Genomic DNA, 115,343 nt, shown 5'->3' with positions numbered 1-115,343 from the left:
CAGGAGCTGTCGCCATCAGCCCGGACTGGAAGAACCCTGCAACCTGTGCGTCCATATGCTCCAGCGGCATCATGAGCTCGTACGCACCATGCATGTAGCCGGGCTTCCAGCTTTCCATTGTGAACCCGAGCGGATCCTTTATCGAACGTGTGCCGTCAGCGAGCACCTCGCCATACTTTGCAGGATCGCCGTGGCAGACCATGCAGGTTTCGTCGAGCTTGATTGCGCGCATGTAATGGAGCGTGTTCGTCTCTCTGTTGATCTTGCCAAGTGCATCTTCACCGCGCGATTCATATGCAGCGGTCAGTTCGCGGAGCATTTCCTCCTCGAAAGAACCCTTTGGAGGAAGATTCTCTGCGTTGCGTGCTTCAAATGCAACAACCTTGAAGTTCAAGTGCTCGTTTTCAGCAGCGGCAGCTGCAGACTTCCAGCCGGCAATGACTGGGATCGTGTCGAAGTACTTTGTGTCGGCATACGACCCACCATTGGCAACATAGTCGAGTGCCTCATCAAGCAGATGGGGATCGATGTCACCAGATGCAACCATGGACGATACATGGTTCTTTGTTTCATCTGCGACAGCGGTAAACGCCGCGGCCTTATCCATCAGCGCTGTTTCTGTGTCATTCTTGTACCCTGTCAGGAATACGTAATAGTTGACCGCGATAATCGCGATCATCAGTGCTGCAACGCTGACGATAATTTTCGTCGACAGCGAGCGTGATGTGAACCACTTGAACATGATCGTCCTCCGTGCCTGTCTGCCTGTGCGCTTCCTTGGCATTACCCCACAAAGTCAGGATGCAAAGGTGCTGGAGTCACCAGCGGGTTTCAATGCAACGTTTTCGACCGAAAAAGGAAACAACTTGCAGACAATCTGGGCTTGCGAATGTTGGAAGCGCGAAAACTGCGCCAAAAGCACCGCCATAGATCGATAGATACAGTCTCTTATGCCGTAAGTAGGGCAGGTAAAAGCAAACCCGAGGCGTTTTCCTGCCCATGGATTTGCAACGTACTCCCTCGTTTGAGCGAATGGATACCGGCGTGGTTTGGCAAACTCGACAAAGATCTGAAGGAACCAATACGCGGTTGAGCCGTCGGACAAAGCCTGTATCCTCATGCGCGATCACTGTGCCCGCACATCAGCCGAACTTGCGCGTCCATCTGTTCCTCAAGAGCGGGCGCTGCGCGATGCGAGACAACGTGCTGTGATGCGGGACCGGCTGCAATCTCAGAACTCCTCTGAAGAGACAACTCCCGAAGAGCGCTCCCAACAGGAGGACCTTCGCTTGATCGCACAGATCAGAGCGGGGCGAACTGAGCAATGGGCAATCCTTTTCACAAAGCACCAACAGCGTCTCTTTGCGATTTGTTATCGGATGGTGCGTGATCGTGAGATGGCTGAGGACCTCGTTCAGGACGCTGTCGTCAAAATTATCAAAGGACTCGACTCGTACGACAACCGAGCGCGGCTAAGCACATGGATGACGCGTGTTGCGATCAATGTGGTGCTGACACGTCTGCGCTCTGAGAAATACCGACGGCACGCAAGCCTCGACAGCATGATGACTGCGGGGGAGCAGAATGGAGGGGACGGGCGGTTCGATATTGCGGTTTCTGCTGCCCGTGCGGGGGCTGGGAGATCTGGTGTTCGAAGACCTGATGGAACAGATGCTCCTCAGCCGGAACCGGAACCGTCTTCGGCCGTCGAATCGAGTGAGTTGATTGTGCGGATGACCGATGCTCTCGCAATGGTCTCCGACGAGCAACGGGCGATTCTCCTGCTCCGCGATGCACACGATCTGGAGTACGAGCACATCGCCGAGGTTCTTGGTGTCCCGGTCGGGACGGTGAAAAGTCGTCTGTTCAGGGCGCGTCAGGCGCTCCGGAAGGCGATGGAAACATTGGGATCTGACGGGCCAGATGCGCGTGTTGCGCAGGACGATTGTGGTATTGATTGATCAGTTCTGAATCCGTGGTGGGAACGTGGACAAGAGCACACATAATCACAGCAGACACTCGGATGTTGCACAGCGATGCGCCATCTCAGAAGCCGATGCGCTGGCAATGATCGAGGACTGTGTTCAAGCAAGCGATGCCGTTCGGCTGCGTCGTGTGCTCGAACAGAATGAGAAGTGTGCGCAGGATGTGGCAACCTACCGCCGAGATCGTCAACTCGTCAAGCAAACTTCCGTACCAGCGATGTCGTCGTCGGTTGTGCAAGCTGCGATAGATTTTGCACTTGTACCAGAAGTTGACGGAAGACCGTCGCTTGATTTCACGGCGACAAAGCTGACAACGCTGGAAGATTACAGACCAAGCAAGCCGTGGCATGCCCATCCAATCGTGCGAAGGATCGGGTCTCTTGCAGCAGTTGTGGTGTTTACCGGCGCTGTGGTTGTGATGTACGAGCTTGTTCGTGAGCAGTTTGTGCATGTCAATGACGGTGTTGCGATCAATGGGGAAAGGCAGACGAACTCGGTAAAGACAGAGCAGGGCGCGATCAACGAAAATTCTCACGTTGCCAGAGCAGATGGTGGAAATCAGCTCGCGGCGGCGGTCGCAAAGTCAGATTCGTCACCTGCGGCGACATCGCAGACGGATATCGCACCGGTCGTTGCGACTCAGAAGGGGATCACAATCGCATCCGTTGTGCCTCCGCCTCAGGCACAGGTTCCAGTCGCGCGTGCGCTTGAGCTCGCTCGCGAACGCAAACTGATTGTGATGCTTGAGTCCAATCAACCAACTGTCCTTGCCGACCGTGTGGCCACATTGCTGACATCGGCGAATGAATCAGCCGAGGGTTCTTGGGCACTTGCGCTTCATACTGAGGAGCATCTCCCTGGAACACTTGCGGCCATTGATGCCGCCGACCTTCACGTCAGCACACGCCTCGGCCCCAACGCGTACGCGTCAGAGCATGCGCCGCGGGTATTCACAGATATGACTGGGAACTCGGTTGTTTCCAGTGAACCCATGCAACTTATCTACACACTGCAGTGCGCAATGACAGAGAGCGCACTCGCCAACGCAATCGATCAACTCGCTGATGCTGGCGGAACAGGATCAACAATGGATGTGAACTGTCGCATCGTGTTTGTCGAACTGCCCGAGCCGATGCCCGAAACGCCGCAAGCAACGAACGCCGACGCGGTCCTGTGGTGGACAGCCCCAGTTGACGTGTGGGCTGCCGAGTTCCAGTGGGCACATGTACCAGTGATCATCGGTCACATGAACTGACACTACCGCCGAAAGAACTACATCCTCTTACTCATGGCGCGATCGATATCACGTTTGACATCGCGCTCCTGAATAGCATTTCGCTTGTCATGCTTTGCCTTACCCTGCGCGAGCGCGATGCGAACCTTCGCGTACCCCCGCTCGTTGAAAAACATCTTCGTTGGCACGATGGTCATGCCCTTTGCCTCGACCTTCTGGAGGAACTTCTTCACTTCGCGTTTGTGAGCGAGCAGCTTGCGAACCCGTGTCAGGTTGTGCTGCATGGGGCCAGCTGGGCCATACTCGCCGATAGAAACACCGAAGAGCTCGAATCCAATTGGTGAGGTTGTTACACGAACAAACCCTTCCTGCATCGACACCATGCCAGCGCGAACAGCCTTCACTTCCGACCCGGTCAGCACGATGCCGCAGTCCAGCGTGTCGAGAAGGAAATACTCGAACCTCGCACGACGATTCTCGATCGTCGGCGGGCCGGAGTTCTTTTTCTTCTTCTTGGTACTCATGGATGTGGGCAAAGCCTACGCGTGCAGCCTTGCCGCGTCAGCCTGCGTTCGTGGTCTGCGGAACAGAAGCTCGACGTCGGTTCCGATCTGTTTCACACGCCTGAGTTCAAACTTTCGCCCCGCAGACAGTGAGTCAGCGACGCGTCCTGTCGCGACGGATCGTGCCAGATCGTCGCCCAGCAGGAGTGGGGCGATATAGACCAGTGCCTCGTCGATGAGGTCCGCTTCGATGAGCGAGCCGAGCAGACCAGCGCCGGACTCGACCAGCACACTGGCAATGGAGTGCTGGTCCCAGAGCTGGCGCAGCATCTCGTGCATATCGACAAAGCTCCCCCCCGGCTTGGCAAACGTGACCGACGGCGCGTGCTTTGGTTTGACAGGGAGCACGATCACGCCCGTGCTCTCAAGCTGTTCCCGCTTTGACGCGTTGATGCCAGCCTCGGCACTGGCGGCATCGCACGCAAGGATCGTCGGTATCTCCCTCGCACTCTGCACAAGATTGCACTGGAGCGGGATGTCAAGGTTTGCATCCGCAACAACGCGGGTTGCGACGCGCCGAACACGCGGCACATCGCGCGCAGTGAGTTGCGGGTCATCAACTGCGACAGTGCCGAGCCCACACAGGATGGCATCGGTTCGCGCTCGCCAGCGATGCACTCGTGCTCGCGACTGTGGACATGAGATCCACTTTGAGGATCCCGTGCGTGTTGCGATGCGACCATCGATGGTTTGCGCCCACTTTGCGGTGACCCAGGGGAGCCCCGTGATAACCCGTTTTCGGAAAGGTTCGGAGATTGCACATGCAAGCTCGCTCTCGGCAGACTGCTGCACATGTATTCCAGCGGCATGAAGGATGTTGGCACCGCCAGCAGCCAAGTTATGCGGATCGGCACATGCGTAGACAACGTGTGCAATGCCCGCATTGATAATCGCCTCAGTGCATGGCGGCTGCTTGCCCATGTGTGTGCATGGTTCGAGTGTGACATAGCACGTCGCACCACGGGGATCATTGCCGCGGGCGATGCAATCATTGATCGCCATTCGCTCAGCATGCATCTCACCGAACCGAGTGTGATGTCCCATACCTATGATGGTGCCATCACGCACGATGACCGCGCCGACTAAGGGGTTCGGCTCGACATTGCCCCACGCGCGCAGGGCAAGCCGAGCCGAAAGGTCGAGCATCTGCTTTGCTTCATGGGGTCGCGCAGTCATGGAGAGCATTATTGGTAGCTCCCGCCAGCCGCGTGCATACCCGTGACACGGCTGTTACGAGGCTGCCCCTGCTGTCAGCACGGGTGCTGCTGGGAAGTCGATAGCGGTTTCTGCGACGTGGTTGAACACATTTGTATACGTTGCAAGCGCAAACACAGCGATTGTCTCGGCGATGGATGCGTCGTTATACCCTGCATCTCGGAATGATGCAACATCCTCGTCCGACACCCAGCCCTTTTTCTCGTTCAGCGCGAGTGCGAATCGTGCAAGCGCGTTCAGCTTGGGATCTGTCATAGTGCCAAGCCTCGCCTCGATGGTCTGCTGCTCGGTTAATCCTGCGCCTTTGCCGAGCTGGGTGTGCGCGGCAACACAATAGTCACACCCGTTTGCCTGCCCAACAGCGAGCTGGACAACCTCACGTTCAGCCGCAGACAATGAAGACTTGCCAAGGGCGCCAGCCATTCCGAGATATGTTTCCAGTGCAGCGGGTGAGTTTGCCATCGCGCGGAAGATGTTGAAGTTTTTGCCCTTGAGCGGGCCATCAAGAAGTTCCTTTGCTTTGCCGGTTGCGGTTGCGGAATCGATCAGTGAAAGACGTGCCATGTGGATTCTCCTTTTATATAACTCAGAACAACTGTGTCTACGTCAGATGATACCGATCGTTTCAAGGTGACACCCCAAAACACAGTACAGACACTTGCGACCAGTTTGCAACTACTGCATCATCTTTGCTCTGTCAGAGTGACATATATGCGGCTAGGCACGAGCCGGATCTGATGTCATCCCACGCACCTGCGATCTGTTGTATTGATACGGTCGACCGAATCACTGGAGCAAGGTCGATCGTTTTTCGGGACAACTCGATCACGCCTTGGGCGAGAGATCCGTGTCGTGTCGCGACAATGCGAAGCTCCTTCTCGTGAGCGAGCGAAAGATCAAAGAGTTCCGCCTGACGTGTCGCAGCGAGGACAACTGTTGTGCGAGGCTGGGCAAGCTGGCACGCGCATAGGAATCCTTCACGCGATCCGGAGCACTCAACAACAGCGTGTTGATCTGATCGTCGTCCAGCGTCGGTTCCCGGCCGGTGCTTGATCGAGAGCTGGTCGCACACCTGCGCAACCAGAGCGGATGATGTCTGGTTGAGCGTGACGACTCGGGTGAGTGGGCATGAAAGCCGCATCGCCTGTGCGCACACGAGTGTGCGCGCGCATGATCCAACGATAGAAACAAACGCATCACGCTGTACGGGAACTTCTGTTGTAATACGCATTGCCGTGCCTGCCAGTTGGGCAAACGACGCGTCAGTATCTGACATGTCGTTGGGGATTCTGACAACAGATTGGACGGGTACATACGAGACTGCATCTGGCTCGTAGACAGATTCTCGATGCGGGCAGTGATCCGACAATCCAGCCGTGCATGTGCTGCAGGTTGCGCACGGGACAGATGCTGGCACAACAACACGGGTGTGAAGCAGATCACGCATCGAAGGCCCGCTTGTATCAGCCGCTTCCACGACGCCCGTGTAGCAGCCCGGTGTGTGTGATGAGAAGCTATCTGTTGGCGCAATGTCGCCGGTGAGTGCGTACCCGGTGGTGCGTACGAGCGCTGTTGCCTTGGGTTTGGCAGATGTCCGTGTGGTGGAAGAGAGATCAGCCCGCTGCATCAGGGTGCTATCGGCCCGAATGTGCGGATGGTGTGCTAGTTCTCGCGTCGAGGGAAGCCTGCTGGTGTAGATGGCGTTTCAATCGGTGCGGGCGGTACAAGCGGTAAGTACTCATAGTAATAGAGCGATCGTGAATAGACCGGATAGATGTAATCGGTCCTTCCAGCAAAGACAACGGATGGCGTCTCGTTTGTCAATCGCCAGCGGGACCACTCGCTTCTGTTCAGTCCAAGATCGCTTTGCCCTGTGAGAGTGTGCAGCGATCGAAGCGCGTTTCGATTCACAGAGAGATCCTGATCATCGAGCGCGGTGATGAGTGTATCGACGACGTCGAGCCGGTCGTACTGCCCGAGTGCGTCTGCAGCTTCAGCCCGGACAGCTGCGCTTTCCTCATGTTCGGGTGACACAACCCGCAGCAGCGCTGGGACCACCTCGGGGTTATGCAATCGTTGCAGGCCTCGGGTGACTTCGAGTCGGACCAGATCTGATGTGTCATTCAGTAGTGCAGCAAGCGCGATAGCGTGGGATGGGTTTCCATGGTTTGCGAGTCCGCGCGCGCCTGCAGCACGCACCCCCTCATCCTCGTCCTGCAGCGATGCTTCAAAGAGTCGCAGATAGACATCCTCGCCCGCAAATACTGCGTTTGCGAGCAGCAGCACGCCACGATACCGCTCGTTGGAATCGTATGGATTGGTTGCCATCTGGGCAGCTTGCAACGGCGTGGTCGGTGAGAAAATCTCATTGACAAAGTTGTCTTGAGGATGCCCACGATCAAAGTTCAGCCATCCGCAGCCTGTAAGTGCGATCGCACACGTGGCCACTGCGCACATGGCAACTGTGCGAACGCGTTGAGCGCAGTGTACGAGCACATCAGAACACCAGGTCATTCTCATCCTCACGCAGCGCGACTGGTTTCTTTAACACTTCTGAGAGAAGAAACGCCCGACGCAACGAGCGAACATCAGACCCGAGTCCGAGTCGCTGGCGTGCGGGGTTCGAGAAGTTGGATTGCGATTCATCGGAATACCCGTCAGGGCCGAGCGATGTCTGGAACGAGGCGAGATGATGCTCGCGCAGGTCTTCACCCTCGTGATGGATGTGCTCGTGTTGCTTGGCTGCAGCCTGACGCTGCGCACGTTCGCGCGCCAGCCGCTGGCGTTCGGCCTTCTCGCGTCGGCGTTCGCGCTCCACCAGCGAAATCTGTTCCTCTTCGGGCTTTGGTTCGGGGCGGGATGCCTGCTTGCGAAGTTGCTGCTCCTGCTGAACCTTCGCATCGAGTGCAGCTCTGATACGTGCGATCGCGGGATGCACATTCTGAGGGGATGATGGTGATTGAGACTGTGTGTGTACAAATGGTGACGTTGTTTGTGCAGGTGAAGATACAGGCGTGCTCGTGGATGCTGCTGGGCCGGTTGATGAGGCTGCACGCGAACGTGCAAGATCACGCAGGCGCTGCATCTCAGCATCTCGTTGCGCTTTGCGTTCCTGGATCTGCTGCATCCGTGCCTCGCGGAGCGAGCCCGGTCTGGGCTGACCGGTGGCATCGACCGAAGCGAACGGTTTGTTGAGACCAGCGTTGGGATCCCAGACAGGGGAATCCTCGTCAGCTAGGCTGGGTGCTGATGCAGTTCGGGTTGGTACAGGGAGGCCAGCCATCCCTGCGATCGCGTCTGCTTCATCATCGCGACCCAGTTCGCGCAAACGATCGATCTGGCTCATCGCCTTGCGTTTCTTCGCGGTCTTCTTCGATTCTGAGATCGCACGAAGAACCGGTGGCAACACCGTGAAGAGAAGAATAAAGATGATTGGGAGAAGGCCGCGTGGCATGACGCATCATACGGCCAGTTGTGGATCCCGTCCGCAACCGGTCAACGGCTGGCAGATGCCGGGGAACCCGGGGCGACAGCCAGCAGTTTGCCATCCTGCACCAGTCCATTGAGCGAAATTCCGAACACTTCTGTCAGGATTCCCGATGCAACGACCCGCTCGGGCGTGTCATCCAGCGCGATCGTGCCCGTGCTGTCCTGCACAATGACTCGGTCTGCCCAGCGAACCGCGAGCGAGACATCGTGACTCACGACGAGCACCCCGCGCTCGTGTGATCTTGTCAGGGTTTGGAGCAATCGCATCGCGTGCTCGGCAGCGTATGGATCCATCGCGCTGGTCGGCTCGTCAGCCAGCAGCATCGATCCTGCGTGCGATGTGCTCGGTGCCGTCCAGCCAAGCTGCGCCAGCGCTCGTGCGAGGGTTGCCCGCTGCCGATTTCCCACACTCAACTCATGTACCGGCTTTGCATCTGCATCGTGCAGCGATACCGCGTTGAGTGCGCTGCTGATCCGTTCTTCGCGTTCGCTCGCAGTCAGCTTGAGTGAGATGAGCCCCATGCCGACGTACTCGCGCGTGGTGTATGAGAATGCAAGATCTGTTCGCTGGGGTACGAACGCGATCTGCTGCGCGCGATCCCGTGTGCGCATGGTCAATACATTCTGATCGTGGAGTGAGATGCTGCCTGATGTTGGTGTAAGCAACCCCGCAAGCAATCGCAGTGTTGTGGACTTGCCGCAGCCGTTGGGGCCTATCAGGCATACCAACTCGCCATGACGCAGCGCGATTGACAGCGACCGTACGATCGGCGTACTGGCGTGGTACTGGAAGTTGATGCTGTCCGCGCGAAGCATGGTAAATCGTATCAGATTGGCGGTCACTGGTGGATATCGGGTGCGATGCTATCTCGTGTGTTGCGCGAACCAGGTAGTCAGTTCGTCCTTGGTTGTGCTTCCGCTGGCAACCGCGAGTGTAATATCGGTTGCATCATCAGGTTCCGCGTCAAACTCGATTGCGTTGGCATACAGGAACACGACAGCCGCAGCGAATCCCGCGCGTTTGTTTCCATCGACGAATGGATGGTTCTGCACAATATGGAACAGATACGCAGCAGCCATTGCAGCGTATGACCCGTGCAGATACTCGCCATCGAATGCCTGCCTCGGCATCGATACTGCTGCTTCAAGCAGTCCGATGTCGCGTACCCCGTTTGCTCCGCCTTCGTGATCGATCGTGCTCTGATGGATGTCGAGCACGTCCTGTACCGACAGAAACCGGACTGGTCGGTTCTGCGTCACTTACTTCGCCAGCTTCTTCAGCGTGCTGCTATATCGATTCCGCACCTTCTTCATCAGGTCGTTGACACGATCTGTGCCAAGGCCGACATGCACTGGCGTGATGGTCAGATGCCCGTCAGACACCGTGACCTGCACCGGTGTCTCCGGCGTGATGCCAAGCTGATCCAGAATCGTGCGATCAAGGATGATCGCGTGCGAGTTGCCGTGCTTTGTGAGTGACTTGATCAATCGCGATCTCCTTTCGTATATCCAATGGTACTACATATCGACGAGAAACGCAAATAGAACACACACATCAGCTGCTGGCGCGCCCATTTATCGCGTTAGTTTGTCCAATAACTTTATTTGATTCGCTTCGCGATCGTGATCCCCTCGCGCAATGGCACGCACGCGGTCAGGAAATCGGGGTCGTTGGCGAGCATTCGGTTGGCTTCGTCGGCAGCATCGCGATCGGGGTTGCTGCCCGGTGTCTCGTCGATCCACCAGCCCGCACCCAGCGCGTTGTCCATGATGAATAGACCACCGACCTTCACCAGCGGCTTTGCCCGGTGGACATACTCAGGATACTCGCGCTTCACCGCGTCAGCAAAGACCACATCGAACGACGCGGGGCCGAACTCGGAGTTCAGTTGGTCGATCACATCCAGCGCTTTCCCGCGATGGAGTTCGATGGACTGCGCGATCCCGTATGAATCAAAGAACGACTGGGCAAAGTCGGCGTGCTTCGGCTCAAGTTCGACCGTGATCAGTTTGCCATCTGGAGCGAGCCCCTTGGACAGCCACGTCGAGGAGTACCCCGCGAGTGTGCCAAGCTCCAGCGCGCGCATCGCACCCATCCCGTTGTTGGTGGTCGAAACGAGCATCTGCAGGAACACGCCGACCTCGGGCGAGACCGAGATCGCGGGAATCCCCGCAGCGATCGCGCGGTCCATCAGCGTTGCGAGCTGATCGTCGTCCTTCCCGAACACCTCGCGCATGTACGCGTTGGTGTTATCCCATCTGTCCGGTGTCATGTCCATGTGCAAGCGTACGCCCGAACTGTGGGAATCACTTCCGCAACGAGTTCAGATCGATCACAAACCGATACTTCACGTCGCTCTTGAGCATGCGTTCGTAGGCTTCGTTGATCTGGTCCATCCGGATCATCTCGATATCAGAAACAATGTTGTGCTTTGCGCAGAAGTCGAGCATCTCCTGCGTCTCCCTGATGCCGCCGATGAGTGAACCGACCAGTCTGCGACGTTTGAAGATCATGCCCATGACCTGCAACGGCGGATGCGGATGCTCCGGCGCGCCGACGAGGCACATCGTCCCGTCGCGATGCAGCATGTTCAGATACTCGTTGATGTCGTGCGATGCGCTGACCGTGTCCAGAATAAAGTCGAACGAGTTTGCCTGCTTCTCCATCTGCGATGGATCGCGCGAGATCACAACCTCGTCTGCTCCCAGTCTGCGCGCGTCGTCCGCCTTGCCCGGCGATGTCGTGAATAGCACCGTGTGCGCGCCCATTGCGTGGGCAAACTTCAGCCCCATGTGCCCCAGACCGCCGAGCCCGACGATTCCAACTTTCTGTCCTTTGGTCACCTTCCAGTGTGCAAGCGGCGAGTACGTCGTGATTCCTGCGCACAGGAGCGGCGCGGTCGCAGCAGGATCGAGATTCTCAGGCACGCGCAGCACGAAGTCCTCGTTGATTGTCATCGCGGTGGAGTACCCGCCGAATGTGTGCGCTGTCGTGCCGTGCGGATCATCCGAGTTGTAGGTGAACACAGCGCCGGGTTCGCAGTAGTTCTCGAGCCCGTCCTTGCACGAGTGGCATGTTCTGCACGAATCGACCATGCACCCGACAGCGCACAGGTCGCCAACCTTGAACCTTGAAACGTCACCGCCAACCTTTGTGACGCGCCCGACGATCTCGTGTCCCGGCACGCACGGAAACTTTGAGAACCCGCCCCATTCGTTGCGCGCCGTGTGCAGATCGGAATGGCACACGCCACAGAAGAGCACATCGAACTGCACATCGTTCGGGAGTGGATCCCTGCGCGGGAACGAGAACGGCGCGAGCGGGGATGTTTCTGTCTGGGCTGCGTATGCGTCGACGTTGTACATGGTTCTCTCCTGTGGTGGCGTGAAGGGTAGCCAGTCGGATGAACCACGGAGACGCAGAGACACTGAGAGATGAAGGAAGTGTGAAGAAACTGGAATGAGCCTACGGTATAAGTTATGGCTGACAGCAGGGTTCGCTTACAGGTAGAAGACTGGGTTCGTACCGAGTGGCTCAGAACACACTTTAATCAGCACTTTGGTCGAGAAAGACTGGTGCTTGAGGCTGGTGGAGTCTTTGACTTTGATGCAGTCAGTCTTGATAAGAGTATCGTTGCAGTTATCTCGACAAGTGGTGCACTCACATCGAGTGGAAAACAAGCCTCGGCAAAGCTCCACAAAATCAGAGCAGATATGCTGTTTTTGATGATGCTTCCAAGTTGCAGGAATCGGCTTGTTGTGCTTACAGAAAAGTCAATGTACGATCGGTTGATCCGTGAAAAAGAAATCGGCCGCGTTCCTGAAGCGATCAACTTTCTTCACGCCGAGATTCCAAGTGACCTTCGAGCATCTCTAGACGCAGCCCATAACGATTCTTCAGACGAAATACGAGTGCGTCCTTCGATGTAACTGCTCTGTGTCTCAGTGCCTCTGTGGTTTCTCCACTCACTCCTGCACCATCGCATCAAGCACACGCTCATCCGGGTAGAGTTCTTTTATTTTTTCTCTGATGCGCTGGATGCGGTTCTCGGGGTTCGGGTGCGTTGATGCAAACTCGGGCGGGCGTGATCCGCCGCCGGAAGATTCTGCGAGGATCTCCATCACGCGGACCATGGACCGTGGGTCGTACCCAGCCTTTGCCATGATCTCAACGCCGTACATGTCTGATTCAAGCTCGTCGCCCCGGCCGTACTTCATGTTGATGAGGTTGCCGAGCATCGCAGCGAACTGCGCGGACTGCTGCGATCCGCCAGCGATGACTGCTGCGCCGGTGAGTCCCTGCGTGAGCTCCTGCTTCGCGATGCGCTGCGCGCCGTGGCGATGCACAACGTGCCCGATCTCGTGCCCGAATACGCCCGCGAGCTGTCCCTCGGTTTCGAGTCTGTTGTAGAGCGCTTCGGTGATGTATGTGTTGCCGCCGGGGAGTGCGAAGGCGTTGACGACGTTATCGTCCTCAAGCAGTGTGAACGAGAACGGCCAGATGTTTTCGTGACCAGCGTGGAGTTCCTGCATCGCACCGACAAGTTTCTTGCCAACCTGCTCGACGATCGCCTGCCCCTGCGGGTTGGATCGTGCGACACCGTGGTGTTGGGCGATCAGTTGCGGCGCAGCCTGAAATCCGAGCTGGATCTCCTGATCGGGTGTCAGACTGATGTGCTGCTTCTCGCCGGTGAGCGGGTTGATGGACGACTTGTTCATGTATCCGACGATGGCGACCAACGCGAGCACGAGCGCGATGATGAGGCGCGGCGCGATCTTGGACATCCCGCGCGGGCGCATCATCTGCGGCATCTGTCGCGAGGATGGGCGCGAGCCGAGCATTGAGACCTGCCTCGGCTGACCACGCATCATTGAACCAAGTTGGGCAATATCCATCTGACGTGGCGGCGGACGCGAGACAATGACGCGGCGTCCGGCTCTGGATTGACGGGCGTAAGGACCTGACTGGGGCATGGTTCCACCTCCGGTCGATCGTACACCGCGCTGATGCCCCCGCCGGCATAAGAGGAGAATGAGCAATGAGCGCGAAATGTTGGACGGCGATCGCTTCATTTCCGGAAAACTCAGGAGGGGTAATACTCCCTGATCTTGGTGCAATGCTGCGATTTCAGCCGGAAAACAAGGGTGTATTCCACAGCCCCCTCAGAAAAGGTGGACGGACTCCTATCGACTGCCGAAGATCATCTCCCCACGCAGCTGGCCTGTGTTTGAGCGTGCTGCGTTTCTTCCGTGTGTTTATCCAAGTTCCTGTTCCACCCTGAGGCTTTGCATTCCATGCGGTCTGGTTCTGTCACATCACTCGGTCCTGTCAGCCCCACCGATCTTGAGTTGTACGGTGCTGTGCCAGGTGTTGCTGCGGTTGCTCGCGATGAGCAGCTTCGGGTGTTCTGGTGCAACGACGCGTTTCTTGCGCTGTGTCAACGGCCCATGGAAGACGTCATCGGCACGACACCCTTCGATCTGCTTCCAGAGGTCGTGGCTGAAGAACGCGCTAGCGCCAGTCGGCGGGTCATGGAAACGGGAACGACGGAGGTGTTCTTCCAGTTCGGTGCAGATCGCAGATTCCTGTGCACAGTCGTTGTGCTTGACGCATCTGAGTTCGGTCACAGGGGCGTGCTCGCGCTCCTGCAGACAGCACCATGCTCGACACTGCACGATCCTTCAATCCCCATTCCAGTGCTGCAGACGCCGAGTCTTGATCTGTTTCAGAGATTGACACCGCGCGAGATGGAACTGCTCCATTTTATTGCACTCGGAGAAACCACCGAGGACGCTGCGAGCACACTCTTCCGCTCTGTGAAAACAGTTGAGGGACATCTGACATCCATCCATCGGAAACTTGGGACGAAGAGTCGGGCAGAGCTTGTTCGGTACCTCGTCGAGCGAGGTGTTGCAGCGTTCACGCGCGAGGAATGGATGATGGTGGTAGCTGGTGCAGCACGTGTGAAACGCGCGGGCAAATCCAATCAGCTTGCTCTCGCGGGCGCCCCCGACGAAACCGCATGACGAGCCGGATCTGCATAGAGGCATGTCACGTATAATGTTCCGAGGCTTTGCATAGCGCAATGCCATCGGAACGCACTGTATGATGTTCGGGTTACTCAAACATAGATTCCAAACGCAGGCCGCATCGCTGGTCTTCGGTGCAGGCACAACATATCTGTTAGCGGCTGGTTTCCACACATGGAACCGATACCACGAACCATGGGGCGACAACGCACATGAGTTTGTTGTGATTGATGCCAAGCAGAACCGTCACATCGTTGTCAGTGTGTCAGAGATCTCCGGTATCACGTCGCATTGGACGTATCCGCTGGAAGGGATGAACTGCACAGTTACAGCTACGTCCAACACTGTCACAGCAAATGGCATTGGAAGTTGGGGCGATCCGTACGAGTACACATATCCCATCCGAACCAAGCCTGCGTTGCCCGCTTGGGCATTTCAGCATGATACATCAGAGAGCAAGTATGTTGTGACTTCCGGATGGCCACTTCGATGCGCGCAATCCGGTTACAGTGTGTTGTCATTTGGCTGTTTTATCTCGAATGGCAGCACATTTGCGGAAACCACACTGCATCTTCCGGGGGATCGCTACGCAGTTTTCCTGCCGCTTGGTGTTTTGCCGCTGGGGTTTGCAGCGGATACCGCGTTCTATGCTGGTATGTGGTGGTGTATTCTCGTCGTGCCGGGAAGGATCAGGCAACATCGGCGCAGACGTCATGGATTGTGCTGTCGATGCGGATACTCACTCCACGGACTCACTCCCAACACGCCATGCCCCGAGTGTGGTGCATTTGCTGGTTGATCACACCCTCGGCCCGGACTCTTCCATCGCTGCGATTGCATCGCCGAACTGCTGCTGCATTGGCTCGACAACTTCCTTGATGAACTGCTCGGTCTGCTCGACGCTGCGTCCGACGTACTTCATCGGGTCCATCAGATAGTCCCATTGGAGTTCGTGCTTGAGCGCGGGCGGTGCAAAGGCGGGATCGTTCTTCACTCTTTCGAGCAAGTCGTTGTCGAGCCCCTCCTGCTTCACGCGATGGCCCGCAGCTTGCGCATGCACGCGGATGCGCTCGTGTAGGTCCTGCCGATCGCCGCCAGCCTTGACCGCTTCCATAAGAATGTTCTCTGTTGCCATGAACGGAAGTTCGAGCATCAGGTTTTTGCGCACCATCGCCTCGTTGACGATGAGCCCGGACGCGACGTTGTGCATCAGATCGAGCGCGCCGTCGAGCGCGAGGAACGCTTCGGGCAGGGAGAGCCTGCGGTTTGACGAGTCGTCGAGCGTGCGTTCGAGCCACTGCGTCGCAGCGGTGTCGTAGGCGTTGCCCACGAGATTCATCACGAAGCGCGTTAGCCCGCAGATGCGCTCGCAGCGCATCGGGTTGCGCTTGTATGGCATAGCGGAACTGCCGATCTGTTTGTCCTCGAACGGCTCGTCGAGTTCCTTACGATTGGAGAGCAGGCGGATATCGGTGGCGATCTTGTGGAGGACGGAAGAGATGGAAGCAAGTTGTGCCAGAATTGCCGTATCTACAACGCGTGGATACGTTTGCCCAGTTAGTGGATGGGTAAGACCAACGCCAAGGCGAACTCGATCAGCTCGCAGCCCTTCTATTCCCTCGGTAACTTTCAATCTACTTATTACGTCTTTGTACTGCTCGCTTCTACTCAAGTACCATTCACGTTGCTTTCTTAGATCTTCAGCATCAAGAGGGTGAGGCTCACGACCGTTACCGTTCCACGCTTGAAGTCTGTTAACAACGCGAGCCTCAAGCTCATCTATTTTCTGTACATCCGAGTTGAACAGACTGAGGAATGACGCTTGGGTTCCTGTAGCGCCTTTTAACCCTCGAATCGAAGGTACCGTATCCGAAAACTGTGTCCATGCTAGCTTTAGCTCGTATGCCCAGCCGGCAATTCGTCGACCAACTGTGACTGGCTGAGCAGGCTGATAGTGCGTGAAGCCCAGTGAAGGGGCGCTCGCATTCTTTGCCGCTTGGTTGCCGAGTGCAACGATGGATCGATGCACCTTCGCTGATATAGCCCATATGGACTTGTGGATCGTCATCATGTCCGCGTTGCACACCACATCCTGGCTGGTCATGCCTAGATGGATAATCGGCTTTGCTTTCGGACATATCTCTCCCAGACAGTGCACGTGACTCATCACGTCGTGGCGCAGCTCGCGCTCGAGTTCAGCTGCGCGGGCGATCTCTTCGTCGGTGATGCCCCGCTCGACGACGGCACGGAGTTCCTCGACCTGTTCTTGCGTCACGAGCGGAGCAGGGTCATTCTTTGTGATCTCGTGCTGAGCCTCGGCGACCGCCAGCCAGATACGCCGCCATGTGTTGAACTTGTGTCTCGGCGACCACAGACGCAGCATCTGCGGCGACGCGTTGCGCGAGGCGAGCGGGCTGGTATAGGTGTCATTCGGGCTCGATTGCTGGCTGGAGGATTGGGTCATGAGCGATGATAGAACAAACGCTGTCGTGCTTCGCAGATGTTCGCACGCTGGAAGGGCTGATGCGCGATACCCTTGCACATGAGCACCGAACCCGACAAGACATCGCAGAGCAGACGCGAGCAGTTCCACGCGTTCCGATCCAGACTCAACTGCCGAATTCTGGGTGATGATGCAGCGCGTGGCACGCGGATGGATGGCTCGGTGCCGATGGGCGCGACGCTCGTCACCAAGCGGTTCTTCGCGCTCGACACGAAGACGTACGAGCCTGGCGCGCTCGACGCGAAGATGAAGGAACTGCTCGGGCTCGTCGCGTCGATGGTGCTCCGATGCGACGACTGCATCGCGTACCACATTGACCAGTGCATCACGCACGGCGCGACGGACGAGGAACTGTTCGAGACCTTCGATATCGCGCTGATTGTCGGCGGCTCGATTGTTATCCCGCATCTGCGCCGCGCGGTGGACTTTCTTGATGCGTGCCGCGATGATCCAGCGAACGGATCAGCACCAACCTGCGTCAGATCGCACGAATAGCCAACTGCCATGTCCGAAGCTTCTCTCACCCATGCCGATCCAGTTCAGCGCGCCGAGCACGCGCGTGGTGTCGCTGTGGACATGGTGCGCGTGCTGCGCGATGCAGGGCACATCGCGTACTTCGCGGGTGGATGTGTTCGCGATGAACTTCTGGGCGAGCATCCGAAGGACTACGACATCGCGACGGACGCAACACCGGATCGTGTCGGTGAGCTATTTGATGGTGCGAGATTTGTCGGTGCGTCGTTCGGTGTTGTGCAGGTTCGGCGAAAAGGCGTGACGGTCGAGATCGCCACGTTCCGCACGGACGGGTCGTACTCCGATCGGCGCAGGCCCGACGAGGTGACGTTCTCAACACCTGACGAGGACGCAAAACGTCGTGATTTTACAATTAACGCGATGTTCCTTGACCCGTTGGCGGACGCGGACATTTCACAGACGCAGGGACTTGCCAGTGTTCGGGGCCGGGTGATCGACTATGTGGACGGGCTTGCGTGCCTGCGCGCAGGGCTCATCAAAGCGGTAGGGCTTGCGGAGGACAGGCTCGCGGAGGACCATCTCCGTGCGCTGCGTGCGGTTCGGTTTGCTGCCCGATTTGCGTTCTCGATTGAAACAAACACAACCAAAGCCATCCGCGATCACGCGCGCGATCTTGTCGGCGTGTCACGCGAGCGCGTTGGTGATGAGGTGCTCCGCATGCTCGCGCATCCCGGACGGGGCGCTGCTGTGCGCATCATACACGAGCTTGATCTTGTTGAGCCGGTGTTGGGCGTCGCGGGAACAGATTCTCAGCAGGAGCTGGTTGCTCACCTTCCATCGGATGCCAGCGCAATCACAGCAGTTGCTGCGTGGCTGATCCAGTTGGAGCATATTGACACCACAGTCGGCACACCGATGATCCACAGCACGCTCGTTGTAGGCGATGATCATGAGGTCGTCGCGCAGGTGCGCGAGTCGTTGTGTTTGAGCAATGACGCGACAGCTGGCATCGCTGAGCTTTGCGCGATCGTCCGAAACGTTCTATCATTCTGGGAGCGGATGTCCGTTGCGCAGCGCAAGCGATTGGCATCGGTCGGGCTCAATAGATCTTCACCCGATATGCCGGGGTTCGCCGGCGCGATGCAGATCGTCGCTGCGATGGATAAAGCTGCGGGGACAGATGTCGCCTCGCAGATTGAGACTGCTGTCCGATTGCTGGCAAGTGACGGTGTCGGGTTATCGCCCGATCCGCTGCTGACTGGCGATCATCTTGTAGCTGCAGGGTTTGTGCCCGGGCCGGCGTTTAAGCGGGCTCTCGATGAGGTCTATGACGGACAGCTTGAGGGGCGGGTCACGTCCCAGCAGGAGGCGCTAGCGATGGGCTCTCGCATGCTCTAGGGATGCCCACGGACCTCGTCATTCTGTACTGCTACGACAAAGTCCGGTGATTTGATGGATCCCTTTTCTGATTCGGGCATCAGAATCAGCAGTCATCGTTCTGATGCGGAATAGCGGATGCCCGAGATTCGTTTGGGTGTTTGGGCTTTGGTAAGAACTGGTTGTACAGAAGTGGGGATGCCGACTGATCCGTGCTGATGTCTTGTGCGTATCAGGTGGCGGATCAGCAGTGCGGAGTCGATTCGAGTACAATCACTCTTATCGTGCATACTTGGGGTCATTCTGGATGATCCGAGAGGTTGAACGCATTCGGACAACATGATTGAAATCGGCGGAGTGCCGATGCTCGCAAGAGGAGATGTGGATTATGAACAGGTTTGGTCAGCTTCAGAGACACTTTGTCGGTCTGACGTGTGCTGTTGCGGTGTCCGCGGGAGTTGTGGCTCCGGTCGCTTCCGCATTTGATGGCGGCTCAGTTGTTACTACGACAGATCCTGATTCGTCCGCAAAGATGAAGGTGTACCACTTCGATCTGACCGGTGTCTTCGCGAAGGACATCACCCAGACGCCGATCCGTGAGGTCATCAAGGACGCGCAGAAATACGAACCCGACTACATCATCATCACGCTTGAGAATACATGGGATGGCTCACTCTTTGGCGGACTTCGTGAGCAGGAAATCGGTGATTCAGATATTACTGCGTTTGACCAGTTGTTCCGCGCTGAAGATATCGAGCCGATCTTTACTCGTGAGATCCCAGCAGAATGGGACAAGCAACCCGTGATCGTGTACTGGGTGAAGCAGGCGATGGGTGGCGCGGCATTCCTGCCGTTCTCGTGTTCGAACATCTACATGACGCCTGAAGCTCGTATTGGTGGCATCGGTGGCATGGATGAGTTGTTTGACGGTGTCGGCGACGAGGTTGTACGTGAGAAGCAGCGTTCGCTCCGCATGGGACACGCACGAGGCATGTTTATCCAGGGCGGATATGACACACGCATCTGCCGTGCAATGGCAGAGCGCAGCTTTGTCCTCTCGTATACCAACATTGGTGGACGTACCGATCTGCTCGAGCGCATGCCTCAGAGCCCGACCGAGTTCCTCCTGACAGACGATGGAGGAACAGGCGATCAGGGATCGGCTGACACAATGGAAGACGAAGTTCGCGGTCTTGGCGACGACCACCTGACACTGAAAGCGCGTCAGGCGCTGGACATTGGCATATCGAAGGGCACAGTGTCTTCGATGGAGCAACTGTTGTTCGAGCTCGGGATTGCTCGTAATGCCGAGCTGATCGAGGGCGCTGGCAATCGGATCATGCAGCAATGGCGTGACAACGTGAAGAAAGCGCCCCGTCAGTTGCAGGATCTTGTGCGAGAATACCAGGAAGCAGGCAGTCAGCCCGCCAACTCGATTCGTGATCGCAGGCGTGCCATCTCCACCCAGATCCGTAAGCTGAAGGAGATGGAAGCCCTCATCAAGCGGTATGAAGAAGCCATAGGCCCGGAACTGGGTCGATATGGAATCCCCGGTCTGGATCAGATCGGTCAGTTGAAGGTGCAGCACGAGCTTGAACTGTTGCTGCTGCGATAACACCTCTCAATCACAGAGTTTCTGAGAGATCTCTCAGTCAGTCCTTAAACGTCGGAGTTTGACATGTTTGGAAGAACACGAAGGTCGATGGGTAAAACAGCGATGTGCCTTGCGGGTGTTGCAGCGTTCTCTGCTCTGATGTTTGTCAGTGCTGCTGACGCTGATCGCTTTATTCTCAAGGATGGGCGAACCATCGAGGGTGAGATTGTTCGTGAAACCAGCGCACTTGTCTGGGTCAAGACAACCGATGGCAAGATGGTCACTATCACTCGATCAGATATTGATTATCACGAGACAGCCCCAGCAGGTGGAGGCGATGAGCCGCAGGCTGAGCCGGAAAACGATACCGACACCGAACCCGCGGTTGAAGATGATGCAACGCCCGAAGATTCTGTCGGTGATAATACAGACATTAACTCATTGGTTGGCGCGGATGACGGCGCATATGAGCTCCGCAACGGTGTGCCTCGTGCCGCGATCATCACACTTGGTGAGGGCGGCGACAAGGACATGGTTGGTCTCTACATGACCGCCCACATCCTCAGAGAAATGATCCCGATGCTCGAAGCGGATGGGGTCGAGGTTGTGGTCTTCCGAGTGAACTCCGGTGGCGGTTTGCTGCTGGAAATCCAGCGTCTCAGCGACGTGATCCACGAGGAGTACAAGCCTCGTTTCCGTGTGGTTGCTTGGATTGAGTCTGCAATCTCTGCTGCTGCAATGACCAGTCATTGCATCGAAGAGATCTACTTCACACCCGAGGGTAACTATGGGGCATGCACGGGCTGGTCCGGCGCACTGAAAGCTGTTGAAGGCCGGGATCTTGAAGAAGTGATCTATCAGATGGAGAAGATCTCCGCACGTGGCGGGTATGACCCCAGCATTATGAAGTCCATGCAGCACATGGATTACCCGCTCTCATGCACGATCGATCCGGAAACGGGCCGTGTGGCATGGTATCAGACGGAGAATGGTGACTATGTGCTCAACGAAGAGGGCAAGATTCTCACTTTCGACTCTGAGCAGGCCGCCAAGTTCCGCTTCTCAAAGGGAACCGCGAGGGACCTTGATGAACTCGCCAAACTGATGGGCTACAACGAGATTCAGTGGGTTGGCAAGAAAGAGAAGACCTTTGCATGGCCGATTTCCAAAGCAGAGCGCGCAAACATGCGGTACCGTGATCGTGTGTATGACGATCAGGTTCGCTTCGGCCAGTATGTGGTTGAGTATCAGGGTGCAGCCAATCTTGCCGCAGGTCAGCAGGACCGCAAACTCCGTGGTGCTCTTGTGGGGAAGGCGCGCCAGGGCTTGAACAAGATCATTAAAATGGTTGAGAACAACCCCAACTTTGCGCTGCTGACACTGGGCATTCTTCCAGAGCAGTGGGATGACTGGAAGCGTGATCGTCTCCAGGAACTCCGCGACCTGATGCGATAGTCCCCCGCCTTCAACATCGAATAACGCTCAAAACCCCGGCACTTGCCGGGGTTTTTCATCTTGTGCGTCCTTTGTGCCACGCAGCGCGACTAAACTTGCTTCTTCCAACTGTTATACACGTGTTCATTCACTCTTTGGAGAGAGATATGCCCACAAGCACAGCCAGTTTCGTTCCTGATTCCATTGATGCCACACAGTGGTCAGAACTTCAGCCGTTGTTCCGCTCTTTGCTTGATCGCGATGTCACGAGTGCTGGCGACCTTGAGCGCTGGCTCGAGGATCGTTCCGATCTTGACGCCACCTGCTCCGAGGGCGCTGCGGGGTTGTACATTGCGATGACGTGCAACACAGACAAGCCCGAATGCGCAGATGCGTACACCAAGTACGTCGAGAATGTGCAACCAGAGCTGACTCGCATCAGCTTTGAGCTTAACAAGAAGCAGGCCGAACTGTCAGAGCAGTTCGGGATTGGCGATGCCGGGTTCCGCAATGGCAGGTACGTTGTGCTGACGCGCGATATCAAGGCTGAGGTTGATCTGTTCCGTGATGAGAACGTGCCTATCCAAACTGAACTCGACAAGCTCGGCCAGGAGTATCAAGCGATTGTCGGCAGGATGTCGGTGGAGTTCGATGGCAAGGAACGCACAATCCCGCAGATGGCTGTGTATTACGAGTCGACCGATCGCGCGGTGCGCGAGCAGGCGTGGAGGGAAGTTGCCCAGCGGCGTGCGCAGGATGTCGAACCGATCAACACAATCTTCGACAAACAGATCAAGCTGCGCGATTCGTTCTCAAGGAACGCGGGGTTCAAGGACTACATCGATTACACGTTTGTTGCAAAGCATCGTTTTGATTACACGCCCGACCATTGCAAAGCATTTCATGACGCGTGCGAGAAGCACGTTGTGCCGTTCATGCGTGATCTTGAGAAGGAGCGCAAGCAGCTGCTTGGTATCGATACACTCCGTCCGTGGGATCTCGCGGTGGATGTCAAGGGACGCGCTCCACTAAAGCCGTTCACCGATGGGGCCGACCTTGTCGCAAAGACCCGCGCAGTCTTCGATGCGTTCAGCCCTGATCTGGGCGCAATGTTCCGGGAACTTGGCGACAATGGTGTTGTATCGTCACGCCATCTTGAATCGCTGCTGGATCTCGATTCCCGTAAGGGCAAGGGGCCGGGCGGCTACCAGTACATGCAGGACAAGTCCGGCAAGCCGTTTATCTTCATGAATGCAGCAGGAACGCAGCGGGATGTCCACACGATGGTGCATGAGGCAGGCCACGCGTTCCATTCGCAGTACTGCCGGGATGAGCCGCTTGTTGCATACCGCCATGCGCCGATCGAGTTCTGTGAGGTCGCATCCATGAGCATGGAACTGCTCACGATGCCGTACTGGAAGGGTGGAGATCGGTATTTTACTGACGAAACAGATTACATGCGTGCAAAGCGTCAGCAGATCGAGGGATCTGTGACAATGCTCCCGTGGATTGCGACAATCGATGCGTTCCAGCACTGGATTTATGCGCATCCGAACCACACACAGCAGGAGCGTTCGGCGTATTGGCTGACGCTGCACAAACGCTTTGGTTCCAGCGCTGACTGGTCCGGCTTTGAGCAGCTTCACGAGACAAACTGGCAGCGCCAGTCACACCTGTTCAACGTCCCTATGTACTACATCGAGTACGGCATCGCGCAGCTTGGTGCACTCGGTTTGTGGATCAAGAGCCTTGAGGAGGGCGAACGCTTTGCACTCGATGCGTACGCACGCGCGATGCGTCTGGGAGGTTCACGCCCGTTGCCCCAGTTGTTCGAGGCTGCGGGGTTGCCGTTCGACTTCGGGCCTGACATCGTCGGCAGACTGGTTGATCGTGTTCGTGCGGAGCTAAGCAAGCTCCCTGCATGAGCACCTCGCTGAAACAGCAACGCCCCGGTGCGCATCATGCGATGTGTGCCGGGGCGTTCTCTTTGGCGCGAGGCTTATTGGCAGCCCATGCTGAACTGGTTGCCGAAGCAGATGAAATCAAAGATGCTCAGGGATCGATCGTGATCGCAGTCTGCGAGCAGCGAGTTGTTCACGTAGGCGTTTGAGAATGCGATGTAGTCGAAAATATTGAGATTGCCATCGTTTGTCATGTCGGGCTGGCAACCAACAAACCAAGGACGTGTTGTCGGATCATTCGCCCAGGTCTGGACAAGCATATTTGCGACCTTTGCTGCACCCTGCTGGCTCGGGTGGACCCCGTCGCTGGCAAAGTCATCGCACTCCCAGATAAGCCCGTCAGAACGCGGGACAAGTCCGTCGGCCCATGTGTATGCAGCCCATCCCAGCCATGGTGCCTCTACAGGTCCTTGCAACGGATGGAAGTTGAGCGATGGCTTGCCCTGTATCTGATCCTCGATCAGCCACTTCACTGAGAACCCACTCTCATATGCGTAGGGTTCGGGGTTGAGTGGGCCGGGCCCGTATCCCGCGTAGATGCGGCTCGACAATGTGCATTGGCGCAGATTCGGGAACATGTCGGTGAGTATGTTCACGATCGATTCAAACTCATCGCGCAGTGTTTCAGCATGCACCGGGAATGGATCGGTAGGGTTCTTGTCAGCTTCCTTGAGCCATACAGCCTGGACCTGTGCTGGAGAGACATTTGCTGCCTCCAGCTTTGCAAGAACATTGCTCCAGTACGCAGCACTGGGATCTGCAATGATCGCGGCTGTCTGCCCACTCTGTGCGCCGTTGACAACCTTCACGCGCGCGTTGCTGTTTGCGAAGTGACCGTACCGATCGATCAGAGCATTTGATTCGATGCCCGTGTTGCTCATACCAATGGTGAGCAGCACAATGGTTCCATCGGGGTCCGGGATCCCACTCTCATTCAATGGCCGAACACGCTCTCCCCGATTGATGCCAGCAATCAGATGAGGGATCGGAGGCGTATCGATCCCACCAGGGTAAAGCCCACCCTCATATCCCTGATACAGCCCTGCTGCGAGGTCGATCAGCGGGGTGAGGCTGACAGACGTGTTCGTGCAGTCCTTTCCGGTGGGTTGGGCGGTTGCGATTGTGCCCAGTGCGCAGACGAGACCAAAGCCGAGTGCGTAACGCATGACCTTCTCCTTTGTGATGCGGGTTGGGTGGGTTTCCGAGGCAAACGACCCGTTGCTGGGTCTATTGCATTCATATGTATGCAACGACAAATGTCGTGGATCGAAGCCGTGCGACGTTCGGCTTACGATTGCACATTATGGAATGCGATGTAGCCATCATCGGCGGCGGCCCATCGGGCAGCACCGTTTCAACACTGCTGAAGAAGTACAACCCCGCACTGCGCGTTGTCGTGATCGAACGCGAGGTATTCCCACGCGACCACATCGGCGAGAGCCAGTTGCCCGCAATCAGTGGCGTGCTCAACGAGATGGGCGTGTGGGACAAGGTTGAAGCAGCAAACTTCCCAATCAAGATCGGTGCGTCATTGACCTGGGGACGTGATCAGGAAAGCTGGGACTTTGATTTTTATGATGTTGAAAGCTTTGTTGATGAACCTCGTCCCGCAAAGTTTGAGGGGCAACGACGATCCACCGCGTTTCAGGTGGATCGGGCGATCTATGACGACATCCTGCTGAATCATGCAAAGTCCTGCGGTGCAGATGTGCTGCAACCAGCACGTGTTGCGAAGGTGCATGTAGAGAACGAAGGCACGCCGATCGCACGCATTGAATCTCTTGAACTCGAATCCGGCGAGCAGGTGACCGCACGCTGGTACGTTGATGCATCGGGAAATGTCGGGCTGATGCGGCGGGCACTCGGCGTGAAAGTTGATGCACCGAAGGTGCTGGAGAATATTGCCTTCTGGGATTACTGGGAGAACACTGAGTGGGCAGTGAAAATCGGTGTTGGTGCAACACGCATCCAGATCAGATCTTTGCCGTGGGGATGGATGTGGTTCATTCCGATCGGGCCAACACGGACCAGCATTGGTCTTGTGTGCCCTGCCGCGTATTACAAGCAGTCCGGAAAGTCGCCCGCAGAACTTTATAACGAAACCGCGCGTGCGCATCCGCAAATCGAGCCGCTGATCAGGAACGCGACACAGCGTGGTAACGTGGAATCGACACGTGACTGGTCGTATCTTGCAAAGCAGGTTGCAGGGGAGAACTGGTTTCTTGTTGGTGAAGCCGCTGGGTTTGCAGACCCGGTGCTTTCCGCAGGCATGACACTTGCGCACACGTCCTCTCGCGAAGCTGCGTACACGCTGCTTGAGATAGAACGAGCTGAGATTGATGCCGACTGGCTGCGCAACTGGTACAACGACAAAACCCGTGCGAACATTAATCAGCACATCCGGTTTGCTGAGTACTGGTACGCATCCAACGGGTGTTTTACGGATTTGCGTGAGCACTGCAGAGAGATAGCACGATCGGCAGGACTGCGATTGTCCCCCGCCGAGGCATGGCGGTGGCTTGCGCAGGGGGGGTTCTCAAACCAGGATATTCGAGGATATAAACTGGGTTCGTTTGATATTGGCGCTGCCCGGAAGCTCGTCGGTATGTTCTCTGGTGAGGATGAGAAGCTTGCCGTTGCCCACCAGTCAACTTTGAATCTGAACCTGTCCGGCGCGAAGGATGATTTTGGCGCGTTACTCCAGAATGGTCGGATCGAACGCATCCCATGCTGGCGCAAGGGACAGTACATTCTTCCAAAGACTGGGCTCCATGCGAACCTTGTGAACCTGCTCAACCAGACGTCCGATTCCATGCAAATGCTCAATCTGCTGTACTCCAGCATCTCGTCGCAGTTCCCGCCGCATCAACGAGATCGGGTGATGCTCGATCACGTCTATGCGCTCGAGAGCATGATCTCGACAGGATGGGTGCAAGCAAAGAAGGTGCCAAACGGCCGAACCATCGATTTCAAGTCGTTCTCGCTCAGGTCGTCCGATGAGGGGCTTGAGGCTCTCCACAGACGCGACGAACGGGAAGCGGGAAAGACAGGCAATGCGCAGTGACACTATCTACCCTGTGACCGATGTCTGATACAACGATTGCACAACCCGCACCAGCTGTTACAGGCACGCTGGGTGTTATTCGCGCTATGGCGAAGGACATCAAACTCGCCCACTCGGTGTTTGCGTTGCCGTTTGCGGTACTGGGAGCATTGCTTGCTTGGGACAGAACAGAACCAGCGTCAACAACGTGGTTGAAGCTTGTGCTTGTGGTGGTGTGCATGGTGTGCGCGCGAACATGGGCGATGGTTGTGAACCGGCTCGCGGACCGGCACATCGATAGCGAGAATCCACGCACTGTTCGACGCGCCATCGCGTCGGGCAGAGTTCTGTTTGCTGATGGTATTAAGATTGCGCTGGTGAGCGCGCTGGTGTTTGTGGCTGCATGTTCGGGATTCTGGTTTGTGGATGGGAATATCTGGCCGGTTGTGCTGAGCATTCCGGTATTGGGCTGGATTGCGCTCTATTCATTTACAAAGCGTTTTACCGCGCTGTGTCATGTGTTTCTTGGCGGGGCGCTTGCAGCCAGCCCAATCGCGGCAGGTATTGCGATGCAACCCGAAGCGGTCGCCGACATGCCCGCGTTGTGGTTGCTCGCGGGCATGGTTGTGTTCTGGGTGGCCGGGTTCGATGTGATCTATGCATTGCAGGATCTCTCGTTCGATCGCGAAAAGAAGCTTCATTCCATCCCAGCTGCGCTGGGTGCAGACGGGGCACTCTGGGTCAGCAGGGTCTTCCATGTGATAGCGATCGTGATGCTGGTGCTCGCATGGCAGCAAGACACAAGGTTCGGTATCGTGTTTGGATTGGGTGTTGTAGCAGCAGTCATGCTTCTTGCAGCCGAGCACCTTGTTCTGATGAAGCAGGGCGAGAAAGGACTGGCAATGGCGTTCTTTACGCTGAACGGTATTGTGAGTTGCGTGCTCGGTATCGCGGGCGCTATTGATATATTTGCGTGATCATTCGGGCGATGACGCATCGGCTGTTGTAAACACAACATGGGTCGAGCCGCCGCTGGTCATCACAATGCAGCCGTCGAGCAGCGAGAGATAGCTTGGAGCCTGCGGGAGCACGATATCCTGTGTAGCGAGCAGTGACGCGTCTCCCGTCGAGAATACGTACAACTGGTATCTGCCGGTGCCATTGACATAGACGCTTGGCGTGCGCACAGCACTCACGAGTACATCGCTTGCAACCTCACCGGGTAACAGCGCCGGCGATGTACCGAGCGAATCGATGCCGACGGTATCACCATGTGAATCGATAACAATGACGCCCTTGCTGGAGCTTATCACGAGATTTCCGTTCACCTCGATTGCTCTCGTGCGCGAGGAAAGACCGATGCGATCATCTGTTCGGACATTCTCATTGAGCACTGTGCCATCAGCCGCGTTAACAACGCGCAGCGACTCGTTCTCCAGGAACAATGCAACACTGCCCGCGTAGGCCCACGCATCAACGGCCTGCTCACTTACGTCATGCTGTAAACGCCATGCAACAGGAGCCTTGCCCGAGCGATCCGCCGTTGTCAGTGCGACAACCTCCAGTGTGGAGGCAACAATGATTCTGTCTCTGCTCAGCACCCTGCACCAGTGCGCCGGACCAAGAATAGTGCGAAACTCGACCAACTGCTGCTGTGTGGCGGTGTCGTACACAAGCGCAACCGACTGGGATGACTCTGGCAGTCCGCCACGATCAACTGGCTGCGGTGTTTTTTCGCGACCGATGACAGTGAGGACACCATCAAGGATGTCAGCATCCTGTACCACGCGAATTGATGAGACCTGCTTCATCGTCTCCCTGCCGGTTGCCAGATCGAACACGACGATGCGTCCGCTCCGTTCGACAGCGGCGAGTTGGGAGTCCGACATCGACACAACGACTTCCTGCAACTGACGCATGCCGACATTGGGAATATCAACAATGCGAGGCGCCCCTCGATCATCAATGAGCATCTGCGCGAACGCATCATCTCGAGGGAAGAGCGATCTGAAAGGATCTGTCCTCCAGCGTGTCTCGCCGGTGATCGCGTCAATGCACTCAAAGACATAACCGGCGGAGGTTGGCCATGTCAGATAGACACACTCCTGATCACACCGAAGCAGGTCTGGCTCGATTTCATTCAGATCACGGAACCAGATTGGCTGAAGCGGTTCTGACAGCGGATCAATGCCAGCACTGCTTTGAACTGCTGAGGTGGTTGCGCCGAACAGCCCGATTCTCCGCTCGGTGCGTGACATCAGCATCACGTGCTCCGTTGCGAGGTCACCAAACTCTCGGAGCACAGGTTTCATGTGAATCCAGCTCGAAATAGATTGCGCATGAGGCGAGAACTGCGTTCCGATTCGAGCGCGCCGTGTGCTTGCACCGAGTCGCGATTTGAGATCTGCAGCGAACGATGCAAACGAAGGGGCGTCAGGATTGGCCGAACGTATCGAGGGATAGGTCTGTTCGATGCGATGCAGCAGACTCAGTGCGGTGGCGTAACGTGACTGAGATGCGAACGCTTCAGCGAGTTGCTGCGAGCCAAGATACAGGTCTTCGACCGCTCGTGTGCTGTCAGTGGCATCGATCCGCATGTTTGCTTCTGCGGCATCAAGTGCGCACCGGAGCGAGCTGATTGTCTTTGCGCTCGAAAGCGGATCCGGCTGATCGCGCCAGAACTGTGCAACCATACGCCAGACCAGTGGAGTGATCTCGGCGCCTGGATACATGACGGCTGTGCGCTCGTAGCTGGCGACATCGCCACTGTTCTGGGCACGCTCCCAGGCGATCTCAGCTTCAGCGTCAAACTGGGCATACGCGGTGCGACCAAACTCTGCTGCGATGCTCCGGATCCGATCCGTGGCGATTGACGCAGCATCTCTTGTTCTACCGTTTGCTGAGTACATCTGGGATGCGAGTAGCTGATTGGCAAGGATGTCGTGATATCTGCGAAGCGCAAGATCTGGTCGATGCGCTACCTCGTGCAGCTTGCCCATGGCGAAGGCCGTGTGAACGCGCTCGATGTCTGTTGTGGTGAGCCGTTCGATACGCGTGCCAACCTCGTCGAGCAGATCGGCAGTTGGAGCTTTCACGATTTTGTTCTGCGGTGATCTGCTAATGCGTTCGACACCCAGCGTCAGCAACTCCATCATCGACGTGTGCGTCCTCGCACGAGCATCAACCAGTTCCGTGCCCTCCTTTGACTCGACCGCACGAAGTGCGGTATCCAGCGCCTGCAGAACATCCTGATATTCGCCGAGCATGAACGCGAACTTTGCAAATGAGAGCGCCGGTCGCGGGTCGTTCTCAGATGATTCCATGCGTGCACGCAACAGATGGTTTGCGCGCGACCATGTCAGATATATGTGGACCGCTCTTCCATCGCATGCGAGCACCTGGTCAGGCATTGCAAGAACCTGACCTGCACGATCAAGCTGCACAATGTCCTGCTTTGTTGGAGCATCTGGTGGTATGAACGTGTAGCCGTCCATTGTTGGACTGAGGAGCGACCACACACTGGTGCTTCCAGTTTCACGTTGGACAGGCACCGCACGACCAAGAAGTTCTCGCATCTCGATGAGCTTTGGTCGTGCCGATGCAAAGGATTCAATGGGAAGAAACCCGACGCCATATGCGCCAAGCCCACCGATATACTCTCCGACGCGCACAAGGTACGCGGGATTCCCCAGTGTTGATGCGGGACGTTGCGCATCGATCCTGCCAGTTGTCGCGTTGATCGCGAGTAGTGCTGATCTGTCTGGCGATACACTGAATAGTGTGTTATTGGCGACAACAGGCGTCATGATCTCCCACACTCTGCGTGGCATCAGCGTGACCTGTGCGGGTGTGTCGAACTGACGAACCCACAACGGGCGGCCGTTGGAGATCTCGTAGGCTGCAATGACACCGAGTTTGTCTGTGGTGAATACGCATCCGTCGGTGGCAATGCTCGCGTTCACAACGCGCTCGCGCTGTTCCGGCTGCCACGGCACCCATCCCTCAATGCCGACAAGACGTGACCACCGAAACGCGCCAGTCCACAGATCAAGACCGACGAGATACCGACTCTTGACACGGGTGCTTTGTCCGCTGGAGATAAGGGTGACAACAGCAATGCCGTCATCAATAGCGACCGGTCCTCGAATCGTGGTGTTTGCAAGTGTCGGATCGAGCGACTGGACGTTGACACTCCACATCACCTCGCCGGTTTCGGCTTTGAAGCCGTGCACACGGGGATCACCATTGCGGTTGTTTGATGAGGGATCTGCCAGCCCGGTTGTTGCGACAACGACACCATCGGTGATGCTGACCGTTGTGGGATCTGCCATATCCTTGCCCGCGGTCATTTCCAGCCTGATGCGCCATGCTTTGGATTGCTCGCTGTCGATGCCTTGGGCACCCGGTGTCATTTGTGGCATGGTGTGCCAGACCGGTTCGAGCGTGTACCGATCCAGCGCGCGGATCCAGACTCCATCGTTGATAATCAACAGATCATTCCATACGGATGGGAACACCCAGAGTGTGTTGCTGATCACGTTGCCGGATTCGTCGCGGAGCTCGGGCGGGCTGAGTGTGCTTGTATTGCTGACGCGTTCCGGCCAATCAAGTGCGATAGTGTTGAGAGGCTCATCCGGAATCTGTGTCGCGACAGTTTGCCTGTTGTTCTCTGGTACAAGATCGCTCGCGCTATTGAGCAGATCGATTTGCTGCAGGCGCGCGCGATCCGGCCACGTGTTTGGTGAAACAGGAACCTGCATACCTGCAATCCCGCTGGACCAACGCCCAGCAAGTGCGACAGCGTCCTGTGATGCACTCCATGAAACAAGATTAATAGCGATCGATGCTGCCCGAGTTCGCATCGCATCGTCCTGCATCTCTGGATGGTGCTCAAGCTGGCAGAGCGTGCGGTATGCGCTTCCGAAATGCGCGTGCTCAATCTGATCCTGCGCGATACGAAGCGCTGCAACAAAGCCAGAAGATGTTAGAAGATAATGCGCTTCAACCTGCTCGTGCTCACCTCGTTCGAGTGCAGCCTTTGCTTCTGGCTCATACGTGCGCCGGTACCGGTCCAGCAGCTCGGGCGATGCGAGCAATGCTGCGTGAACCTGTGAACGGACAGAGACAAACAGGTCCTTGTCCTCATTTAACCAGCGCTGCGGGTCAACCATCGAACGAGCAGTTCCTGCATGCGGTTCTGCCCAGCCCATAGTGTTGATCACCCGGTCGGGTTCCTGCGTGAGCAGCGTCTGCAGCGATCTGACTGCTTCAGTCTGGTTGCCGACCCGCACCATATTCGGGAGATCGCGAAGAATGGCTGCAGCTCGGGGCGAGTCGTTCAGATAGACGGGGTTGCCTTCAACCTGCGCGTGTGCGCGGGTGCTGGCGACAAACAACACCAGCGTAACAGCAATCAGACTCAGTGTTCCACGAAGTCGGGTGATTTCAGAACAACAACGCATTCGCATCTGCTGGTAGTTATAGGTCGGGCCCGGAGGCGTGGAAAATGAAGGTGTTCCACGAGCCTGCACCAGCTTCTGCTGTGTTTCCCGCTGGAACTTCATGAAAATCACTCCAATGCAGACAACCGGCACCAGTGTTCTATTCGGCGCAACTTGTGCCTTTGGTCAGCCCGAGACAAAAGAATTGCGCAATTCCAGAGGAGACCGACCCGTATAGACGAATCAGTTTGATCTTTCGTGCGGAGGGTACGGTATGGCGCTGGCTTCTCAGCCACACAGCCTGGCACAATCAACCCGCTGGATTGCAAACGTTATCCAGGAATGGGCATCGCCCTCGCATCGGTCGCGCCGTGTTATCTGGTTGCTGATCGCCATTACACTTCTCTCCTGCGGTGACCTGTACATGACGCTGGCACATGCGATGGGTCCAGGCTTTCTTGAGGGAAATCCCATCGCAAGGTTTGTCATGGCTTCGGGTAATCCGTTGCATGTGATCGGGTACAAGATAGCAACCGCTGGTACCGCTATTGTGTTGCTGTTCTTCTGTCGGCGATCACAGGTCGGAGAACTGGCAGCATGGCTCGGTGTTGTCATGCTGTTGTGGTTGATGTTCCAGTGGACGATCTACATGGAAGCCATCGAGACCGTTGGTGTTTTCAGCGAGTGGCTGACCGAGGAGCATGGCGGTCCCGAGTTTATCGCGATGGTCCCTGCAACCCAGTAACTCAACGGCAGCGTTTTACGTCGTCTAAACTCCCGCATGACTGATTTCACAGAGCATCGGTATGCTGTCATCATGGCCGGGGGAGCAGGAACGCGTCTCTGGCCGATGTCGCGAAAATCCACGCCCAAGCAGTTGATCCCGTTTATTGAGCGAGACGAGCAGGCTAAATCGCTGCTTCAACTCGCGGTTGAGCGCGCGACTCGCGTTGTCCCAATCGAGCGTGTTTTTATCTGCACTGGGCAGGCATACATTGATCAGATTGCAACCTCACTCCCACAGGTGCCGCGCGAGAACCTGTTGGGAGAGCCGGAGGGACGGGACACAACCAGTGCGGTTGGGTTTGCAGCGGCGGTGCTTGAGAAGCACGATCCCGACGCTGTGTTCTGCATTCTGACAGCCGACCATATCATCGAGCCTGTCGATGTGTTCGCAGCGCGCATGGCAGTAGGATTCTCACTTGTTGAAGCTGAGCCATCACGTCTCGTGACGTTCTCAATCCAGCCGACGTACCCAGCCACCGGGTTCGGATATGTGCAGCGTGCCCACGCGCTCGCGGATCCAGGCGCAACATACAACGGCAACCCCATCGCATTCTCTGTGGAGAGGTTTGTTGAAAAGCCGAATGAAGTGACCGCGAAGCAATACCTTGTGTCCGGCGATTTCGGATGGAACAGCGGCATGTTTGTCTGGCGCGCGTCGACCATCATGCAGCGTCTGCACAAGCACATGCCAGCAATCTACAATACTCTCCGCGCGATCCAGCAGCAGTGGGGGACATCGGCGCAGCAGGAAACACTGTGCGAGTTGTATCCGACACTCGAAAAGAAGAGTATCGACTATGCTGTCATGGAGCCTGCGTCGCGCGAGTCGCCCTCCGCTGTTTGCACGGTACTGATGGATCTGTCATGGCTGGATGTTGGATCGTGGCCAAGCTACGCCGAGACACTGGTTGCGGATTCGAACAACAACCGTGCCAGCGGTGTGCAGGTGGTCAGTGAAAACAGTTCGGGCAATCTCGTTGCGGGGCAGGCTGGACACACTGTGGCAATGCTGGGGTGCAGTGATCTTATCGTTATCACGACGCCGAATGCAACGCTGATTATGCCGCGAGACAGGGCTGAGGATCTGAAAAAGATTCACGCGAAGCTTCCGGACGACCTAAAGTAACCGCCTCAGTTTCAGGTGATTTTTCTCACCATACACACAAAGCAAGATAAGGATCGATTTCCATGTTTCAATCCGTTACTGTTGCAACCTCCCGCACATCCACTGTTGATGCGCTCGCTATCGGATACTTCCAGGGCGAGAAGCTCGACACAAAGACGCGCGCTCACGACACAAACGGTCTGATTTCTGCCGCGCTGTCACGCAATGATGCGACCGGCGCACTGGGTTCGATTGTTGAGGTGTTCGGTGTCAAGGGATGCGGTCGTGTGCTTCTCATTGGTCTTGGTGCAAAGGCAGACTGCTGCCGAAGCGCCATGCGCACAGTCGGCGGTATGATCGGTCGCAAACTCAGCGCGATCAATGCGACTTCAGTAGAAGTAGACCTTGCAGGTCCTGCATCGCAACTCAAGCGTGATAAAGGTGAACTTGCCGAGGCGATCGGCGTTGGTCTTGGTTTGATCTCGTGGAACTTTGACCATTTACGAGGAACGGCAACGACATTGCCAACGCGCACCAATCTGCACGTGCATTGCTCCGATCGAGTGATGCATCATGGGATTGAGCGCGGGCTGGAACTCGCAAAGTCATCCAACGTGACGCGAACACTGTCACAGACACCACCCAACATCGCAACGCCTGAGTACATGGCAAAGGCCTGTGAGGAGATGGCTCGTTCAGTTGGTCTGAAATGCACCGTGTTCAAGGGCGAACAGCTTGAAAAAGAACGATTTGTTGGCCTTATCAATGTTGGCAAAGCGTCAGAGAATGCGCCGTGCATGGTGCGCCTTGAGTACACACCGCCGCGCGGAAGCGCCCGATCAAAGCCGATCGTACTGGTCGGCAAGACAATGACCTATGACTCAGGTGGTTTGAGTCTCAAGATCAACAACGGCATGAAGGGCATGAAGCGCGACAAGGATGGTGGATGCGCGGTTATTGGTGCGATGCATGCGATCGCAACAACCATCAAGCCCCGTGTGCCTGTTGTTGCGCTGCTCATGTGTGCAGAGAACTCGATCAGCGACGAAGCATACCGTCCTGACGATGTCATCACATACCGCAATGGTGTGACGGTTGAGGTGACCAATACCGATGCCGAAGGCAGACTCGTACTTGCAGATGGTCTGTGCTGGGCGTGCGAGATGGAGGACCCCGCTGCAATCTTTGACTGCGCAACACTCACCGGCGGTGTTGTTGTTGCACTCGGTTCTGTTCACTGCGGCATGTGGTGCGATGACGACAAACTGCGAACAGCGGTTGAGGAGGCATCCGGTCGATCGGGCGAACGCGTATGGCGTCTGCCCCATCATGCCGAGTATCGTGCAATGATGAAATCACCAATTGCAGATATCGTAAACTCAGCGCCCGTTCGCGAGGCGCATCCTATCCAGGGAGCAGCGTTCCTGAGCTACTTTGTCGACGGCAGCATCCCGTGGTGCCATCTCGATATCGCTGGCACACACGCGACAGACAAGGATTCAGGTCCGTTCATCCCCGGCCCAACGGGGTTCGGTGCGCGTCTGATTGCACAGGCGGTTGAGTCGTACCGCGGCTGAGTGCTTGAAACAACTGATCGATCAGAGGGAGGCAACGGGCCTCCCTTTTCAGTTCACACGATGCAGGAACTCGCCGGAGTCCATGAACTGCTTCACAATGCGCACAGTTTCTTCAGCAACAGCGCGCTGGGCCTGATCGGTTGATGCGCCGTTGTGGTGGGAAACGGAACACCCGGGCAGCGAAGCAACTTCACAGGTGAAATCTGCTTCACCCGTGCCGGGCTGATGCGCATACACATCAACGCCTGCGCGGATGTTCTTTGCTTTGATAGCATCGATAAGTGCTTGCTCATCGCACACACTTCCGCGAGCCGTATTGATAAATGTCGAACCCGGTTTCATTGCGGCGAAAAACGTCTCATCGCACATCCCATCCGTGTCCGGCGCGGATGCAACATGAATCGACACATGATCACACTGCGGGAGCATGTTCAGCAGCGCTGCACGATCGTTGCCAGCGCATGTTGCGCCCAGTTCGGCTGCAGCTTCGGGTGTGATGGAACGTGACCAGATGATCAGGTTGATGTCAAATGCACGAGCGCGCTTTGCCAGTTCTTTGCCAATCGCACCAAGCCCAACGATTCCCAGCGTTGATCCCTTGAGCCCGCGCGCGCCAGCGAACCCTTTCTTGTTCCACTTGCCCTGCATCAATGCAGTTTTCTGGTCCATGAGATTTCGATCACACGCGATGAGATGACCCATCGCAAGTTCAGCGACAGCTATCGCGTTCATCCCCGGGCAGTTGCACACACCGATGTGCCTTGCTGCAGCAGCGGCACAATCGATATTGTCGTACCCTGCGCCAGCACGAATGATGAGTTTGACACTGGAAGCAGCATCAATGACAGCTGCGGGGACCTTCGTCGATCGAACAATGAGAATATCTGGCTGAAACGCGCTGATTGCTGCAATTAGCGTCTCGGGGCTGAGAGAGGGATCTGAACTGACCTCACACCCAAGCCTCTTCAGGGCATCAATGCCGAAGTCCTCGAACTTGTCTGCGATAAGCACTTTCATTGTGAACTCCTGCCCAATGCGCGATGAAAAAACGTGCCCCAGTGTAGAGCCTCGCAGTTAGGGATTTCACATGAAACTGGTGACGCTTTAATACGCTGAGGAAACGATCTCGTTGAATGTGCCGTTGTCGTTCTCGCCCCCGTTCAGGTCAATACCCTTCAGGCCGGAGCGAGTCCAGCGATAGTACAATGCCTGGAACGGGTAGATGCCGTGGTCGCCGCGAGGATTCTTTGGTTCCCACGACGAGGGGTAATAGTTTGCTGTGCTGAGCGGTACGTGTACAGCGAGCAGTTGCGGCGAGTTTGGAGCACCACCAGGATTCGCATCGGTTGTCGCAACGATTCGCACCGAACCATCAAAGAACCCGTTGAGCACCCGGGCCTGTGGATCAGCAAAGTACCTGTCGCGTTTGCCGAAGTGGAGTTGTGCTTCCATCATCCACTCCACCTTCCGGCTTGGAAATGAGACCGACGCACGTGAGCGCTGGCCGAGTCTCGTGTTCTCGCCATACACGTACACCTCGGTAAACTGTCCCTGTTCAATGCGTGCGCCGACATTGCTCCTGTCATAGGCTGCGGGAACGTACTGGTAACTGGAACTGTATGGCCAGCGACGGTTGTTCTGTGATGGCGGAGGCTGCACAGGTTGCCAGAAGCCGGTATCAAACTTGTTGATTGGATCGTCCTGCCAGCTCAGACGTGCATAATCAGCAGGATCGACAACCATGCGTTCGGGCAGCTTCTGCTGTAGATAGTCGTTGACGACAAGATGTGAATAAAGAACAAACGGAATCCACTGGGTCATGACAACAAATCCGTTTGAACTGGGATTCTCTCTGCCTGTTCTCCTACGCAGTATATCGACTGCTTGGTTTGCTGCGGCCTGCATCGGTTGGGTTGATGGGACCATAACAAGATCTGGGTACTGGGTTGGCATCGGCTTGCCAGGCTGCCATGAAAACGATGCGGTGAGTCCGTTGAAGTCAGATGCGTAGTTGGCTGTCGCCACTCCCATCTGCTTGATGTTGGACATAGACAGTGCGAGCTTCGCCTGCCTTCGCGCCTCACCGAGCGCTGGCAGGAGGATACCGATGAGCAGCGCAATGATCGCAACGACCACGAGCAGCTCAATCAGTGTAAATCCCTTCCAGTTACGAAAACTTTGTTTCTTGCAAAGAAGAGATGCCGTACTGGGTTGTCCAAAGTCTTTTCGCATGTGCAGCACCTCAAATGCTCATAAAGCAGTGTGCTGGAAACATTTTACCACAGATTCGTCGGCGAAATCACGAGGTTCCCTGAAAAGTCCAATATGAAATCTGATTGCGCGATGGTATAAAAACCCGGCCTGCGGTTGTCCACAGGCCGGGTCGGAGATTCACGTTGATCATCCTCATTCGAGGATGATCTTTGGATCCGAGATCAATCAATACCCAGCGCTGACGATCTCCTCGTACTTGCCGGTCGTCTCGTTCAGGCCACCGTTGAAGTCGATGCCCTTCATGCCCGAGCGTGTCCAGCGGTAGTACAGACGATCGAACGGGTAGTTACCCGAGCCGTCCGGTCCGCGTGCTTCCCAGTCTTTGGGGATATACACGCTGGCCATGTAGGTGTTGACCTGGGTCGGGAAGTTGGGATTGCCGCCCGGGTTTGAATCACGAGTGGCAACGACACGGACCGAGCCGTCGAAGAACCCGTTTGGAACCCGTGCCTGCTCGTCGGCAAAGTAGCGGTTGCGCTTGCCGAAGTGGTACTGCTCCTGCATCATCCACTCGATCTTGCCAGCGGGGAACGACACACCCGAACGCTTCTTGTCACCAAGCAACGCGCCAGCAGGACTGGTCGGCATCTGGTATGCGCTTGTGCTCGCTGCGCTCTGTACGATACGTCCGTTGACTGGGGCGCCTCGGTCGTAGCCGCAGGCCACCATCTGGTAGCTGGAGCTGTACGGCCAGCGACGGGTGTCATTGCCAGCAAACGGTACCTGATTCGGCGTCCAGAAGTTCTTTTCGAACTTGTTGACCGGATCGTCCTGCCAGCTCAAGCGAGCAAAGTCGGCCGGATCAACAACCATGCGTTCGGGCAGCTTCTGCTGCAGATAGTCGTTGACAACAAGGTGCGAGTAGAGCACGTGGGGGATCCAGCCCTGGATCTGTGTGATCGGCGCAGCTGTGCCGTTGCCACGACCCGCTCTGAACCTGAGGATGTCGACAGCCTGGTTCGCAGCTGCCTGCACATCGCCATTGGCACCGGTTGGTGCAGTGATGAGCGTCGTGAGTCCGCTCTGGATCGGCATGGCTTTTCCAGCCTGCCACGAGAAGCACGACATCTTGTCCTTGAAGTCAGACGCGTAGTTGGCTGTTGCCACTCCCATCTGCTTGATGTTGGACATAGACAGTGCGAGCTTCGCCTGCCTTCGCGCCTCACCGAGCGCTGGCAGGAGGATACCGATGAGCAGCGCGATGATCGCAACGACCACGAGCAACTCGATGAGGGTGAACCCTCGCTTTGGACGCGACGGCGCACGCCACTCCTTCAACAATATCGACATAACAAACTCCCGGCCACATGGGCCTGCACTGAACGACCCGCTGGTCCTCACATCAGACACAATGCCATGAATAACAACGTGAGACGAGCTTCGGTTCGAACACATCCTCCAGCCAGAGAAGCTGAAAAATGCTGCTGACGTCTTTGCATACAACGCTGTCACTGTTGATCGCTCTATGTCAGTTTCGTCCAAATGCATTCTAAGAGATGATTCGCGGTAAACCAGAAATAAATCCAAACAAAGACCTGATTTGATGGCAAAAAGTCGAAAATGTTCATGTAAATGCAGCTTGTTTGCTCAATTACGAAGAAAACCCGGCCTGCGGTTGTCCACGGGCCGGGTCGGAGATTCACGTTGATCATCCTCATTCGAGGATGATCTTTGGATCCGAGATCAATCAATACCCAGCGCTGACGATCTCCTCGTACTTGCCGGTCGTCTCGTTCAGGCCACCGTTGAAGTCGATGCCCTTCATGCCCGAGCGTGTCCAGCGGTAGTACAGACGATCGAACGGGTAGTTACCCGAGCCATCAGGAGCACGTGCTTCCCAGTCGCGAGGTTGATACACACTGTTCATGTAGGTGTTGACCTGGGTCGGGAAGTTGGGATTGCCGCCCGGGTTTGAATCACGAGTGGCAACGACACGGACCGAGCCGTCGAAGAACCCGTTTGGAACCCGTGCCTGCTCGTCGGCAAAGTAGCGGTTGCGCTTGCCGAAGTGGTACTGCTCCTGCATCATCCACTCGATCTTGCCAGCGGGGAACGACACACCCGAACGCTTCTTGTCACCGAGCAACGCGCCAGCAGGACTGGTCGGCATCTGGTAATAGCTTGTGTGCGCTGTGCTCTGTGTGATACGTCCGTTGACTGGGGCGCCTCGGTCGTAGCCGCAGGCCACCATCTGGTAGCTGGAGCTGTACGGCCAGCGACGGTCTGTGTTACCTCCGAATGAGGGTTGGTTTGGTGTCCAGAAGTTCTTCTCGTACTTGTTGACCGGATCGTCCTGCCAGCTCAAGCGAGCAAAGTCGGCCGGATCAACAACCATGCGTTCGGGCAGCTTCTGCTGCAGATAGTCGTTGACAACAAGGTGCGAGTAGAGCACGTGGGGGATCCAGCCCTGGATCTGTGTGATCGGCGCAGCTGTGCCGTTGCCACGGCCCGCTCTGAACCTGAGGATGTCGACAGCCTGGTTCGCAGCTGCCTGCACATCACCTCCAGGACCTGCCGGTGCATTAATGAGTGTCGTGAGTCCGCTCTGGATCGGCATGGCTTTTCCAGCCTGCCACGAGAAGCACGACATCTTGTCCTTGAAGTCAGACGCGTAGTTGGCTGTTGCCACTCCCATCTGCTTGATGTTGGACATAGACAGTGCGAGCTTCGCCTGCCTTCGCGCCTCACCGAGCGCTGGCAGGAGGATACCGATGAGCAGCGCAATGATCGCAACGACCACGAGCAACTCGATGAGGGTGAACCCTCGCTTTGGACGCGACGGCGCACGCCACTCCTTCAACAATATCGACATAACAAACTCCCGGCCACATGGGCCTGCACTGAACGACCCGCTGGTCCTCACATCAGACACAATGCCATGAATAACAACGTGAGACGAGCTTCGGTTCGAACACATCCTCCAGCCAGAGAAGCTGAAAAATGCGATAGCCACGTATCCGGAGAAACATAAACTGTCCGTTAACAATTTCATACTACATAATTTTGGATTGAGTTGCGAGGGTTGATCTGCACATCTGGAGATAAAATACAAAGCAACCCAAACAAAAACAGATTAAGATCGTTCAAAATGCAAACAAAACCCGGCCTGCGGTTGTCCACAGGCCGGGTCGGAGATTCACGTTGATCATCCTTATTCGAGGATGATCTTTGGATCCGAGATCAATCAATACCCAGCGCTGACGATCTCCTCGTACTTGCCGGTCGTCTCGTTCAGGCCACCGTTGAAGTCGATGCCCTTCATGCCCGAGCGTGTCCAGCGGTAGTACAGACGATCGAACGGGTAGTTACCCGAGCCGTCCGGTCCGCGTGCTTCCCAGTCTTTGGGGATATACACGCTGGCCATGTAGGTGTTGACCTGGGTCGGGAAGTTGGGATTGCCGCCCGGGTTTGAATCACGAGTGGCAACGACACGGACCGAGCCGTCGAAGAACCCGTTTGGAACCCGTGCCTGCTCGTCGGCAAAGTAGCGGTTGCGCTTGCCGAAGTGGTACTGCTCCTGCATCATCCACTCGATCTTGCCAGCGGGGAACGACACACCCGAACGCTTCTTGTCACCAAGCAACGCGCCAGCAGGACTGGTCGGCATTACATACGAGCTGGTGTTTGTTGGATCTTGTGTGATACGTCCGTTGACTGGGGCGCCTCGGTCGTAGCCGCAGGCCACCATCTGGTAGCTCGAACTGTACGGCCAGCGACGGGTGTCATTGCCAGAAAACGGTACCTGATTCGGCGTCCAGAAGTTCTTCTCGTACTTGTTGACCGGATCGTCCTGCCAGCTCAAGCGAGCGAAGTCGGCCGGATCAACAACCATGCGTTCGGGTAGCTTCTGCTGCAGATAGTCGTTGACAACAAGGTGCGAGTAGAGCACGTGGGGGATCCAAGTCTGGATCTGTGTGATCGGCGAAGCTGTGCCGTTGCCACGGCCCGCTCTGAACCTGAGGATGTCGACAGCCTGATTCGCAGCTGCCTGCACATCGCCATTGGCACCGGTTGGTGCAGTGATGAGCGTCGTGAGTCCGCTCTGGATCGGCATGGCTTTTCCAGCCTGCCACGAGAAGCACGACATCTTGTCCTTGAAGTCAGATGCGTAGTTGGCTGTCGCCACTCCCATCTGCTTGATGTTGGACATAGACAGTGCGAGCTTCGCCTGCCTTCGCGCCTCACCGAGCGCTGGCAGGAGGATACCGATGAGCAGCGCGATGATCGCAACGACCACGAGCAACTCGATGAGAGTGAACCCTCGCTTTGGACGCGACGGCGCACGCCACTCCTTCAACAACATCGACATGACAAACTCCCGGCCACATGGGCCACAATGGAGCTCTGGAACGCTTGCGCATGAGACACAATGTCATACCATAAACAGCGCAACCGACCCTTTGCTCAAGAACGAACAAGCAGCCGGTAGGCCCGCTTTTCGTCGCAGCACGCAACACCGAATCCAACGATCCTGCCCACCACGATCACGACATGTGACCAGAGTATACAGCCGTCCAGATATTTCAGTTCCATGAAAAGAACGAGCTGTAACACAATTTCGAGAATGCTCTCAAGCAGGAATAGAAAAAGCCAAACCTTCGCCGTATGCGAAGGTTGGCTTTGGTTTGATTGCCAACTCCAAGCAGGAGGGTGACTTTTGCCAAGGGCTTAGTACCCTGAACTGACGACCTCCTCGTACTTGCCGGTCGTCTCATTCAGGCCACCGTTGAAGTCGATGCCCTTCAGGCCCGAACGTGTCCAGCGGTAGTACAGGCGGTCAAAGACAAAGCTCGTTGAACCATCCGGGGTCTGGGGTTCCCACGCTTTGGGTACATACGTACTGTTCATGTACACGTTCGTTGCTGTTGGCAGGTTTGGATTCCCCCCGGGGTTCGAGTCCTTGGTTGCAACAACACGAACTGAGCCATCAAAGAACGAGTTGGGGACACGTGCCTGGGCATCCGCAAAGAATCTGTTTCGTTTGCCGAAGTGGAACTGCATGAGCATAATCCACTCGACCTTTGCAGCAGGGAAAGACACGCCGGTCCTGCCTTTGTCGCCAAGCCTCAAGTTGGTTCGGTTGAAGTTGTATCCGCGAACATTATCGGTTGCTTGAGTGACTCGATTCGGCATATTTGTTCGGTCAAACCCGGCTGGAACCATCTGGTAGCTGGAACTGTATGGCCAGCGCTTGTTAGCGGCAGATGCAGCTTCCTGATTCGGCATCCAGAAGTTCTGATCGTGTTTGTTCACCGGATCGTCCTGCCAACTGAGCAGCGTGAAGTCGCCGGGATCGACAACCATGCGTTCTGGCAGCTTTTGCTGCAGATAGTCATTCAGAACAAGATGCGAGTACCTGATGTGTGGCACGAGATTGTCGATGCGCTGGATGTCATCGCGACCGGAACGGTTGCGGATGATGTCAACCGCCTGGTTGGCTGCAGCCTGCATGTCGTCAGCAGCTGTGATGAGGGTTGCCAGACCAGACTGGACTGGCATTGGTTTGTTTGCTTTCCACGAAAAGCTGGCAATCTTGTCCTTGTAGTCTGAGGCGTAGTTCGCTGTTGCGACCCCCATCTGTTTGAGGTTTGACATGCTCAGCGCGAGCTTTGCCTGTCTGCGCGCCTCACCCAGTGCTGGCAGCAGAATACCGATGAGAAGCGCGATAATCGCGACAACCACCAGCAGTTCAATCAGTGTAAATCCCCGAGATCTGCGCGATCGTGTGCGCCACTTCTTTGATATCAACTTCATATGTGCTCCCGGCATTTTCAGCCAACGAGGGGAACCCGTGCAAATGCGCGTGAGACACAATGTCAAAAAATAAAGCGCGCACCGACATCGCCCGAAAGTGAGTCGAGATCTTGCGACCCCATCGCACCTTGGCGCAACCTATTCACGATGCGTGCGCAACCGAAACGCCTCGGCCCCCGCCGAAGTTTCGAGTTAGTACAGTAGATACACAACGCGGAAGAGTTGTTCCAAAAAATGTCCCATTGGTCTCAAATTGAATAGTTTTTGTGTGTAGACCAGACGGGTTGCAGTTAATGAAAAACTTGTTGTCTTATTGCGGGGAAAGCCAGCGAAATGCGGCGAGATTTGAACTGAGCCAGGTCTCGGCTTGAGAAAGCGACATTGTTTCTTCTGATTGGCCTTTCTCCGTCATCTGGTCCAAATAACTTTGTAGCGATTCAATACCTGTCCTTTGTGTTGTGAATGATGCGGCGTTGCGCAGTTCTGCGAGCAGCGATCGAGCCTTTGCCAGCACCTCGGTGTTGATCTCTTGATCTTCAGTCGTGATTGGGTTTTTCGTGGGTGATGCGCCATTCGGTACGACGGGTGTGTTGTCGCTGAGCGTCTTGGGCTCGCTGGGCACAGTCTGCACCGGTGTGGCATGTTCTTCAGCATCTGCTGGCGCAGTTGAGGCAGGCTCATCTGGCGTGTTTTCAGCATGTGTTGCAGACGAAACAGGTTTCTCCGGATCTGTTCTCTCAGTGCGCTGGAGCAGAGACCATGCAACTCCTCCGCCGAGGACCGAACCGATTGCGAGCATGCTGATGCCAAGAGCAATCAAGGGACCAAGGCCTCGCTCGCTCGCTTTTTCAGTTGAAAAGGTGGGCAGTGTAGGCGTTTGCGGAGTTGGTTCGACTTGGGTGTGAGGCTCGAAGCGCGTTTGCTGTGGCGGCGTGTACGAGGCGCTCTGCTGGGGTGATGGCATCGGATGGCCGGGCACAATACGAACAGGTCCAAGCCCAAGATACTGGCGATCATCAGGAACATCAAAGGGAGCCTGACACTGCGTGCATACGTTGGCATTGGTATCAGTTGGTGAGTTGCACGCGTGGCATACACCGAGCAAATGTGCAACGCCTGGTGTTCTCCCTGCGAGTGACCAGAACTGCATTGTTGTTGGACCGCGGATAACTGTGTCGCGTGTGATTCTTCCCTTTGCAATCATGGTTCTGATCACATCAAACGAACATCCGGGTCGGAACGGATGGATTGGATCATGCAGGAACCACGGCCCCATTGCGTTTTGTGTTGCCTGACGAGAAAGCGGTTCAAAGAGTCCCTTGCAGTGGGAGCATTGGCGTGGGCTATTTGATATTTCGCCGCAATATGGGCACAGCACCATCACGACCGTGGACTGCTGCGCACGACCCAGTTGTGGCGATTGTGCTGGTTGATCCTGACTGCTCATCGCATCATCCATCCCATACTCTACGATTGCTGGATGGTTCCAGCACGCTGCAATCTGTACAAACGCACAACGATCAGAACTCGGGGTCTATTGCTATCCGTCTTGGTGGGCGGCAGTGTTCCGCTGGCATTTGGGCTTGGTGGATGTTCCAGCACGACCATTGACCCACATATGACGAGGTTGTCAGAGTCGACAACGATGCCGGACAGGATGCACCTGGACCGTCCTGCTGCATTGATTGATGGAACAGAGGTGTCGTGGGATGGACTCCTGCCGATGTTGAGTGAGATTGCAGGTGAATCAGCGCTCGCCGAAGTCGTGCTGGATCGTGCTGTGGCCAGAGCATTCGAGAATGCAGGGCTGGTGCTGACACAGGAGCTGGTCGATCAGGAGCGTTCACTTGTGCTTGGATCGTTGGTAGCATCGGGCAATGAGAGTGTTTCGTTGGATGAACTTCGTATCTCCCGTGGCTTGGGACCAGTGCGCTTTGATCGTGTGCTGCGGCGCACTGCAATGCTTCGCATGCTTGTTCAGCCGATGGTGGTTGTAACAGATGATTTGATCAAAGATCGCTTTGATATTGTGCATGGTGAGACTGTAACGTTCCGCGTGATGACTGTCCGCGATCGCGCGATTGTTGAGAAGATATGGCACGACATGGCGGCTCGTACTGGAACTCTCGGTCGTCTGGAGTTTGCTGCGCAGGCAGTGATTCACTCTACAGATGTCACAGCGCAGCAGGGCGGACTCATGTTGCGGGTCAGCCCATCGGATCCTGCATATCCCGAGGTCATACGCAACGCGATAGCAACGACGACTCCCGGTACAATATCCCAAGTCCTTGCGCTCGGAGATGGTCAGTATGCACTCGTGTGGGTTGAGGAAACGTACCCGCCGGATGGTGTGCAGTTTGAAGCGGTGCGCAACGAACTCAAACGTGAACTGGTGCTTCGCCAGGAACGTGTGCATATGGACGCGATGGTGCGCCAACTTACAGCTGGTGTGGTTGTTCAGCCTCTGGATCCATCGCTTGCGTGGTCATGGAACGGTGTTCATGATCGATAGATAGTCGGTTAGTCCTCGTCGAATCCCCGCGCAACCAGATCACTCAACGCGTCCAAGGCTTCCTGTGCCTTGTCGCCTTTTGCGGTGATTGTGAGCTCGGACCCTTGTGTTGCAGCGAGGAGCAGCACTTCCATGACAGACTTCGCGTTGACAGACTGGTTCTTGCGCGCAAGTGTGATTTCGCAGGGGAACGTGTTTGCTACGTCCACGAGCGCCATCGCCGGTCGGGCATGGAGGCCCAAGCGATTGACAATAGTGACGATGGTTTGCAGTTTGTCTGCCACGGTGTTCTGCATGGTCCTCACGGGTGCGGACAGATGAATGACGCACGGTTCAAGAGCAACAACATCTCAGATGTCGTCCCGATGAGTGAACTCATCGGTGTGATTTCAACGATGCGCTGTCGATCAGTGTTCGACCGACAGGTCTGATTTTCTCTTTCAGCCACGAGCGCGTGTCACGTGGACGAATACGAACGACCGATTACCACGCCTGCCGTTGGGCGTCTGCTTCGGTCAGAAGCTCCACAACCGCTTCGGCGTTCTCTGCATTGCGGAGTGAGCGACGAAAAGAGTCGCGATTCAGGCAGGTGAAAATAGCTTCCATCGCCTGCAGATGTTCTTCCGGCTTGTCAGCGGGGCTGAGCAGCAGGATGATCGAGTATACCGGCTGACGATCGAGCGACTGGAAATCAATCCCCTTCCTGCTGATGCCGACCGCAGCCATCATCTTTGTGACCTTTACGTGCTTGGTGTGGGGTACCGCAATGCCCATCCCGAACCCGGTCGAGTCACGCTTTTCACGCTCAAGTACTTTCGCCATGAGTTCGCGCGATGTTTCCTCGTTGATCATTCCGGCACCGACAAGTGCTGCGAACAACTCCGCGATCGCATCATCGCGGAACGTGCTGGTCAGTGACGGCACGATGGCTTGTGGTTCGATGAAATCGAGGAGCTTCATTGATGCGTTTTCCCGTAGAGCGTATCGCGTCTAACGCTTTTCAGTACGGAGCCTGTCCTTGAAGTCTGTCAGCAGCCTGACGCCCTTCTGCGTTGCCTGATCAATGGCTGAATAGACGTCATCGCTGCGAGCATGACAGATAAATGCGTCGTGGTGCTCCACATGAATATTCATTTCGACGTCGAACGTCGGGTGGTGGGTGTGGTCGAGTTGGGCGACGGTCACCTCAATTTGCTGGACCCGGTCGTAGTACCGAGGAAGTTTGCCGACATGCGTCTCGGTATGTTCTCTGATAGCGTCTGTGATGTCAATGCCACGCCCAATGACGTCGATGCGCATTGTGACCTCCATGTGTACAACTCTGTCTGCATGATTGCTGATATGCCAGTGCTCCCCGGCCAGCAGCCGAACGAGCCAGACAGCGATTCGACCGTGTTCCGGTATCAGTTTAGGCGTGGCAGAGCCAAACCCCAAGAACAATGCTGTCAGGGATGGTTTGTACGGGTGTGCTGACGGGTGTCGCCTGAATCAGGTGTGTTATTCAGAAGGTGTCTTGTCTACACCCGTTTTCTCACTGGGTGGGCTGAACAGATCCAGAATGACACTGGTCTCGACCGCTTCGGCACCGTGAGGGACATTTGATGGCAGATGGAGCACGGAACCGGCCGTCATCTCGATAGTGCGTGATGCACCGTCTGGGCCATCCTCAAGTGTGAACACCATGCGACCAGAAAGGAGTACCGCAAACTGCTCGTTCTCGTGTGTGTGCACACCAACCTTGAATCCCTTGTGCAGTGTCACATGCGAGAGCATCATCTGCGATCCGATGATGCGCTTGCGATCGATTCTCGCCATAGGCTGATCGGTCGGAAGATCGTCCCACACAAAGAGTTGCGCGCGTTGTGCCATTTCGGCCTCCCTTTCTGTTTCGTGGAGGGTGCATCATCATAGTGAGACATGCCGGAAAGCAGTCTCAGCCTGCTTCGCGCTGGCTCTTGGTTTCGCCTGAAGGAAGCGTGTCCTCGTTTTTCTTCTTGGCTTGTTCGATGGCTTCCATTGCTTCCGGCGGTGCGAAACGCTCTGGCATGAGCACGCCGCCCGTCAGCACATATCTAATTGCTTCGTCAGCGGATATGGGGAGGTCAATTACTTCATTCTCTGGAACTGCGACCGCAAATCCTGTGAACGGTGTTGGACTGTTGGGAATGAACACAGTGACACAACGATCGCCCGCTGCGTTACTCACGACAGTCATTGAGTTGTTGGTGATGAATCCGATTGTCCACTTCCCCTCGCTCGGCCATTGCAAAAGAACAACCCGTTTGAAGGCGATCGTCTTCTCACCCATGACCATGTCGACGACCTGCTTGACGTACGGATAGACCTGCTTGAACCCGGGGATGCGCGCGATGAGTTGCTCAATGCGGTGGTAGACCTTTCGTCCGATGAGTCCGCCGAGCAGAACGCCAGCAAGATAGATCAGGACGATCGCGAGCAGTAGCCCAGTTGCTTCAAGATACCAGTGCTCCTCCCAGAAGGATTTGAAGTTTTCATGCCGGATCGTGGATCGCACCTTTGTGCGCGCGCGCTCGCGCTCGGCTTCCGTCATGTCCTCGTAGGTGATTTCCTGCATGCGGCGATTCACCTGCGTTTCCTTCACCTCGTACCAGATCGGCTGGTATTTCTCGGGAAGTTGCGGAATCGCGAGCATGATTGCGGTTCTGATGCCACGGTTGACGGGTGTTGCGACGTTGTTAAACACAAAGAGGGATGCCTGATACAAAATCCAGAGCGTCAGCACGGTGGGAAGCAGAATACCCAGACCTCTGAAGAAGAAGCGACGGAAGTCGCTGGAAAAGGTTGTCCGCTCCGTGGCCATTCGGTCTCCGTTCAGGCATTACATATATGGTGTATGCGCCAGCTCTGGTTGCACTTGTGGGAAAACACCAGTGCTGATTTCTCAGCATCGGCAAATCAGGCAGTATCTCGCTGATTGTCCGTGTCTTTCGAGAGATACGCAACACACAACTGTCGGTTCATGCACGAGTTGGGGATGGAGCAGGCAAAGCAAATGATTATCGGTGACAAAGCAGCCGCCCAACATGGGCGACTGCTCGGAGATCAGTGACGCACGTGCGTCACCAGGGCGAACTGAAGAGGAGACGTGTCACTCAGCGGCCTCTGTGTCCGTTGTTGTTGTGATCGCGATTCCAATGGTCGTTGTCGCGTCCCCGGTTTCCATGGGCTGATTGCCCATGTCCACGATCATTTGATCGACCCCATCCGCCGCGATCACGATTGTTCCCACGTCCGTTCGACCAGCCGTGGTTGTGGCTGTCCCGGCGTGGCGGCTCACAGTGCAGGATCTGGCGGGGTGCGGGATGGCAGACAACTGGCTGGGGGGCCGGTGCGCAGACCACTGGATGAGTGACCACAGGAGCGCAGACTACTGGGCGGGCCACCACGGGGGCGCAGACCACCGGACGTGGCGCTGGGCGTGAGTTTCCAATCACGACTGTCACCTTGCTACTTCCGCCGCCGATCGAGAACGATGCGGATGAGCGGACTGGCTGGCTGTAGTTGATGATTTGGCCTCGCTGCGGGCGCCAGTTGTTTGTGCAGTGTTCCGGGCCTTCCGCCAGAGCGGGAGCCGCGAGTGTGCCACAGAGTGCGAGTGTTGCGAGCATGGTTTTCATGTGTTTCCCTCCTTGCTCTATTGCTGAGAACGGGCTTGAGAAGTGCATCTTCGTTGCCCAGCCCACTACGTTAGTGAGCATTCACTAACATAAACTGCGAAGATGCAGGACTATTTCAGACTAGCATGTTTTGGAGTTCGGTCTTTGCAAATTTTGAACAAGAACATTGATTTCAGTAAAAAAAGGCTGTTAGAAGAGCGTTGCTACGGTAGAACTTGGCATGAAGAAATGGGCCTAACAGGACTCGAACCTGTGACCTCACCCTTATCAGGGGTGCGCTCTAGCCAGCTGAGCTATAGGCCCGGATGTGTGCGACCTTTGTCGGTTCGACGAGTCGCGGGTCGAGAGTTTAGCTTCGTGGGCTGCAGGATCAATCCTGAGACGGGCTGGATCGGCGCAGAGACCTACCTATCAACTGGCAGCCCTGACGAGCCTGAGGATGAACAGGGCGCCACCTCCATCGGCATCGCGATAGATCAAGTCACCCCCAAACTGCTGGGCGAGTTGTCGTGAGAGTGCAAGTCCGAGCCCGAGCCCTTCGGCTTTTCCATCGCGCTCAACCTGTTCGAACGGCTTGAAGATGCGCGTATGCTCGTGTGCAGGCACGCCCGGGCCGAAGTCACGCACACAGATCTCGACCATGTTTCGTTCGGCGTGCTGCACGGAGATCTCGATCGCTGGCTCGATGTCGTCACGATCTGGTTTGCCATACTTGCAGGCATTGTCAACAAGATTTGCACAGATGCGTTCAACCGTCGTCTCGTCTGCTGTGACAGATGTTCCCTCAAGTGCTTCGGGTATGTCGAGCATGAGCTGCATATCAGCACGTTCCGCTGCATCGTTGAGTGTTGGCATCATCCGCTGTATTGTGGGAATGACAGGCGTACGTGAGAGGCTGCGTGTGCGTTTCTGCTTGCCAAGCCGTGCGTACGCCAGCACGTTCTCGACAATGCCAGCGAGGCGCTGCGCTTCACGGTGGAGCGTATCGAGTGATCGCGTCTTTGCTTCCTCGTCCTTGACCATGTCGTGGGCGAGCAGATCTGTGTACAGGCAGAACGAGGTGAGCGGCGTGCGGAGTTCGTGCGTGACTGCCGAGACGAATCGCCCGCGACGCTCGGCGAGTTCCATGCTCTTTCGCAGCACAACGCCGATGCCGACAGCTGCTGCAATCAGACTCAACCACGCGACAAGCAGTCCGAGACGAGTCGGAGAGAACATTGATGCGCTGACAGGCGCTGGTGTCCCTGGCTCGAACACAACGGGAACAGTTGCGAGCAGTCTGCCCTGGTTTCTGAAAGCTTCTCGTTGCGATGCTTCGTAGATCGGTACGAGAGTGGCATCCGGAAGGAGAGACCGTGCAGACTGGAGCAACTCCTTTTCAAGCGCTGGCCAATCGATCCAGAACCCCTGTGTCAGCGTTTGATTTGCGAACATGATGCGACGTGTGAACAGCAGTTCTGGTGATCCGGGCAGACCCGATCGCCACTGGGCGACAAATGGTTCCTGTGTGATATCCGTCTGCGCCAGCATCGTCACAGGGAGTTTGTCGTAAGGTGAACCGATTGCTTTGGCAGTCAGTCCTGTCTGGTTCATATCCACACCAAGGGTGCTCTCGTCCAGCGCAGGGGATGGAGATTGAGTCAGAAATACGGCTTGGTCGCGTGCAGATTCCGAATCCGACCGATCGTTTGGACTGTTGCGTGTCTGCGCGTCGTTTATCAGCTTTTCCCGTAGCGACGCGTCCTCATCCTTATATGCATACCGTCTTCTGGCGTTGCTTGCATCATCGGTCGTTGCTGGTTCTGTTGGTGGTTGGAGCGCGCGTGTTTGCGCCTGCCTTTCAGGAACAAAGCCGGGAGGTATTGACTGTTCGTTCTTTGGTGTGAGGCTTGCACTGCTTGGCACTGCGCCGAACGGATCTTCGAAGCTTTCGGATTGTTTCTCGCGCTCTTCAAATCCAAGCATGTGCATTCCATCGGTCGTCGGCTCTGCGCCGCGGACAAGCACGGTGAGCTTATCAAGCCGCTGTATCGCTGTTTCAACCTGTGCTGGTGCGACGTGCTGCCCTTCCGCGAGATCGAGCAGATTGCCGCTGGGCGCTTGTGGTGAGGTGACAGTGCCGTCCGCTTCAATCTGGAAGTGCAGACGGATGTACTCGCCAGCACCCTCAAGCAGTGGAGATGGCACCAGAATCTCGCCAGGCGTGATGTCTTCGAGGAGGCGTGTGACCGCACGGTCAGCGGGGTAGAAACTGCGATAATGGAAGTAGGGGCGTGAGGCTTCCACGGCAAGGATCGGCGCGACGGTTGAGTCCATTCGCCAGAGTGCGAGCCTGACCTTTTCCTGAAACGTTGCGTTGGCGCGAGCCTGCTTCTCACCGGTTTCAAGCTGCAGCGCACGTACACTGACCCATGCGAGTGCTGCTGCAGAAGCAAGCGCGCACAATGCAAAGACCAGCCAGGCCCGTGCATCCCTGATCTTGCTGAGGTTGATTCGGCCGATTGTGGACATGGTTATGCGCTGTCCTGCTGCGTTCCTTCCGTAAACGCGTTTGTTTCTGACTCGTTCTCCTTGATGAGCATGTACCCTCTTCCCCTGACTGTGACAATGACGCGCGGTTCGGTTGGATCGTCGCCGAGCTGCTCGCGTAGTCGTGCGATGGTCATATCGACTGTTCGTGTGCGCACGCCTCGCGGGTCGACACCCCAGACTCTTTTGAGCAGTTCGTCGCGGCTGATCGCGCGTCCACGATGGGCTGCAAGGTACGAGAGCACTTCTGATTCGCGCTGCGGGAGCACAATCTTGGTGCCATCGGACTGTGTCAGTTCTCGGCGCTCGAAATCGATGGTGATCCCTGCGATGCACAACTGATTCAGATGCGTGGGGCGTTCTGCGCTGCGCCGGAGCACCGCCTCTATACGCGCGAGTAGTTGCGTCGCGCTGAAGGGTTTGACGACATAGTCGTCCGCGCCGAGCTTCAACCCAGTGACGACATCCGAATCTTCGCCTCGCGCGGTGAGCATGATGATGGGCAGCGTGGGCCTGCTTGCACGAACCTCCTTGAGCACGGTCAGACCGTCAACGTGCGGCATCAGGATGTCGAGCAGGATGATGTCGATATTCGTCGCAAACGCTGCGGACAAACCCTCACGCCCGTCCTTGGCTTCGATTGCGCGATAGCCTGCGAATGTAAGCGTATCGACAACACCCTTGCGGATTGACGTGTCATCCTCTACGACCAGCACGGTGCCCATCGGCATGGGTTGCTCCTTTGCTCTGTTGCTGAATGGTCTTCATCGGCGAAACGGAGGATCCTTCTTTGCGGAACGACCGCTCCAGCATCATCCAGGACGCTGGAGCGGGTCGTGGTGTCGTGGCAAGCGGAGATCATGCCTGCCATCGCGGGGTGTACTACTTGTCGCCATTGTCCTTTTCGAGTTCTTTTTCGGATGGCGACGGTGTTTCTTCCCTGTACTCAATGCCGGCACGAACCGCCTGCTTGCGCATCGCTTCGAGCACGCTGGTATCAAACGATGAAACCGGCCCATTCTTCACCAGCTCATTCTTCATAAACTCAGTGCGCTTTGCGTTCAGATCGTTGATTCGCAATGCAATCTGCTCGCGTCTGTGCAACTGATCCTTCACGTATGCTTCGCGTTCGGATTCATTCATGGATTGCATGACATCTGGAAGCTCGTCATCCTTTACATCGACGAGCTTGACGGTGCCTTCAGAGATATCGCGCAGGAGCTCCTGCTCTGCACCGAGCGATGCGCCGCCAGCACCGGATGCGAGATACGCAGCACGCTCAGCTGCAGCTGCCGGTCGATCTGCGATAGCCTTGTCGTTCCTTGTCGCAAGCTCTTCACGGGCCTGCTGACGCATGTTCATTTCTCTGTCGCCGTAATAGAGGTTTGTTGCACGAAGATCAACACCGAGCTGTGCGAGTTCCTCGTCGTACGGTGTTGTGACTGCAACAACGCCGCCAGACTGCTCAATGGCAAAGTACTCACCCTCGGCACTTTTTGCTATTTCCTTCCAGACTGGTGCTGTTTCGCTCATCATTCCGCACTGGATGGTGTTGATGATGATTCCCTTTCGTGCGGCAGCTTCGCAGGTCTGCGGGTACTTGATGTCGTCCTGATAGTCCATGTGTGGTGGAGCATCGCCAACGAGATAGACGATGCGCAGTACGCTGTCACCATCGGACCATTGTGTGTCGTTGACAGCTTCAGCGAGGGCCTGGTTCACACTCTCCGGTCCATCGCCACCACCAGCAGCCTGAAACTCGGTCAGTTTCGCATAGACAAGATCAAGGTCATCCGCCATCGGGACAGCCGTTGTGATGTATGCGTCTGATCGATCACGATATCCGACAAGTCCGATGCGAATTTTCGGTGCAGGATTGCCGGTGGACATCATGTTTGCAATGGACCAGATCTTCTGCTTTGCGCCCTCGATCAATCCGCCCATGGACCCGGTTGTGTCGAGCACAAAGACAACCTCAATCACGGGCTGCGTATCGTGTTCGAGCACTTGAAGCGGCACTTTGGGCGAAGGACGAATCAGTTCGATATTCGGAACATCTCGTATCGGTATGACGTTGATCGTGGTATCGGTCGGCTGCGCCGCTGCGATCGAGGTGATGGCAAGTCCTGCTGCAACTGCTGTCATTGTTGTGCGTTTCATATTCAAACTCCGTGTGGATGGTGTGTTCGTGTGGTGTTGTGATGTTTCTATCAGTGGATCACACATCTATTCCTGGAACCTGACGAGCGTGCGCTTGCCCTGATATATCAGGTACAGGTCGTTGTTCAGCGCGAGCAAGCCCTGGCGGTTCTGCTTTGCAAGATCAACCGCAAAGGTGAAGAACTCGTCAGAACCAAGATCGATAATCTGTTCTGGGTCTTCTGCTTCTTTGTCGAGCAGATCTGCGTCGATCCATCGCGCGTTTCTCATGTACAGCGACCGGTCCGCTATCTGGCGAACATTGGCTGTTGACACGCGGCGCATGTCCCTCGTGATCATGTCATTGTTTGTGTTCAGAACAGCTTGGCGTTCCATGTACCCGATGTTCATCTCCTGGCTGATCGCTTCAGAACCGTCTCGCTTTGCGACCGCCTTGGCATCCAGTTCCGAGCGGGCAATCTCTCGTGCAGGTGCGGATGAGGGGGGCGAGGCACCCTCCGCTGGAGGCGCTCCATTGAATGCGCGTGTGTGCGGTCCACGCCAAACCTCGCTACCCAGCGCGAGTGACATCTCATCATCCGCAGCGAGAAACGCTGTGTACTCGGTGAGCACACCCCAGCGGGTGCTCAGACGCACGATCTCGTCAACAAGCTCGTTGAACCTTGGGTCAGCGGTTGCAGGTGTCGATCCATATCCGCCGGCGCCCATCGCACGGATTTCAGAGATCAGTGTTGCGATCTTTCTGCTCGCCCACAGACGCGGCACATACGCATGCTCTGTGGAAGCCTTTGTCAAATCAAAGCTCATCTGGAATGCACGCTGCACGCCATAGAACTCCCCGGAGAGTTGCAGCTTCAGATCCTTGTCGTCCGTGTACTGGCCCAGGACGATGAGTTGGTCACCTTCGAACAGGTCGGGAATGGTGCCGGGAATCATGTCGCGCACGTGGCGTGTGTTTCTCGTGCCGTCCGCTCCGAGCGCAACGAGCGTGGGCGATGCAAGGACAGGACCTGACAATCTGGTAAAGACCTGCCCGATCTTCACCTCCACATCTTCATTTGGAAGAACAAATGTGGATGTTGCACGCGCACCATCTGCGATTGTGCGAAGGAGCGGTGCGTTCACATCAACACCAACACCAAAGGTGAAGATGCGCCGGTTGTGTGGATTGCCCGCCTTGGCTGCATCAACAATCTCTTTTTCGTTCCGAACACCAATGGTCGGCAGTCCGTCTGTCAGGAACAGCACCATAGGGAGCATGGCATCCGTCGCGGGCTGGCGGAGCGCTTCGATCAGCGCGTCGTGGATGTTGGTGCCGCCATTGGGTGTGAGTGATGCGAGATATTCTCGTGCCTGAGCGATGGTCTCGCTCGATTTGATCACCGGCTTTGACGCGAACATCTCAACACTAGTTGAATAATCAATGATGTTGAATGCCTCGCCCTCGTCGAGCGCTTCGATGACCTGCAGCGCCGCTTCGCGTGCCTGCTCGATCTTCTCACCGCGCATCGAGCCGGAGCGATCGATGACCAGTGTGACCTCGCGCTTGACCTTTGGCCTGTCTGCCTCATCGGGCAGACCAGCGATCATGAGGAAGTACCCCCCCTTGCCACCGTTGATTTGCGGATCGGGATAGGCCATGAGTGATGCGGTGATCTGATCTGAGTTGTTCCGAGCGATGAGATACGACAAACGGAACGCGCCATTATTCTGGTTGGCAGACCTTGAGGGGACGTTTGCGCGAACATGGCTTGAGCTGATCTTCTTGATGTCAAGATCATGGGTGGGTGAGTAGACGGTCGAAACCGGGTCGTTCGAGATGATGTCGATGTCGAATGTCCATGCGACGCCGGTTGCTTCGAGCGCTTCGGTGCGAGGAAGCATGTAATCGATGCGTCCGGATTCCGCAGCCAGCACCTGCTCGTAGACAACGGTCGCAAACTGCTGTTGTCCCGGCTGTACAGGGAACACGGACGACTTGATGAGGTTATAACCAACAAACTCGAGCAGTCCGGGATCGATTGCCTTAGCGACGATTGCTTCGTACATGCGACGTGCCTCGTCGCGTGGCAGGATCTTTGCGATCCCCTCTTCGCCAAGACCTTCAAGCTCGAAGTGCTTGACTGTTGCACCCTCTGGCACAGGCAGCAGGAGCTGCGCCTCTGCCATACGACCACCAGGGTTGTACACAGCCATGCGGAGTGTGGTCGTTGCGATCTGGTTAGCGATTTGAACCTTTGCTTGCACCTGCTTGAGCTCGACAGAGCCGAACCGGTTGTCGCGCGGTGTGATAACGTGGCGCTGGGGCACAATCACGTTGACACTGATGAACGTGTCCTCGGTAATCTCCGGTTGCATTGCGTGTGCGGGGAGTGCTGCTCCGAAGACAGCAGCACTGGCGAGCAGTCGTGTGATGTGCCTGGAATGACGAGCAAGGTGGGGGTGTTTCATGGTGATGTGCCTCGGGCCGGTTCGTGTTCCGTGGATGGGTGTAACTGGTGACAATGCCGAACGACACTCTCACTGATACAGGTATACGGTCAAGTCGGCATTCAGTGCGTCACTACCATGTAACCACCCTGTTTGTCACCGTTCTGTCACACGCATAGCGACACCGTTCAGATCCCTTCTATCATCTCGCATGGCAAAGCGCGTGCTCCACGATGAATATTTCAAAAAGGCCAAGGAAGAGGGGTATCTTGCGCGCAGTGCGTACAAGCTGATCCAGATCAACGAGCGATTCAGGTTGATAAAGTCCGGGTATCGCGTGCTGGATCTGGGCTGTGCGCCCGGCGCGTGGCTGCAGGTTGCATCGAAACTTGTGGGGAATACCGGACGCGTAGTCGGGCTCGACCTGAAGGATGTCCGCGAGAAGTTCCAGAAAAACGTTCGCGTATTTCAGGGCGATGTAAGAACATTTGATGTCAATACGCTCATCGAGGCTGCTGGTGGCAAGTTTGATGTTGTTGTGAGCGACATGGCACCGAACACATCCGGTGCTGGCGATGATCTCGTTTCGTGCATGCTTTGCCAGGAGATTCTGAATCGGATCGCAGAGCTTGTGCAGCCGGGTTCGTCGCTTGCGATGAAGGTGTTCGAAGGCAGCGAGTACAAGCCGCTGCTGAACCGGACAAGTCGTGTGTTCAAGCAGGTCAAGGGATTCAAGCCAAAGGCAAGCCGCGATATCTCGCGTGAGATATACATCGTTGGAGAGCACTATAAAGGGCCGATCGAGGGAGCTATCAGAAAAGTTGGCGATGCGATGCAGACGGATGCATCGGTCGAGGCTGAAACCGAATGACGTTTCTCACGCCGATTCCTGCGATTATTGCAGCATGCGTGTGCGTGCCAGCACTGATCGCAATGTACCTTCTGAAACTGCGCCGGCGCGAGCTTCTGGTGAGTTCAACCCGATTCTGGTTTGCAAATCAGCGCGATACGCAGGGCAATGTGCCATGGCGACTATTGCAGCCGAGTCTGACGCTCCTTCTCCAACTGCTTGCGCTGAGCATGCTGCTGCTGGCGCTTGGAAGGCCAGTGCTGAACAAGTCGCGTGCGGATCGCGAACGCACGGTTGTTGTTGTTGACAGTTCCGCTTCAATGGCTGCGCAGGACATGGATCAGGAGCGATCGCGGTTCGATGTTGCGGTTGAGCGAGCAAAGGCAATCGCCGTTATCGCAGCGCAGACAGCAGAGCAGGGTGACGTGTTGATTGTTGACTTTGCAGCTGTGCCAAGACTGATCGTGCCGACAAGCAACGGCAGGCGTGCGATTGAGGATGCCATCGGTTCAATCTCACAAACGGATCAGCCAGCGGATATCGACACGCTGGTTGAGTTGCTCTCCGGTATTGTGCGAACACAGATAGAACGCACACAGAGTGAAACAGATGGAGCAGAATCTGACACTGCTGATGCAGCGCCGAAGCTGCTGCCAACACACATTGTGCTGCTGACCGACGGCGGCAATCTTGGTGCTGATCGCACAATGACGACACTGGAGGGTGAAACAACCTCAGTGCGCTTGCCAATGGCTGAGCTGGCTGCGATGTCGAATGTGCGTATCAGCTACGAACGGATCGCTCCGAAGCCCGACACTGTTGTTCAGCATACGTGGAACGCTGGGATTACAAACATCAGTGCGCGAAGGGATGCAAACGATGCCGGGTTGACACGTGTGCTGGCGCAGTTTCAAGCAAGAACATTTGTGACAGACCCCGTGGAACTGCCCTCTGTGCCGGTTGAGCTTTGGCTCGACGGCACGCTGCTTGAATCCCGCATTGTCGGTATCTTTGACGAGTTGGTTGCGCAGGAGACCTTTGAAGTTCGTGCGCCGCGCGGTGGCGTATTGACAGTTCGACTTCGCACAAACGATGCACTTGAAGCAGACAATGAGGCATCCATCGTGCTCCAGCCCGGGAGGCTGCCATCGATCCTCTTTGTTGTTCCCGACGATGAACTCGCAGAGGGTAACCAACTTCGCGGTGCTGCATGGCTGGTGGGTGATGTGCTCACAGAACTTCCACAGCGAAGACTCGACATGATCACCGAAACAGCGTGGCGCAGGTTCGAACAGGGTGGGGCGCAACCGAATGTGGACATGATTGTGTTTGATCGAGTTGCTCCTGCGCGCATTCCAACTGTGCCGACGATCTCGTTCGGCGCGGACATTGTCTCGGAAGGGACGACAGATCCCGCACAGCCAGTAACTATCCTTGTGTGGGATCGTCGGCATCCGCTGCTGCGCGACGTTTCACTCGATAGCGTGTCGGGTGTGTGTGTGCCAATGAAAGCGCAGATTGACGGGTTCAGAACAACTGTGCTTGGGCAAGGTGTACGCGGCCCAGTTCTGCTGTTGCACGAACGCGAGGGTGTGAAGCATTGTGTTGTGGGGCTTGAACTCGCTACCAGTGCGTGGCCGATGGACGTGGGATTTGCGATCTTCCTTGCGACAGCGGTGGAGTCCCTCACTGGCACGGATCCGACGAATGCCAGTGTTTCGTTTACGACGGCAGAAAATGCGTTTACCTTACGTCGTGGCGATAATATGTCAGATGTGCAGAGTGCGTTCTCACTCGTGCGATGGTTCGGCATGAGAGCGCAGGAGACGGTGCTAAAAAATATAACAGGGGCCGATATGGCAGGACCGAACCAAATGGCTGCGCACTTGGGCATGCTCTCCCGCGCGGGTGTGTATCAGATCGGGGAGTCGGGTGCTACTCCAACTCTGGTGACAGGTGCATGGCAACCGATCGCTGTGAACCTGCTCAGTGCAACGGAGACACTGATGCGAAGCCCGACAGAGCTGGATATTGGCGAACGTGGTGCACTTCGCGGGGCTCGGGCACATGTTGAGCGCGAACTCTGGCCGTGGTGTCTGATCGCTGCGCTGGCAATGATCACACTGGAGTGGTTTGCGTCGCTTAACTTCAGACGAGTTCAGCGTGCAGGATAGAGTTGGTCCATGTTCACCGTGCTGACGGGATCACGCTGCCCGAACTTGTATGTACGCATGTGCTGGATTGGTGGCGTGTAGATGTGCATTGTCACGAGATCGACACCGGGTGCCTGCAGATTTGCGACCTGGTGGATGTCGTTATCCTCAGCGGCGCACACGTATCCCGGCTGCATCGTGACGGTTTCCACAGGGCAGATAAGCCCCGATGCTGTCTCCTGAAAGCGGATCTCTGTGCCCTCACCAGCAACGACGCGAAACGCGCACGATGACCCGCGGTGATCGTGGATCGGCGTGCAGTCACCCGAACGCCAGCAGAGCGCGAGTAGTTCATAGTGCTCTGTCTTGGAGATGATGTTGCGTCGATACCCGCACGGATTAAACTGGCAGCAGGATGCGATGTCGTCGCGACAGACATCAAGCCGATCGAGCATGTCTGCAAGCACATGCAGGTCAGCCCTTGTTGCAAGGCTGTCGAGGTAATCGATCAGTTCCGCGAGTTTCGGATACTGGCAGGTCTTCATCATCTGACCAGTGTACCGCACAAATCCCTGTAATACAACCGAAATCTCGCGGGGTAGAAACCGGAATTCCAACCCGATCCCCGCGGGCTGGTGTGCTAGGAGCGATCCTTGAACCGTTTGGGTGGCTTCTTCCCGCCTCGGGGCTTGGAGGGATCAATGCCTGCTTGGCGCATCTGCTTTGCCTGCTTCGCGCGGGTTTCCTCTACGACGCGTTTCTGCTCCTCGAGTGCTTGACGGAAACGCTCACGGAACCCTGCAGGTTTGCTGGTGCGCGAGGAGGAAGCGCCTGGCTTTGACAAAGAGGCTTTGTTTGGAACAGCCTTCCGGATTTGAGCGCCCGAGCTGCGCTTCTTCATCGGATTCTTCTCAAGATCGAGAAGCTCATACTTGTCCATGTGAGCGCGGATGTACTTATTCTCAAAGATTGCAATTGTTGAGTTTGCGATGAAGTAGATGGCAAGACCACTCGGTGCGTTGTACATGAATACCGGGAACATGACCACCATCATGACTTTCATGATCTTCTGTTGGGTCTGCTGCTCCGGTGTCATTGTGGCTTGGGTTGGCGGCGTGAGATACTTTTGATGCACAAAGAACACAACACCGAGCAGGAGGGGAAGGATGTTGATACCGGTCACCGCTCCCCAGAGTTTGAGGGTGAATGCGTGTCCAAGTGGGATGAACGAATCCGGGTTTGAGAGATCGGCGAGGAACGGCCATTGTCCGCCTGAAATCTTCTGAAACAAACCAAAGAATGCGGGTTGGTGGCGGAGTTCCTCCGCAAAGAACAGCGCGGCGTACAGCGCGATCCAGACGGGTGTCTGCAGGAACATGGGCAGGCACCCGAGCATGCCGACGGGGCTGATGCCCTCCTCCCGCCACAGACGCGTCATCTCCTCCTGCATCTTGCGGCGGTCGTCCTTGTACTTCTCCTGGATGGCTTTCTGCTTGGGCGACATCGCCTGCATCTGTTTGCCGAAACGCTGCATCCTGATCTGCGACCACTTTGTGATCGGATGGAGCAGTGTGCGCACAATCACAACGAGACAGATGATCGCGATCGCCCAGTCGAAGACGACAAAGCTGTGCAATGTGCGCAGGATCCAGATGAGCGGATGAGTGAGCCATTCAAATGTGCAGAATGCGCACGCGCCGCCGAGGTTGTACGCGATCATCTTTATCGCGCCCATCTCGACAGCGATCGGTTCTGACTTGATCGCTGCTGTTGCGAGCGGGCCAGCATAGATTGCTGTATCAAGATGCGCTGTTTCACCTGCAGCGATGGTTCGTGCGGGTGAGACAAACCTCAGTACCATCGTATTTGTAGCATCTGCGCTCGATGGGTCGAGCAGGGATCGATCGATTGCTTCAATGCTGGTGAGTTGCTTGGATGTGGGATTTGATCCGACCCGTGGCATCGTGACAACGCCGAAGAATCGGTCAGCAATACCAACCCACGCAAGCCTGAACCCCTTCTCGGTTGATTGCGGGTTCGGCCAGATGCGATGTCCGGGGTAGAGACCAGTTGCTCTATCCTTCTTTCCAAGGACATGTGTCGAACTTCTGCCCCAGAGATAGCCTTCTGCGAGCACAACACGGTCTCGTGCGGGTTTGTTTGGGTCTGCGCTGAGCAGATATCCAAACCGCACGCGCCTGCGGTCGCCTGCGTACGAGTTTGCTGAAGGTGGTCGTTCGGTCTGGCCCCAACTCAGTAGCACATACTCAATCGGCTCATTCGTCAGGTTCTCGATGGATTGAGCGAGTTCGAGCGTGCGAGATTTCTTCTTGACAATATACTCACGCTTGATTCTCAGCTGGGCGTTCCCTGCTTCATCCTCGATGATGCACTCGAACACACCGGGAGAGACTTCGGACCAATACCGTGGAGTGACCAGCAGTTCAGGCGCTGCACGATACACTTTGTCGTCGGCGTTGTATGGCGCTTCGATATCATAATCGGTTGTGCCGATGCGGATCGGTGTTGCTGTGATTGATTGGTCCTTGCGATCGAGTCTGCCCCGCTGTGCATAGATCTCAAGTGCGCCGTACGGGACAAACTCGCGCACCGTGCCGGTTGTTATATCGGGCGGCGTATCACCCTCAGCAACATACGGTGGGGTAAGCGTGATCTTTCGCTCTACCTTCTGGATACGAACATGCTCGGTGCTTTTAAGATCCTGAAACTCGTCGGTCAGATCCAGCGCTCGGATGCCTGCACCGTTTGGTTCAAACTCGACAGAGAGCAGGTAGCCCGAAGCAGGGTCAAGCGAACCGATCGGGGTGAATGGTGCTGTACTCTCTACAACACGTGCCCGCATCGTGCCAACAACCGGAGTCACTGTGGAAGGTGCTGCAGGTTGTTCAATCGATGGCGGAGTAGCTGTATCCGGCTGGGTGGATGCTGGAGTTTGTGCAACCGTGTCCGGTTGTTCGTTGCCTGTCGTTGTGCTTGGAGCAACAGATTCTGTTTGGGACGAAGAACCACTGTTATTCGCGTTGGGATTCGAGGGTGTCTGGGTTGACTTGCCAGTGGTCCTGAACATGGCCCAGCCTGTGAGCAGCGCCAGACCGATGGCGATCAGCGGAATGACGATTCTCAGTGTTGTATTGGGCTTCTGCGCCATGAGGCTGCGATGATAGGAGTCGAGCAGCGGGTGCTCACATAAACGTTCGTGTTTTCAGGGGAATTGCTCTCTATTGGCCTTCAAACAGACGGTCGGCCAGCCACGGTGTCAGTTCAGGAACCTGCCGCATCAACTCGGCTGTTTTGGTGATGTCGTACTCAACGCGAACAAACTCGAACCGTGCCGGTGAACCATTCTCAGCATGATAGATGGCGTAGCTTGCGCGAGGATCGCCGTCGCGCGGCTGACCAATGGATCCCACATTGATAATTGCCTTCTCGTTGTCGTTCACAACGTAGCCGTTTTCACCGAGTTCATCGGGCTTATAAAAGTCCGGCTCGTCGGTATACACACCGGGCACGTGCGTGTGACCAACGATCGCAGTGCGATCAACACGCCTGAAGATTGATTCCATTTTGTCCGGTCGATCACGGGGATCATCGTGGAAGATGTACTCGTTGATTGGTTTTCTCGGTGATCCGTGTACTGCAAGAACGGGCTGCTCTCCTCCGATCGGGTCGATGACACGCACACGGAGTCTGCCAAGAAACTCGTAGCGTTCGCGCCGTAGTTGCTCGTTAGGCTCTGCATCGAACTGATCGCGTGTCCAGTACGCTGAAGCGGTTGCAGCGGGGTTGAAACTGGTGGGTTCGTATAGCACAGCGTAATCGTGGTTGCCCATCAGGCACCATCTGCAGCGCTCACGCACCATGTCCACACATTCCAAGGGCTCCGGACCATATCCCACGACGTCGCCGAGGCAGATGATGTCCGTGATGCCTCTGGCTTCGATATCTCGCAGCACTGCTCTGAGGGCTTCTGCATTCCCGTGAATGTCACTGACGATGGCTGTTGGCACGAGCGCGTGTCCCTTCCGTCCCAGCCCGGTCTTTGGGCGGGCCCCGATGCTAGTTTCATCGCACGCGATCGGCAAACTGAAGCAATGGGTGGGGGCAGAATTGAGGAGGAAGGTCTATCGACAAGTTATTGCGGTTGCAGTGCATGGAAACCACGATTCCTGCTCACGTTGCGGGGGCACGTCAGCCGAGGAATGGAGTCGGCTACCATCGCCGAACAGGGACCAGTCACGTTCTGCGTGAACGGTCATCCGAACGGCGTCGGGATCGATTGTTCGACGTTATCAGACACGACAAGACCGCTTTTTTGTCCTTTGCCCGGAGCGTGCGAGTGACCAACGCAACTGAACACACCATGACCATTCCTCCAGCACATGATCTTGTTCGATCGCTCGGCATGATCCGGCCCGAGACCACAAACTCCGGCGTGTCCTACCAGCGAACACGAGAGATGACCATCGACGAGTTGTTGCTCGAAAATCGTGTTGTCTTTCTTATTGGCGAGATTAACCACGCCTCCGCTGCCCGCGTCATGATGCAGATGTTGTACCTTGAGAACCAGAAGCGGGGACAGGAGATCAGTCTGTACATCAACTCGCCAGGCGGCGCTGTCGATGACACGCTAGCGATCTACGACACGATGCAGTTTCTTGCATCGCCAATTGCGACATACTGCATCGGTCGTGCGTACTCGGGCGGCGCAGTGCTGCTGACAGCTGGCGAGAAGGGCAAGCGTTTTATCCTCCCGCATGCGAAGGTCATGATCCATCAGCCCTATGGCGGTGTGACCGGGCAGGCCGAGGATATTCGTATTCAGGCTGAACAGATCATCAAGAGCAAGGCACAACTCAGCGAGATCATTGCGAATCACACCGGGCAGCCGGTCGAGCAGGTCCGCAAGGATTCAGAGCGTGATCGTTTCTTCTCAGCTGCGGAAGCGAAGGCCTACGGACTTGTCGACGAGGTTCTGTCAGCCCCGCCGAAGCCAGCGGCAAACGCGTGATCGTTCCATTGCACTGATCCTGGTTTTCGTCTCACACAGAGCACACACACGGAAGACACAATGAGCTACCTCGTTCCGATTGTCATCGAAAACACTGGTCGCGGCGAGCGGTCATACGACATCTACTCACGCCTCCTGAAGGATCGAATTATCTTTCTGGGTGGTCCCGTGATGGATGAGGTTGCGAATCTGGTGGTCGCGCAGTTGTTGTTTCTTGCTAACGAGGATGACAAGGCAGATATCCATCTGTATGTGAACTCGCCCGGTGGCTCTGTCACTTCGGGACTTGCGATGGTCGACACGATGAACTTCATCAAGCCCGATGTGTGCACATACATCATCGGGCAGGCCGCGTCGATGGGCTCTGTCATCGCTGCAAGCGGTGCCAAGGGCAAGCGATATGCGCTCCGCAACAGCCGGAACCTCATGCACCAGCCATTGCTTTCCGGTGTGATGGAGGGGCAGGCGACCGACATTGAGATCGAGGCGAAGGAGATGCTCCGCCTCCGCGATCGTCTGTATTCGATTTACTCAAAGGCGACTGGCCAGGACACCAAGAAGATCGAAGCGGATTGTGACCGCAACCTCTGGCTTGACGACAATGAAATGCTTGATTATGGGCTGATCGACAAGGTGCTTGATCACATGCCAAGCTCGACGAAGTCCTGATTCCAGCCACTCAAGCCTGTTCCATGCGACGGCTATGCAGTCTATGCTGTTCGGATGGATGGACATGAATCCAGTGAGTCAACAGCCGGTGCTGCAAAGCCCCCAGTTTCGCGCGTTGCTGTTGCTGCGTTGTTATGCGGTATTGGTGCGTGGTTTGTGTGCTTTGTGCCTGGTCTGACGCATCTGTTGGGAGCGGGAGCGCTGGTGCTTGCGGTGGTCGCCGCATGGCGTATCAAGTCATCCAGCGGGCAACTGCGCGGTGCTGGCATGACAGTGCTGGCAATTGTGCTGGCGACTGTTGGTATGTCGGTGGGCACCGCGATTCTCGCGTTCAATGCTGCAATCGTGAACCAGCAGCGAGGGCTTGCACGGATGTTGGTGTCGATTCAGGATGGCGCAACACTCGACCAGATCGCATGGCAGCCCGACCAAACACCGTCGAACGATTCGCCCAAGCTGAATAGCGCTCTGCGTGGCGTACTTACCCAAGAAGACGTTGACACGTTCGCAAGCGAGATCAACACTCGGCTTGGAGCATTCAAGTTTCAGCCGAGCTCAATTACCGATGTTGCTCGTGTCCGCTTTATAGAAAAGGACCTTCAGCGCAAGCGTCAACTCGGTCCGATGATAGCTGAACGTTTCAGCACAGAGAAAGTACGTGTGTGGCCGATGGAGTTTGCCAACGGCTGGGTTATTGCTGTGATGCTCTCGCCGCAAGGACCACACGATGCCAGCGTGCTCGACAACATCGGATTTGTTCCTGTGCAGGCAACGGATGGCGCAGAGCCAGTATGGTTGATTGCACCAGAAAAGATGCCATGATGAAGCGCTATTGGCAGTTATCCATTTGGAGCACGGCTCTCTTCGAGTGCAAACGGCACCATAGATCTGATGTGCAGGTCCTGCTGCGGGAACGCGATTTCGATCTTTTCCTTTCGGAACGCCTTTGTAATTGAGTTGTGCAGATCGGTCTTTGCTTCGAGATAGTTGTCGAGGCTGTGCAAAAATACGCGGAGTTCGAAGTTCAGTGTGGAATCACCAAAGCTCTGGAACACAACATACGGGGCAGGATCTTTCATGACATACTCGCGTTCGCGGGCAATGCCGAGGAGCACAGAGCGCACCTTATCAACATCCGACTCATACGCAACACCAACAGGAATGATGAGCCGCTGCGTTTTGTCGGAAAGTGTCCAGTTTACGAACTGATCTGTGATAAAGGTCTTATTCGGGATAACGAGTTCCTTGCGGTCCCAGTCACGCACCGTGGTTGCACGGATATTGATCTTTGTAACGTCACCCGATACGCCGCCCACGGTTACGGTGTCACCGACGCGTACCGGTCGTTCCACCAGCATAATGAGCCCTGAGATAAAGTTCGCAAATATTTCCTGCAACCCAAAGGCGAGACCGAATGTGATTGCAGCCGCGAGAAACTGGAGTTGGCTCCATTTCAGACCGACCGCGTTGAACGCCACGATGACTCCGATCAACGCGATCAGGTACCGCACGATGGTTGATATTGCAAACCGGGAGCCCGAATCCAGCGGGAGTTTTTTGAGAACAATAATCTCAAGCAAACCTGGGACATTTCGTGCGAGCACGAACGAGATGATCAGCACGATAGCTGCTGCAAGAGCATCCATCAGCGTGAAACGCTTTGGAATACTCGCAGTTTCATCGGTCGATGTCACTGATTGCGTGAGGAGGCTTGTCGGCGAAGTCGGTTGTAGTTGTTCCTGATTCCTTTCAGAGTTTGTTGTGCCTGCAGATTCTGACGTGCTCTGAGGTGATTGCTGCGACGTCGATGCATCCCTTGATTCAGATTGTGCGTTGGCATCATTGGGTGACCGAACGATCGATTCGAGTCTCGTCAGCGCATCTGAATGCTGCTGGCTCTCGAGGTATCTGATTGAAGGAAGCAACTGCACGCGATCGAGCATGCGCAAAGCTGGCAGTACGTCTGCCCAGATCGCAAAGAGAGCCAGCGCTGCACCGAGTGTCACTCCAGCACGGATTACCCGCCGAGTCTGGGTATCAATCTCGGGTACATCCAGTTGCGATTCTTCTACAGTGTTCGAAGCTTGGCCATCTTGCGACTGTTCTGCTTCGCGCTTCTTTCGGGCGCGTTCGAGGGCCAGTCGTCGTCGCTCAATGAACAACCAGCGGAGCAGCATGCTGTTGATCACAATAAGGGCAGTAACTGTCCACATTGTCAGGTGCACACGAAGATCAAGCTTGGTTGCCGTGTAGTACCAGCCGAGTGTTGCGAGGATGCCGAGCATGACGGGCATGCCGACAATGACCGTATACCACAGCTTGTGCATGCGCGCGATAAATGTGTCTGACTTCTTCGAGACATACGGCTTTACAAATGGACCGTGGGGATGAAAGATGCGAGCGTTTGCCCAGACGAGCACACCGCACAAGACAACAAATGCGAGCCTGCCGAGCGAGTTGGTATAAGCAAGCGTGTTCTGCGCTGCAAGTGTTGTCGAGAGAAACAGCAGAGGGAGCCCGGTGATTGCAGCAATGGTGGTTGTCTTCTGCACAAGCCACAGCCCATCGCTTGCCCATCTGAAATGCGATGAGAGGAGCCCCTTTGGGATCACAGCTGTACGCACAAAGACAACAACAAAGAGAAAGCCCGAAGTTGTCAACAACCCATTGCCCACAGAACTGAGAAGTTGATCAGATGCTTGCGAGAGCCAGTAGCCTATCGCGAGTGGAAGCATCGTTGCGCATGTTGCGATTGCGATCGTCAGCAAGAGTGCTGCAACAGAATATGAGTATCTGTCTGTTGCGAATCTTGACACCTTGGGCGCAAGATCACGAAGACGTTTGTGCAGCGACGGCAGGAACGCGAGCAACAGCAAAGCGATACCGCCGATGGCAATATCAAATCCGATGATTGAAGACCTTGTGATCCAATGTGACTTGAGCCCCGAGGTCCACGCGGTCGGATTCAGAAGCCACGCACCGGCACTTGCGATGTCGCGCGGCTTTGGGATCACACCACCCTGCACACTCCTGATCCAGAGGATGCGCTCTTCGATAAACGACCGATACGTATCGGTCGCTTCGATAGTCTGCGCGAGAACCTGATCAAGCTCATTCAGTTTGGATATCAGTTTGTTATAGCTTTGGAGCCCTGACTCGATTGTGCTTACGATTCCAGGGTTATCCTTGATTCCTTCAATCCCCTCTCTGGCTTTGCTTTTCAGTTGGTCTTCGGTGAACTGATTATCTCCTCGGGAAGCTGCAACAAGACTGTTGATGGCTGCCGTTGTATTCTGGTATTGGCCCTGCATCTCCTGCAGGTCAATACGTTTGTATTCTGTTGCAGAGATTCGGGATTGCAGGGTGCGCCGCTGGCCAAGCAACTCAGATTTGTTTGGCAGCGAGTTGAGCTCGGAGCGCAGAGACAAGCCGTATGCGGTTGATTGCTCCGCTATTCTGCCTCGATTCAGCGTGAACGCGATCTTCGATTTCAGTTCACTCAGGTTGCCAGCAGCCTCCTGTATCTGGTTGTTAATGATCCCAATCTGCGCATCGGGTGCCTCAGGATTGCTGTCAGCATCGAATGTCTTTGACAACTCTGCTTTTAAGGCAAAGACATCTTTGATTGGCTCGGGATAGTTCAACGCCGCCTGGGCCTGTTGCTCGGCAGCCTTTGCTTCTGCGGCTGCCTGTTCCTGGCGTCTTTGTGTTGCACGTGCTTCCCACAACTGTGCCGTCTTCGTTGCACGATCAACGCGTCGTTGTCCCTTCGAGATCTGCAAAGGGAGAAGCTGCCGCTGCGCGTTTAGCTTCTCGATCCGTTTCTCTTTCTTTGCGATTGTCGCCTGCAACTGTTCGACCTTGGCCCGTTGGGCGAGCCGTGTCGCGTTGCGGACAACTTCAGCAAGATTCGGATCGAGAGATGCGTTCAGCGCCGTTTGTGCTTCCTCAAGCGTGTTGCGATCATTCGCAAGCTCTGCGTTGAGTGTATCAATTTCAGGAGTGATGCCATCAAGGCTTGATTGCAGTGTCTTCAGAGCCGACTGTGATGCCGTTCGTTCTGCTTCAGCAGCATTATTCTGATCAACGATCTGTTCGAGCGTTAATGCCGGATTCTGATCAATCGTTACCTCGCCCGCGGGTTGCTCAAGATCTGATTGCAGTTGTGTGATCAACCCGGGTATCTTGGCGACATCCTGCGACAACACGCTCGTTTCGTTGCGGGCTGCCTGGGCAGCATTGACATTGTTTATCGCATCGTTGATTGCCTGCAGGGCAACAGCCTTGGTCTCGGCATCAAGATCGGCAAGGTCTGTGATACGCGCCTTCTCCTGCTCAAGTGCTTCGAGCGAGAGTAGGTCGGCAGAGGGAACGGTCTGCGGATCGGGCTGGTTCGCCGTAATTGGCTGAGCAAACGCGGTATGAGCAGAGCAGACAAACAGGGTAAGTGCTGTTACAGCACAAAGAGTGTGTTTACACAAGGCAGCGAATGTGTCAGGGAAACAAGAATGTCGAGTTAAGTTCATGGGTACGCGATATATCGAGGTGCAAAGCGCAGGTTGTACTGCGCAGATGTGATGGAGTTCGGCACGCTACACCCAGAGCGTAGGCAATCGTCCGTGTCAGGTGACAACAAATCTGCAATGGATACACGCCCCGAACTCAATACAACCACCCTGTATTTCTATGCATACCCGCTGGTGCGGTGTCAGTTGCGGTTGAAGACCTGCTGTACACCCTGCCGGTTCATGCCAGCTCCAAGGCACAGCATCAGCAGCAGGCGTGCCTTGAGGCCGTCGAGGTGCGGTGCGGCGATGAAGTTGTCGTCCAGATACGTCATCTGGACATCGCCATCGCCGCAACGGGATGTGCAGACCACAACCATGCCGTGTTGTGCGCATGCGCGGGCCTCGTCGAGTGCAGGTGAGGGCATGTTGCCTTTGCCGAACACCTCGATGACGAGGCCGCGCACACCGGTCTCTTGGGCAGCACGAATCTGGGGCTGCTCGCCAACACCCACTCGGATCAACCAGACATCGGGCGCGGGTTGCGCGCGTATGTCTGGGAGTGTGATCCGGAACCGGTGGGCTTTGTAACCACTCCACGACACTCGTTCCCCCTCTACGAGTCCCAACGGCGTACGGGAGTAGAAGGCATCGTCAGCACCAGAATGCAGCTTGCGGACCTCGGAAGGAGCGTGGATGAGACCGTTCATCACAACGGTCACACCAACAGTGTGAGTTGAGCACGCGAGTCCGACTGTCGCCGCATCCACAAGATTGCTCGAGCCGTCACCATCCGAACCGGGCCGCATTGCGCCGGTAAACACAACGGGTGTGGAGGTCTGACAGAGCACATCAGCCATAAATGCGGATTCTTCCATCGAGTCCGTGCCATGCGTGACGATAACTGTGTCTGCATTCTGGCTAGCAGCGTCTATTCTGCGTGCAAGTTCAACCTGCATTTGGGGTGTGACTTGTGAACTGGGAACACGAAACACCTCTTCGACTGACCATTCTGTGTTCAAAGAAGTGAGCCCGAGCGCCTCAAGCAGCGCATCACCGGAGACAAGCCCGGAGCCGAAGGATGCAATGGTTCCGCCAGTTGAGAGAAGAGAAACTCGTGCCATGGATGTACCCATCGCGCGTCTTTGTGATTTGAAATGGAGCCGGGGAGAATCGAACTCCCGTCCCGAAGCAGTCAGCACACAGCCTCTACGCGTGTAGTCGCGACTTTGATCTCGGCCTTGTGCCCGCTCACGACAGCGTGCTCTTCGGCCCAGCGTCCAGTGAAGTTCCTCGCTCACGCTGCTGGATGCGCCCAGCGCGAGACAGCCTGATGCTTACAGCCAGCTCACTATCAGACATTGTGAACCGGCCGCTCACCGCTATTAAGCAGCGAGGGAGTAGCTGTTATTGGCAGCTATAAAGTGTTGTGTACTTTTTCCGAGGTGCACACTCCTCGACGCGCCACCCTGCACCTTCCCTGCCCGGTCGATACCGATCGGCCCCTGTTGTCAAAGATCTGGTAGTATATCGTCAAATCTTCCAGAGGTCTTAGAAGGCAGGGAAGATTGATTTCAAATCATGTCGGGGCGACTTGCCATGTATGAACACAAGATTCCGCTCACTGAAGAACAAGAGGCGTTCATGCAATCGCTGAACCCGGATATGGAAGCACTGATAGATAGTGTCCGAACAGCCACAACTGACGCAATGCTTCTGCACATAGCAGCATCTGACTACGGATATGAAGTTGACGAATATTTGCAGGCATTGGAAACGCTGCGATCCTTGGGTTGGCAGGACGTTAAGGCTATTCATGGACCGCGCGAGGTGCTTTCACTTTGCCACTGGGATGAGCCTGGCAATCCGGGCTTTGACAGGACAAACCCGTTCCCATTTCTTGAACGCCATGTCATCCGTCTGTTCTGCTGCTCGTTTCTGCTTGCTGCAGAGGCGAATGATTTAGAAGGGTACGGATTTGCGAATAACCAGACAGTTATTATCGCAGTCGACAGTGCGATTGAGCTTCACAGTGTCGAACCAGAACAACAAACAAAGGTGCGCCAGCAGGAGCCTTTCGATCGGCTGTGCAACTCTGTGCTGCAACGAACAATGCAGGCGCTGTCGTACTCAGCCATCAGACTCCAGACGATTGATGACGAAGGCTGGGCCTTTTTTCTTGGTATTCTGCTCTGTGGCATAAAACTTGGCACGATTGATGCTGCACAAGCTGACCTGATATGCCAGTGGATACGGGAAAGAACGGCCCAGCACATTCGGCAGGGAGGTGTTATCCTGAGTGCATCAGATGGTGAATCTGACGCTCACACAAAGAGTAACTCCCCTCTAAATACAACATTCTTTACAATCGGACACAAAGTCTGGCGAAGCCTTGTTCCATCGGTTATGCAAGATGCTACCGAAATATGGCGGGCCAATGGAAACAAGGACGAAGCAGATAGGGCCGATGCATTCGTATCGTGGTTCGTGTCCTAGGGATAACCGATGGAAGAGTTGAACAACACAACCGTTGGTCATGAATCGACAATGACCAGACTTCGTCGCAGTGTGTTCTCGATGTACTCGACCGACCATCGCAGCAACCAGTTCCGCGTTGAGCACACCACATTCGATCCAACGCGAAGTCTCCCCGACGAGGTGTACCAGCGAATTCTGTCTCGTGGAGTTGTATTCTCAACCGACATGCGAACGCAAACCACGTTTGTATTGTGCGTGATCCTTGTTGCGGTGTTCGCACAGGACGTGCTCAAGTACTTTGGCTTTGCAAACATCTCTCCCTGGGTGCACTACCCGGTGCTCATCGCATGCTCGGTGGGCCTTGCACTCATCATGCAACTGGTGTATGTCAATCTGCCATGGACAAGGAAGCAGATCGATGCCCGCCTGCAGCACGGCGCACGAATCGTGATTGCTGAAGGCTTGTGCGCACGATGCTACTACCCACTTGCGCAATGCCCAATCGAGAATGACGTGTGTCGTGTGTGTCCGGAATGCGGATGCGCATGGCGTGATGACTGCATCCATCGGCACCACGAGCTCGTACCCGGACAGCGCACGTGGAAGGCTTCGATGTCATCGGGATGGCATGCATCATCGTTCGGATTGTCCCCTGCGATCGCAAAGACCGGGGATGGTGAGAATCATGTGCTCATACACAAATCGATCAAACCCGCGCTGGTGAGCTTTGAGGGTGACAGCCATTTGGCAGAGATTCGCTGGCTCTGGCACAATGCGAAGAATGAAATGGGTGTGAAAGAGCGAACCCTGCTGTCGTACCTTGGCATCAGCGGAGGCCTGCTTGTACTGGGCATCTTTCTCTCGCGGGTGCTTCAGACAAAGCTGGGTATTGTTTTCTCAATCGTATGTATCGCGCTGCTCGCAGCGTACTGGCATTGGGTGTACCGGCGTGATACATCGAAGGCGATCCGTGATCTGTATATCAAGCACAACGTCTGCCCGTGGTGTGCTGCGAGCTTGTCACGCGTATTGACGCGCGACGATGGCACAAATGAGTGTGCCGATTGTGGTTGCGCGATACCCAAGGAGCAGCTCGCTCGCCTGCTCGCGCTCAGATCTGATAAAGGATCCCAAATGAACACAGCACAGACACCGGCGTAAACTTATCCATGATCGAACCAAAGGACGAACCAGTTGTACCAAAGCTTCGCGTGTTGTTTTTGTGCACAGGCAACTCGTGCAGAAGCCAGATGGCCGAGGGATGGGCCCACGCACTTAAATCAGACGTCATCGATGCATGCAGCGCCGGCACAGATCCGCACGGACTCAACCCCATGGCAGTCCGTGTGATGGCTGAAGCGCACGTTGACATTGCGCATCAGGCATCAAAGCACGTCAACGAGTTCCTGAACGAACAGATCGACTATGTGGTGACTGTATGTGATTCTGCACATCAAACATGCCCGATCTTTCCCGGGAAAGCAAAGGTCGTCCATGTCGGGTTTGAGGATCCGCCAGCTCTTGCGCACGATGCCAAAACAGAAGAGGAAGCGATCGCCCATTACCGGCGCGTGCGCGATGAGATCAAGCTCTTTGTTGCATCACTCCCGGAGTTCTTCGATGAAGCAGCCGAGTAGCTATTCCTGATCAGATGGTGGTGTATCTTCAAACAACGAACCCGTGCCATCACTGTTCGGTTTGCGTCTCCGACGTCTGCGCCTGCGCGAACGTGACGGTGTATCCGATGCGGTTTGTTCTTCTGACGCGCTCGTGGTGTCTTGCTGATGAGAGGTCGATGGTGGCGGCGTATCGGTAACCGATGGAGCGTCGGGTTGCTCATTCCCGGAAGTCTGCCTGAGTTCTTCAGCAGCACGTGACCTGCGGCGACGACGTTTCCGACGGGCGGGAGTTTCTGTTGGTCTGCTCTCTGTTGATTTTTCTGATGCGGTGTGATCTCCGGGTGCAACAACTTCAGGGGTATCGGAAGATGTGCTCGGCTGGGTGCCTTGTTTGCCACGACGCCTGCGTTTCCGCGATCGCGTTTCGGACGCCGCATCTTGTGCATGATCTTCTGACGAGATGGCCTGCTCGTTGCTTTGCGTAGTATCTCTGGGTTCGTGTCTGCGTTCGCGGCGCTTTGGTTGATCAGTGTCCGGCTTTGCTGCAGGTGCTGGCTTGGGTGCAACTGCTTGTCCCGGTTCGGTGATGTTCTCGACTGGCACTGCGATGCGTTCACGCGATGCGTCAAGTTCGACAAGCACAAGCTGAGTGAGAATCTGGCTGGAGATCACAATCCCATCGCCATCGGGAGTGCCGACCCGCTTCTTCCGATTGGGAAGGCGTTTGCGGAGCTCGTCGTATGTCTGGTCTTCGTATCGCAGACAGCACATGAGTCTGCCGCAACGACCCGAGATTTTCAGTGGATCAAGCGTTGCCTTCTGGATCTTTGCACTGCGCATCTGGACCGGCTTGAGCACTTTCAGAAAGTTCTTGCAGCAGCAGTACTCGCCGCAGCGTTCGTAGTCAGCAGTGATACGTGCCTCATCGCGTGCGCCGACCTGGCGGAGATCAACACGACTGCCGTGCTTGCCATCGAGTTCATGCGTCAACGTGTTGACAAGGCGCTCATGATCGCGAGTATCAAGTCTTTCCTCCGAGCCGTAGTAGAACGTGACGAGCTCGCGACCGATGATCGGTTCAGCATCAACGATCTTGGTTTCGATGCCGAGTTGCTCGCAGACCTTTCTGCCAAGCATCTTCAACTCGTGTCGCGACTGCTCGATGCGTGACTGATCGGTCATGTCATCGTGTGTCGCAACACGGAGTGCTTTGCCGCGAGTCGAGAAAGGGTAGTGCTTGCCCCCGGATGCTTGAATGTAATCAAGCATCTGTTTCCGCGAGACACTCTTGCCGCAACCCGCGTTCGGACAGGTGGAGGTCAGCATTTCGCCGATCTCGGTGCCGCGAAATGTCTTGACAACAATCTTTGATCCGCAGCCCGGCTTTGCGCTGCCTTCGTAGGGAAACTCGCCGATCATTCCCATGACGCCATAGCGCACGACGATTGTCTTCGGCGCGTTGAGCTCTGCGTACGCGCGAGCGTCTGCTTCCTGCTGGTGTTTCAGGTCGGCTTCGAACTGTGGGAGGGGGAATATGGTCACGGCGCAAATGAACAGCTGTGCATCGATCAGAGTAAAGGTTCGGGATACGAGCGGATACGTTATCGACTGCGAGTTTCGCCGGCCTTGCCACGCTCGAAGAGTTCAGCAAGCGACGCCCTCTGCAACAACTCAATCTGGTTCTGGTTCCGGATCTTGTATGCAAGCAGTTCTTCGTTCCGATTGTCGAGCACGAGCACCACGTCCTCGTTGCCTCCATCAGAGGCGAGGATAGTGAAATCACCTGCGGATGCGACCGCATCGGATGGATCTGCAACTGCTGATGAGTTGTGCCAGAGCAGTGCGACAAGTGTGACGAACAGGCCGATGGCTGTGACAGTCAGCACGCTGTTGTTTGTGTGTGTGTGTTGTGTGGTCATAATCATGCCTCCACGGCAGTGTGTTTATATGGAACTGGCTGAAGGGCAAACATTATCGAGTCGTGGGTGCCTGTGACTTTGCATCTTCGGTCAGGTTGCGGTACCCGATACCTTCAAGACTTCGCCTGCTGTCGTTCCAGCGAACGGCGACCATCTCCTGATTCGCAGCATCAAGAATGAAGATTGCTGATGAGTTACCGCCCTGCATGTTTGCGCTGATAGCGGTGTAGTTGCCTCTGCCGCGAGCCTGACCAGCCTGCCCAATGACGCTTGATGTCGTTGCGACACCTGCGACCGCGACAGCCAATCCGCAGTTCAACACGATCAGCAGTTTGTGACGTGCATGGGCACGAAGTTCGTTGTGTTCAGATTGCATATACGCACCTCCATCGTGTGCATTGATGATGTGGATATTCTGTTGGACACCTGCTGGAAGTATCCGGTTCCAGTCACAAAGGAAACAGCCTCGGTATCAGTTCTGTTCCGTAGAGCAACATGTTTCTCAGTCCTGGTGACCGCGCTTTGCGGGCATGACAGACGCGCCCATCACAAGACCGCCAATAACAACCGCAACAAGTATATTCAGGACAAACTTCCCCTCGGGCTTGGTTGCTCTAGGGGGCCTGAGGGGTGTCTGTGGCTGGGTTTGTGGCTGGCTCGCCAACGCGGAGCCCGCGACGCACACGATGGCGATACCCGCGCCAATCGATCGACGAATATTTGCTCTTGAGTTCATGCGGAGATACTAGGACAGTGTGGGCAGGTTTGCCCGAAGCTCCAGGGATGCCGGGAACCGAGCGTGCGATCAGATCTGCAGTATCCCCAGCTTCTGCAGTCGCTGTGTTTGTGTCTGTTAGCTCGTCCGTAAATCGGGCATATGGCATCGTGATGTCGCCTTCGACCCATCGTCTGAGATGAATCACAGCGCCATCAGGGACAGCGCTGGACGGGTTTGGTCCGCCTGTGGTTGTCCCAAAGGTTAATACTGCTCCAGCTCCGATTGATGAACCGCCGGAACTGCTGTAACTCGCTCCGGCACTTGGTGAGCTACCAGAACTCGCACTGGATGAGCCTGTTGAACTTGATCCACCCGATGCACCTGTACTTGATGAGCCACCACCTCCACCAGCACGAAATCCTCCACGTGAACCTGATCCACCTCCACTTCCGGTTGCGGTCGTGGTGCTGCCAAGTTCAGGTGTTGTTGGAGAGGCTGTTGATTGAGGGATGCTGTTCAGAATGGGCGGGATCACAGTAAACGGCACAGTAGAGGGAAGTGATGGTTGGCTGGCACCAGACGCTGGTTGCCCGGAGCCCGTTCCGGATACGGTCACAGTCGCCAGAGGAGGCTGTGTTGTTGCTTGGCCGCCGCCAGTCGTAGGTTGTGAGGAGGACGATCCCGAACTGCTTTGGTTGCTCCCGGATCCACCACTTGATGAAGGAGTGCTTCCTGAACCGCTGCTTGATGATGAAGATGAACCAGAGCTGGCGCTTGATGCGGATGCACCTGGACGGATATCCGCTGGGATGGTGAACTCCCATGACTTTGCAACCTGCACAGGTGCAACAAGATCTTCGATAGTAAACACCAGCGGCACATATCCAAGGCTGCCGAGCCATTGCGCTGTTGCGTTGACTTCAGATTCGGTTGGCCCTCTATTCTGATTCAGCTTCAGTTGTTGGAATGAGTACGAGCCCACTGTTTCATGACCCGGAAGAAAGAAGTCCGCAAGTACATGGGGGCTTGTAACACGGTGCCACTCGCTTTGTGGGAGTGGATTGGGAGAGTTCGTGGTGATGAGGACCCACGATGGGCACACGGTGTGGATGATATCGCACGATGTTGGTTCTGTAATGAAGCGGATATCTGGATACCGGGTCTGAAGTTGGTTGAGCCACTCCATCTGCGTCCATACGGGCATGTGCCGGGCTATAAACGCATCAAGTCCTATGACAGATGCTCCTGCGGCGACTGCGATATCCATCTCACGGAATGCAGCAGCACGATGAACAGGATTTGATGGATTGAGATCCTCAAGTGAGGAGGGATCCCAGCGATCTGCGTATTCCGCGGAGTGTCCCCACCATAGCCCAAAGCTTCTGCCGCTTGAGACCAGCGACGGGAACCCGGTTGAGGGACTCAGCGCACCAGCAATCGCGGGTCTGTCAAGAAATGGTGATGCAAATAGTGACGGCATGTTTGCTGCGAGGTTCGTTCGGTAGTAGCCGGTCGCCTGCCAGATAAGCGTGCTGTCCCATCCACTCACACCCTTGATGTGTTGCATGGTTGGAGCCCATCCATTGGTGTCGGGGCGACGATTCGGAAACGCGTAGCCATATGGATTTGTCGGGCTGAGGTTTTCCTGGGTTGCCATAAAGTAGCCACGAATCGATGACGTGTTCCGATCGTATTTCACATCGCCATACAGCGAATGGAAATAATCCCTGTATGGGACGAGGGTTCGTATCCACTCATCCGGATTGTTATCGAATCGAACAGAAACGGTGTAGGTGTGTGTGTCTCCCGGCTGGAGCAGCGGTGTGGTACCCAGCGCAAGGGTTGGGTGCTCGTTTCCAACATTCAAAAACTCAAAGTACACGCTCCATCGCTGTGATCCCTGCACCTTCGACGGCAAAACCATGACACGGACGCTGTGCTTGTACGCCAGAACAGGATACTGCAGGCTTACTCCTGCTGCCTTGTTCGCATCGCGTAGCACTGCGACGGGCGAGTATAGCGAATCCGGATAGAGCTTTGGATACAGCCAGAAGGAAGAATCAGCGGCTGATTTGAATGAAATTCCCTGAAAATGATCGAGGTACTCGGTCGTGTTGCGATCGAACTCAAGGCCGGATACCCGAATGCGACCGATCTTCTTCGCGGATTCTGATGTGTTTGTAAACTTGAAGCGCAGATCAAAGCCGTTTTCTGTATCTACTCGTGTTACTGTTGGCTCAAGTGTGTCGGGGCTGACGTATGTCCACTTGTCGTACCATGCGAGCTCCTGAGTGAACAGGCGTCGACCATGCACGACATCATCAACCTTGAGTAGACCAGTATTGTCTGGCGTAATGTGAACCGGTGTTGTGCCTTGCGCAACAAGACATGACTGACACATCGGGAGCAGGAGTATCGCTCCGGCGATTTTCAGCGACCTGCTGAGCATTGACATGACACACCTCCATCGCTCTTTGTTCGCGATCCTTGCTTCTTTACAATCGGATACAACCATCAAGTGTGCAATGTTGTTCATGTTTGAGTGTAGAGCATAAAATCAGTATTTTCGGCCTAGAACGTACAAACTCCCAACTGAGTTAGTATAACCCACACAGATGTTGCGGCCGGCTCTGTAGTTACCAATCATACAACTCGCACACGCAGAAAAGACGATCTCATGAAGCTTTGTATTCGGACTGGTCTACAAGTGGTCCACTGATCTTCTCAAACGCAGCGGTGGGGACGTGGACGGTTCTCCATCGTGGGCTGCGGACCTTCATCTGAGACCGGTACGTACCAAGTTCCACAGCACGGACCGCGTACCACTTGCCCTGATACGAGAAGATCTCCTCAAAGAGTGCCGACGGCGGTTGTTCATCGCACCAGTACACAAAGACAAAGGCTGCGCTGAATCCATCGCCGAACAAGCTCTGCCACGTGGAGAGTGAATCGACGTCGTCCTGCGTTACCCACGATTCCAGTCTGCCTCTGGTTGGACGATCAGAGTCGTTCTGCGGTTTTCGTCTGGTGTCAGAGCTTTGCTTTGTGCGAGGCTTGCGCGACGCGATCTTGCGGCCCTTGACATCAACAATGAGATTCAGCCCTTCGCCATAGAGCACGTGATCGAAACTTTTCAACGGGCGTGCCGGATGGTCGCTGGTAGCCTTGTCGTGGTCATATCCGGGTGTCCGAGTCATCGGCGTTGATTCGTACTGCGCGCCGAATAGCGCACGTCTGGCTTCGTTGACCGAGACGAACGGAATCTGGCGTTCCCGCAGGAAGTGTTCGAACGCCTGTTCGTAATGGTGCCTTCGCTGGCCCATGGATCATGGTATGGCCACATACCGTGGAATGCCCGGCAGCCATTGGTGTCCGTGCGAACAATGCTGCTGTGAAACAACGCTCGACCATATTCGACGACGCGGGTAAGCCTTGCCAAGTACCAGCGATGTCTGACCTCGTAAGAGATCCCAGAATGGTGGATCCCCGGTTTCGTCTCACACTTCGGCGGATGACGGATGTTGTATATGCGGTTGTGATGAGACGAAGGATTTTTTTGATTGCTGCAATCTTTGGCCTGATGACTCCAGTTGCTATTTCAATCACCGTGGTGTTTCGACTGCCTACATACTTTACAGTTCCCTTCATGGGAATCATAGCTGTTTCGTTTATTGCTACAACTCGCTGGATGTATCAGGGCCTGACGGTACGGTACTGGGATCGATACACACATCTCTTGCTTGTCGATGCAGTTTGTCCGATGTGTCTCTACTCGATCGCTGGGCAACACACAGATGAGCACAATCTGCTGTGTTGTCCCGAGTGTGGGCATTACTGGCACAGCGATCATGTTCTTCGGAGACCAGTGTACACGCAAGGTGAGTATGACGGAACAAAGACATTCCGTGCTTACACGCCGGGTGAGATTGGCACATCAGTGCAGCATGACGATCGAAACAGGCGAGTACCGGATGGTGGCGGTGTGTTTTTTCTTGCAGCGAGTGCAGAGACGGATGCCGACAAGAAGCAGCGGCTTGAGAACGTGATCAGAGAAGCTCGCACCAGCACGAGAGGGAAGCGCTGGATACTCGCGGGCGGAATGGTCGCGATGGCTGCAATGATGCTCCCCAGTGTTGGCCTGTTCCAGCCAATCCCCACACGGCTGTCGATGCACCTTGCGATTCGGATATGCTCGTTGTCTACCTTCTTTTCCATGTGCTATTTCGCATGGAGGATGGCGCGTTCAAGTTTTTCCGCGAAGACAAGCGATGCAGCACTGGCGCGCAGGATTTGTCCAGCGTGCGCAGACTTTCTCGACGAGATTGAACCGGAATCCGATGGTTGCACGGTCTGTCAGACATGCGGTGCTGCGTGGCGAGTATGATCCTTCGTGGCAATGATCCATCAGTTCGTCGATGATCAGGGCGAAGCATACACGCCGGTGTCGCATGTTGCGCTCCTGGCCGATCCGCGAATGGACGACCCGCGATTCCGACTGATCGTTCGTCGCGTTGTCATGCAGAACAGGTACGGCATTCGCGCGGTCGACCGGAAGTTTGTCGCGCTCTGTTTCGCAGGAGCGACCGTCTTCTTCTGTCTTGGCTCCCTTGCACATGCTCTTTGGTCACTCACTGCATGGTGGATCTTTCTCGGGTCGTGTTCTGTGATATGTATTGGTCTCTGTGTGTGGCACATCATCTTGCAGCGGATCAGGACAGCGCCTGTGCAGGGCAACGTTGTCCGCGTGATGCTTGCAGACAGTCTTTGTCCCTCGTGTGTATATCCGCTTGCTGGGCTTGATCTGCAAGCGGCAGGTACTGTGCAGTGTCCGGAATGCAGCGCACACTGGCGGGGGGAGCGTTGCATCAGGAAGACGGATTTTCCAGAGCGTACTTCGATACCTCCATCGCGGGCATTGCGAGAAAAATATCCCTACGAACTTGACGGGTTCTTTCTCTTTGATGATCGCCAGCAGCGTGTGCCAGAGGCGAAAGGTTTGTTTCATCTCGCAGTAGAAGCCGAGGGGGACAACGATCGACGTGGGCGACTCGAAGCTGTGCTGCGATCGCAAACGTCAGAACGCCCCGGTTGTCTTCGAGTCGGCACCTACTTTGTGCTCTTTGCAACGATCCTAGCCTTGGGGAGGTACGTCTACACAGTTGTTCAGACCGGGCAGTTCATTGCAGGAAATCAGTTTGGTTTGCTGTCAATAGCAATACTGCTCGCTGGAAACTTTCGGTATCTAGCACACCTGCAGTATGTTCGATCGACGCGAGAGAAGGTACTCGCCCAGCGCATTTGTCCAGCGTGCGCTGATTTTCTTGACTGGATCGAACCGGATTCCGATGGATGTACGGTCTGCCAGACATGCGGCGCTGCGTGGCGATTATAATGTGTGCATGTTCGGACAGACACCAATTGATGACAATGCTGCCACGCTCGCAGTGATGCCACTGCGTTCGCTCCTTGATGACGCTCGGTCGGCTGATCCTGTGTTTCGCACCGCGATCATTCGAGCGGTCGGGAATGAGTGGGCTGCACGTGCCAGATCGCAATGGATCGTCCTTGCTGTCCTTGTCGTCGGACTTCTCGCATATGTAGGCCTGACACGAAGCTACTCAAACACTGCTGCTTCACTGTATCTGGGGCTCGGATTCTTTGTATATGCCGGGATACTGACATTCATCCTCGTTCAGTACTCAAAGCGCGCAAGCAAAGCTGTGTGGCGAAGGGTTGTGCAACCGCTCGTTGCCAATGGGATTTGTGGCAGCTGCGGCTACGACATCGCTGGCATTCCTCATGACACTATGCTGCTTGTACGTTGCCCCGAATGCGGTGCCGCGTGGCATAGAGAGTACATGGTTGCGCGTGATGAGCACCCATATGAACCTGGCAGACGCGTTGGCAGTCTTGGGGTTCGTCAATCAGAAATATTCGGCAGGCGAGCGTGGGTAACAAAGGACGACAGAAGGCTCTATGTGCCTGTCGTTACACGTTCACTATACGATCTTGCATTGTCGACAACCAAAGATGATGTCCACAGAAAACAACTTGCGAGCGTTTCAACCCACGTAAGTAAAATGCATCGGAACCAGCTGCTGCTCATCTTCCCGTTTGTTATTGGAGGGCAGGTTGTTGCTGGTAGCTTCACCGGAGGATCGCTGCTTCATCTTGTGTTGCTTATTCCAGTCATCGGGATAGTCGCAGGCAGTATTGGAATGATCCTTGATATTAAACCCAAGCAGCACCGAGTCGCATGTGTCCAAGCCAAGATCTGTCCTTCGTGTGTGAGCTTGCTTCACAATGCTGCACGTGCAGGTGACGGGTGCATCGTCTGCTCAACCTGCTGGGCAGCGTGGCGCGCGTGACCACCCTGGATCGATTACAATCGACTCATGCGATTGTTTCCCGAAAAACTTCCAGAGCCTGTAGACGACGCCAGCATGCCGTTGACGATCCTCGATGTTCGTCGATTGCGAAATGATCCGAGGGTGAGCGATCCATTGATGCGTCTTGGCGTGGAGCGAGCAATCGGCAACTTTACTGCAGCACTGCGGTCGAATAAGGGCTTTGTTGCAACTTCGATCTGTTGTGGACTGGTTATTGCAGGGATTATGTTCGTATCGAAACACCTGCGATTGCCCACATCGGTCATGTATGGCGGGGTTGCTACAGCGGGGCTCTCGATGTGGTTTATCATGCCCGGTGTGATGCGATCGGTTGTGAAATCAAACTCACGGACAGTCGTGCAACCAATCGTTGCCGAGGGTATTTGCGGCAGTTGTGGGTACGATATCAAAGCACAGCCTGAACACGATGGGCTGGTGCAATGCCCTGAGTGTGAAACTCAGTGGAGTACAAACAATATCCTGCGTGAGCATCAGCCTGAATCTGGATCTTATCCACATGATGCACTCCAGATGATCAAACAGATGTACAACCACAACCAATGGCGATGGCCAAAGACGACAAAAGATCATCGCAGTCAAGCGGTACCAATAGCCAGCAAGCAGGTTATTGCGCTAATGAAACTAGTCGAGGAGGGTAAAGAGGAGCAAAGCAGTTCACATCAAGTGAAATCGTCAGTAGATCAACTGCTTCGCATGCACCAGTCTGCTGGCGCTGCTGCAACATCACTTCTTGTGTTCTTTATGCTCTCGCCGCTATGGATGTTTGTGTATCATCAGTCTGTTGGGACAAGTCGTGCGCTTGCACGCTCTACATTCGGAATCCGCCGCATGTTCTGGCTTCTCATCGGCATCGTTCTCGTTTTCGGCGTTGGATACTTCGTGGTCTATGTCGCCCGAACGATTGCATTTCGACGTATTTCAGGGGCATTGATTCACGATGGAGTCTGTCCATCATGCGCGGGCCCATTGCATCACAGAAAACCAGAACCCGATGGCTGCATCACCTGCCCAACGTGTTGGGCCGGATGGAAACCGCCTTCAGGTTCTGGTGCGTAGCGCAGGATGGTTCAGTTGCGACTCAGCGTCGGCGTCGCACTGCTGCCAGCCCTGCGAACATGCCAGCAATGGTGATGCTTGATGGGCTTGGCACAACCCATGTCAGTTGTGCGATCACAGGGCCTGGATATCCAAACGCTGCGGTTCCGGGGCCACCCTGAGATGTGTACGACAAATCCTTCACTTGATAGACACTGTTCGAACCACCATAGTCAAATGCAAAGTCGAGGAACGGGCTGCTCGTGCCACCGTGCCCGGTGTGTCTGATTTCAACCAGCAGATCATTGCCGTCGTAGATGTACGGTGTATCAAACGAGATGGTGTATCCAAAGTCATTTGGCGCGCCGCCGGGGGTTGAGATTGTTCCCGCGAACGTGTTTGCTGGGATGGTGAGCGAGCCTGATCGAACGAGTGTCTCGTTTGCACCGACATTCTCTGCAAACACCAGACTGAGATTACCGGGAGCATTTGCGGGTGTGCTGAGTCTGATGTCGTAGTGCTCCCATGTCGCATCCTGGATCGGCCATGTCTGTTCTGAGAAATGGAGGCGCCATGTGATACCAGTGATATGCGCACCGACGGGGATGCTTGCAAGCTCTGACGCTGGGTACGCTGTCTGAAGTGTGCGGGCATCGCCATTGAGGGGAGATTTCCATCCCTCAAATGTTGCACTTGGGTATCCGCTTGGAACAGCCAGTTGATCGGCGATTGCAATGGTGGAAGTTGCAGCGATAACGACGATTGGTGCGACGTATGTGAAGCGCATCGATACTCTCCGAATAAGCAGGGGATGTGAAGCGAAACGCAGATGTTCGCGGATCAGTCGATACGAAAACACGCCAGACGGGTTGCGTCTGGCGCGGGGTTGTTACAAAGCTGTGATAAACCCAAAATGCTTAACCGAATCGACCGGTGATGTACTGTTCTGTTTCCGGCAGCTTCGGATTCTGGAAGAGATCGGCTGTCGCGCCGTACTCGACAAGCCTGCCGAGGTACATGAATGCGGTGAAGTCCGACACACGGGTCGCCTGGTGCATATTGTGCGTGACGATAAGGACGGTGAACCGCTGGCTGATCTCGTGGATGAGTTCCTCAACGCGGAGTGTTGCAATGGGGTCAAGTGCGGAGCACGGCTCGTCCATCAACAACACCTCGGGGTCAGCAACGACCGCGCGCGCGATGCACAGGCGCTGCTGCTGACCTCCGGAAAGTCCGAGCGCTGAACGCTTGAGTCTGTCCTTGACCTCGTCCCAGATAGCGGCTGCTTTGAGGGATCGTTCGCAGGCTTCATCGAGCACGCTGCGTCTGTTCTCGCCATCAATTCGAAGCGGGTAAACAACGTTCTCGTAGATCGACATGGGGAACGGGTTGGGCTTCTGGAAGACCATGCCCATGCGCTTGCGAAGATCGATAACATCAACATCGTGCGCATACACCGGGCGACCCGCGAGCACCATCTCACCGGTGACGCGAACGCCATCAATCAAATCGTTCATTCGATTGACAGAACGCAGCAGCGTTGACTTGCCGCACCCGGATGGCCCGATGAGCGCGGTAACGCGAGCTTCAGGCACAATCATCGAGATGTTGTGCAGCGCCTTTGACTGGCCGTAGTACAAGCAGAAATCCTGCACATCCAGAATCGGTTTTTCATCGTCGAGTGTGCTGTGAACAACCGGTTCGATCGGTTCGTTGCGTTTGATCGCGTCGATGACAGATGTCTTCTGCGCAGATTCAGCAATGACAGCCGATCCAGTCGGCTGGAGTGGTGCGGTATCAGTGGATGCGGGGCGATCATTCATGACAGGTGGCTCAACAACAACGGGTCGTGACAGTGTACTTGAGATTCCGTTCTCTGCATCCTCTGAATATGTGTATTTCATTAGGAATACTCCTAGAAGTGCCCCGTGGAGAACTTTTTCCGGAGTCTGTTCCGGATAAGGATCGCCACGATGTTCAGTGCAAGGACGATAACAATGAGCAGCAGGGTCGTGGTCCAGACCAGCGGTCGGCTGGCTTCCGAGTCTGCACTCTGAAAACTCAGATCGTAAATGTGGAATCCGAGATGCATGAATGAGCGTTCCAGGTGAACATAGGGGAACGTGCCATCCAGCGGGAGTTCCTTCGCGCTCTTGAGCACACCGACGAGCATAAGCGGTGCAACCTCACCCGCGCCGCGGGCCATAGCAAGGATCGCACCGGTGAGAATACCCGGAGCTGCCGACGGAAGCACAATGTGCCTGATGGTTTGCCACTTTGATGCGCCGCATCCGAAGCTCGACTCACGAATGGTGCGCGGGACCGCAGCGATTGCCTCCTCTGTTGCGACAATGACAACAGGAAGTGTGAGCAGCGCGAGTGTTAACGCAGCCCACAGAATACCGGGGCCACGGAAGACGGAATCAGTCATCGGGCGCGAAGCAAAGAATCCACCAAAGTACGGCGTTGTAGCGACCAGTGTGCCCATCAGGCCCACAGCGATAATCCACATCGTGACCATTGGCACTTTCAACGTTCGCGTGACCGTGTTCTCCGGCTGACCCGGCTCCGGCTTTGCGAACAGACCAACAACCAATGCGCCGATGATCACAATCCACGTGATCAGAAGCAGCGCGAGCCAACTGGGCGCAGATGATGGCTCGCTCGGACCACGATCAACGTACGCACCAACGGTGTAGCAGAAGAAACCAAGCCCGAACACGCCATACACAATACTGGGAACGCCCGCCAGATTATTTACAGCAATGCGAATAACACTGGTCACAACACCCTGCTTGGCATACTCGCGAAGATACACTGCTGCAACAACACCGAGTGGTACGACCGTGACACACAACAACAGTGTGAGAAGCACCGTGCCGAAGATCACCGGATAGACACCGCCGGCGGAGTTCACGTCGCGCGGATCACCAGTCAGAAACTCACGCCAGCGTGACATGAACACGCCGAACTTGCCGAAGGTCGACTCGCGGTTCGTTGTGACAACGCGGTAAACCTGCGAGAGGATCAGTGGCTGATCAGGTTCTGTTGCACGGACTGGAGCAATGCGTCCGGATCGAAGATCTGTCGTGACAATGCGGTATTGTGCATCCTGAGCACGCAGCTGGGTGATCCGATCGCTGATCTCTGCAGCTTTGCTTGCAAGTTCCTTGCTGCGATCTGCAGCCTTTGCGATGATCTGATCGCGTTTGGCTTCGGTCATGCCTGAAGCACGCCACGGCGCTTCACCCCAGACAACAACCGCAAGACCGATGATGGCAATCCATACCGACGTGCGAGCAATCTTCCCATAGTTTTGTTGCATGCCGCGCATCGTTGGGATGCGTTTGCCAAGGTATCGCACCGCAGCACATGCTGCTATCAGCCCAATGATCGCGGCGATCCAGCGAATCATCGGCCACGTTCTGCTCTGGCCCTTGGCTTCGAGATATTGTTTGTGAAGGTAATGTGCGCTGTCTATACGATCCTGTGTTGCACGTTGTTGTGCGTATACGTGGCCGAGTTCGTACTTCTCAATAGAGAACAGTTGCTTTCTTCGTTTGATCGCTTCAGGCAACATTGTCTTGAGCAGATCAAGCGTCGCATCGGCACCTTCGGAGAGTTGGACGCGCTCCGTTGCAATGGTCTCGTCCCCGCGCGTATCGAACGTGCGAGTCACAGGGAGCGACTTGCCTTCGTATGTTGTTGTGCCCGATTCACCGAGTGATTCCGGTGTTTCACTATCAGCAAGCGGTCGTTCCCGCTGCACAATCAATGCTTCAGGAGTCCCAATCCAGACACCCCACGTGTCGCGCTCAAAGAGAGCGGCGTCGGTAGCCTTGTCAGTGCTTGCGATGGTGTAAGCGGGGATCCACTCGTATGTCGCTTGATCAAGTTCACGGTTGCCAACACGATACTTCACCCTGACAGGCTTGCCGGATGATGATTCTGATCCTTTGGGAAGCTCTCCCTTGTCGTGGAGATCTTTCATCTCTGCAAGGACAGCATCGTTTGGCTGGTATGTCTCCCGCGCGACCTCAACACCATGCAGTGTTGTGCCGTCGGTCAGCGTGATGCGTTCGATGGGTCTCGGCCAGAAGGTTGCAAGTCCATTGGCGAGGATAACACCGAGCAATCCAAGAATCAGCAGCACGCACAGTCCAAGGCCCGCACCCATCAGCCACACCATCGGCTCGCCGCGACCTGACAACGGTGTACGGCGAATATGGAACACTTCGCGCTGCGGTTTGTCAGCTTCGCCAGGCAGTGGGGTTGGGGGAGGTATTGATGTCATGCGCTCAACATACTTCCTTCGTGATTACAGACCTGCATTCTTTCGGCGAACGTGCTGGCGCACAAGTTCGGCGGTTGTATTGATAATGAACGTCATGATGAACAGCACAAGACCGCAGAGGAACAGCACTCGATAGTGCGCTTCACCCTTCGGAGCCTCGGGGAGTTCGACAGCAATGTTTGCCGCGAGTGTGCGGAACCCACCGAAGATGTTCCAGTCCATGACAGCTGTGTTGCCCGTGGCCATCAGCACGATCATGGTTTCACCAACTGCGCGACCAAGCCCGATCATGCACGCGGAGAAGATGCCCGATCCTGCAACGGGCAGCACCACGCGGATGGTTGTCTGCCAGCGTGTTGCGCCGGACCCGAGTGATGCGGAGCGCAATGAGTTCGGCACACTCGAGAGCGCGTCCTCGCTAATGGTGTAGATGATCGGGATCACAGCAAAGCCCATGATCAACCCCACGACAAGCGAGTTTCGCTGCGTAAACGGCCCAAATATCGAGTCACGTGGATCAAATCCGGACCCGGTCAGTACAACCGCGAGGATAAATGCCAGCACGCATGTCATGACAAGCAGAACGGAGAATCTGCCCATTTCGGCAAGCGCGGCTTTGCGATGTGGGAGCGTGGCAAGCCAGTTGCCCCAGGAACGCGAGATCAGCTTCGATTGCACAAGGAAAACGATGATCGCTGATGGGAGCAGCATGACGAGAAGCCAGCCCGGCTTTGCAGATGCGATCGAACCATCAAGCCATCGACGCACGCTCGGCTGGTCGTATCCTGCTTCCTCAATGATCTGTTCGTAATCGGCTTTCCACTCATCTTCGGGTTCGATCGGCTTTGACACCTCGCCGAACTGGAACACCAGACCATCGCGTTGCAGTTTTCTCTGCTCCTGCGCACTGACGCCGGTGCGAGCACCAACCCATTCTGGCCAATCAGCATGATCGATTGGTTCGACAGATCCTGCCATGGTCAGCACGTCGATGCGTGTGGGCTTGAAGAGTGTGCGTTCAACAGTCGGACCGAGCAAAGCGGCGATACCTGCCGTTACCAGCAGCGCGAGCACCATGAATCCGAACTTGCCGCTGCTCGGCACAGCGCGAGTGAGATGATCGGGAACAACCTGCCAGCACAACGAGACGAAGTAGAGACCGATGGGAACAAGAAATGCGCCGATGAGCACGGCTGGCAGATACGACTCAACCCACGGTGCAACGACAAAGGCTGCAAGGAACCCGAGCACGACCGAGGGCAGCGAAGCCATCAGCTCAACCACAGGCTTGATGTATCTGCGCACATCCGGATGCAGAAACTCGCTTGTATAGATCGCTGCAAGCACGCCGAGCGGGATTGCGATTAGCATCGCGTACACGGTCGCCTTCAGTGTGCCGTGGATCAGCGGACGAAGATTCATCTTCGTCTCAGCGGTATTGTCAGACGCCGAGGACTGATAGACATAGCTTGGTTTCGGTTCGCCTTCGTAGTGTACCGCTCCAAACAGCGATTTCATGGTTGCTTCAGGATAGCCTTCCTCAATCTCGACCATCGAGAGTGAACCGTCTGTGTGTAGCGCAATGACACCTTCGTTGCGTGGTGACATGCCAATGGAAACGATGGGCGATGCGGTGTGGGCAGCGTTTGTTGTTGCAACATTCTTGCTACTGGTCATGTGCCAGATCGCGACCTGACCCTCGTCAGAAACAACAGCAAATGAGCGGTCCCGTTTGCTCGATGCTGCACCGATGATCGCAGACTTCGTTGCCTTGTATTTGTGTGCCTGAACAAATGCCTTGCCATCACGAAAACCTGCGCCGGGATCTCTCGCAACAAACCAGCCCGAAGCTGTGCCGTTGCTCAACCCGACAATGACTGTCTGGCCACCATTGAGTAGCTCCAGAGACGTAACGTCGGCATTGTCGCTGGCAAACGAGAATGTTTGCACTAACTCATACGTGCGATTGTTTGGATTCTCGTCGATGGGACGGGCGTATCGCTGTGTAAAACCGTCGTTCCACACCATCAGCAACTGCTCACCATCAGCGGTCACAATCATGTGATCCGGTTGGTTGCGGTCTGATGGGAGTGAAAGAACCAGCGGAAGTTTGCGAAGCTGGGTGATCGGTGCTCCACCACCCAGCGGTGTGCTGTACTGCACGGAGGTAAGTGCGCACGTGTCGTCCGCTCGAAGCGTTGCAAGGTACTCGTTCGACGTGCCTTTGCGAAAGTCGACGCGCGCGACTGCGCCGGACCCCTCTTCGAGTTGCGTTGGCGCACCAAGATCGACGATTGGCTGGATGAAGTTGACGAGTGTGAGCTCTGCTGATTGTGGCACGGAAACAAGACCGACCGCATCATCGATAACACGTGCAAATGTTTGGGTTAGAGCATGCTCGTGATCTGTTGCAGATTGGATCTCGATCGGACGGGGCTCAAGCGTGACATCCGATGGAACTGTTGCCGAGCGTGCCTGATCGAGCAGGAGGGATCGGGACTGGAAGCCAGCTCTGCCAACACGCACCGAGCCATCGTTGTACCCGACCGCGATGGCACCGGTCACAACGTCCAAAGACATCGAACTCAGTGTGGCAGACGATGACTCTTCTGTGACATGGGTGAAGTTGCCGCGCTGGATTGTGGCACCAGTATCGAGTTCTATGGTTCGGAAAGTGCCGTCCGATGCAATCACCATCGCTGCCGCGTGATATTCATCGAGAAGCGTCCAGTACCTGAGTGATGGATCGAGCGTTGCGCTTGCTGCTCCACTCTCAGGATGGATAACGTGCGAGCTGTGAACCTTGCCCTTGTGGAACAAAGGGAGGGTTTCTGAGAAAAGATAGAGGCAGATACCCAGGACCGCTGCAAGCACACCAACGCCACCGACAGTGATGAACAGTTGGGCACCCTTGTCCCATATGTAGACTGACTTGTTTGTTCTGCGCCCTGAGTTTGATGGTGACGAGTTCGTCGCCCCATCGGGCTGGATCGGAACTTTGACAGTCAGCTTGGGTTTGTTTGGTGGCGACATGGGGGAGTGAGCATACCGTTCTTTGTGTGCAACATGCGCACAACTTGTGATAAGAATCACGTGTGATAACGCGGACTATCAAACGAAGACCGGTTGGCCACGTCAGCAGCCAACCGGTATGAGAGTGTTGTTCCCTCGTGCGATTCCTCTCGGAATCAGCTTGTTATCTCATAAGACGAACTGTCCGGAACCTCGTGTTCAGAACAAGGGAGTAATACCAACCTTCTTCAGATCCTCGCGAGCGATGATCGCTGAGACGGGGAAGTATCCATCTTTGACGACTGCTTCCTGACCTGCCTGGCTGTAGATCATCTTGATGAACTCAGCGCGGAGTGGCTCAAGGCCTGTGCTCTTGTCAAAGTTGACATACACATAGAGGAAGCGAGCGAGCGGGTACTTGCCGGAGTAAGCGTTATCTGCTGTTGCTGAGAACGCCTCTTCGCCTGTGCGCTTGCTGATGTTGAGCACCTTCACATCGTCGGTCTTGTAACCAACGCCTGAATATCCCATGGCGTAGGGATCGGTTGCACATGCTGAGACAACAGCTGATGAGCCCGGCTGCTCCTTGACTGTTGGCTTGTAGTCAGTCTTGCCGAGCGCGTGCTCCTTGAAGTAGCCGTAGGTGCCCGATGCGCTGTTGCGACCATAGAGCTGAATGATCTTGTTGCGATAGCGGGGGTTGGTCACGCCGAGATCGCCCCATGTCATGGTCGGACCTTCAACGGAGAAGACCATCTTGGCCTGCTCAAGGCTGATCGAGTCGAGGGGGCAATCCTTGTGAACGAAGATCGCGAGTGAGTCAACAGCTGTACGGAGCTGTGTGGGCTTATAGCCGAATGCTTTCTCAAACTCCTCGACCTCGGAGGACTTCATTGCGCGGCTCATGGGGCCAAATGTGCTCTGACCTTCTGTGAGTGCTGGGGGAGCTGTGGATGAGCCCTTGCCGTCAACTTCTGTGTTGACGTTCGGATAGAACTTGGCGAACTCTTCGCCCCAGTAGTTCATGAGATTGTTCATGGTGTCAGAGCCAACGCTCTTGATTGTGCCGGACACCTCGGTGGTCTTCTGGTACTTGGGCAGTTGTGAATCGACCTTGACCTGGGCCGATGCAACTGTGGCTGCCAGAGCAACCGTTGCCATTGCTGTTTTCATGAGTGTGCGCATTTTCGATGTTCTCCCTGAACCTGGTGTTTCTGTGTCCGCAGGAGTCTGCGGACGATCGAGTGCTGTGAAACTTCCCCACACATGGGACAGACAGCGTGTGCGAGCCTGGAAACCCAAGCTCGCGTTCTGCTCACAATGATCGCCAGACTAATGTTTTTGGTGCGCTAAGCCTGCGCTAAGACCTACTCTCCCAGCCTGATACGGGGATAATTAGTTGAAGAGTTTCCGTTTCGATGACAGCAGCGAATGTGCAAAACATGTGGATATCGGGCATGGCTGTTTTCTATCTCTTCACAGAATAAGAGGTTCCAATGAGCACAGTCCAGTTTATTCGTGACAGCATGGAAGCCAGCCGTCGCTACACAATGCACCTGTTGTCTGATCTTCGTGATACCCCGCTTGTACAGCCGACAGTCAACGGGGGGAACCACGCCCTCTGGATCGTGGGGCACTTAGCCACGGTTGAAGGGATGGCGATACAGGGGTTTATGCTCAACAAACCCAACCCGATGGCTGCACATGAGCATCTCTTCAGGATGGGCTCGACACCATCAACAGATCCAACGATGTACCCAGGCTTTGATCAACTTGTGAAGATGTATGACGATATACGAACGCAGACTTATGCGCTTTTAGACACACTGACTGACGCGGATCTTGCCAAGACCGCACCGGGATGCCCCGAGCAGTTTGCCAACTGGTTCGGCACATACGAGAAGTGTCTGCGATCACAGGTACTCCACCCATTGATGCACTCGGGCCAGGCAGCGGATATTCGTCTCGCGCTGGGGAAAGAACGGCTGATGGTGTGAGATGCTTCACTTCAGTATTGCGCACGACACCTTTACACGCTGTAGTGATAACAGCGTTTGAGTTCTGGATCCAGCAATTTCAACTTGCGCTCCAGTTCCATGACAACCGGCGTCCCGAAGAGACGTTTCGGGTATTCAACGCAGTCATTTGGAGTCGAGTACCCCTCCAGCGAGAGTGACCAATAGGGCCTGCCAAAGTACTCGCCATCTTCACACGTCGCGAAAGAAAACATGTCGTGCCAACCGATGCTGATCCAAACGCCGCTCGGAGGCGAAGCATCTCCAAAGATCTCTCTACTGATAGTGCTGTGCGCAGATTCATGAATGGCGTATGACAACTTGGCCTCGTACAAGTCCGCGGTCATACACGTGTCGAGTGTCATGTGGCGAATGAACTCTTCTGGTCCAAACGGACCAGACAAAGGAACAGAGTCATTGTCGTCTTCAAGGTTCTTTACCTTCTGCCAGTCTCCACATGGGCCGCTTCCTCGAAAGCCCAAGAGGAACTGCGATCCTCTGCAAATGTCAAGGAGTGATTGAACCAACAGGCGTGGGGCTATCTCCTTGAATGAATAAAAGCGGTAATAGCCCTGAATAGACATTGCTTACTCCTCATCTACCGCTTCCTCAGCACCATCGCATGGAACGGTCTCCCCTCGCGTTTGTACTTGCGTTCGAAGTTTGTGCCGACAAGTTCGTTATCTCCCGCGCCGTCGGCTGGCTTGAACTCCTCGCGCACATACACACGATCCTGCCACGGCTCGGGTGGTGATATGCACCATCGATCCGCGTGCGCTTCCATCCATTGCCAGTAGTCGTCATGATCGGTGACAATGCGAAGATCGCCGCTAGGTACCAGCACGCGATGCACATCCGCAAGGAATCGATCCTGCACGACACGGTTCTTGTGATGGCGGGACTTCGGCCAAGGATCTGAAAAATACAGGTGGACCGTGCGCACACACTCCGTGGGTACCCGCCAGCGCAGAAAACTTGTCGCGTCTGCTCGAAGCATGCGCACATCGCTGAGTTGCGCGCGTCTGATCCGATCGGCAGCATATGTGCAGAACTCGCCCGCGATCTCGATTCCGAGAAGATTCACCTCGGGATGCTGACTCGCGTACTGCAGGATAAAAGTGCCCTTGCCTGAACCGATCTCAATCTCCAATGGCTGCGCTGGATTGGAAAACCATGCGCACGGATCTATGACGCCTGCGAGCGGATCTGTGGCGATCTCATCGGGCAATGGGGGGAGTTCGTCCTCACCGATTGCAATCCCGGTAGCATCGAGTTGGCGACCGTGTCCAAGTCCGAATGACATGCTCGATTCAAGGCAGCCACAATGAGGTCTGTCATCTGTTTGTCAAGGAAAGATTCAGGAACGAAACAGGCGGCCGCGCTTTCGCGCGACCGCCCGGAGGGAGAAAGAGAGAGAGTTCAAATCCAGCGTGTCTGAATCGCTGGGAAATACGTCCTTGTGCTCTGAGTTCATCGGTTCTTTGATGGCCCAAGTGCAGTACAGCCGTATTTCTCGGACGTAATTTGCGTTATTCTTCAGAAAAAATCAAATCACGAGATATGTTGCTGGGCCCACAACGTCCAAAAACGTGATAAACAGGTCAATTTGAGCGAATCGACAAAGTCAAGAAGCATATTTATTCGTGTTTATACCTTGTCGCTAGCTCAACAGTGCAGAGGCATCGTCAAGATGACTCGGCAGTTCCTGCTTGAGCGTGTCCAGTGCGGTCAGGGACAATCCCAACTCGTCAAGGACATCGTTCGGGTATGTCAACTCAACAAAGTCGGCGCGGAACCCGCCCTTTACCTCTGAGACCAGGCGATCAGCTATGAACGCCATACACGGCAGGCGGCGGTTCTCCTTGGCGACTGCCAATGGGTCATGGTGATGACCCGCGACAATCGCAAAGTTGCGCGGGAACTTCCACTTCTCACACAGTGCTGCGCCAAACTGCTGATGGTTCGCGCCGAAGACCTGCTGCTCGGTTTCGAGCATATCGAGGCACGGTGCGCCATCGCCATCAAGACCGATAGCCTGGAAAACATCGATCAACTTGTTCCGGTCGAACTGCATCTCAACGATCAAACCGATGTCATGCATGAGTCCGGCGAGGAATGCCTCGTCAGCGAGCCCGAGTTTCAGGCGGTCAGCGAGCAGCTTCATCGTTGCAGCGACAGCAATCGAGTGCTCCCAGATGTCTTTGGCCGAGACCTGGTTTGTCAACTCGCCGCCGCGGAACAGCTTGGCAAGACTTGCAGCAATGGCGATGTTCTTCACTGCGTTCAGACCGAGCATGACGATGGCCCGGTTGATCGAGCCGATCTGTCCAGGCAATCCGTAGAACGATGAGTTCACAACCTTCAGGATTCGGCTTGAGAGTGCAGGATCGTTGTTGATGACCTTGTGGAGATCCTGCGCGGTCGACTTCGGATCCTCGACGAGTTCGACAATCTTCAGCGTTATCTCGGGCAGTGTCGCAATGTGGCTGATCTCGCGAATTGCGCTTGCGACGATCTGTTCCTGCTCAGCTTGTGTGCTCATCGTATTTCCCCGTTGCAGCCTCAGCCCGCGATTCGAGCTGCGTCGTCATGTTCGATCGGTTTATTCCATGCCTGACTTTGGTGATGTCTGTGACTCGGACCGGTGCTTTTTCTCGTGATACTCGGTGCTTGCGCAAATCCCGCGCACAATCCGGGGGATGTTGTTTTCAGCCGTGAATGCATGCACACCAACGTCATTTCGTCGGACGAATCGGTATCGGACCGCTGCTTCCTGCTGTAACATTGATCTCAGGAGCTTCGGCGGTGTCTGCAGACTTGGCCGATTGCCTCCGTTCCTTGCTTGTCTGAATCTTGTCCTTGATCTGCAAAGCACGTTTATTGCGATGCTTACCGACAATCGCAGTAAACTTGGGCTTGCCTTCGACGCACAGTGTCACTGGTGCTGATGAGTTTGTTTCTGTCATGATGATGTCACCGACCGACAGATTTATCAGGTCCTGGATAGATACCGTGGTTGTGGTCAGTACACCAGAGACACTCACACCAGCAATACCGATCGATTCCTTGATTCGCTCGCGCATCTCCTGGGTCTGTCCCTTCAATGATGCGCTGAACCATGATGTAGAGCTGAGATCGTCCATCACAGGTTCGATGACGTTGTACGGAATGCAGAGGTTGATCGTTCCGGCGCGGTTTGACATCTTCATCTCGAATCCCACAACAACAACGACCTCGTTCGGCGGGACAATCTGCACAAGCTGTGGATTTGATTCTGTGCTCTCGACATGGAACTTCAGCTCGCGAACACCGTCCCACGCTTCAGAGAGCGAAGTCATGGCGCGACGAATGACTTGTGTGATAAGTCTGTTTTCGATGGCTGTCGCAGGACGCTGGGGGATAAAGAGTTCCTGCGCGGAACCGCCGAGCAGCTTATCGATCACGGGGTAGATGATGAGCGGGCTGATCTCCAGACACATCTGCCCGTTGAGTGAATCCGATCCGATGAGGTTGAATGAGGTTGGGTTTGGCAGACTTGCGATGAACTCGGCGTAGGTCATCTGCTCGCAGGTAGCAACGCGCACCTCGATAATGGTGCGAAGGAATCCTGAGAGAGCAGCACCAAAGTTTCGGGCAAAGGTCTCATGGAGCGTCTGCAGCGCTCGCATCTGATCCTTGGAGACGCGCTCGGGTCTCTTGAAGTCGTATGGCCTGATCTCGACGTTCTCGATCGAGGTGCGATGTCGCGAGAATACGGACAGATCGCCGTCCTCTTCGGGTTCCGGCTCTGCTCCGCCGACAGCTGCGAGCAATGCATCAACTTCACTTTGATCGAGTATGTCCATGGGCGGTGAGCAAATCGGGAATGCGGTAACGTGATTTCCGGCTGTGCATCGGATGAATCACGAGATTGCGTTGAATCCTCATGGGCCGACTGCAGGCGGCGCATGGGTTGCTGGCGCAAAATGGGAAAAGCTGGTATATTTTTCGGACTCTGGACTCTTTCGGTCGTCAGACTGCGCTGAGGCGGAACAATCTGAGGATGCGGGCGGGTTTGAATCTCACGACCAACAATGCAGAGTTGGCCCGTCTTCACTGGAGAGCACATTTGGCACACGCGCACGTATATATGGATCGGGTTTCCGCCTCTGACGTGATGTATCGCATGATGGTCCGTCTTGTTGTCAGCATTGTTGTGGTGTGCTTGGCGGGCCTGAGCGCACAAAGTGCGCATGCCCAGCCATCTGCTGGATGGGAGGTCTCGGCTGTCCCTTCGACGACGATGGTGGCGCCGGGCGGTCAACTTGCTGTTGCCATCATCGTGCAGCACGACCCCGGCTACCACACATGGCCTGCTGATGAGCAGAACGCGCTGCCCGCGACAGGATTTGAGTTTGCGCTGACAACAACGCTGAAGCTTTCTGATTCTGCGGGCGGTGTTGTCAGGCGGGGAGCGATCCAGTGGGCAGGACTCCACGAGGCGATGGTTCCTGATGCGTCGGGTATGGGTATGGTCTCGGTTCCGGTGTTCTCGGATCGGGCAGTGACATTTGTGCCCCTGACTGTTGCTAGCGATGCAAAGCCTGGCGATGTCACGATCACATTTGACTACTACGCGCAGGCATGCGACGACTCCGGGTGTCTTATGCCGTTGACACAACAGGCGGAAGTCGTCATTCGTGTTGCTGAAAGTGGATCTACGACATTTGATCCGAGCGATGTTCCATCGGAACTGGCGACTGACTTTGCTGCATTCGATGCAGACGTGTTCCAAAGCGCGGACGGCGCGTCGTTGCAAGTGCAGGGTGTTGAGAGTGCCATCGATGAAAATGAAGCTGCCAAACTGCAGGCTACGAAGAAACAAAGATTCTTCGGTGTTGCCGTCCCATCGGGTGATACGTTTTTTGGTGTGGTTGTTCTTTCGATACTTGCTGCTATCGGCGGTTTAATTCTGAACTTAACACCATGTGTGCTGCCTGTGATACCAATGAAAGTGATGGCGATTTCCAAGCATGCAGGTTCGCATGGCAAGTCAATCCTGCTTGGAGTCTGGATGGCACTCGGAGTGGTTGCCTTCTGGATTGGTATCGGAATGCCAGTTGCGTTCTTGTCGAGTGTGACGGATCCTTCGCGAATCTTCGGCATCTGGTGGGTGACACTTGGCCTTGGAGTCATCATTGCTGTGATGGGTATTGGTTCGATGGGAGCCTTTGCGCCGAGACTTCCAAACTGGGTCTATTCAATCAACCCGAAAGCAGATTCTGCGTGGGGTTCATTCCTCTTTGGCATTATGACTGCTGTGCTCGGCTTGCCGTGCTTCGGCTTTGTAGCTGGTGCTTTGCTTGCTGGAGTAGCAACCATGCCATCGGTCACAGTGCTTGCAGTCTTTGGCTCGCTCGGTATCGGCATGGCGCTTCCGTATTTGGTTCTGGCGTTCAAGCCTTCATTAGTCAACAAGCTTCCACGGACTGGTCCTGCAAGCGAGTTAGTCAAGCAGGTCATGGGGTTGTTCATGCTTGCTGCTGCGGCATGGTTTGTTGGTGCTGGTGCGGTTGCATTTATCAGTGAGCGTCCTGGTCTGTATGTCAAAATGCCATGGTGGTGGAAGCAGATTCACATCTGGCTGGTCGCATTATTCGTGCTTGGGGGTTGTTTCTGGTTGCTTGTGCGAACAATACAGATAACACCAAGGACAGGAAGGCGAATTGTGTTTGGTGTTGTATCGCTGGTTTTTGCATCGCTTGCTGGAGCATATGCCGTAGACTCGACTATCAAGGCAAAGAACAACTTCTGGATTCCGTTCTCCGAAGAGGCACTGAGTGAAGCACTCCAGGCGGACAAGGTTGTCGTTGTTGACTTCACTGCTGAGTGGTGTCTGAACTGCAAAGCACTCAAGGCGGGTGTGCTGAATCGTGAGCCAGTAAAGAGCCGACTGCGTGGTGCGAATGTTGTTGCGCTGGTTGCAGATCTGACGAGCAACAGCGCCCCCGGCTGGAAAGTGCTGAATGATGATCTGGGGCAGGTTGGTATCCCAACCTTGGCAATCTACTCTCCTGCAAAGTCAGTTGGCGAGATACCGTGGATTGCGAACAACTATACTGCCGGGATTGTTCTGGAAGCGCTAGATGCGGCGGGGGCCACAGGATCTGTTGCCCGCACTTCCGACGCTCGCTAATGAGACCGTGCCCTGAGACGATAGAGGGGGCTCCCAGCCCGCATGATTGATCCAAATGGGCGTTTGGAGCGTCTGGAGAGGGGCATGAAGTTGACTCTCGGGTTGCTTGCGGTATCCTCCCTGTCCTGCTGGACCGATGTTTCGGGAAGCGGATTGAGTGCGGGTGTAGCTCAGTGGTAGAGCGTCACGTTGCCAACGTGAATGTCGAGGGTTCGAATCCCTTCACCCGCTTTGTCAGACAGGTGTCAGCGCGTGACTAGAGCAGCCAACTGCGGACAACAGCGCCACTTACCTACAAGTGCTTCACGCTGACACCCTGAACGCTCGTGACACGAGCCGCCACCAAATGCCAGCAAAGGACAAATGCGCGCACAACATGCGCAGATCGGCGCTCTGCAATCGTGCGAGCAAACCGCCCAATCGTTCACTGCAACCAACTTCTGTGGACGGTTCATACTCGGGTGGTGAGGGCTTGCCGATTCGTACGTTGCCTAACCCCTGATGAGGGCGCTCTGCGTTGTAGTGCTCAACATATTCAACGATGGCATGGCGGAGTTGGCGTTCGCCAAACAGAATCATGTGGTTCAAACACTCGCTCTTGATCGAGAGCACGAACCGTTCAGCGTATGCGTTGAGATTCGGACTTCTGGGCGGGAGTCTGATGCAGCCAATGCCGGACTCTCTCAGCAGGCGTTGGAATGCCATCGTGAACATGGGGTCACGATCATGAATCAGGAACCGCTTGCCAAGCAGGAAGCCATCGAACACGTCGGTCAGATTCCTCGCGATCTGCTGCATCCACGCGTCTGACAGCTTCGACGTGATCCCTGCGACTTCTACTCTGCGGGATTCGAGTTCAATGACGAACAATACCCAGAATCGTGTAAGCCCTCGTGGTGTCCACACCTCGACGGTGAAGAAGTCTGTTGCTGCAAGCACTGACCAGTGCGTCTTCAGGAACTTCCGCCAAGTCGTACGCTTCGATCGCTCGGGCGCGGGATCGATCCCATGCTCGTGCAGGATGTTGGCCACCGTTGATGAAGAGACGCGATGACCGAGTGCTTTGAGTTCACCAATGATTCGTTCATAACCCCAGTCGTTATCAGTTGCCATCTGCACAACGAGCTTGCGGAGGTACTCCATGACGCGCGGTCTGCCTGGCTTTCGCATCTCGCTACCATCGTATTTGCGGGCGATCAACTTCCGATACCAGTGCAACAGTGCAACAGTGTGGCAGGAGTCACAATGCAGCATATTTCATGCAGTTTCTTGCGTCCAAGCCGCTTCGCTCTAACTGCGAGACGTCTGCGCTGCTTATCGGTGAACCTGAACCGACGCTTCCCAAACTGCTCTCTCAGGACTCGATTTTCTTCACGTAGATACTCGATCGCCAACTGCTGCTGCTCATTGAGCAGACCTGCAACGATCACCGCGAGCATCTGCAAGGGCTTGACGAACTGATTCATACTGCAGCGTATCGAAAACCAGCGAAGCCAGCATTAGAGCCGAGAATCATGGGGGAGTTGAGTGTTTGGAGGGGAATGGATTAGAGGCTCTGTCTCTTCTGATGCGGACAGCCTGCCTAAGCTACACCCCTGCTTCGACAGCCCTCCCTTTGATAAACAAAGGCTCGCTTAGCGATAAATCTTGCAGTTTGTTCAACACAGTTTGTAGCGACACCTTTGCAAGCGCATCGTTGGCACTCACACGCTTCATATTTTCAATCATAGCTCTTATATTCTCAGCGATAGTGAGTGCATAGAACGCAATATATTCGCTTTGCTTCCCGTCCAATTTATGCTGTTCAGCACATTGATCTATCAACGCAGTCACTCTTGTCAACTCTTTAGCAACGTAAGTCGGACCTTCTCGATCAAGATAAGACGACCCTACAATAGACTCGGTAGAAACATGATTGTTATCCGTGCCATCTATGCTTGCAAGCTTTTCTCTAATCGTCGCAGACAGGCGTTTGATACTCTCCAGCGAAGATCCAAATACTCGCAAGGCATAATCAGCATGCCCCATGCATGAACACCATGACTCAATGACGGCGTTTGTCTCCTTAATTACTTTGACGTCGCCCAAGAGTTCATCTAATTTCTCTTGGGTCTTCTCCCAGTTGGCGTTTGTTGACACAAGTATTAATGCTCTCGGCATCTTATATTCCCAGCTATTGTGCCACGGCACAAATAGGTGTTACAAAACAACCCGCAGCTGTTCCCATGCTTCTCTTCTGTCTCCGCACAAGGGCGTCTGCGATAACAATAACTCGACTATCAGGACTCTGTACGTTCGCCATCGCGGTTGTTGAATATGATTGTGATATCTCGCTTACATGTAGGTAGTGCTGCTCGGTCAGACCTATTTGTGGAAACAGATTCACTATATATTCAGAAAGACTGTTGGCGAGTGAACTCAACTGCCTATCTAGGACTCTCCATAATCCCTTATGCCAATTAGTCCATCCCGGAAGTTGAGGCAATTCGCTTTCAAGCGACTTAAACACCGAACCAGTAATCGCCACCTCATGCTTGTTAATATCACACATCTTGGCGATACAAGCAAGCCGAACGATGGTCATCGGATGAGCCTGGCCCAGACTGTTAGAAAACTCCGCGTTCATACGCCTGTTGACATTATCAAGTACGGCTTGTCGGGCTTCCTGATCATGAAATCGCATATTGATATCATAATCACTCGCACTCACACTTAGATCCCCTGTTGCTCCCATGTATCGAAATATTGCGTCAAAGTACGCGAATCCAAATAGATGTGCGCCGATAGCGTCCGCAAAAAACTCTTCTAATTGCATCTTGCTTACATCGGCCGTGGTTAAAAGCTCTGGGTCAATTTGCAATCTCGTCGCACACTTATGGTACAATCCAAATATTTTTGCTTTGACATTCTCCAAATTGTTATAGACATCCACATTTATGTGCTGAACATGACGATCCATGATAGTTTTATATATGGAATGGCCTATCTCGTGCCCGATGAGCGGCCACATGTATGCACGGACTAAGTCTGTTGCAGGAAATCTAGAAATATTCCAAAATGAGTCGTGCATATATTCAGTGGTCCACCTCCATCTTACAATTGGTTCACGCTTTTCAAAGCCCAGTGCAGTGCAGTGGATACACTTCATGACATCAGCAATTACAGCATACAGCAGCGCAATCACCCGTTCAATGCCGTCTGCCGCTGGAGGGAGTCTTCTACGTACCAATCCCCTGGAGGTGAAATGGGGCAACTCTCTAGCAACATAGTCGATATGATGAAGTTGCTCTGATAAACCAATGAGTCGGGACCGATCACCGGCGCTCATTGAGTAGATATAGGGTGAAGCATTGTCATAATATGGCTTTTTGAGTTCGTTGCTAAATCGAGTTGCGAGCTTTTCGAGTCGTATTTTAAGATACTGACCTACTGTGTTTGAAGAAAGCGGTTCTCTCAGATCAGACTGCAGCTCAACAACACGAGCATACAGTAAGGCTACAGTGCCTCTCCAATATTCGAAGTGCTCCACATCGAGATCACCTATCACAGAAGTCAAGAGCGAGTCCTTTCTTGGTCCCGACTAGGCATCATCATGGAGTAGTCTGAATTACGATATTCATATCCTCAAGGCGATCTTTCCAATCAGAACATAAAACAAAATTGTGCCGAGGAACTATCATCACTACTCCATAGGCCAAAAGTTCCTCAAGAGAATCTATGAGCTTTTCATCATGCGGCGGTGCAAGTCGTTGTTCCAGAACCGATATTGGGAGTCCAGAATCGCCCGTTGCATTCAACTCATTGATCACGGTCATGATACACTCCAGATCACGATTTCTTCGCCTTATTGCATGGGCAATCGCATGTGATGAACTATCATAGCGATTGATCTCCAGTTGATGAAATGCCATTTCAGCTTCCCCGATTGTCACTCTGCATGCTACTGTAATAAATCCGCTCTTAAAAAACAAATAGGTGGTTTTACCAAATGTTCTCGACGCGCTGTTATACTATGGGGAAAGCAATCCGATTTGGACCAACGTAGGCCCCAGCTTTTTAAGCATCGACTGTGCCTCCTTGATTCGAGAAATGATTGCGGTATCAGATAACTATCGATAATTCTCGCTTTTGAGCCGAATCCCTTGTATACGTACTTACCACCAACCCCGGAGATCGGCCAATGGGGTCGCATAGTATCGTGCTTGCAAGCGGTGAGCACATAAAGACTCGCCCAACCGCCCTTATCGTCAGAGAGAGCCCCGGTCGCTTTAATATCGCTCCAAGACAAGGGCACGGGATCGATACTCGCGTTGACCTGTGCAAAAACGAATGCGGCCCGTAACTCATTCTGCTGCATGGTGATAGCTCCGCAATACACCGCCGAGCCGTGACCGACATGCGATCACTCTACCTGGATTCTGAGGGTGATCACGAGCTTTGATGATGAGTCGATTCTGCAATCCCTGATGCGGTCGCTCGGTGTGGTAGTGCTCTACATACTCAAAGACCAGATAGTCGAGGTGCTTCAGACCAATGGGTATGAAATGGTCGAGACACTCGCACTTGACCTGACCTGTGCAATAACTAATACAACCAGTAACTCATTCGTCAGCACGGTGATAGCTTTGCAAAACACCGCCGAGTCGTAGCCGACATGTGATTGCGTCACGCGGATGCTGCGGGTGATCTCTGGCATTGGCGCAGGTCAAGGCAGACGATAATCCGCGGTAAATGTGTACCGGCCCGAGCCGACTTTAAGCACAACCATGTTCGCGTCTTGCTGAACTATTTGTGCACCTTGCAGCTGGTAGATAGTTATGCCGGATTCGCGCAGGGAAGTAATGTTGTGAGTTGGCAGATAGATCGTTGCTGATGTATTTGCAGGGATCTGGACATTCAATGTGATTTTATCGTCTTTGATGTCCCAGCGGGTTGCAATCTGTCCGCAGACAGATCGGAAAGAAGTCTCGGCCCAGGTCAGCCCACCACCAATATGTGGTTGGATGGTGATTCGTGTGAAGCCAGGATCATCAGGACGGATTCCACCTACACCCGAGAAGAGCCACTGACCACACGAGCCCAGCGCGTAGTGATTGAATGAGTTCATGCCCGGATCATTCATACCCTCGTCTGGAGTCCACCCATTCCACCGTTCCCATATCGTTGTTGCGCCATGCTTCACACTGTAAAGCCATGACGGAAACTCATCCTGCATAAGCAGGCGATACGCAACATCCGGGTGTCCTGCGTTGTCGAGAGTTGGTAGGAGCAAGCCCACACCAATGAACCCGGTATTGAGTCGCCAGCCTCGACCGCGAAGTTCGTCGATGAGATATTCGATTGCGTTGTTACGCCGGTCTTCTGGCAACAGATCAAAGGTGAGCGCGAGAAGATAAGCAGTTTGCGTGCCATTCATGATGCGCCCGTCTTCATCAACATATCTTGTCACAAATGCATCTCGAATGCCGTTGAACAAATCGCTGTATTGGTCGGCTTTATCTGTACGTCCTATGGTCTGATACGATCTCGCAAGAAGGTCTGTCGAGCGCGCGAAATACGCAGTGCCAATGAGTTCCTTTGACGTATCCGCATCGATGGAGAGCCAGTCACCATAATCGTTGCCACGATCGCGATCGCGGATTAGATCAGTGCTGTGTTCTTGGCACCAGTCGACCCAGCGTGTCATCGATTCGATATTTTCTTCCAGGATTCGTATGTCTCCGTACATCTCATAGATTGTCCAAGGCACAAGGACGCACGCATCCGCCCAGGCAGGGGTGCCATAGTTAAGCCTAAACATAACAGGAGCGACATCAGAGTGGGCTCCGTCTTCACGCTGCGCATCTCGCACATCCTGCATCCACTTTGTCATGAACGGGGCGACATTCGCAATATAAGTGGCAGTTGGAATGAAAGCTTGTGCGTCACCCATCCAGCCCATGCGTTCATCGCGCTGCGGACAGTCTGTCGGAATGCTGAGGTAGTTCCCACGCAGCCCCCAGACAATGTTAGAATAGAGTTGATTGAGCCGCTCGTCGGAACATGAGAATGTTCCCGATGATGGCAGATCTGATCCAAGTACGATCCCGGTGACAGCATCTGATGATGGCTGGCCGGAAAGCCCCGAGAGTTCGACGTACCGGAATCCATGAAATGTAAATCGCGGCGACCATGTCTCGCTGCCACCGCCTCGGCACACATACGTGTCTGTCGCAGCAGCCCCCCGCAGATTGTCCCTGTACAGCGTGCCATCAGAGTTGAGCATCTCAGCGTGGCGTATTGTGATGACAGTTCCCGGCGATTCATTCAGGCTGATGCGAGCAACACCAACCATGTTCTGACCAAGATCGAAAACCCATCGACCAGGTGTTGGCTGAGTAACCTGGTGTGCTGGCAGCTGCTCCAGCACGCGAACAGGAAGATCCGGCGCCCACTCAAGATTTCTGTCTTCTTCACGTGTTGTAGCGGACATCCAGTTGCTGTCGTCGAAAGAGATGGCACACCAGTTGTCGATTTCCGCACGGGCATCATATGTTTCGCCGTCCATAATGTCGGATGACACAATTGGCCCATCATGCCTGTGCCATGATTCATCTGAAACAACAGACAGAGTAGTACCATCCTTGTATGTAATCTCAAGCTGTGCAATCAGCGCTGGCGTATCTCCATAAAAAGCGCGGGCGTGGAACAAACCAGCCCTTCCAGCAAACCAGCCCGGACCAACCAGCGCACCGAGCACATTACGTCCTTGGTGAAGGTGTGATGTTACATCAATGATCTGGTAGTGCACACGCTTTCGATAGTCGGTCCAGCCCGGCGCGAGACAGGCATCGCCGACACGGTCGCCGTTGATATATGGCTCGTACAAGCCAAGGGCAGATACGTACAACCGAGCCTGACGAACAGGTTTTTCGACGGTAAATGATCGGCGGAGATATGGCAACTGCGTGTTGTTCAGATTTGCTGTTGCGCCTTCAGCAACATCTGTGTGCATAGAGATGCCTTCGACTTTGTAGTGAACTTCAAGGCGTTTGCGAATCCCAAAGGCAGGATCACCGCCAAGTGCTTCATTGCTTGCAACTGGTGACTCGCCTGCATCAACAACCTGCTGCACTATGTTTGTGACATCGACACGCACGGAATCATCGACAGCGTAGTACTCCGCCTTTTCGATAATAACCGGCGTTCGTATCGGCTGCACGTCGATCCATTGCGCATGCCAATCAGACTTTGACAGCAAGCCCATTTCCCAAGATGCGTGCGTGCTCCACTCGCTGGGTTCATCTCGGTTGTTCCACGCCATCACCTTCCAGTAGCACCGCTGCCGTGATCCAAGCGGTGATCCGCCATACATAATGCCGATCGTGTCGTTTGTCTGTATCTTTCCAGTGTCCCAAAGATCGCCCACATCCGTATCAAGATTCTCAAGAGAGGATGCAACCAAAATGCGATACGCCACCTGATATGCGTTTCGTTCGTTCGATTCTACGATCCAGCTCAGCCGCGGTTGCGTCTTGTCGAGCCCAATCGGATCAACAAGATGCTCGCATTGAAGTTCGGTTGCGATCAATGGCTGAGCAACCGAATAATGGACAAGTTGCATCAGGTGAATCACAGCTAGAAAGATTAATCGCAATTTCATCTGCTGGTTCTCTCGGCTTTGGTGTGATCATTATTCTAGCACTTGACTGCCGATGTGCGGATAATGCAAACATGCAAACGCCCATAAGCTGCCCAACCGTGTGGCAATAGTTATGCAAGCCGCCGCTCAGTCGTAGCCGATACTTAATTGCACAACATTGAGATCGCCGACGCTTTTTCAGTTTTGCATTACTGTTCTGTTGCACTTCCACGCGGTTATCTGTCAATGTCTATGCTCCATTGCAGCAATAAACTTATGGTCGAATGAGCACTAGGCGAGAACATGGCGGTCTTGTCATCGCTGCAATGGGGCAAAGGGACGGTAATGCAGATGAGCAGCTTTCTCAAGCACTGCAATCGCAGCTTTGCGCTCTGCAGCACCTCCTGGCAATTCCAGTGTTTCAAGGCAATCTGCCAGCGTAAAACGAACACGTGCTGTGATATGTCGGTCGGTGCCATACACAGTTTCTGTTTCAGCAAGAAGCGTACGGATCTGCGGTTCAATATCCTTGGTTTGACCAAGTGCGAGTTCGCAGGCAAGCATGATTCGAGTAGCTTCGATACGAAAACTTGTCAATGCCTTTGGCTGTTGTTCAGCAATTGCAATTAGCTCATGGCAAGCTGCTATGGCATTGTCAAACGATCTTGTGTTGTGCAACGCGTGGCACAGGACATACATTGCCCTAGCCCGAACACGGTCATTCCGCGATGCAATGCTCATCGAAGTTTCTGCGTTTCGAATCTCGGCAGAATCCAGAATCGAGAGCACGTCACGTGCGCTGACGACTGCTGCCTGGCTGTCGCCACTTAAGAGATAAAGCCACGCGAGCGAAGTTTGTTTTTCTGCGTGTTCATACGATCCGGTGCCGATGCTTTGCTTGACAAGTTCGACAGCTTGACGCAGGTAGCTGAGGGCTTCTTCCCGATGCCCAAGTCTGATGCTGTGAAACGCTGCGTACTCAAGCGTTCCAAATGTTCCGCCGTGGTGTTCGCCGAGTTGTGTCAGTGCAATGTCGACTGCTTCACGCATGTAACGGTCTGCATCAGCATCACGTCCCAGAAATGGGAGTACATACACAGCCATCTCACGTCGGAGCGCACAACTGCTGGCCGGATCACCAACTCGATCAATCACTGATAGAGCCTGAAGGTACAGCTCTTCGGCCCGTTCCCACTCATCGATGCGACGCATGACACCGCCAAGATTCGCAGCTGCCAATGCTGTCTCAATGTGATCGTTCCCCAATAGTCGTTGTGTTTGCTTGAGCGCTTCTTCGTGTACCTGACCAGCTTCTCGTACGTTTCCTTGTCTGAAGAGCGTGTTTCCAACCTGATTGAGCGCGGTCCATGTGCGCGAATCATCTGGACCAGCCTCTTGCAACAACACTTCGTGCAATGTCTGGAATGCAGCGAGTGCTTCTGTGTAGTTGCTGCTCCCTTTAAGCACTTCGCCGCACACCCAGAACATCTCGATTGTGCGCTCGCTGTTGAGTCCGAACTGGTCCTCAACATGGTCAAGAACCCATTGGGCGTGCTGCGCCCCTCTCGTTGGCCATCCAAGTTCAAGGTATGTTTTCGCAACAATAAAACGAACTTCTATTTCGACATCGGGCTGGTCAGCAAGTTCGCCACGATCAAGGCGTTGGGATGTTGCTTCAAGCACCTCTCCCATCGTGACGTTCAAACCATCCGAGCCGAGATTGCCAGCTGTTTCTAGCATCCGCCGTAGGAACAGATTGACAGCTGCCGCGCGCGATGCCTCGAGCTTCGCAGCGACAGCATTGTCCTGAGCGAGTGTTCGTTGGTGCCACTCACGGAAAGCAAGCACCGTGCTCGTTGTCGCACCTGTGACGAGTGTGAGTATCAATGCCGATGTGCCATACACCAGCACGCGGTGTCGTCGAACAAACCGTCCCGTCCGGTATCTCATGCTGAGAGGACGCGCAAGAACAGGCTCGTTTCGCAGGTATCGGCTCAGATCATTCGCGAGTTCCTGCACACTCTGGTACCGATGCTCACGCTGTTTCTGCATGGCACGCTCGACGATCCAGTCCAGATCACCGCGCAGCTGTGTCGTTCGAGCAGGATCATCGCTACCAACTCGCGTGGACATGCGCTTTGGCTCGACATTCTGTATGACGTGTTGCATCTCAGCCATCCCGCCTGAGCGCAGCACTTCGTTATCAAAGGGTGTGTTGCCGGTAAGAAGTTCGTACAGAATAACACCGAGCCCATAGACATCGGTGCGAGCATCAGCACTGGAAGCAAAGAGATTTGCCTGCTCGGGGCTCATGTATTCAGGCGTGCCAATTAACTGCCCCTGCTGTGTGTGCTGCGTATCCGCGAGCATGTCTCCAACTGCTTTGGCAACCCCAAAGTCGATGATGACAGGCTGGCCAGAATCGGCAACGAGAATGTTTGCTGGCTTCAGATCTCTGTGGATGATTCCTCTCTCGTGAGCATGCTGCATTGCTTCGCACACTTTCAGCATCAGCTGCACACGATCGCGAATATCAAGTGATTGCCGATCGCAATACTTCGCAATCTGCACGCCCGGAATCAGTTCCATGACAACGTACAATCGCCCAGATGGTGTTGCGCCCGCATCCAGCACGCGAGCAATGCCCGGATGATTCATGCGGGCCAGCGCCTGCCGCTCTGATTCGAATCTCGCGATAATGCGAGCGGTATCCATGCCGGGCTTGAGTACTTTGACAGCAACACCCCGCTTGACCGGTGCAATCTGCTCGGCTCGAAAGACGATGCCGACACCGCCCTGGCCAACTACCTCGACGATTCGATACCGGTTATCAAGAACCTGCCCGATCATGCCAAGGTCGACAATCTCAGAAATAAAACCAGCAGCCGGCTCAGCAGTCCGATTCTGTGGCACAAGATGCAGTACTGGGGATACAAAGGAGTCTGCTGTATTCAGTGTGTCGTGGAGTAGAAGCTCCTCAAGTTGCTGTCGAGTCTGCGCATCCTTGCAATACTGCTCGATGAACGCATTCCTCTGGTCGATGGGAAGGTCGACAATCGTGTCGAACAAATCCCGAAGTGACTTCGATGGTGCGACCATACAAACCCCAGTGAATGCTCTTTGCACAACGATCTGTCGATAGCTCTGTTCGTGAATCAATCGAACTATGTATCAATCCGTCCGTGGTACTCATCTTTGGACAACCGAGCTGACATCCATGCCTGCGCAAATCGCCAGTCCCGGCGAACTGTGCGTTCGCTCAGATCCAGCGCTGCCGCGACCTGATGGGAGTTCAATCCTCCGAAGTACATCAGCATAACAACCTGTGCTGAGCGTGGATGTTCGCGCTCAAACTGCTCCATGCACGCGTCAACTTCAAGGATGTCTTCCCACAGAGAGCTGTCATCATCTTGAGCTATGGCATTGGGATCGAGCAGTTCTCGCTGACGATCTCCGCCTCGTTTCAAAGCTCCTTTTCGCCTTGCCTGATCGACAAGAACCTCTTTCATCGCTCTCGCAGCGGCCCCGAACAAGTGGCCTTTGCCGTCCCAGCCTGGATCAGACTGACCGACGAGCTTGATAAAGACCTCGTGGACAAGTGCTGTTGCCTGCAGTGTTTGCCCTGGAGGAAGTGATCGCAATCGAGACTCAGCTAGGCGCCGCAGTTCACCATAGATGAGCGGCAGAAGTTCCTCCGCGTTGTGGCGGGGGGTTGCTGATGAGATTGGCGAAGAGTCATTGCTCACTGGACATTTTTCCAAAGCGTGTCCAAGCACACAACACAATGACGGATTGTAGTGGAGCCAGGACAGGATCCAACAACCGCAGAGGTAGACAGATATAGATGAGGAGTTTGTGTCATGCGATGTGCGGCAGTCTGGATTGCTTTTGTCTTGCTTATCGGTACTCAATGTGCCGCACAAACCACGACAACCACATTCACATACCAAGGAACACTGGCTTGGCAGGGCTCGCCGTTCACTGGAACAGCTGACGTGCAGTTCGAACTCTACGACGCTGTCAACGGGGGAAATCAGATCGGCCCCACACTCGTGCTGACCAGTCTGGATATTGATAACGGCCTGATGCAAGCCGATCTCGACTTTGGTGCTGCGCCGTTTGATGGAACATCAATGTGGCTGGACATCCAGGTGCGCACCCCTCCTGGGGCGGGCGTGTACATACGACTGACTCCGCGACAGGCCATCACAAGCGCGCCGTTCTCCATTCAAACACGGGGCATATTTGTTGACGAGTTCAACCAGATCGGCATTGGCACAACATCTCCGGAAATGACGCTGGAAGTCCACAGAAACATTGGGCCGGGCAGTACGCCGCGAATCGGCACCACTGGCGTGTTTAGCAGCAGACCGTACTGGCTCACAATGGGACTGAACCCCGCGCCAACCATCGCGTGGAACCCAACCTCCACACTCCGATTCGGCACGTCAGACTACGCCAATAGCGCTGGGTTCAACGAGTTGTTCTCGATCGATCCAGCTGGCAGTGTGGGATTCGGAACCACTGCATCCCCGTCTTCACACATAGCTGTGCATGCAGACACCGAAGACCACGCGATTGTTGCAACCGGTGGCACAGACACATCAATATCTGGTGGCGGCACATTGGTGCTTGGCGATGTGATGGGCCCAAACGTCAGTCTTGATTCCAATGAGATCATGGCGCGAAATGCCGGCGCAGCTGCAACGCTGTATCTGAACGCGGATGGCGGTGAAATCAGATTTGGCGTGCAGCGCACAAGCTCCGTGTTCGCATACTGCAGGATTGCTCCAAATGGCGCAGTTGTTTCTTCCTCTGCGAATATCGCCTCGGTGACGCACCCGTCTGATGGTGTGTACAACATTTATGTCGATGGTGGTGTACAGCAAAGCGACATCATCATTGCAACGTCTCACTCCAGCAGTATGGTGATAGTGCGTGCATATTCATCGGGTGGCAGCTCATACAAGGTTCGAGTTGACAAACTGAGCACTCCATCTACGTCTATCGACGGCGAGTTCAGTCTGGTTGTATTTCGCCCCTGATCTGCTCAAACGCCACCTCTCCAATACAGGAAAGTACATGCGAACTCAACGAACATATTGGAGCTGGCTCGCTGTTATTGCCCTTGTTTCGAGTGCTGTTGCACAAACAGACACAACATTCATGTATCAGGGGCATTTGAAATCACGCGGCGCTGTTGTTGGGAGCACTGCGGACATGCGGTTTCGCTTGTACGATGCTGAGACCAATGGAAACCAGATAGGTTCGACTCAGGCGATCACCGACATCGTGCTTGATGATGGTTTGTTTAACGTGCAACTTGACTTTGGTGCCAGCGCATTCAATGGCGAACAGCGCTGGCTTGGCGTCGACGTGCGATCACCAGCGGGAACTGGAACATTTGTTCCGCTGAGCCCCCGCCAGCCCATCACAAGAGCGCCATACGCGATGCAGACGCGAGGTATCTTCGTTGATACAAGCGAGCGTGTTGGGATTGGGACGCAGTTTCCCCAGCTCCCACTTGAGGTACATGGCGAAATCGCACCATTTAGCGTGCCACGCCTCGGTGTCACTGGAACTGGTTCGTCCGGCGATCGTTGGTTGTACATGTCTGTAGGCAATGATCTGACGTGGGCCGATGGGTCAGATCTGCGATTTGCAACGAGCCAGGCTGTCGGAGGCCTCATAGACACACACGCGACGATGACCAGTGCGGGGTATCTTGGCATTGGCACGACACTTCCAAAGCAACAACTGCACAACACAGGCGATTATTACGGGCGTGGCCATCTCTGGCTGCACGCGTACGAGGGCGACGGACAGGCTGGAACAGCGTACATCCAGGCGCGAGACACTTCAAACACGTCAGACATCGGTCTCACACTTCGCACCCAACTCGCAGGAACAGTCCAGGATGCGATCACGGTCTTCCCAAACGGTCAAATCTACTTCAGTAATCGCATTGCGTGCAATGACACAATAAGTAGCGTCTCATACAGCGCACTTGCAGCTGTCTTAGCAACTCAACACACCATGGGCGGAACAGCTATCGCGGGACGTACTTCGCCTGTAACAGGCACCGCTTACGCTGTACGAGGCGACTGCGCAAGCAGTTCAGGCTACGACTTCTATGCTGTTGGCGCTGGCATCAACTATGGCTCTCCATCGTCAATCCGATGGAAGCGCAACATCAAAGCAATCTCCGACCCGCTTGATCAACTCACACGCATTCGCGGCGTGCACTTCGATTGGGATCAGGCGCACGGTGGCAATCATGACATCGGATTTATCGGTGAAGAAGTCGGGCAGGTGTTACCGGAAATCGTTGCGTACGAGGACAATGGTGACTTTGTCACAGGCATGGATTACAGCCGGATGACGCCACTCCTGACAGAAGCTGTCAAGCAACTGCGTGCAGAAAAAGACGCGGAGATTGCAGCGCTGCACGATCGCATTGAAACGCTCGAAGCGACGGTGAAACAACTGGTTGAGCATATCGAAGGAGCAGAGCGATGAATATTCTGTATACCGACAAAAAATGCTCTTTGATAGCATTTATCTGCCTTGCCGTTTGCGCAAATGCTTCGGCGCAGCTGATGAGTTCCTTCTCGTTCGGCACAGATGGCTGGCAGCCAAACACCGGTGCCGTTGTCAACTGGGAATCGTCAGGCGGCGTGTCGGATGGTTATTTGCGTATTGTTGACAACGGGAATACCGAGGACATGGCAGTGATAGCTCCCAGCACATACCACGGAGATCTCACGCAATACAACGATGGCGTCATGTCATTTTACTTCCGAGAGGGTGATTACCAGAACAACCCAGGTCCGTTGCCATTCTTTGGTACAGTTACCATCACATCAACGGCTGGTACAGTTGCTCATGTATTCATCACTGATTTGCCCACAACAACCTGGGAACGCCATGCTGCACCGTTAACTGCCGAGGTTTGGGGTGTCAATGCAAGGGAGTGGGACGCTATTCTCAGAAACGTGACAGACATTCGCGTCAGGGTGGAAGCTGTCATCGGTGATGAATGGTCGGGGTTCGACAGTTTTACCATTCGCGGGTGCTATGCTGACTGTGATCTCGATGATGATCTTGATATCTTTGACTACATCTGCTTCGGCAACGAGTACGCAGCGCTTGGTTCGTACGCTGATTGTGACGGTGATGGTGACTTTGACATCTTCGATTATATTTGCTACGGCAATGCATTTGCGATGGGATGCCAGTAGCTGTATTGGATGATTGTATCATCGCACAACTTTTCAGTAGAACTCCATGAACGAAGTCACACAAGCGATTCATCTCAGGATTTGGTGGTTTTGGGCTCGCAGGTTGCTTCTGTTGTGTGCTTCAGCCGCAGTGCTCACTCTGCTTGCTGCGTGCCAGACAAGGCCTGCAATAGGTCCTGCAGAAAGGCATTTTCCACAGATTGATCCAAGTGAGTTGGGACTTGAGAGTGAAGACCTTCGTCATCTGGTTGAAGTAGCTGAGCAGTTTGTTGCAGATGATCGCATCGTGGGAGCAGAAATGCTCATCGTGAAAAACCGAAAAACGATTCTCCATGAAGCTGTTGGTTGGAGCGATCGGGAAGCCGGCATTCCGCTCAAAGAAAACTCGTACTACCGGTTGCGATCAATGACCAAGCCGTTCACTGGAACGGCTGCGCTCATGCTGATCGATCGGGGGCTTCTCCGGCTGGATTC

95 protein-coding genes, 2 tRNA genes and 1 other RNA gene (2 of these 98 cut by a window edge) are annotated in these 115,343 nt (G+C 55.0%); 36 read left to right on the top strand and 62 right to left on the bottom strand.

Going from position 1 to position 115,343, the window contains the following annotated elements:
* A protein-coding gene (locus H6815_02725) for a methyl-accepting chemotaxis protein (protein ID MCB9859341.1) crosses the window boundary here: on the bottom strand, positions 1-742 show its beginning. It extends 1,040 nt beyond the left edge of the window; 742 of the gene's 1,782 nt are visible here — the first part of the coding sequence; it begins with the start codon at positions 740-742; its stop codon lies beyond the left edge, outside the window.
* A gap of 376 nt (positions 743-1,118) precedes the next feature.
* Between H6815_02725 and H6815_02720 the strand changes: the two genes are divergently transcribed.
* Both H6815_02720 and H6815_02715 read left to right on the top strand, forming a co-directional pair.
* Positions 1,119-1,961 (top strand): sigma-70 family RNA polymerase sigma factor, encoded by an 843-nt coding sequence (locus tag H6815_02720; protein MCB9859340.1) that lies wholly within the window; start codon positions 1,119-1,121, stop codon positions 1,959-1,961.
* A gap of 25 nt (positions 1,962-1,986) precedes the next feature.
* Positions 1,987-3,240, top strand: coding sequence for a hypothetical protein (locus tag H6815_02715; GenBank protein ID MCB9859339.1), 1,254 nt, complete (start codon positions 1,987-1,989; stop codon positions 3,238-3,240).
* A 17-nt stretch (positions 3,241-3,257) separates the two neighbouring features.
* Here H6815_02715 and smpB read toward each other — a convergent pair whose 3' ends face one another.
* The 11 genes from smpB to H6815_02660 form a co-directional block, all read right to left on the bottom strand.
* Positions 3,258-3,743, bottom strand: a complete 486-nt coding sequence (gene smpB, locus H6815_02710) for an SsrA-binding protein SmpB (GenBank protein ID MCB9859338.1) — start codon at positions 3,741-3,743, stop codon at positions 3,258-3,260.
* Positions 3,744-3,758: 15 nt separating this feature from the next.
* Positions 3,759-4,958 (bottom strand): bifunctional diaminohydroxyphosphoribosylaminopyrimidine deaminase/5-amino-6-(5-phosphoribosylamino)uracil reductase RibD, encoded by a 1,200-nt coding sequence (gene ribD / locus H6815_02705; protein MCB9859337.1) that lies wholly within the window; start codon positions 4,956-4,958, stop codon positions 3,759-3,761.
* A 54-nt stretch (positions 4,959-5,012) separates the two neighbouring features.
* Positions 5,013-5,561: a carboxymuconolactone decarboxylase family protein gene (locus H6815_02700; GenBank protein MCB9859336.1), complete on the bottom strand. Its 549-nt coding sequence runs from the start codon at positions 5,559-5,561 to the stop codon at positions 5,013-5,015.
* A 133-nt stretch (positions 5,562-5,694) separates the two neighbouring features.
* Positions 5,695-6,624 carry a hypothetical protein gene (locus H6815_02695; protein ID MCB9859335.1) on the bottom strand — a complete coding sequence of 310 codons (930 nt, stop codon included), beginning with the start codon at positions 6,622-6,624 and terminating at the stop codon, positions 5,695-5,697.
* A 35-nt stretch (positions 6,625-6,659) separates the two neighbouring features.
* A complete protein-coding gene (locus tag H6815_02690; protein MCB9859334.1) occupies positions 6,660-7,445 on the bottom strand; it encodes a HEAT repeat domain-containing protein in 786 nt (261 codons plus the stop codon).
* A gap of 49 nt (positions 7,446-7,494) precedes the next feature.
* Positions 7,495-8,451, bottom strand: a complete 957-nt coding sequence (locus H6815_02685; protein ID MCB9859333.1) for a hypothetical protein — start codon at positions 8,449-8,451, stop codon at positions 7,495-7,497.
* A 41-nt stretch (positions 8,452-8,492) separates the two neighbouring features.
* Positions 8,493-9,302 (bottom strand): ABC transporter ATP-binding protein, encoded by an 810-nt coding sequence (locus tag H6815_02680; GenBank protein MCB9859332.1) that lies wholly within the window; start codon positions 9,300-9,302, stop codon positions 8,493-8,495.
* Positions 9,303-9,350: 48 nt separating this feature from the next.
* Positions 9,351-9,746 carry a type II toxin-antitoxin system death-on-curing family toxin gene (locus H6815_02675; GenBank protein ID MCB9859331.1) on the bottom strand — a complete coding sequence of 132 codons (396 nt, stop codon included), beginning with the start codon at positions 9,744-9,746 and terminating at the stop codon, positions 9,351-9,353.
* Positions 9,747-9,974: an AbrB/MazE/SpoVT family DNA-binding domain-containing protein gene (locus H6815_02670; GenBank protein ID MCB9859330.1), complete on the bottom strand. Its 228-nt coding sequence runs from the start codon at positions 9,972-9,974 to the stop codon at positions 9,747-9,749.
* Between the two features lie 113 nt (positions 9,975-10,087).
* Positions 10,088-10,765, bottom strand: a complete 678-nt coding sequence (locus H6815_02665) for an O-methyltransferase (GenBank protein ID MCB9859329.1) — start codon at positions 10,763-10,765, stop codon at positions 10,088-10,090.
* Positions 10,766-10,793: 28 nt separating this feature from the next.
* Positions 10,794-11,852, bottom strand: coding sequence for an NAD(P)-dependent alcohol dehydrogenase (locus H6815_02660; protein ID MCB9859328.1), 1,059 nt, complete (start codon positions 11,850-11,852; stop codon positions 10,794-10,796).
* A gap of 114 nt (positions 11,853-11,966) precedes the next feature.
* On the opposite strand from H6815_02660, the gene H6815_02655 reads away from it, so the two are divergent.
* Complete coding sequence (locus H6815_02655; protein ID MCB9859327.1) at positions 11,967-12,416, top strand: hypothetical protein; 450 nt, start codon at positions 11,967-11,969, stop codon at positions 12,414-12,416.
* A gap of 36 nt (positions 12,417-12,452) precedes the next feature.
* Here H6815_02655 and H6815_02650 read toward each other — a convergent pair whose 3' ends face one another.
* Positions 12,453-13,289 carry a M48 family metalloprotease gene (locus H6815_02650; protein MCB9859326.1) on the bottom strand — a complete coding sequence of 279 codons (837 nt, stop codon included), beginning with the start codon at positions 13,287-13,289 and terminating at the stop codon, positions 12,453-12,455.
* Positions 13,290-13,781: 492 nt separating this feature from the next.
* Between H6815_02650 and H6815_02645 the strand changes: the two genes are divergently transcribed.
* A complete protein-coding gene (locus tag H6815_02645) occupies positions 13,782-14,513 on the top strand; it encodes a PAS domain-containing protein (protein MCB9859325.1) in 732 nt (243 codons plus the stop codon).
* Between the two features lie 79 nt (positions 14,514-14,592).
* On the top strand, positions 14,593-15,315 hold the full coding sequence (locus H6815_02640; protein ID MCB9859324.1) for a hypothetical protein: 723 nt from the start codon (positions 14,593-14,595) through the stop codon (positions 15,313-15,315).
* On the opposite strand, the gene H6815_02635 is transcribed toward H6815_02640, so the two are convergent.
* Positions 15,316-16,434: a hypothetical protein gene (locus H6815_02635; protein MCB9859323.1), complete on the bottom strand. Its 1,119-nt coding sequence runs from the start codon at positions 16,432-16,434 to the stop codon at positions 15,316-15,318.
* Between the two features lie 624 nt (positions 16,435-17,058).
* Here H6815_02635 and H6815_02630 point away from each other — a divergent pair.
* The 5 genes from H6815_02630 to H6815_02610 all read left to right on the top strand — a co-directional run bounded on the left by H6815_02630 (position 17,059) and on the right by H6815_02610 (position 23,823).
* Positions 17,059-17,514, top strand: coding sequence for a carboxymuconolactone decarboxylase family protein (locus tag H6815_02630; GenBank protein ID MCB9859322.1), 456 nt, complete (start codon positions 17,059-17,061; stop codon positions 17,512-17,514).
* A 9-nt stretch (positions 17,515-17,523) separates the two neighbouring features.
* Positions 17,524-18,891: a CCA tRNA nucleotidyltransferase gene (locus tag H6815_02625; protein MCB9859321.1), complete on the top strand. Its 1,368-nt coding sequence runs from the start codon at positions 17,524-17,526 to the stop codon at positions 18,889-18,891.
* A 367-nt stretch (positions 18,892-19,258) separates the two neighbouring features.
* Positions 19,259-20,485, top strand: a complete 1,227-nt coding sequence (locus H6815_02620; protein MCB9859320.1) for a hypothetical protein — start codon at positions 19,259-19,261, stop codon at positions 20,483-20,485.
* Between the two features lie 63 nt (positions 20,486-20,548).
* On the top strand, positions 20,549-21,919 hold the full coding sequence (locus H6815_02615) for a hypothetical protein (protein MCB9859319.1): 1,371 nt from the start codon (positions 20,549-20,551) through the stop codon (positions 21,917-21,919).
* Positions 21,920-22,065: 146 nt separating this feature from the next.
* Positions 22,066-23,823 (top strand): M3 family oligoendopeptidase, encoded by a 1,758-nt coding sequence (locus H6815_02610; protein MCB9859318.1) that lies wholly within the window; start codon positions 22,066-22,068, stop codon positions 23,821-23,823.
* 74 nt (positions 23,824-23,897) lie between these two features.
* On the opposite strand, the gene H6815_02605 is transcribed toward H6815_02610, so the two are convergent.
* Positions 23,898-25,025, bottom strand: coding sequence for a hypothetical protein (locus H6815_02605; protein MCB9859317.1), 1,128 nt, complete (start codon positions 25,023-25,025; stop codon positions 23,898-23,900).
* A 137-nt stretch (positions 25,026-25,162) separates the two neighbouring features.
* On the opposite strand from H6815_02605, the gene H6815_02600 reads away from it, so the two are divergent.
* Together H6815_02600 and H6815_02595 are read left to right on the top strand one after the other, a co-directional pair.
* The gene (locus H6815_02600) at positions 25,163-26,923 is read left to right on the top strand and encodes a tryptophan 7-halogenase (protein ID MCB9859316.1); all 1,761 of its coding nucleotides are present in this window, start codon (positions 25,163-25,165) and stop codon (positions 26,921-26,923) included.
* A gap of 20 nt (positions 26,924-26,943) precedes the next feature.
* The gene (locus H6815_02595) at positions 26,944-27,879 is read left to right on the top strand and encodes a UbiA family prenyltransferase (protein MCB9859315.1); all 936 of its coding nucleotides are present in this window, start codon (positions 26,944-26,946) and stop codon (positions 27,877-27,879) included.
* Here the strand turns inward: H6815_02595 and H6815_02590 are convergent, their stop codons facing one another.
* Entirely contained in the window at positions 27,880-32,466 is a 4,587-nt protein-coding gene (locus H6815_02590; GenBank protein ID MCB9859314.1) for a PQQ-binding-like beta-propeller repeat protein, read from the bottom strand.
* A gap of 151 nt (positions 32,467-32,617) precedes the next feature.
* Here H6815_02590 and H6815_02585 point away from each other — a divergent pair, with 151 nt between their 5' ends.
* The 3 genes from H6815_02585 (at position 32,618) to H6815_02575 (ending at position 35,811) form a co-directional block, all read left to right on the top strand.
* Positions 32,618-33,088 carry a hypothetical protein gene (locus H6815_02585; GenBank protein ID MCB9859313.1) on the top strand — a complete coding sequence of 157 codons (471 nt, stop codon included), beginning with the start codon at positions 32,618-32,620 and terminating at the stop codon, positions 33,086-33,088.
* A 36-nt stretch (positions 33,089-33,124) separates the two neighbouring features.
* Entirely contained in the window at positions 33,125-34,255 is a 1,131-nt protein-coding gene (locus tag H6815_02580) for an NTP transferase domain-containing protein (GenBank protein ID MCB9859312.1), read from the top strand.
* A gap of 62 nt (positions 34,256-34,317) precedes the next feature.
* Positions 34,318-35,811, top strand: coding sequence for a leucyl aminopeptidase family protein (locus H6815_02575; protein ID MCB9859311.1), 1,494 nt, complete (start codon positions 34,318-34,320; stop codon positions 35,809-35,811).
* Positions 35,812-35,859: 48 nt separating this feature from the next.
* Here H6815_02575 and H6815_02570 read toward each other — a convergent pair whose 3' ends face one another.
* The 7 genes from H6815_02570 to H6815_02540 all read right to left on the bottom strand — a co-directional run bounded on the left by H6815_02570 (position 35,860) and on the right by H6815_02540 (position 45,286).
* A complete protein-coding gene (locus tag H6815_02570) occupies positions 35,860-36,828 on the bottom strand; it encodes a phosphoglycerate dehydrogenase (protein MCB9859310.1) in 969 nt (322 codons plus the stop codon).
* Between the two features lie 87 nt (positions 36,829-36,915).
* Complete coding sequence (locus H6815_02565) at positions 36,916-38,043, bottom strand: prepilin-type N-terminal cleavage/methylation domain-containing protein (GenBank protein MCB9859309.1); 1,128 nt, start codon at positions 38,041-38,043, stop codon at positions 36,916-36,918.
* A gap of 207 nt (positions 38,044-38,250) precedes the next feature.
* A complete protein-coding gene (locus H6815_02560) occupies positions 38,251-39,375 on the bottom strand; it encodes a prepilin-type N-terminal cleavage/methylation domain-containing protein (GenBank protein MCB9859308.1) in 1,125 nt (374 codons plus the stop codon).
* Between the two features lie 397 nt (positions 39,376-39,772).
* Positions 39,773-40,897 (bottom strand): prepilin-type N-terminal cleavage/methylation domain-containing protein, encoded by a 1,125-nt coding sequence (locus H6815_02555; GenBank protein ID MCB9859307.1) that lies wholly within the window; start codon positions 40,895-40,897, stop codon positions 39,773-39,775.
* A gap of 372 nt (positions 40,898-41,269) precedes the next feature.
* Positions 41,270-42,388 (bottom strand): prepilin-type N-terminal cleavage/methylation domain-containing protein, encoded by a 1,119-nt coding sequence (locus H6815_02550; GenBank protein MCB9859306.1) that lies wholly within the window; start codon positions 42,386-42,388, stop codon positions 41,270-41,272.
* Between the two features lie 365 nt (positions 42,389-42,753).
* Positions 42,754-43,839 (bottom strand): prepilin-type N-terminal cleavage/methylation domain-containing protein, encoded by a 1,086-nt coding sequence (locus H6815_02545; protein MCB9859305.1) that lies wholly within the window; start codon positions 43,837-43,839, stop codon positions 42,754-42,756.
* A gap of 310 nt (positions 43,840-44,149) precedes the next feature.
* Positions 44,150-45,286 (bottom strand): hypothetical protein, encoded by a 1,137-nt coding sequence (locus tag H6815_02540; GenBank protein ID MCB9859304.1) that lies wholly within the window; start codon positions 45,284-45,286, stop codon positions 44,150-44,152.
* A 171-nt stretch (positions 45,287-45,457) separates the two neighbouring features.
* Here H6815_02540 and H6815_02535 point away from each other — a divergent pair, with 171 nt between their 5' ends.
* Entirely contained in the window at positions 45,458-46,351 is an 894-nt protein-coding gene (locus H6815_02535; GenBank protein ID MCB9859303.1) for a peptidyl-prolyl cis-trans isomerase, read from the top strand.
* Positions 46,352-46,359: 8 nt separating this feature from the next.
* On the opposite strand, the gene H6815_02530 is transcribed toward H6815_02535, so the two are convergent.
* From H6815_02530 to H6815_02480, 11 genes are all read right to left on the bottom strand, one after another.
* A complete protein-coding gene (locus tag H6815_02530; GenBank protein MCB9859302.1) occupies positions 46,360-46,647 on the bottom strand; it encodes an HPr family phosphocarrier protein in 288 nt (95 codons plus the stop codon).
* Positions 46,648-46,834: 187 nt separating this feature from the next.
* Positions 46,835-47,311: a PTS sugar transporter subunit IIA gene (locus tag H6815_02525; GenBank protein MCB9859301.1), complete on the bottom strand. Its 477-nt coding sequence runs from the start codon at positions 47,309-47,311 to the stop codon at positions 46,835-46,837.
* Positions 47,312-47,341: 30 nt separating this feature from the next.
* Positions 47,342-47,650: a ribosome-associated translation inhibitor RaiA gene (gene raiA, locus H6815_02520; protein MCB9859300.1), complete on the bottom strand. Its 309-nt coding sequence runs from the start codon at positions 47,648-47,650 to the stop codon at positions 47,342-47,344.
* Between the two features lie 198 nt (positions 47,651-47,848).
* Entirely contained in the window at positions 47,849-48,220 is a 372-nt protein-coding gene (locus tag H6815_02515; protein ID MCB9859299.1) for a cupin domain-containing protein, read from the bottom strand.
* 64 nt (positions 48,221-48,284) lie between these two features.
* Entirely contained in the window at positions 48,285-49,190 is a 906-nt protein-coding gene (locus tag H6815_02510; protein MCB9859298.1) for a DUF502 domain-containing protein, read from the bottom strand.
* 292 nt (positions 49,191-49,482) lie between these two features.
* Positions 49,483-50,007 (bottom strand): hypothetical protein, encoded by a 525-nt coding sequence (locus H6815_02505; protein ID MCB9859297.1) that lies wholly within the window; start codon positions 50,005-50,007, stop codon positions 49,483-49,485.
* Positions 50,008-50,236: 229 nt separating this feature from the next.
* A tRNA-Ile gene (locus H6815_02500) sits at positions 50,237-50,310 on the bottom strand.
* Between the two features lie 108 nt (positions 50,311-50,418).
* A complete protein-coding gene (locus H6815_02495; GenBank protein ID MCB9859296.1) occupies positions 50,419-52,518 on the bottom strand; it encodes a HAMP domain-containing histidine kinase in 2,100 nt (699 codons plus the stop codon).
* Positions 52,519-52,520: 2 nt separating this feature from the next.
* Complete coding sequence (locus H6815_02490; protein ID MCB9859295.1) at positions 52,521-53,267, bottom strand: response regulator transcription factor; 747 nt, start codon at positions 53,265-53,267, stop codon at positions 52,521-52,523.
* A gap of 151 nt (positions 53,268-53,418) precedes the next feature.
* Complete coding sequence (locus H6815_02485; protein ID MCB9859294.1) at positions 53,419-54,696, bottom strand: VWA domain-containing protein; 1,278 nt, start codon at positions 54,694-54,696, stop codon at positions 53,419-53,421.
* Positions 54,697-54,762: 66 nt separating this feature from the next.
* Complete coding sequence (locus tag H6815_02480; GenBank protein MCB9859293.1) at positions 54,763-57,147, bottom strand: VWA domain-containing protein; 2,385 nt, start codon at positions 57,145-57,147, stop codon at positions 54,763-54,765.
* A gap of 190 nt (positions 57,148-57,337) precedes the next feature.
* On the opposite strand from H6815_02480, the gene H6815_02475 reads away from it, so the two are divergent.
* Both H6815_02475 and H6815_02470 read left to right on the top strand, forming a co-directional pair.
* Complete coding sequence (locus H6815_02475; protein ID MCB9859292.1) at positions 57,338-57,997, top strand: RlmE family RNA methyltransferase; 660 nt, start codon at positions 57,338-57,340, stop codon at positions 57,995-57,997.
* The gene (locus H6815_02470) at positions 57,994-60,150 is read left to right on the top strand and encodes a VWA domain-containing protein (GenBank protein MCB9859291.1); all 2,157 of its coding nucleotides are present in this window, start codon (positions 57,994-57,996) and stop codon (positions 60,148-60,150) included. Before H6815_02475 ends, H6815_02470 begins: the two co-directional genes overlap by 4 nt.
* Here H6815_02470 and H6815_02465 read toward each other — a convergent pair.
* From H6815_02465 to H6815_02455, 3 genes are all read right to left on the bottom strand, one after another.
* Positions 60,135-60,677 carry a cysteine dioxygenase family protein gene (locus H6815_02465; GenBank protein MCB9859290.1) on the bottom strand — a complete coding sequence of 181 codons (543 nt, stop codon included), beginning with the start codon at positions 60,675-60,677 and terminating at the stop codon, positions 60,135-60,137. The two genes, H6815_02470 and H6815_02465, sit on opposite strands and share 16 nt — an antisense overlap.
* Before the next feature lie 92 nt (positions 60,678-60,769).
* Positions 60,770-63,298, bottom strand: coding sequence for a YidC/Oxa1 family insertase periplasmic-domain containing protein (locus H6815_02460; protein MCB9859289.1), 2,529 nt, complete (start codon positions 63,296-63,298; stop codon positions 60,770-60,772).
* A 70-nt stretch (positions 63,299-63,368) separates the two neighbouring features.
* The gene (locus H6815_02455) at positions 63,369-64,157 is read right to left on the bottom strand and encodes a metallophosphoesterase family protein (protein ID MCB9859288.1); all 789 of its coding nucleotides are present in this window, start codon (positions 64,155-64,157) and stop codon (positions 63,369-63,371) included.
* 395 nt (positions 64,158-64,552) lie between these two features.
* On the opposite strand from H6815_02455, the gene H6815_02450 reads away from it, so the two are divergent.
* From H6815_02450 to H6815_02440, 3 genes are read left to right on the top strand one after another with little or no spacing between them, the layout of a single operon-like run.
* Positions 64,553-65,158: an ATP-dependent Clp protease proteolytic subunit gene (locus H6815_02450; GenBank protein MCB9859287.1), complete on the top strand. Its 606-nt coding sequence runs from the start codon at positions 64,553-64,555 to the stop codon at positions 65,156-65,158.
* Positions 65,159-65,218: 60 nt separating this feature from the next.
* Complete coding sequence (locus H6815_02445) at positions 65,219-65,827, top strand: ATP-dependent Clp protease proteolytic subunit (protein ID MCB9859286.1); 609 nt, start codon at positions 65,219-65,221, stop codon at positions 65,825-65,827.
* 54 nt (positions 65,828-65,881) lie between these two features.
* Complete coding sequence (locus H6815_02440) at positions 65,882-66,649, top strand: DUF4190 domain-containing protein (protein MCB9859285.1); 768 nt, start codon at positions 65,882-65,884, stop codon at positions 66,647-66,649.
* Between the two features lie 17 nt (positions 66,650-66,666).
* Here H6815_02440 and H6815_02435 read toward each other — a convergent pair whose 3' ends face one another.
* The 3 genes from H6815_02435 to ssrA form a co-directional block, all read right to left on the bottom strand.
* Entirely contained in the window at positions 66,667-70,308 is a 3,642-nt protein-coding gene (locus H6815_02435) for a mechanosensitive ion channel (protein MCB9859284.1), read from the bottom strand.
* 227 nt (positions 70,309-70,535) lie between these two features.
* On the bottom strand, positions 70,536-71,456 hold the full coding sequence (locus H6815_02430) for an asparaginase (GenBank protein ID MCB9859283.1): 921 nt from the start codon (positions 71,454-71,456) through the stop codon (positions 70,536-70,538).
* A 31-nt stretch (positions 71,457-71,487) separates the two neighbouring features.
* Positions 71,488-71,838, bottom strand: a transfer-messenger RNA (tmRNA) gene (ssrA, locus tag H6815_02425).
* 93 nt (positions 71,839-71,931) lie between these two features.
* On the opposite strand from ssrA, the gene H6815_02420 reads away from it, so the two are divergent.
* From H6815_02420 to H6815_02410, 3 genes are read left to right on the top strand one after another with little or no spacing between them, the layout of a single operon-like run.
* Positions 71,932-72,828 carry a hypothetical protein gene (locus H6815_02420; protein MCB9859282.1) on the top strand — a complete coding sequence of 299 codons (897 nt, stop codon included), beginning with the start codon at positions 71,932-71,934 and terminating at the stop codon, positions 72,826-72,828.
* Positions 72,829-72,837: 9 nt separating this feature from the next.
* Complete coding sequence (locus H6815_02415) at positions 72,838-73,971, top strand: hypothetical protein (GenBank protein ID MCB9859281.1); 1,134 nt, start codon at positions 72,838-72,840, stop codon at positions 73,969-73,971.
* An 8-nt stretch (positions 73,972-73,979) separates the two neighbouring features.
* A complete protein-coding gene (locus H6815_02410; protein MCB9859280.1) occupies positions 73,980-74,447 on the top strand; it encodes an arsenate reductase ArsC in 468 nt (155 codons plus the stop codon).
* Here H6815_02410 and H6815_02405 read toward each other — a convergent pair whose 3' ends face one another.
* From H6815_02405 to H6815_02385, 5 genes are all read right to left on the bottom strand, one after another.
* Positions 74,448-75,971, bottom strand: a complete 1,524-nt coding sequence (locus H6815_02405) for a hypothetical protein (GenBank protein ID MCB9859279.1) — start codon at positions 75,969-75,971, stop codon at positions 74,448-74,450.
* Positions 75,972-76,030: 59 nt separating this feature from the next.
* Positions 76,031-76,348 carry a hypothetical protein gene (locus H6815_02400; GenBank protein ID MCB9859278.1) on the bottom strand — a complete coding sequence of 106 codons (318 nt, stop codon included), beginning with the start codon at positions 76,346-76,348 and terminating at the stop codon, positions 76,031-76,033.
* Between the two features lie 52 nt (positions 76,349-76,400).
* Complete coding sequence (locus tag H6815_02395) at positions 76,401-76,724, bottom strand: hypothetical protein (protein ID MCB9859277.1); 324 nt, start codon at positions 76,722-76,724, stop codon at positions 76,401-76,403.
* 238 nt (positions 76,725-76,962) lie between these two features.
* Positions 76,963-79,521: a hypothetical protein gene (locus H6815_02390; GenBank protein ID MCB9859276.1), complete on the bottom strand. Its 2,559-nt coding sequence runs from the start codon at positions 79,519-79,521 to the stop codon at positions 76,963-76,965.
* A 220-nt stretch (positions 79,522-79,741) separates the two neighbouring features.
* Positions 79,742-80,389: an HYExAFE family protein gene (locus H6815_02385; protein MCB9859275.1), complete on the bottom strand. Its 648-nt coding sequence runs from the start codon at positions 80,387-80,389 to the stop codon at positions 79,742-79,744.
* Positions 80,390-80,712: 323 nt separating this feature from the next.
* Between H6815_02385 and H6815_02380 the strand changes: the two genes are divergently transcribed.
* Genes H6815_02380 through H6815_02365 form a run of 4 tightly spaced genes read left to right on the top strand, consistent with a single transcriptional unit; the run spans position 80,713 to position 84,532 of the window.
* Positions 80,713-81,450, top strand: coding sequence for a hypothetical protein (locus tag H6815_02380; protein ID MCB9859274.1), 738 nt, complete (start codon positions 80,713-80,715; stop codon positions 81,448-81,450).
* 6 nt (positions 81,451-81,456) lie between these two features.
* A complete protein-coding gene (locus H6815_02375) occupies positions 81,457-82,458 on the top strand; it encodes a hypothetical protein (protein MCB9859273.1) in 1,002 nt (333 codons plus the stop codon).
* Positions 82,459-82,465: 7 nt separating this feature from the next.
* Positions 82,466-83,434 (top strand): hypothetical protein, encoded by a 969-nt coding sequence (locus H6815_02370; GenBank protein ID MCB9859272.1) that lies wholly within the window; start codon positions 82,466-82,468, stop codon positions 83,432-83,434.
* Between the two features lie 27 nt (positions 83,435-83,461).
* The gene (locus H6815_02365; protein ID MCB9859271.1) at positions 83,462-84,532 is read left to right on the top strand and encodes a hypothetical protein; all 1,071 of its coding nucleotides are present in this window, start codon (positions 83,462-83,464) and stop codon (positions 84,530-84,532) included.
* 22 nt (positions 84,533-84,554) lie between these two features.
* Here H6815_02365 and H6815_02360 read toward each other — a convergent pair whose 3' ends face one another.
* From H6815_02360 to H6815_02340, 5 genes are all read right to left on the bottom strand, one after another.
* Positions 84,555-85,298: a hypothetical protein gene (locus H6815_02360; protein ID MCB9859270.1), complete on the bottom strand. Its 744-nt coding sequence runs from the start codon at positions 85,296-85,298 to the stop codon at positions 84,555-84,557.
* Between the two features lie 130 nt (positions 85,299-85,428).
* Positions 85,429-86,334, bottom strand: coding sequence for a phosphate ABC transporter ATP-binding protein (gene pstB / locus H6815_02355; GenBank protein MCB9859269.1), 906 nt, complete (start codon positions 86,332-86,334; stop codon positions 85,429-85,431).
* Between the two features lie 92 nt (positions 86,335-86,426).
* Positions 86,427-87,926: an ABC transporter permease subunit gene (locus H6815_02350; protein ID MCB9859268.1), complete on the bottom strand. Its 1,500-nt coding sequence runs from the start codon at positions 87,924-87,926 to the stop codon at positions 86,427-86,429.
* Positions 87,927-88,829: 903 nt separating this feature from the next.
* On the bottom strand, positions 88,830-90,866 hold the full coding sequence (locus H6815_02345; protein MCB9859267.1) for an ABC transporter permease subunit: 2,037 nt from the start codon (positions 90,864-90,866) through the stop codon (positions 88,830-88,832).
* Positions 90,867-92,036: 1,170 nt separating this feature from the next.
* On the bottom strand, positions 92,037-92,990 hold the full coding sequence (locus H6815_02340) for a PstS family phosphate ABC transporter substrate-binding protein (protein MCB9859266.1): 954 nt from the start codon (positions 92,988-92,990) through the stop codon (positions 92,037-92,039).
* Positions 92,991-93,313: 323 nt separating this feature from the next.
* On the opposite strand from H6815_02340, the gene H6815_02335 reads away from it, so the two are divergent.
* On the top strand, positions 93,314-93,814 hold the full coding sequence (locus tag H6815_02335) for a DinB family protein (GenBank protein MCB9859265.1): 501 nt from the start codon (positions 93,314-93,316) through the stop codon (positions 93,812-93,814).
* Between the two features lie 32 nt (positions 93,815-93,846).
* Here H6815_02335 and H6815_02330 read toward each other — a convergent pair whose 3' ends face one another.
* The 4 genes from H6815_02330 to fliM all read right to left on the bottom strand — a co-directional run bounded on the left by H6815_02330 (position 93,847) and on the right by fliM (position 97,677).
* Complete coding sequence (locus H6815_02330) at positions 93,847-94,416, bottom strand: hypothetical protein (protein MCB9859264.1); 570 nt, start codon at positions 94,414-94,416, stop codon at positions 93,847-93,849.
* Positions 94,417-94,430: 14 nt separating this feature from the next.
* Complete coding sequence (gene trmB, locus H6815_02325) at positions 94,431-95,135, bottom strand: tRNA (guanosine(46)-N7)-methyltransferase TrmB (protein ID MCB9859263.1); 705 nt, start codon at positions 95,133-95,135, stop codon at positions 94,431-94,433.
* Positions 95,136-95,492: 357 nt separating this feature from the next.
* Positions 95,493-96,374 carry an HDOD domain-containing protein gene (locus H6815_02320; GenBank protein ID MCB9859262.1) on the bottom strand — a complete coding sequence of 294 codons (882 nt, stop codon included), beginning with the start codon at positions 96,372-96,374 and terminating at the stop codon, positions 95,493-95,495.
* Positions 96,375-96,567: 193 nt separating this feature from the next.
* Positions 96,568-97,677: a flagellar motor switch protein FliM gene (gene fliM, locus H6815_02315; GenBank protein MCB9859261.1), complete on the bottom strand. Its 1,110-nt coding sequence runs from the start codon at positions 97,675-97,677 to the stop codon at positions 96,568-96,570.
* A 263-nt stretch (positions 97,678-97,940) separates the two neighbouring features.
* On the opposite strand from fliM, the gene H6815_02310 reads away from it, so the two are divergent.
* A complete protein-coding gene (locus H6815_02310; GenBank protein ID MCB9859260.1) occupies positions 97,941-100,007 on the top strand; it encodes a thioredoxin family protein in 2,067 nt (688 codons plus the stop codon).
* Positions 100,008-100,166: 159 nt separating this feature from the next.
* Positions 100,167-100,238 (top strand) — tRNA-Gly (locus H6815_02305).
* Between the two features lie 72 nt (positions 100,239-100,310).
* Here H6815_02305 and H6815_02300 read toward each other — a convergent pair.
* From H6815_02300 to H6815_02280, 5 genes are all read right to left on the bottom strand, one after another.
* Positions 100,311-101,177 carry a transposase gene (locus H6815_02300; protein ID MCB9859259.1) on the bottom strand — a complete coding sequence of 289 codons (867 nt, stop codon included), beginning with the start codon at positions 101,175-101,177 and terminating at the stop codon, positions 100,311-100,313.
* Positions 101,178-101,203: 26 nt separating this feature from the next.
* Positions 101,204-101,473, bottom strand: coding sequence for a hypothetical protein (locus tag H6815_02295; GenBank protein MCB9859258.1), 270 nt, complete (start codon positions 101,471-101,473; stop codon positions 101,204-101,206).
* 121 nt (positions 101,474-101,594) lie between these two features.
* The gene (locus H6815_02290; GenBank protein ID MCB9859257.1) at positions 101,595-102,146 is read right to left on the bottom strand and encodes a hypothetical protein; all 552 of its coding nucleotides are present in this window, start codon (positions 102,144-102,146) and stop codon (positions 101,595-101,597) included.
* A 34-nt stretch (positions 102,147-102,180) separates the two neighbouring features.
* Entirely contained in the window at positions 102,181-103,536 is a 1,356-nt protein-coding gene (locus tag H6815_02285; GenBank protein MCB9859256.1) for a hypothetical protein, read from the bottom strand.
* A gap of 61 nt (positions 103,537-103,597) precedes the next feature.
* The gene (locus tag H6815_02280) at positions 103,598-103,939 is read right to left on the bottom strand and encodes a hypothetical protein (GenBank protein MCB9859255.1); all 342 of its coding nucleotides are present in this window, start codon (positions 103,937-103,939) and stop codon (positions 103,598-103,600) included.
* A 492-nt stretch (positions 103,940-104,431) separates the two neighbouring features.
* Between H6815_02280 and H6815_02275 the strand changes: the two genes are divergently transcribed.
* On the top strand, positions 104,432-104,656 hold the full coding sequence (locus tag H6815_02275; protein ID MCB9859254.1) for a hypothetical protein: 225 nt from the start codon (positions 104,432-104,434) through the stop codon (positions 104,654-104,656).
* A gap of 56 nt (positions 104,657-104,712) precedes the next feature.
* Here the strand turns inward: H6815_02275 and H6815_02270 are convergent, their stop codons facing one another.
* From H6815_02270 to H6815_02260, 3 genes are all read right to left on the bottom strand, one after another.
* The gene (locus H6815_02270) at positions 104,713-107,610 is read right to left on the bottom strand and encodes a family 78 glycoside hydrolase catalytic domain (protein ID MCB9859253.1); all 2,898 of its coding nucleotides are present in this window, start codon (positions 107,608-107,610) and stop codon (positions 104,713-104,715) included.
* A 333-nt stretch (positions 107,611-107,943) separates the two neighbouring features.
* Entirely contained in the window at positions 107,944-110,727 is a 2,784-nt protein-coding gene (locus H6815_02265) for a serine/threonine protein kinase (protein MCB9859252.1), read from the bottom strand.
* Between the two features lie 65 nt (positions 110,728-110,792).
* On the bottom strand, positions 110,793-111,374 hold the full coding sequence (locus H6815_02260) for a sigma-70 family RNA polymerase sigma factor (protein ID MCB9859251.1): 582 nt from the start codon (positions 111,372-111,374) through the stop codon (positions 110,793-110,795).
* 114 nt (positions 111,375-111,488) lie between these two features.
* Between H6815_02260 and H6815_02255 the strand changes: the two genes are divergently transcribed.
* The 4 genes from H6815_02255 to H6815_02240 form a co-directional block, all read left to right on the top strand.
* Positions 111,489-112,673: a hypothetical protein gene (locus H6815_02255; GenBank protein ID MCB9859250.1), complete on the top strand. Its 1,185-nt coding sequence runs from the start codon at positions 111,489-111,491 to the stop codon at positions 112,671-112,673.
* Positions 112,674-112,710: 37 nt separating this feature from the next.
* Entirely contained in the window at positions 112,711-114,147 is a 1,437-nt protein-coding gene (locus H6815_02250) for a tail fiber domain-containing protein (protein ID MCB9859249.1), read from the top strand.
* A gap of 80 nt (positions 114,148-114,227) precedes the next feature.
* The gene (locus tag H6815_02245; GenBank protein MCB9859248.1) at positions 114,228-114,869 is read left to right on the top strand and encodes a hypothetical protein; all 642 of its coding nucleotides are present in this window, start codon (positions 114,228-114,230) and stop codon (positions 114,867-114,869) included.
* A gap of 46 nt (positions 114,870-114,915) precedes the next feature.
* Positions 114,916-115,343, top strand: partial view of a beta-lactamase family protein gene (locus H6815_02240; GenBank protein MCB9859247.1) — the 5' end (the start) only. Its footprint extends 832 nt past the window's final position; the window shows 428 of its 1,260 coding nt (coding positions 1-428); its start codon is at positions 114,916-114,918; the stop codon falls past the right edge of the window.

The organism is Phycisphaeraceae bacterium (genome assembly GCA_020639155.1).
Classification (GTDB): domain Bacteria; phylum Planctomycetota; class Phycisphaerae; order Phycisphaerales; family UBA1924; genus JACKHF01.
This window is presented reverse-complemented; position numbering and strand designations above follow the sequence as displayed.

Excerpts from the sequence above, each read along its gene's own strand:
- H6815_02530 (MCB9859302.1), bottom strand. The coding sequence starts at position 46,647 with ATGCAGAACACCGTGGCAGACAAACTGCAAACCATCGTCACTATTGTC.
- H6815_02265 (MCB9859252.1), bottom strand. The coding sequence starts at position 110,727 with ATGGTCGCACCATCGAAGTCACTTCGGGATTTGTTCGACACGATTGTC.
- H6815_02510 (MCB9859298.1), bottom strand. The coding sequence starts at position 49,190 with ATGGCCACGGAGCGGACAACCTTTTCCAGCGACTTCCGTCGCTTCTTC.
- H6815_02415 (MCB9859281.1), top strand. The coding sequence starts at position 72,838 with ATGGAAGAGTTGAACAACACAACCGTTGGTCATGAATCGACAATGACC.
- H6815_02650 (MCB9859326.1), bottom strand. The coding sequence starts at position 13,289 with ATGATGCGCCCGCGCGGGATGTCCAAGATCGCGCCGCGCCTCATCATC.
- H6815_02560 (MCB9859308.1), bottom strand. The coding sequence starts at position 39,375 with ATGTCGATATTGTTGAAGGAGTGGCGTGCGCCGTCGCGTCCAAAGCGA.
- H6815_02440 (MCB9859285.1), top strand. The coding sequence starts at position 65,882 with ATGGATGGACATGAATCCAGTGAGTCAACAGCCGGTGCTGCAAAGCCC.
- H6815_02685 (MCB9859333.1), bottom strand. The coding sequence starts at position 8,451 with ATGCCACGCGGCCTTCTCCCAATCATCTTTATTCTTCTCTTCACGGTG.
- H6815_02360 (MCB9859270.1), bottom strand. The coding sequence starts at position 85,298 with ATGCGCTTCACATACGTCGCACCAATCGTCGTTATCGCTGCAACTTCC.
- ribD (MCB9859337.1), bottom strand. The coding sequence starts at position 4,958 with ATGACTGCGCGACCCCATGAAGCAAAGCAGATGCTCGACCTTTCGGCT.
- H6815_02345 (MCB9859267.1), bottom strand. The coding sequence starts at position 90,866 with ATGATTGTGACCGCTGATGGTGAGCAGTTGCTGATGGTGTGGAACGAC.
- H6815_02645 (MCB9859325.1), top strand. The coding sequence starts at position 13,782 with ATGCGGTCTGGTTCTGTCACATCACTCGGTCCTGTCAGCCCCACCGAT.
- H6815_02695 (MCB9859335.1), bottom strand. The coding sequence starts at position 6,624 with ATGCAGCGGGCTGATCTCTCTTCCACCACACGGACATCTGCCAAACCC.
- H6815_02525 (MCB9859301.1), bottom strand. The coding sequence starts at position 47,311 with ATGAAGCTCCTCGATTTCATCGAACCACAAGCCATCGTGCCGTCACTG.
- H6815_02655 (MCB9859327.1), top strand. The coding sequence starts at position 11,967 with ATGGCTGACAGCAGGGTTCGCTTACAGGTAGAAGACTGGGTTCGTACC.
- H6815_02250 (MCB9859249.1), top strand. The coding sequence starts at position 112,711 with ATGCGAACTCAACGAACATATTGGAGCTGGCTCGCTGTTATTGCCCTT.
- H6815_02700 (MCB9859336.1), bottom strand. The coding sequence starts at position 5,561 with ATGGCACGTCTTTCACTGATCGATTCCGCAACCGCAACCGGCAAAGCA.
- H6815_02600 (MCB9859316.1), top strand. The coding sequence starts at position 25,163 with ATGGAATGCGATGTAGCCATCATCGGCGGCGGCCCATCGGGCAGCACC.
- H6815_02580 (MCB9859312.1), top strand. The coding sequence starts at position 33,125 with ATGACTGATTTCACAGAGCATCGGTATGCTGTCATCATGGCCGGGGGA.
- H6815_02370 (MCB9859272.1), top strand. The coding sequence starts at position 82,466 with ATGTTCGGACAGACACCAATTGATGACAATGCTGCCACGCTCGCAGTG.
- H6815_02400 (MCB9859278.1), bottom strand. The coding sequence starts at position 76,348 with ATGACCACACAACACACACACACAAACAACAGCGTGCTGACTGTCACA.
- H6815_02340 (MCB9859266.1), bottom strand. The coding sequence starts at position 92,990 with ATGAAAACAGCAATGGCAACGGTTGCTCTGGCAGCCACAGTTGCATCG.
- H6815_02585 (MCB9859313.1), top strand. The coding sequence starts at position 32,618 with ATGGCGCTGGCTTCTCAGCCACACAGCCTGGCACAATCAACCCGCTGG.
- raiA (MCB9859300.1), bottom strand. The coding sequence starts at position 47,650 with ATGCGCATCGACGTCATTGGGCGTGGCATTGACATCACAGACGCTATC.
- H6815_02470 (MCB9859291.1), top strand. The coding sequence starts at position 57,994 with ATGACGTTTCTCACGCCGATTCCTGCGATTATTGCAGCATGCGTGTGC.
- H6815_02660 (MCB9859328.1), bottom strand. The coding sequence starts at position 11,852 with ATGTACAACGTCGACGCATACGCAGCCCAGACAGAAACATCCCCGCTC.
- H6815_02475 (MCB9859292.1), top strand. The coding sequence starts at position 57,338 with ATGGCAAAGCGCGTGCTCCACGATGAATATTTCAAAAAGGCCAAGGAA.
- H6815_02625 (MCB9859321.1), top strand. The coding sequence starts at position 17,524 with ATGTCCGAAGCTTCTCTCACCCATGCCGATCCAGTTCAGCGCGCCGAG.
- fliM (MCB9859261.1), bottom strand. The coding sequence starts at position 97,677 with ATGGACATACTCGATCAAAGTGAAGTTGATGCATTGCTCGCAGCTGTC.
- trmB (MCB9859263.1), bottom strand. The coding sequence starts at position 95,135 with ATGTCATTCGGACTTGGACACGGTCGCCAACTCGATGCTACCGGGATT.
- H6815_02550 (MCB9859306.1), bottom strand. The coding sequence starts at position 42,388 with ATGTTGTTGAAGGAGTGGCGTGCGCCGTCGCGTCCAAAGCGAGGGTTC.
- H6815_02320 (MCB9859262.1), bottom strand. The coding sequence starts at position 96,374 with ATGAGCACACAAGCTGAGCAGGAACAGATCGTCGCAAGCGCAATTCGC.
- H6815_02430 (MCB9859283.1), bottom strand. The coding sequence starts at position 71,456 with ATGGCACGAGTTTCTCTTCTCTCAACTGGCGGAACCATTGCATCCTTC.
- H6815_02610 (MCB9859318.1), top strand. The coding sequence starts at position 22,066 with ATGCCCACAAGCACAGCCAGTTTCGTTCCTGATTCCATTGATGCCACA.
- H6815_02540 (MCB9859304.1), bottom strand. The coding sequence starts at position 45,286 with ATGAGCAGTCAGGATCAACCAGCACAATCGCCACAACTGGGTCGTGCG.
- H6815_02465 (MCB9859290.1), bottom strand. The coding sequence starts at position 60,677 with ATGATGAAGACCTGCCAGTATCCGAAACTCGCGGAACTGATCGATTAC.
- H6815_02365 (MCB9859271.1), top strand. The coding sequence starts at position 83,462 with ATGCGATTGTTTCCCGAAAAACTTCCAGAGCCTGTAGACGACGCCAGC.
- H6815_02620 (MCB9859320.1), top strand. The coding sequence starts at position 19,259 with ATGAACAGGTTTGGTCAGCTTCAGAGACACTTTGTCGGTCTGACGTGT.
- H6815_02380 (MCB9859274.1), top strand. The coding sequence starts at position 80,713 with ATGGGAATCATAGCTGTTTCGTTTATTGCTACAACTCGCTGGATGTAT.
- H6815_02720 (MCB9859340.1), top strand. The coding sequence starts at position 1,119 with ATGCGCGATCACTGTGCCCGCACATCAGCCGAACTTGCGCGTCCATCT.
- H6815_02515 (MCB9859299.1), bottom strand. The coding sequence starts at position 48,220 with ATGGCACAACGCGCGCAACTCTTTGTGTGGGACGATCTTCCGACCGAT.
- H6815_02385 (MCB9859275.1), bottom strand. The coding sequence starts at position 80,389 with ATGGGCCAGCGAAGGCACCATTACGAACAGGCGTTCGAACACTTCCTG.
- H6815_02335 (MCB9859265.1), top strand. The coding sequence starts at position 93,314 with ATGAGCACAGTCCAGTTTATTCGTGACAGCATGGAAGCCAGCCGTCGC.
- H6815_02630 (MCB9859322.1), top strand. The coding sequence starts at position 17,059 with ATGAGCACCGAACCCGACAAGACATCGCAGAGCAGACGCGAGCAGTTC.
- H6815_02395 (MCB9859277.1), bottom strand. The coding sequence starts at position 76,724 with ATGCAATCTGAACACAACGAACTTCGTGCCCATGCACGTCACAAACTG.
- H6815_02300 (MCB9859259.1), bottom strand. The coding sequence starts at position 101,177 with ATGCGAAAGCCAGGCAGACCGCGCGTCATGGAGTACCTCCGCAAGCTC.
- H6815_02270 (MCB9859253.1), bottom strand. The coding sequence starts at position 107,610 with ATGCAACTTGTCCATTATTCGGTTGCTCAGCCATTGATCGCAACCGAA.
- H6815_02490 (MCB9859295.1), bottom strand. The coding sequence starts at position 53,267 with ATGCCGATGGGCACCGTGCTGGTCGTAGAGGATGACACGTCAATCCGC.
- smpB (MCB9859338.1), bottom strand. The coding sequence starts at position 3,743 with ATGAGTACCAAGAAGAAGAAAAAGAACTCCGGCCCGCCGACGATCGAG.
- H6815_02450 (MCB9859287.1), top strand. The coding sequence starts at position 64,553 with ATGATCCGGCCCGAGACCACAAACTCCGGCGTGTCCTACCAGCGAACA.
- pstB (MCB9859269.1), bottom strand. The coding sequence starts at position 86,334 with ATGAATGATCGCCCCGCATCCACTGATACCGCACCACTCCAGCCGACT.
- H6815_02565 (MCB9859309.1), bottom strand. The coding sequence starts at position 38,043 with ATGCGAAAAGACTTTGGACAACCCAGTACGGCATCTCTTCTTTGCAAG.
- H6815_02575 (MCB9859311.1), top strand. The coding sequence starts at position 34,318 with ATGTTTCAATCCGTTACTGTTGCAACCTCCCGCACATCCACTGTTGAT.
- H6815_02590 (MCB9859314.1), bottom strand. The coding sequence starts at position 32,466 with ATGAAGTTCCAGCGGGAAACACAGCAGAAGCTGGTGCAGGCTCGTGGA.
- H6815_02390 (MCB9859276.1), bottom strand. The coding sequence starts at position 79,521 with ATGTCAATGCTCAGCAGGTCGCTGAAAATCGCCGGAGCGATACTCCTG.
- H6815_02535 (MCB9859303.1), top strand. The coding sequence starts at position 45,458 with ATGACGAGGTTGTCAGAGTCGACAACGATGCCGGACAGGATGCACCTG.
- H6815_02605 (MCB9859317.1), bottom strand. The coding sequence starts at position 25,025 with ATGCGTTACGCACTCGGCTTTGGTCTCGTCTGCGCACTGGGCACAATC.
- H6815_02615 (MCB9859319.1), top strand. The coding sequence starts at position 20,549 with ATGTTTGGAAGAACACGAAGGTCGATGGGTAAAACAGCGATGTGCCTT.
- H6815_02420 (MCB9859282.1), top strand. The coding sequence starts at position 71,932 with ATGTATGAACACAAGATTCCGCTCACTGAAGAACAAGAGGCGTTCATG.
- H6815_02680 (MCB9859332.1), bottom strand. The coding sequence starts at position 9,302 with ATGCTTCGCGCGGACAGCATCAACTTCCAGTACCACGCCAGTACGCCG.
- H6815_02445 (MCB9859286.1), top strand. The coding sequence starts at position 65,219 with ATGAGCTACCTCGTTCCGATTGTCATCGAAAACACTGGTCGCGGCGAG.
- H6815_02640 (MCB9859324.1), top strand. The coding sequence starts at position 14,593 with ATGATGTTCGGGTTACTCAAACATAGATTCCAAACGCAGGCCGCATCG.
- H6815_02495 (MCB9859296.1), bottom strand. The coding sequence starts at position 52,518 with ATGTCCACAATCGGCCGAATCAACCTCAGCAAGATCAGGGATGCACGG.
- H6815_02555 (MCB9859307.1), bottom strand. The coding sequence starts at position 40,897 with ATGTCGATATTGTTGAAGGAGTGGCGTGCGCCGTCGCGTCCAAAGCGA.
- H6815_02485 (MCB9859294.1), bottom strand. The coding sequence starts at position 54,696 with ATGAAACGCACAACAATGACAGCAGTTGCAGCAGGACTTGCCATCACC.
- H6815_02330 (MCB9859264.1), bottom strand. The coding sequence starts at position 94,416 with ATGTCTATTCAGGGCTATTACCGCTTTTATTCATTCAAGGAGATAGCC.
- H6815_02245 (MCB9859248.1), top strand. The coding sequence starts at position 114,228 with ATGAGTTCCTTCTCGTTCGGCACAGATGGCTGGCAGCCAAACACCGGT.
- H6815_02665 (MCB9859329.1), bottom strand. The coding sequence starts at position 10,765 with ATGGACATGACACCGGACAGATGGGATAACACCAACGCGTACATGCGC.
- H6815_02480 (MCB9859293.1), bottom strand. The coding sequence starts at position 57,147 with ATGAAACACCCCCACCTTGCTCGTCATTCCAGGCACATCACACGACTG.
- H6815_02570 (MCB9859310.1), bottom strand. The coding sequence starts at position 36,828 with ATGAAAGTGCTTATCGCAGACAAGTTCGAGGACTTCGGCATTGATGCC.
- H6815_02545 (MCB9859305.1), bottom strand. The coding sequence starts at position 43,839 with ATGAAGTTGATATCAAAGAAGTGGCGCACACGATCGCGCAGATCTCGG.
- H6815_02295 (MCB9859258.1), bottom strand. The coding sequence starts at position 101,473 with ATGAATCAGTTCGTCAAGCCCTTGCAGATGCTCGCGGTGATCGTTGCA.
- H6815_02410 (MCB9859280.1), top strand. The coding sequence starts at position 73,980 with ATGATCGAACCAAAGGACGAACCAGTTGTACCAAAGCTTCGCGTGTTG.
- H6815_02255 (MCB9859250.1), top strand. The coding sequence starts at position 111,489 with ATGCGATGTGCGGCAGTCTGGATTGCTTTTGTCTTGCTTATCGGTACT.
- H6815_02460 (MCB9859289.1), bottom strand. The coding sequence starts at position 63,298 with ATGGCGCAGAAGCCCAATACAACACTGAGAATCGTCATTCCGCTGATC.
- H6815_02595 (MCB9859315.1), top strand. The coding sequence starts at position 26,944 with ATGTCTGATACAACGATTGCACAACCCGCACCAGCTGTTACAGGCACG.
- H6815_02505 (MCB9859297.1), bottom strand. The coding sequence starts at position 50,007 with ATGAAAACCATGCTCGCAACACTCGCACTCTGTGGCACACTCGCGGCT.
- H6815_02350 (MCB9859268.1), bottom strand. The coding sequence starts at position 87,926 with ATGATTCGCTGGATCGCCGCGATCATTGGGCTGATAGCAGCATGTGCT.